Source organism: Streptomyces ziwulingensis, from assembly GCF_039542605.1.
GTDB lineage: Bacteria > Actinomycetota > Actinomycetes > Streptomycetales > Streptomycetaceae > Streptomyces > Streptomyces ziwulingensis.
Map to the genome: position 1 here is coordinate 1 of NZ_BAABIG010000026.1, position 115,343 is coordinate 115,343.

Consider the following 115,343-nt stretch of genomic DNA (forward strand, 5'->3'; position numbering starts at 1 on the left):
ACGAGACACCGTTCGAGGCTGGAAGAAAAAGAACAAGCTGAGGGCGCGTTCCTCAACCCTCCCTGCCGTACCGCCTGAACTCTCCCGTCTCCACCGTCCACACCCCGAACGGCACCGCGTCCCCGAAGATGTACGGCTCCTTCTGCGCGTAGCGCCCCTTGCAAGGGTCCGAGTGCACCTCGATCGTGCCGGTGCGCGGGTCGACGATCAGGCAGAGCGGGATGCCCATGGCCGGATAGTCGGCCGGCTTCGCGTCGTAGTCGTTGCTCGGGTTGGACGGCGAGACGATCTCGATGGCGGCCAGCGCCTGCGTCGCGTCGACGGCGAGGCCGTCCTCGTCCAGGACGGCCTCGGGGATGACGACGGCGTCGGGGCGACGCATACGTCCGATGGCGGGATGTTCGATCTCCGGGCCACTCGCACAGATGTAACCGGGGTGCGAGGTGACAAGCTGTGCGTCCAACTGCTTGCAGATGCGCCGGATCGTGCCTTAGTGACGCTTCGAGGGGCACATCATGGCCAGTATCGGGCCGGAGGGCCCGATCTCCACGGTCCAGGCACCTTCGAGCTGTTCCGCGTATGCCCCGAGGTCCTGGGCGATGGCGCGCATCCTCGCGTAGTCCATGTCCCAAGACTACTGAGAGTCCCGGCTCCCGAACCCCGTAGGGAATTGTCACCCCCCACCGATACCGTCACCCCATGCCCAACCAGTCCGAAACCGCCGCCGGCGAACGACGGCTCGCCGTCCTCGATGGTGTGCTGGAGCGCATCACGTACGCCAATGAGGAGAACGGCTACACCGTCGCCCGGGTCGACACCGGCAGAGGCGCCGGCGACCTTCTCACCGTCGTCGGCGCGCTGCTCGGCGCCCAGGCCGGCGAGTCGCTGCGGATGGAGGGCCGGTGGGGCTCGCATCCGCAGTACGGCAAGCAGTTCCACGTCGAGAACTACACGACCGTGCTGCCGGCCACCGTCCAGGGCATCCGGCGCTACCTCGGTTCCGGCCTGGTCAAGGGCATCGGACCGGTCTTCGCCGACCGGATCACCCAGCACTTCGGGGTGGACACGCTGACCGTCATCGAGGAACAGCCGAAGCGGCTCATCGAGGTCCCCGGCCTCGGCCCCAAGCGGACCAAGAAGATCGCCGACGCCTGGGAGGAGCAGAAGGCGATCAAGGAGGTGATGCTGTTCCTCCAGACCGTCGAGGTGTCCACGTCCATCGCGGTCCGCATCTACAAGAAGTACGGCGACGCCTCGATCTCGGTCGTGAAGAACCAGCCGTACCGGCTCGCCGCCGACGTCTGGGGCATCGGCTTCCTCACCGCCGACAAGATCGCCCAGTCCGTCGGCATCCCGCACGACAGCCCGGACCGGGTGAAGGCGGGACTGCAGTACGCGCTCTCCCAGGCCACCGACCAGGGGCACTGCTACCTCCCCGAGGAGAAGCTGATCGCCGACGCGGTCAAGCTGCTCCAGGTGGACACCGGACTTGTCATCGAGTGCCTCGGTGAGCTGGCCGCCGAACCCGAGGAGGGCGAGGACCCCGGCGTGGTGCGGGAGAAGGTCCCCGACCCCGAGGGCGGCGACCCCGTCACCGCCGTCTACCTCGTCCCCTTCCACCGCGCCGAACTGTCCCTCGCCGCGACGGTGCGGCGGCTGCTGCGCACCGACGAGGACCGGATGCCCGCCTTCCGGCAGGTCGCCTGGGACAAGGCGCTCGGCTGGCTGAAGGGCCGTACCGGCGTCGACCTCGCCCCCGAGCAGGAGGCGGCCGTGAAGCTCGCGCTCACCGAGAAGGTCGCGGTGCTCACCGGCGGCCCCGGCTGCGGCAAGTCCTTCACCGTCCGCTCCATCGTGGAGCTGGCCCGCGCGCGCAAGGCGAAGGTGGTGCTGGCCGCCCCGACCGGCCGCGCCGCCAAACGCCTGGCCGAGCTGACCGGCGCCGAGGCGTCCACCGTCCACCGCCTGCTGGAACTGAGGCCCGGCGGCGACGCCGCCTACGACCGCGACCGGCCGCTCGACGCCGACCTGGTGGTGGTCGACGAGGCGTCCATGCTGGACCTGCTGCTCGCCAACAAGCTGGTCAAGGCGGTCGCCCCGGGAGCCCATCTGCTGTTCGTGGGGGACGTCGACCAACTGCCGAGCGTCGGCGCGGGGGAGGTGCTGCGGGATCTGCTCGCGGGGGGCAGCCCGATCCCCGCCGTCCGGCTCACCCGGGTCTTCCGCCAGGCCCAGCAGTCGGGCGTGGTGACCAACGCCCACCGGATCAACGCCGGGCAGCACCCCGTCACCGACGGCATGAAGGACTTCTTCCTCTTCGTCGAGGACGACACGGAGGAGGTGGGCCGGCTGACGGTGGACGTCGTCGCCCGCCGTATCCCGGCCCGTTTCGGCCTCGACCCGCGCCGGGACGTCCAGGTGCTCGCCCCCATGCACCGCGGCCCGGCCGGCGCCGGCACCCTCAACGGCCTGCTCCAGCAGGCCGTCACCCCCGGCCGGCCCGACCTCCCCGAGAAGCGGTTCGGCGGCCGGGTCTTCCGCGTCGGCGACAAGGTCACCCAGATCCGCAACAACTACGAGAAGGGCGAGAACGGTGTCTTCAACGGCACCGTGGGCGTGGTCACCTCGCTCGATCCGGTCGAACAGCGCCTGACCGTACTGACCGACGAGGACGAGGAGGTGCCGTACGAATTCGACGAACTGGACGAACTGGCCCACGCCTACGCGGTGACCATCCACCGCTCCCAGGGCAGCGAGTACCCGGCCGTGGTCATCCCGGTGACCACCAGCGCGTGGATGATGCTCCAGCGCAACCTGCTCTACACGGCGGTCACCCGGGCGAAGAAGCTGGTCGTCCTCGTCGGTTCGCGCAAGGCGATCGGGCAGGCGGTACGCACGGTCTCGGCCGGACGGCGCTGCACCGCCCTCGACTTCCGGCTCTCCGGAGGCTCCGGAGCCGTCCCCGGTCCCCGGACGGCCCCCTGACCGGCACCTGTACGGCATCCGGCCGTAACGCAGGCGGAAAATGATCGATCAAATGAGTCGCGAAGGTCACAGAGGACTTCCCGAAGCGGAACCGAGCGGGCAGGATGGACAAGTTGGCGGCACTCAGTGCCGCCAATAGGCCCGATGGTCGACCCCGAGTGCACTCTCCTGAGCCAAGTGGGGGATGGTAGAGACAGTCAGGGCACCTCGAAGATGAGGCACTACGTCGGTGAGGGAAAGACGTGAGCGACAACTCTGTAGTACTGCGGTTCGGTGACGACGAGTACACCTACCCGGTGATCGACAGCACCGTCGGTGACAAGGGCTTCGACATCGGGAAGCTCCGCGCCCAGACCGGTCTGGTCACGCTGGACAGCGGTTACGGCAACACCGCCGCCTATAAATCCGCCATTACGTATCTGGACGGCGAGGCGGGGATCCTCCGTTACCGCGGCTACCCGATCGAACAGCTCGCCGAGCGCTCCACGTTCCTGGAGGTCGCCTACCTGCTGATCAACGGCGAGCTGCCGACCGTCGACGAGCTGGCCTCGTTCAAGGGCGAGATCACGCAGCACACCCTGCTGCACGAGGACGTCAAGAACTTCTACCGGGGCTTCCCGCGCGACGCCCACCCGATGGCCATGCTGTCCTCGGTGGTGTCCGCGCTGTCCACGTTCTACCAGGACAGCCACAACCCGTTCGACGAGCGCCAGCGCAACCTCTCCACCATCCGGCTGCTCGCCAAGCTCCCGACGATCGCGGCCTACGCGTACAAGAAGTCGATCGGCCACCCGTTCGTCTACCCGCGCAACGACCTCGGCTACGTCGAGAACTTCCTGCGCATGACGTTCTCGGTGCCGGCCCAGGAGTACGACCTCGACCCCACGGTCGTCGCCGCCCTGGACAAGCTGCTGATCCTGCACGCGGACCACGAGCAGAACTGTTCGACCTCCACGGTCCGCCTGGTCGGCTCCTCGCAGGCGAACATGTTCGCGTCGATCTCCGCCGGCATCAACGCGCTGTGGGGCCCGCTGCACGGCGGCGCCAACCAGTCGGTGCTGGAGATGCTGGAAGGCATCCGCGACAACGGCGGCGACGTCGACACCTTCATCCGCAAGGTGAAGAACAAGGAGGACGGCGTCCGCCTGATGGGCTTCGGCCACCGGGTGTACAAGAACTTCGACCCGCGCGCCAAGATCATCAAGGCCGCCGCGCACGATGTGCTCTCCGCCCTCGGCAAGTCCGACGAACTGCTGGACATCGCCCTGAAGCTGGAGGAGCACGCGCTCTCCGACGACTACTTCGTCTCGCGCAGCCTCTACCCGAACGTCGACTTCTACACCGGTCTGATCTACCGGGCCATGGGCTTCCCGACCGAGATGTTCACGGTCCTGTTCGCCCTCGGCCGGCTGCCGGGCTGGATCGCCCAGTGGCACGAGATGATCAAGGAGCCGGGGTCGCGTATCGGCCGCCCGCGCCAGATCTACACCGGCGTCGTCGAGCGCGACTTCGTGCCCGTCGAACAGCGCTGAGCCCCCTGTACCGAGGTCCCGTACCGCCAGAGGTCCCGTACCGCTTCGAGCGGTGCGGGACTTTGTCGTACGTACGGGGGAGGTTTCGCACGAGGTGAGCGTGAACGGCAGAAGGCGCCCCGGCGCCGGTCCCCCCACGGGCCGACGACCAGGGCGCCTTCCCAGTCCCGGTGCGGATTCCCCCCACGGGATCCGGCCGGGCGTCTGTGAGGACAGCGCCTGAATCGCTGTACTGCGGTCTGCCGGGACAACGCACCTCCGGGAGGGCCGCTCAAAGCTCCCCGGTGTACGTGTCCCGGCAACGCGTCTCCGGAGAAGTCCCCCAAGACATCTTCAGATGCCAGTTCGCGCCCCCCAAGACGCTCCCTGACATCGCCAACTTAGACCTTCGCACCCCTTCGATGGTTACGTTCGGTCCACTGTGACCTGCGTCTCTTGCATATGTCCGTTAGGTGCGCAAGAGACCGGTAGGCCGAACGAGACCCAGCGTAGGGAAGATGCGCGAGCCTTGTGAAGAGCTTATGTGAGGCGAGTGCCGGACTCCAGTGGCAGTTGCATTTCGGCCCCGGTCGATCCGCGGCTCAGCGGAACGTGCGCAGCCGCAGGCTGTTGCTGACCACGAAGACCGAGGAGAACGCCATCGCCGCTCCCGCGATCATCGGGTTGAGCAGCCCGGCGGCGGCCAGCGGCAGCGCGGCCACGTTGTAGCCGAAGGCCCACACGAGGTTGCCCTTGATCGTGGCGAGGGTGCGCCGGGAGAGCCGGATCGCGTCCGCGGCCACCCGCAGGTCCCCGCCGACCAGCGTCAGGTCGCCCGCCTCGATCGCCGCGTCCGTCCCCGTGCCCAGGGCGAGCCCGAGGTCGGCGGTGGCGAGCGCGGCGGCGTCGTTGACCCCGTCACCGACCATGGCGACCGTACGGCCCTCGGCGCGCAGGCGCCGCACGACCTCGACCTTGCCCTCGGGCAGCACCTCGGCGATCACGTCCTCGGCGGCGATCCCGACGCTCCGGGCGACCGATTCGGCCACCCGCCGGTTGTCGCCGGTCAGCAGCACCGGGCGCAGGCCCAGCCGGCGCAGGGCGGCGACCGCCTCGGCGCTGGTGTCCTTGACGGCGTCGGCGACCGCGAGCACCCCGCGCGCCCGGCCGTCCCAGCCGACCACGACGGCCGTACGGCCCTGCTCCTCGGCCTGCCGGACCGCGCGCGCCACCGGGGGCGGGAGGTCGGGGTACAGGCGCCCCACGGCCACCTCGCGGCCCGCGACGCGGGCCCGCACGCCCCGGCCGGGCACGTTCTCGAAGTCCTGCGCGTCGGGCAGCGTCCCGAGCCGGTCGCGCGCCCCGGCGGCGACGGCGCGGGCGACCGGGTGCTCGGAGGCGTGCTCGACGGCGCCCGCCAGGCGCAGTACTTCCTGCTCGTCGGTGCCCTCGGCGGCGTACACCGTGTGGAGGGTCATGCGGCCGGTGGTGACGGTGCCGGTCTTGTCGAGGACGACGGTGTCGACGCGGCGGGTGGACTCCAGGACCTCGGGGCCCTTGATGAGGATGCCGAGCTGGGCGCCGCGGCCGGTGCCGACCAGCAGGGCGGTGGGCGTGGCCAGTCCCAGGGCGCAGGGGCAGGCGATGATCAGGACCGCGATGGCCGCGGTGAACGCGGCGGCGGCGTCGCCGGTGACGCCCAGCCAGCCGCCCAGGGTGCCCGCCGCGATCAGCAGGACGACGGGGACGAAGACGCCGGCGACGCGGTCGGCGAGCCGCTGCACCTCGGCCTTGCCGTTCTGCGCGTCCTCCACCAGCTTCGCCATCCGGGCCAGTTGCGTGTCGGCGCCGACCCGGACCGCCTCGACCACGAGCCGGCCGCCGACGTTGACGGTGGCGCCGGTGACCGTGTCCCCGGCGGTGACGTCCACCGGCACCGACTCGCCGGTGAGCATCGAGACGTCCACCGCGGACGCGCCGTCGACCACCGTGCCGTCGGTGGCGATCTTCTCGCCGGGCCGGACCACGAACCGGTCGCCGACGGCCAGCCGGCCGGCCGGGACCCGCTCCTCGCGGCCGTCGCGCAGGACGGTGACGTCCTTGGCGCCCAGTTCCAGCAGGGCCCTGAGGGCCGCGCCCGCGCGGCGCTTGGAGCGGGCCTCCAGGAAGCGGCCGAGCAGCAGGAAGGCGGTGACGCCGGCGGCGACCTCCAGATAGAGGGTGGAGGAGCTTTCGGCGCGCGAGACGGTCAGTTCGAAGGGGTGGCGCATGCCCGGCATCCCCGCGTCGCCGAGGAAGAGCGCCCACAGCGACCAGCCGAACGCCGCGAGCGTGCCCAGCGAGACGAGGGTGTCCATGGTGGCCGCGCCGTGCCGGAGGCTGGTCCAGGCGGCGCGGTGGAAGGGCAGGCCGCCCCAGACGACGACGGGCGCGGCGAGGGTGAGCGAGAGCCACTGCCAGTGGTCGAACTGCGCCACCGGGACCATGGCGAGCAGCACGACGGGGGCGGCGAGGAGCGCGGAGACGGTGAGCCGCTGCCGCAGCGCGGACAGCTCCGGGTCGTGAGGCGCCGAGGCCGCCTCGGGCCCGGCCGGGCCGGCGGCGGGCTCCGGCGGCGGGGGTTCCTCGGCGGTGTACCCGGTCCGTACGACGGTGGCGATGAGGTCGGCGACGTCCGTCCCGGCCGGGTAGGAGACCCGGGCCTTCTCGGTCGCGTAGTTCACCGTGGCGGTGACGCCGTCCATGCGGTTGAGCTTCTTCTCGACCCGGGCCGCGCAGGACGCGCAGGTCATCCCGCCGATGCGCAGCTCGACCGCCGAGCCGCCGGGGGCGGCGTCGACGGGTGCGGGTATGGACGGGGAGTTCGCGGTGGTGGTCATGTTCCGGCTCCGGAAGGCCGACCGGGCCGGCCTCGTGCCGCTGCCCGGTCGGAGAGGGGAAGGGCGTGCTCGCCCTCGGGTGGTGGGCGGATCAGGCCCGGCCGGCCAGCTCGAAGCCGGCCTCGTCGACGGCGGCGCGCACGGTCTCCTCGTCCAGCGGGGCGGCCGAGACGACGGTGACCTCGCCGGTGGAGGCGACGGCCTTCACCGAGCTGACGCCGGGGATCTCGCCGATCTCGGCGGAGACGGCGCCCTCGCAGTGTCCGCAGCTCATTCCGCTCACCTGGTAGACGGCGGTGACGGAACCCTGGGTGTCGCTCTGGGCGGTCATGTGCACTCCTCGTAGGGGCCTGCGGCCGGGGTACCCGTGACCCGCGGCGGGTCACCTGACTCCCAGCATACCCCTAGGGGGTACTCATACGGCACCTTCGGGGCGACCCGGTGTCGCCCGGCCGCCCGGAGCGGACGCCCGCCACTCGTGCTCCAGCACCCCCATCACCACCTCGTCCACCCACCGGCCCTCCCGCAGCGCCGCTTCCCGCCGCACCCCCTCCACCACGAATCCCGCCTTCTCGTAGGCGCGCAGCGCCCGGTGGTTGTGGCCGTAGACCTCCAGTTCGATCCGGTGCAGGCCGCCCTGCTCGAAGCCGTGGCCGACGATCAGCCGGGTGGCCTCGGTGCCGAGCCCCCGGCCCCGCCCGCCAGGGCCGATCAGGGTGCGGAAGACGCAGCTCCGGGCGTGCGGATCGACGTCGTACAGCACCACCTCGCCGACGAGTTCGCCGGTGAGCCGGTCGGTGACCGCGAGATCGAGCCGGTCCCGGGCCGTGCTCCGGGAGCCGTACCAGGAGTGCAGTCGCTCGCGGGTCAGCGCGGTGTCCGGCTCGAAGGTGAAGCGGACCACCTCGGGGTCGCGCACGATCTCCCACATCAGGTCCGCGTCCTCGGCGGTGAAGGGGCGCAGCACGACCTTCGCACCGGTCAGGACGGGTTTCACGGCGAAATCCATGCCCCGCACTGTGCCCCACACACCGCCCCGGCCGCAGCGGCGTTCTGCCGGCCCGGCGGGCTCACTCCCGGGCTCGCCCCCGGTTGCGGGGCCGGGACGCCACCCAGGTGCGGATGGTGTCGGCGTACCAGTAGGGCTTGCCGGCCTCCACATGGTCCGGGGCGGGCAGCAGGCCGTGCTTCCGGTACGAGCGCACGGTGTCGGGCTGGACGCGGATGTGGGCCGCGATGTCCTTGTAGGACCAGAGCATTCGGTCGGTCATGCCGTACCTCCCCGCGCGCGCCCCGGTGGCGGCCGGGAAGCCGTCCGGGGGAGCCGGGCGCAGCGCTGGTGATCATCAAGTCTGTGCGCGGCCGGCGACGGAGCGTGAGGACGCGTCCGGGGCCGTGCGCGGATGTGACGGAAGGCGTGCGGGGACGGGACAGTCGTGACACGGCGGTGGCGTTTGTGACACGACCGCCACACGGGGCGATCGCCGTACGGGACTTGGGGGCGGTGCGTGGTCCGGATGTCCGGACAATGCGTTGACAGCCTCGGTGGGCGCGGCTAGAAAGCCGGGAGGGCAGTGCCGACACGAAGGGGCCGCGCATGGCGTACGACGTGATCACCATGGGCCGGATCGGCGTGGACCTGTATCCGCTGCAGACCGGCGTCCCGCTGAAGGACGTCACGTCGTTCGGCAAGTTCCTCGGCGGCTCGGCGACCAACGTCGCCGTCGCCGCGGCCCGCCTCGGACGCCGTACGGCGGTGATCACGCGCACGGGCGACGACCCGTTCGGCGCCTATCTGCACGAGGCCCTGCGCGGCTTCGGCGTCGACGACCGCTGGGTCACCCCGGTCGCCGGACTGCCCACGCCCGTCACCTTCTGCGAGGTCTTCCCGCCGGACGACTTCCCGCTCTACTTCTACCGGCAGCCCAAGGCTCCCGACCTGGAGATCGACGCCCGCGACCTCGACCTGGGCGCCGTCGCCGGGGCCCGGCTCTTCTGGGTGACCGGGACCGGCCTGTGCGACGAACCCAGCCGGACGGCGACGCTCGCCGCCCTCGCCCACCGGGCCGGGGCGGGCCCCGCCGGCCCCACGGTGTTCGACCTCGACTGGCGCCCCGTGTTCTGGGCCGACCCCGAGGCGGCCCGCCCCTTCTACCGCGAGGCCCTGCGCCACGCCACCGTCGCCGTCGGCAACCTCGACGAGGTGGAGATCGCCACCGGCGTCCGCGAACCGCACGCCGCCGCCCGCGCCCTGCTGGACACCGGCGTGGCACTCGCCGTCGTCAAACAGGGACCGAAGGGGGTGCTGGCCCTCGACGCGCACGGCGGGAGTGCCGAGGTCCCGCCGCTCCCGGTCGACGTCCTCAACGGACTCGGCGCCGGCGACGCCTTCGGCGGCTCGCTCTGCCACGGCCTGCTGGCCGGCTGGGACCTGGAGCGCACCATGCGGTACGCCAACGCCGCCGGCGCCCTGGTCGCCTCCCGCCTGGAGTGCTCCTCCGCCATGCCGACCGCCGAGGAGGTCGAGGCGGCACTCAGCGCGGGTGCCGTGCGGTGAGGGCCGCGGTGAATGCCCTGCGGTGAATGCCCTGCGGTGAATGCCGCGCCACATGTGTCTACGGCGGGACCCGAACCCCCGACACTGTGTCGGGCGCGTCCCGGACCCGCGCCTGATGGGATGGCCCCGAGCGGTACGGACGGGACGTCTCCCGCCGACACCGCCCTCTGCGAAGGAGTTCTCGGTCATGACGCACCTCGTCAACCACTGGATCGGCGGCCGGACCGCCGAAGGCGCCTCGGGCACCTACGGACCGGTGACGGACCCGGCGACCGGGGCGGTCACCACGAAGGTCGCCTTCGCCTCGGCCGAGGAGGTGGACACCGCCGTCGCCGCCGCCAAGGAGGCGTACCTGAGCTGGGGCCGGTCCTCGCTGGCCCAGCGCACCGCGATCCTGTTCCGGTTCCGCGCGCTGCTGGACGCCCACCGCGACGAGATCGCCGCCCTGATCACCGCCGAGCACGGCAAGGTGCACTCCGACGCCCTCGGCGAGGTCGCCCGCGGCCTGGAGATCGTCGACCTGGCCTGCGGCATCACCGTGCAGCTCAAGGGCGAGCTGTCCACCGAGGTCGCCACCCGCGTGGACGTGGCCGCCATCCGGCAGCCGCTGGGCGTCGTCGCGGGCATCACGCCGTTCAACTTCCCGGCCATGGTGCCGATGTGGATGTTCCCGATCGCCATCGCCTGCGGCAACACCTTCGTCCTGAAGCCGAGCGAGAAGGACCCGTCGGCCCCGACGCGGATCGCCGAACTCCTCACCGAGGCCGGTCTGCCCGACGGTGTCCTCAACGTCGTGCACGGCGACCGCACGGCCGTCGACCGGCTGCTGGAGCACCCCGACGTCAAGGCGGTCTCCTTCGTCGGCTCCACCCCCGTCGCCCGCCACATCCACACCACCGCCGCCGCCCGCGGCAAACGCGTCCAGGCCCTCGGCGGCGCCAAGAACCACATGCTGGTCCTGCCCGACGCCGACCTCGACGCGGCGGCCGACGCGGCCGTCTCCGCCGCCTACGGCTCCGCCGGCGAGCGCTGCATGGCCATCTCCGCGGTCGTCGCCGTCGGCGCGATCGGCGACGAACTGGTGGCCCGGATCCGCGAACGCGCCGAGAAGATCAAGATCGGCCCCGGTGCCGACCCGGCCTCCGAGATGGGTCCGCTGATCACCCGGGCCCACCGCGACAAGGTCGCCTCCTACGTGGCGGGCGCGGCGGCCGAGGGCTGCGAGGTCGTCCTCGACGGCACCGGGTACACCGTCGACGGCCACGAGGACGGCCACTGGATCGGCATCTCCCTGCTCGACCAGGTCCCCACGACGGCGAAGGCGTACCAGGAGGAGATCTTCGGCCCGGTGCTGTGCGTGCTGCGCGCCGGGACGTACGAGGAGGGGCTCGCCCTCGTCAACGCCTCCCCGTTCGGCAACGGCACCGCGATCTTCACCCGGGACGGCGGCGCCGCCCGCCGCTTCCAACTGGAGGCCGAGGCGGGCATGGTCGGCGTCAACGTGCCCATCCCGGTGCCCGTCGGCTACCACTCCTTCGGCGGCTGGAAGGACTCCCTCTTCGGCGACCACCACGTCTACGGCAACGACGGCACGCACTTCTACACCCGCGGCAAGGTCGTCACCACCCGCTGGCCCGACCCGTCCGAGGCCCCGGCCGGCGTCGACCTCGGCTTCCCGCGCAACCACTGACGTCCACCGGCCGGCGCCCCCCGGCCCCCGTACCACGAACGCGGTACGGGGGGCCGGGTCCGTACTCCCGTGGGTGGGGTCCGGATCGGTCGCCGGTCGACAACTCTCCGACAGTTTCACCCCGTACGGTTGAAGCATGGATCTTCGACTGTCCGGCCCGCGCGGGTTCCTCAGGCGCCGGTCGCGGCGGCTGGTGGCCGCCGCGGGCGCCGTCGCCGTGCTGGCCGGAGCCGGTACCTGGGCGGCCGTCGCCTCGGCCGGCGGCCCGGCCGCCGTGCACCGCGCCGACCGGCTCATGACCACGGCCGACGGAGTACGCGTCGACACCTCGTACTTCACCTCCGGGGACGCCGGCCGCCGGCCGGCCGTGCTGCTCGGGCACGGGTTCGGCGGCAGCAAGAACGACGTCCGCGCGCAGGCCGAGCGGCTCGCCCGGGACGGTTACGCGGTACTGACCTGGTCGGCGCGCGGCTTCGGCCGGTCGACGGGGAAGATCGGACTGAACGCCCCGGACGGCGAGGTCGCCGACGTCTCCCGGCTGATCGACTGGCTGGCGAAGCAGCCCCAGGTCGAACTGGACGAGGCGGGCGACCCGCGGGTGGGCATGGCCGGCGGCTCCTACGGCGGCGCGATCGCGCTGCTGACCGCCGGTCACGACGACCGGGTGGACGCCATCGCCCCGGCCGTCACGTACTGGAACCTGGCCGACGCCCTCTTCCCCGACGGCGTCTTCAAGAAGCTGTGGGCGGGCATCTTCGTCAACAGCGGCGGCGGCTGCGCCCGGTTCGAGGACGCGCTGTGCTCGATGTACGAGCGGGTCGCCGAGTCCGGTACGCCGGACGCGGCGGCGGTGCGGCTCCTTCGGGAGCGCAGCCCGCAGGCGGTCGGCGACCGCATCGACGTGCCCACGCTGCTGATGCAGGGGCAGACCGACTCCCTGTTCCCGCTCGGCCAGGCCGACGCCGCCGCGAAGGCGATCCGCGCCAACGGCGCCCCCGTGGACGTCGACTGGCTCTCCGGCGGCCACGACGGCGGCGACCTGGAGTCCGACCGCGTCCAGGCCCGCGCCGAGGCGTGGTTCGACCGCTACCTGAAGGGCGAGAAGTCCGCCGGCACCGGCCCGGCCTTCCGCGTCACCCGGACCCTCGGCGCCGGCAGCGGGGACGGCGAGCCGCGCCTCGAAGGCGTCGGCGCGGACCGCTACCCCGGCCTGTCCGGCGACCCGCGCGCGATCGCACTGCGCGGCCGCGAGCAGCGCTTCGAGAACCCGGCCGGGGCCAGTCCGCCCGCCGTCTCCGGCCTGCCCGGCATCGGCGGCTCCGGCGGCCTCGCCCAGCTCTCCTCCCTCGGCATCGGCATCTCCCTGGACTTCCCCGGCCAGTTCGCGGCGTTCGAGTCCGCGCCGGTGCGCGGCGACCTCCAGATCACCGGCTCGCCCACCGCGACGGTCCACGTCACCTCCACGACCGACGACGCCGTGCTCTTCGCCAAGGTCTACGACGTCGCCCCCGGCGGCGCCCAGAAGGTCCTGCCGAACCAACTGGTCGCGCCGGTCCGGGTGCCGGACGCGAAGGCCGGCCGGGACGTGACGCTCACCCTCCCGGCGATCGACCACGAGGTGGCCGACGGCCACCGCCTGCGCCTGGTCCTCGCCTCCACCGACCTCGGCTACGCCTCACCGGCGGCTCCGGCGACGTACACCGTCTCCCTGGAGAGCGACCTGACGGTGCCGACGGCCCTCGGCGCCACCGGGCAGACCGCCGGGCTGCCCGCCTGGGTCTGGTGGGCGCCGCTCGCGGGCGCGCTCGTCGCCGCGGCGCTGCTGCTGACCGCCCGCCGCCGCACCGCCGTCCCGCCGCCCGACCCGGCCCTCGCCGAGGTCCCGCTGCGGATCACCGGGCTCACCAAGAAGTACGCGAGGTCCGTCGACCGGTACGCGGTCCGGGAGGTGTCCTTCCGCGTGGACAAGGGCCAGGTGCTCGGGCTGCTCGGCCCGAACGGCGCCGGCAAGACGACCACCCTGCGGATGCTGATGGGCCTGATCACCCCCGACGGCGGCGAGATCCGGGTCTTCGGCCACGCCGTCGCGCCCGGCGCCCCGGTCCTCTCCCGCGTCGGCGCCTTCGTCGAGGGCGCGGGTTTCCTGCCGCACCTGACCGGCCGGGAGAACCTGGAGCTGTACTGGCGGGCCACCGGCCGCCCCGCCGAGGACGCCCACCTGGAGGAGGCCCTGGAGATCGCCGGGCTCGGCGAGGCGCTCGCCCGCGCGGTGCGCACCTACTCCCAGGGCATGCGCCAGCGCCTGGCCATCGCCCAGGCCATGCTCGGCCTGCCGGACCTGCTCATCCTGGACGAGCCGACCAACGGCCTGGACCCGCCGCAGATCCGCGAGATGCGCGAGGTGATGATCCGTTACGCGGCCGACGGCCGCACGGTGATCGTCTCCAGCCATCTGCTGGCCGAGGTCGAACAGAGCTGCACGCATCTGGTCGTGATGGACCACGGCAGGCTGGTCCAGGCCGGGCCGGTCGGCGAGATCATCGGCTCCGGGGACACGCTGCTGGTGGGCACCGCCGAACCGCTGGACGCGCCGGTCGTCGAGAAGGTCGCCGCCCTCCCGGACGTGGCCTCGGCCGTGCCCACCGCCGACGGCCTGCTGGTCCGCCTGGACGCCGGCGGCACCGTCCGCCGCCTCGTCGCCGAACTCGTCCGGCTGGACGTGCCGGTGGAGTCGGTCGGCCCGCACCGCCGCCTCGAAGACGCCTTCCTCACCCTGATCGGAGACTGACACCCATGAGCACGCTCGCCGGGCGCGCCGGGCCCCACGAGGTCGCCGACGGCTACCGCGCGGGCCGCACCCTGCCCGTACGGGTCGAACTGGTCCGGCAGCTCAAGCGCCGCCGCACCCTGGTGATGGGCGGCATCCTGTTCGCCCTGCCCTTCGTCCTGCTGATCGCCTTCGCGGTCGGCGGCGAACCGGAGGGCCGGGCCGGCCAGGTCTCCCTGATGGACTCCGCCACTGCCTCCGGCGCCAACTTCGCGGCGGTGACCCTGTTCGCCTCGGCGGGCTTCCTGCTCGTCGTCCCCGTGGCCCTGTTCTGCGGCGACACCGTCGCCTCCGAGGCGAGCTGGTCCTCCCTGCGCTATCTGCTCGCGGCGCCGGTCCCGCGCGCCCGCCTGCTGCTGTCCAAGCTCACCGTCGGCCTCGGTCTCAGCCTGGCCGCGATCGTGCTGCTGCCGCTGGTCGCGCTCGCCGTCGGCGCGGTCGCCTACGGCTGGGGCCCGCTCCAGCTCCCCACCGGCGGCACCCTGTCCACCGGCACCGCCACCGGACGCCTCGCGCTGACCGCGGCGTACGTCTTCGTCTCCCAACTGGTCACCGCCGCGCTGGCGTTCTGGCTCTCCACCAAGACCGACGCCCCGCTCGGCGCGGTCGGCGGCGCGGTCGGCCTGACCATCATCGGCAACGTCCTGGACGAGGTCACGGCGCTGGGCGACTGGCGCTCCTTCCTCCCCGCGCACTGGCAGTACGCCTGGCTCGACGCGGTCCGGCCCCAGCTCGACCTCACCCGCATGATCCAGGGCACCTCGCTCTCGGTGACGTACGCGCTGGTCCTGTTCGCCCTGGCGTTCCGGGGTTTCGCCCGCAAGGACGTCGTCTCCTAGCCGGTGACGTCGGTGACGTCGGTGGCGTCCGTGGCGCCGCTGCGGAGGTTCGAGGCGACGGTGAGGAACGCGAGGAGGTTCGGCACGGTCCTGGACTGGACGCTGGCCCAGGTCCCGGGGTGGCCGCGGCGCCGGACGACGACGACGCCCTGGTGGACGTCGATCGCCTCGACCTCCGGCCAGGGCAGCACCCCGCCGCGGCCGGCCGCGACACCGGTGACGTCCAGCACGAACGGGCCGTGGGCCGCCCGGCGCCCCTCCCGGACCGACTGCCACACCCGAGGCGCCTGGGCCCGCGCGACGGCCTCGGAGATCAGGGGCGCCCAGGTCCCGTGGCCGGCGAAGAAGTCCGAGATCTGGATCCTCGCTCCGCCGGGCGCCACCAGGGTGGACGCGTGGGTGCTGCCCCAGGGGGCCTCGGTGTCCTTGTAGCGGATCACGTGCCGCACCGTCTCCTGGTAGAGGACCGCCTGGTCCCAGCGGACCGCGAACAGCCGGCCGCGGCCCATGTCCACCACCAGCCCCGCCTCGAAGAGGTACAGCCGCCGGCCGCCGAGCCCCTTGCGGACGTTCGGGCTGTTGACCAGGGCACCGGCGCCCAGCACGGCGACGGCCAGCGGGTACAGCCCGAACGCCCAGGACACGTGGACCCCGAGCAGTACCCCTCCGGTCGCCAGGCAGGCGACGCCGAGCAGCGATCCGGCGAGGAACAACCCCCGCAGCCCCTCCCGCACGTCCAGCTCCTTCGCCGGTGCGAAGGTGTGGTCGAGCCGGCCGAGGCGGTGCCGGACGGCCAGGCGGGCGGCTTCGGGGGACGGGGAGTCCGGCACGCTCATGCGGGTCCTCGGTTTCCTGCCGGAGCGCCCTCGGCGAGGCCGTTCCGGCCGGTCGGGTCGGTCGGGTCGGTCGGGTCGGGCCTGTCGGTCGGGCCGGTGGTGCCGGCCGGGCCGGTCGTGGTCGTGTGCGCGACGAGCCGGGCGAGGAGGCGGGCGCGCGGGACCATCCAGGCGACCTCGACGTACTCGGTGTCCGCGTGCGCTCCGGCGCCCACGCCGCCCAGGCCGTCCAGCGTCGGACAGCCCACCGCGGCGGTGTGGTTGCCGTCCGAGGCGCCGCCCACGGCGGTGCCGCGCAGCGGTCCCTGGCCCAGTTCCGCGGCGAGCCGGGCGGCGAGGGCGAACAGCGCGGCACTGGACTCCGGTTCCAGCGGCGGCCGTCGCCCGCCGCCCCGCACCTCCAGCCGGGCCCCGGGGGTGCGGGCGGTGAGCGCGCGCATCGCCGCGTCGACCCGGTCCTGCGCCGCCGCCGACGGCACCCGCACGTCCACCGACAGCCGCGCCAGCGCGGGCACGGTGTTGCGGGCGCTGCCGGCCGACAGCAAGGTGGGCGTGACGGTCGTGGCACCGGGGCCGGACGGGGTGGCCGCCGGACCGGCCGTGCCCGGCGCGTCCCCGAGACCGGCCACGGCCAGTACCTGATGCGCGGCCTCGACCGCCGCGTTGACCCCCTTGTGCGGTTCCTGACCGGCGTGGGCGGCCCGGCCGCGCACGACGACCTCGTACCGGGAGGTGCCCTTGCGGGCGGTCTTGAGCGTGCCCCGCTCGTCCGCGGCGGCCTCCAGCACGAAGGCGGCCGCGCAGCCCCGCGCCGACTCCTCGATCAGCTCCCGGGAGGTCGCGGAGCTGACCTCCTCGTCCCCGTTGACCACGACGCACACCCCGTCCGGGGAGGGCAGCGAGGCCAGCGCGTGCAACATCTGCACCAGGCCCGCCTTCATGTCCAGGACCCCGGGGCCGCGAGCGGTCCCGTCCGCCACCGACCAGGGGTGGTCCCGCAGCGAACCGGGCGGCCACACCGTGTCGTGGTGCCCCACCAGCAGCACGCGCGGGGTGCCGAAGCGCCACCGCAGGTGGGTGACGCCGCCGAGCACGAGCACCTCGGGCGCGGCCCCCAGCAGCCGCGTGCCCAGGGCGCCGACCACCTCCGCGCTGCGCGCCACCGCCGCGTGGTCCGCCGAGAAGGACTCGCAGCGCACCAGCTCCTCCAGATCGGCCAGCATCACCGGTAATGAGAGCCCGGACATGACACCCCCTCCTACGTCATGGGCCATGGGTGCGGCGGGGTCGGCCCCCTCCGGATCCCCGCCGCGTGAACGACGTTAGGACGATCCAAGGCATTCCACCAGCGACTGAATTACATGGGATCTATGCGCTGAAGGAATGTCTCATGGGAGGATGAGGCGGACGGGAGACAGCCGGACCGGCGCGAGGAGCGGCATGTTCGAGACCGACGACCTGCGGCTGCTGGTGGTGGTGGCCGAGACGGGATCGTTCACGAAGGCGGCGGTCCGGCTCAGCTACACGCAGTCCGCGGTCTCCCGGCGGATCGCCGCGCTGGAACAGCGGGCGGGCGGCCCGCTCCTCGAACGGCTCCCGCGAGGCGTCCGGCTCACCCCGGCCGGCCGCGCCCTGCACCGGCACGCCGTGGAGGTGCTCGACCGGCTGGCGCGGGCGCGCCGGGAGCTGGCCGTGCTGCACGCCGGGCACGGCGGACTGCTGCAGGTGGGGGCCTTCGCCACCGCCAACATCTCCCTGGTGCCCACCGCCCTGCGCGCGCTCCAGCACACCCGGCCCGACGTCGAGGTGGTCGCGGTCGAGGGCTGGACCGACACGCTGATGGAACGCCTCGCGGACGGCGCGCTGGACCTGGCCGTCGTCAGCGACTACCCCTCCGGCCTGCCCTCGGCCGACGGCGTCACCACGACCGTGCTGTGCGAGGACGAACTGTTCGTGACCCTCCCGCGCGCGCACCGCCTGGCCGGTGCGGCCACGGTCGACCTGCGGGAACTGCGCGAGGAGGCATGGCTGCACAGCGCGTACGGCGACCGCCCCACGATGCTCGCCGACGCCTGCGCCCGTGCGGGCTTCACCCCGCGGAAGGTCATCCGGATCGCGGAGTGGACCGCGAAGTTCGGTTACGCGGCCGCCGGTCTCGGCGTGGCGCTGGTGCCGTCGCTCGCCGCCCGCGCGGTCCCCGGCACACTCGTCCTGTGCCGCCTCACCGACCCGGCCCTGCGCCGGACCGTCCATGTGGCGCTGCCCGCCCGCCCGTTGCCGGCCGCACTGGCCCTGCGGGATCTGCTGGCCGACGCCGCCGGCCGGCTGACCCGGGCGGACCCGCGGAGCTGAGCCGCTCGCTTGACTTTCCTACGCACGGGTAAGTTGACTCGGGAGTAAGTAAGCGAGCCGCCACCCCAGCCACCGCCGCGACCGGGAGCCGTCATGGGCGCACACAAGGACCTGCAACGAGCCGTACACCGCACCGACCTGGCCGCCCGCGCCCGGGTCGAACTGGTCCGGGACGGCTCCGGCGTGGTGCGCGAGGCCCGTACCGCGCCCCTGGCCCCGCCCCTCACGTCCGGCAGCATCGCCGACATCCCGTTCACCAACGCCGCCGAGGCGCCCGACGCGGTGGTCCTGCGCCGAGAGGTGGACGGCGTCTGGCGGCCCGTCACGGCGGCGGAGTTCGCCCGGGAGGTGACCGCCGTCGCCAAGGGCCTGATCGCGGCCGGACTCGCACCCGGCGACCGGGTCGCCGTGATGTCCCGCACCCGCTACGAGTGGACCGTCCTGGACTTCGCGATCTGGTCGGCCGGCGGCCGGTCCGTGCCGGTCTACGCCACCTCCTCCGCCGACCAGGTCGAGTGGATCCTGCGCGACTCCGGCGCCCGGCACGTCGTCACCGAGACCGCCGGGAACACCGCCACCGTCCTGGCCGCCACCGCCGCCCACCCCGAACGGCCCCGCGTCTGGGAACTGGACGCCGGCGCCCTCGCCGACCTCACCGCGCTCGGCGCCGCCCGGCCCGACGCGGAGGTCACCGAGCGGCGCACCGCCCTGACCCCCGACACCGTCGCCACCCTCTGCTACACCTCCGGCACCACCGGACCGCCCAAGGGCTGCGTCCTCACCCACGCCCACCTGCACGCCGAGGCCGCGAACACCGTCGAACTGCTCCACCCGATCTTCAAGGAGGTCACCGACCAGACCGCCGCCACCCTGCTCTTCCTCCCCCTCGCCCACATCCTCGGCCGCACCCTCCAGATCGCCTGCCTGCGGGCCCGGATAGAGGTCGGCCACTGCCCGAGCATCAAGCCGGCCGAACTCCGCCCCAAGCTCAAGGCGTTCCGCCCGACCTTCCTGGTCGGCGTGCCCTACCTGTTCGAGAAGATCCACGACACCGGCCGTGCCACCGCCGAGAAACTCGGCCGCGGCGCCTCCTTCGACCGCGCCCACCGCACGGCCGTCCGCTACGGCCGGGCCCACCTGGACCGCTTCCTCGGCCGCGGCAAGGGCCCGGGTCCCGGCCTGCGCGCCGCCTGGGCCCTGTACGACCTGCTCGTCTACCGCCGGGTCCGGGGCGAACTGGGCGGCCGGGTCCGCTACGCCATCAGCGGCGGCTCCCCGCTGGAACACGAGCTGAACCTGTTCTTCTACGCCGCCGGGATCGTCGTCTACGAGGGCTACGGCCTCACCGAGACCACCGCCGCCGCCACCCTCGTCCCGCCCCTCGGCCCCCGCCCCGGCACCGTCGGCCTGCCCGTCCCCGGCACCTCGGTGCGCATCGCCGACGACGGCGAGGTGCACGTCTCGGGCGGCATCGTCTTCGGCGCCTACTGGAACAACCCCGGGGCCACCGCCGAAGCCCTCGCCGACGGCTGGTTCGCCACCGGTGACCTCGGCGCCCTGGACGACGACGGCTACCTCACCATCACCGGACGCAAGAAGGACCTGCTGGTCACCTCCGGCGGCAAGAACGTCTCCCCGGCCGTCCTGGAGGACCGCCTGCGCAGCCGCCCGCCGGTCGGCCAGTGCCTGGTCGTCGGTGACAACCGGCCCTACGTCGCCGCACTGGTCACCCTCGACCCCGACGCGGTCGCCCACTGGCTGTCGGTCCGCAAGCTGCCCGCCGACACCCCGCTCGCCGAACTGGTCGCCGACCCGCGGCTGCGCGCCGAGGTCCAGCGGGCGGTGGACCACGCCAACGAGGCCGTCTCGCGCGCCGAGTCCATCCGCGCCTTCCGCCTGATCGAGGGCGAGTTCACCGAGGAGAACGGGCTGCTCACCCCGTCGCTGAAGGTGAAGCGGCAGGCGGCGGTGAAGGCGTACGCCGACGAGATCGAGGCGCTGTACGCGCAGCGCCGCTGAACCGGCGCCGGGCACGGCGAAGGGGCGGGCCGCCGGCATGTCCGGCGGCCCGCCCCTTCGCGCTGCTGCGGCTCAGCTCTCGCCGTTGGCGGAGAGGATCGACACGTCCTCCAGCAGGTGGGCCAGCGCGCCGTCGCGCTTGGCCTGCGTGGAGTTCTCCGTGCACTGCTGGTTCAGGTCGTCCGACAGGACCGGCAGGTTCTGGATCGGGATCAGGTTGACGACGCTGACCGGGACGTCGGACACGGCGATGCAGGGCTTGTTGAAGGAGCCCTGGATGAGCGCCATCTGCGGGCTCATGTTCCCGTGGGTCGTCGAGTTGCCGTAGTACTGCGAGGCGGCGTTGCCGTTGGCGGAGACCGGCCCGCTGTCGTCGCCGATCGCCATCGCCTGCGGAGCCGAGGCGGCGGTGGCCCCCATGGCGGAAGCGGCGATCGCTGCGGAGGCGAGAACCTTCTTGATCATTGGCCAGTCCTTTCTGAAGGAAACCCCGTCCACCGGAGCCCCCTGGTCAACTCTTGGCCTACGACAGAGTTTCTCCCGTTCACTCCACCGGCCGATGCCGGGGAATTTGTGCGAATGCCCGACCGGGCGTCTTTTTCCCGGGATTCCGGGCCGCTCTGCGGGCCAACCGGGTGAACGCCCGCAACCATTCATCCCGCATCGGGTTGATGAGGCCGTAGGACAGTGCGTCGCTACGAGGAAAGGAACGCGAAGTGCTCAAGAAGGCAATGTTCGCCGCGGCGGCCGCCGCTTCTGTCATCAGCATGTCGGTGGCGGCTGCGCCCGCCGCGCTTGCCATCGGGGACGACAACGGGCCGTCGATCGCCAACGGCAACGGCGCCGAGTCGGCCTTCGGCAACTCGGCGACCAAGGGCGACATGAGCCCGCAGTTGTCGCTCGTCGACGGCTCGCTGAACAAGCCGTGCCTCGGCCTCGAGGACATCAACGTGGCCGTGATCAACCTCGTCCCGATCCAGGACGTCAACGTCCTGTCGGACGAGCTGAACCAGCAGTGCTCGGACAACTCCACGCAGGCCAAGCGGGACGGCGCCCTGTCGCACGTCCTGGAGGACCTGTCGGTCCTGTCGGCCAACGGCCAGAGCTGACCCTGGTTTTCGCCGGGTGAGCGGACACGTCCGGCGTCGCTCTCCTGGACGTACGGCCGGTGTGTTTTCCGGGGCGTTCGAGTGAATTCCCCGGGGCCACACGTTCCGTACCTCGGGCGGCCGTCAATTCCTAGTTCGCAGGCTGCAGGTCATGGTGCGAGCCGTCAAGGCTGTGCTCGCACGGCTTCCGGGCCGTCAATCAGTCATGACCGCAGAGAAGGGAAAGTTCATGAAGAAGAGCGCTGCTGTTGTCGCAGGCGCGATCCTGGCTCTGGGCATGGCCACTCCGGCCTTCGCCGACGCGGGTGCCCAAGGTGCCGCCGTCGGTTCCCCGGGTGTCCTGTCCGGCAACGTCATCCAGGTTCCCGTGCACGTTCCCGTCAACGTGTGCGGCAACAGCATCAACGTCATCGGGTTGCTGAACCCGTCGTTCGGCAACAAGTGCGTGAACGACTGACCTCGGTCCCGCACCAGCCATCCGGCTGTGTCAAGGCCGGCCCCGGCCGACTCGTTCGGTTCCGGGGCCGGCTTTTCCCACTTCTCCGAGCAGGAAGACAACGAGAGTGCGACAGACCCTGAGCAGGGGAATGGTCGCGGCAGCAGCCGCGACGAGTGTTCTGTCCCTGTGCGGCAGCCCCGCCCTTGCCGACTCGCAGGCGGACGGGGCCGCCGCACATTCGCCGGGCGTCGCGTCCGGCAACGCCGTGCAGGTCCCGGTCGAGGTACCGGTGAACGCCTGCGGCAACACCGTGAACGTCGTCGCGGCGCTCAACCCGGCGTTCGGCAACACCTGTGAGAACGAGAGCGGCGACGCGTCGCACGGCGGTGGCGGATACGGCCACGACGCGCAGGGGGGCGGCGGCGGATACGGCCACGAGGAGACCCAGGCCCCCACCGGTGCCTCCGCGCAGGGCGTCACCGCGAACTCACCCGGTGTCGGCAGCGGCAACGCCGCGCAGGTCCCGGTCGAGGTGCCGGTGAACGCCTGCGGCAACACCGTCGACGTGATCGCGCTGCTCAACCCGGCTTTCGGCAACGCCTGCGCCAACGAGCACACCCCGCCCGGCTACGGCGACGACACGCCCGAGCCGCCGGCGCCGCCCGAGCACAAGCCCCCGACGCCGCCCGAGGAGGAGGAGCCCCCGCCGCCCGCCGAGGAGGAGAAGCCCCCGCCGCCCGGTCACCATGAGGAGCACACCCCGCCGCCCGCCGAGAGCCACGAGCACCCCCCGGCGCTCGCGGACACCGGCAGCGACGGCACGACCGCCCTCGGCGCCACGGCCGCCTCCGCCGCGCTGATCCTCGGCGGTGCCGTCCTGTACCGCCGCAACCGGACCGCCGCCCAGCGGTAGCGGCACCCGGCGGGTGCCGGACGACGCCCCGTCCGGCACCCGCCCCCTCGCCCCCTTCCCGACTCCGCCCCTCGTCCGCCCCGCCGCGCTCGTGCGCGCATCGCCCTCCCGGGTCACCGGTGTGGGCGATCGGCGCACCCGAAAGCCGTAGCGGCGGTGGCGTGACGGCCGTTCATATGACTGAGTGTCAATCACGCGCACACAGCGCGTCACAGTCATCGTGCGGAACAGTGCAGAGGAGTCGGCATGGGCCCACAGCAGCGACGGTTCCGGTCCCGGCGGCCGGCGTGCGTCGCGGCGGCGGTCGTGTCCTGCGCCATCCTGGCCGCGGGACCGGCACCCGCCGCAGTCGATCCACCCGGGCCCGCGCCCACCGCGACCGCCGCCACCCCTGGCGCGCCCGGCGCGCCCGAGCCGTTCCCCGCCTTCGGCGCCTACCTCGACTACGGGCCCCGGGGCGTGGCCCGGATGGCCCAGCTCAGCGACTGGCTGGACGGCGCCGAACTCCGCGTCGGCCACACCTACCTGCCCGGCGACCTCTGGAGCAACATCGAGGGCGCCCACGGTTTCCTCGACGTGTGGGCGGAGTGGCGGACCCGGCAGGCCGACCGGATGTTCGTCCTCAACGTGCCCATGCTGGAGCGCAACGAGGAGGGCGTCGACGACGACGAAGTGCGCGAACTGCTGCGCCGGGGCGCCGCCGGACAGTACGACCACCACTTCCGCACACTGGCCGAACGGCTCGTCGCACTGGGCGCCCGGGACACGGTGCTGGTCCTCGGCTGGGAGATGAACGGCATCACGTACACCCACCGCTGCGGGCCGGACCCCGCGGCGTGGAAGGCGTACTGGAACCGGATCGTCACCGCCATGCGCGCGGTCCCGGGCCAGGCATTCCGGTTCGACTTCACCCCGAGCCGCGGCCGGGACGCCGTGCCGTGGACGGAGTGCTACCCCGGCGACGACACCGTGGACATCATCGGCATGGACTCCTACGACCAGCCGCGCGGCATGTCCTTCGACGAGCAGGTGACGGAGCCCTACGGACTCAAGGACCACGTCGAGTTCGCGCGGGCGCACGGCAAGCCCGTCTCGTACCCGGAGTGGGGCCTGTTCCGCAACGGCGACAACGCCGAGTACATGAAGCGGATGCTGGCCTGGATGGACGAGCACAAGCCGCTGTACAACACGCTCACCGACTACTGCCCGCACGGAGTCTGGAGTTGCGACGACAACCCCGGCGCCGCCGAGGTCTACCGGTCCGTGCTCTCCGGCCGCACCGACGGGCCGCAGCGGCCGCCCACCGAACCCGGCACGGCCCCGAGCCCCACGCCCACCGCGCCGGACACCGCCGAGCCCCCGGCCGACTGCTCGCCGTTCGGCCTCGGCGTCTGGGCCGAGCACTGGTTCGGCGGCCGGCTCTGCACCCGCCTGAACTGGTTCTCCCGCACCCGGTAGCGCCCCGCCCGGCGGCGGGTCCGCCTCAGGACCCGCCGCCGCGCTCCTGCCAGCGCTGCCGCAGCTCCTTGCCCCGCCGGCGCGCGGCCACGTCGCCGAGGGCCGCCGCCAGCAGCGGGGCGGTGCGCCGCCGGGCCAGCAGCAGCCGCTGGTTCACCACCGGCTCCGGGCACCAGTGCCGCTTGTACGGCTCGTCACCGCGCAGCAGGCTCAGCGTGTCCCGCCCGGCGTCGCGCAGATGCTCCGCGCAGGCGTCCAGCAGTATCACCGCGACGTCCGCCCGGCGCTCCCGCAGCCGGGGATGCGCGCCGTACAGATAGCCGCCCGCCAGTCGCGCCGAGAGCAGGGTCAGGTCCACGGCCACCACCTCGTCGTCGAGCCGGAACTCGGTGACCACCGCGTCCCCGGCGCGCACCATCGGCCCCACCGACCGCACCAGGTGTTCGCGGAACCGGGTTCGCAGGTGCTCGCCCGTCACCTTCCGGCCCTGCCACTGCAGCCGGTGCAGTTCCAGCAGCCGGTGCAGCGCGCGGCCGGCCTCCTCGGGCAGCACCACCCGGCTCTTGACGCCCAGCGCGTCCAGCCTGCGCAGCTTGGCCCGCACCCGCTGCCGCGCCTTGGCGGAGGGCAGCCGGGCGGTGAGGCCGGCCAGGGGCAGCGCGGGCAGCTCCAGGCAGAGCGAGTCGTCCACCCGGCTGCGCGGACCGCGCCAGCACGCGTAGACCTGTTCGGCCGCCCCGCCGGGCCGTACCTCGCGCAGGTCGATCAGCGCGGTGCGGGCGGCCGAGGAGAGCCCGGCGCAGAGCGCGGCGACCGCCGCCGGCCCCCCTTCGTCGTCCAGCAGGACATCCCCGTAGTCGGAGATCTCCCCGCCCAGCGGCACCAGCGCCGGTACCGGGTGCCCCACCCGCATCAGCGGCGCCACACCCACGAGCGCGCCGCCGTCGCGGGCCAGCACCAGCCGCAGCCGCCCGGGACGGCCGTACGACAGCCACCACGAGTGCAGCCAGGCGTGGCTCTGGAACGGGGTCGCCGCGGCGCACCGCCGGTACAGCCGCCCCCACTCCGCGGCCAGCCGGCCGAAGGTCCGGACGTCGGTGACCACCTCGGTCGTGCGGGTCATCGCTGTCTGCGGCCGTCGGCGGCCGGAGCGGGCCCGGGTACGGCGGGGCCGCCCCGCCCCCGCTCACCGCCGGACCGGCGCGGCCGTACCAGCAGCGCCAGGGCACCGAGCAGGCCGCCCGCGCCCGTCCCGACCAGGCCGGTCACCGCGGCGGAGGCCGTGGACGGCTCGGCGGGCTCGGTGGCCCGGGCGAACTGACGCAGGGTCACCTGGGTGGCGTCGGAGGTGTTCGCGGCGTGCGCGGTCAGCGCCCGGGAGACGGCGTCGGCCATGTCGGCGGCCACCTCCGGGCGGTCCGAGGTGGCGGTGAGGGCGACCATCGGCGCGTCCGGCGAGGTGGCCGTCCGCACGCTCCGCCGCAGCGTCCGCACCGGCACGCCCGCCCACACCTGCGCGTCCCCGAGGACCGCGAGCTGGGTGGCGACCCGGCCGTACGCCTGTGCGAAGCCCAGTGCGGAGGCCGGGTCGGAGCCCTTGGTGGGGACGGCGACGACGTAGCTGGTGGCCGTGTACTGCGGGGTCCTGGCCAGTCCGTAGCCGCCGCCCAGCAGGGCGCCGGTGAGCGCGCCGGCGGCCAGCAGGGACCAGGGCGGCAGCGCGCGGGCGCGGGAGAGGGTGCGGACGGCGGTGGCCGGCCGGCGGGGCCCGGCGTGGTGCCCGGCCCGCTGCTCGGTCCTGTTCTCGGTCATGCGGAGGGGACTCCCTGGGGTGCCGGGGACGACGGGTGGGTCAGGACGGTCGCGTAGACGTCCATCAGCCGGGCGGCGCTGCGGGTGACGCAGTAGTGGCGGGCGGCGTCCGGCGGGGTGCGCGGGCCGGGGGCCGTCGCGCGCAGGGCGGTGAGGGCCGCGGCGAACTCCGCCGCGCCGCCCCGGACCCGCCGGGCGGCCGGCGCGGCCCGCGGCGGCAGGTCCTCGACGGCGGGGCAGGAGGCGTAGAGCACCGGCAGGCCCGAGGCGAGGCCCTCCACGACCGCCAGCCCGAACGTCTCCTGGGGGGACGGCGAGACGAGGACGTCCATGGCGGCGGCGAGCGCGGGCAGGTCGGGGCCGGGGGAGCCGTCGGGGACGCAGGGGCGTTCGCCGGTGAGCAGGACGCGGCCGGCCACCCCCGCCTCCCGGGCCGTGCGGCGCAGGACGTGCTCCTCGGGGCCGCCGCCGACCAGCAGCAGCCGGCACTCCTCGGGGAGCGCGGCCAGCGCCCGCACCAGCACGTCGAAGCGTTTGCCGGGCGTGAGACGGCCGACGCCGCCGACGACGTACGCGTCCTCGGGCAGGCCCAGGCGGCGCCGGGTGCGCTGCCGGGCGGCCGGGTCGAAGCGGAAGCGGGCCAGGTCGACGCCGTTGGGGACCACCTCGACGCGCGGCGCGGGCACCCCCCAGCGGCCGAGGCGGTCGGCGACGGTGGGGGAGACGGCGACCGTGGTGCTGCCCAGGCGTTCCCCGGCCCGGTACAGGGCGCGCACACCCACGCCCAGCGCGCGGCCCTCCATCTGGGTCTCGCCGAGGGAGTGCTCGGTGGCCACGATCGCGCGGACGCCCGCGAGCCGGGCGGCGAGGCGGCCGTAGAGGCAGGCGCGGTAGAGGTGGGTGTGGACCAGGTCGTAGCCGCCGTCGCGGATCAGCCGGACCAGGCGGGGCAGCGCGCGCAGGTCGCGGTTGCCGGCCATGCCGAGGTGGACGACGCGCACCCCGTCGGCGCGCAGCCCGTCGGCGACCGGGCCCGGGTCGGTGAGCGTCACCACGTCGCAGCGCACCGGCAGATGCCGCAGCAGCAGCCGCAACTGCTGCTCGGCGCCGCCGGCGTTGAGCCCGGTGATGACGTGGAGGATCTTCGGACCGTCCCCGCGGGCCATCTCAGACCCCCGCCGCGGGACGCCGCCGCCACCGGTGCAGCCGGGTCTTCAGCAGCAGCCGTACGGCCGTGTCCCGCTGGCCGACATGGACGCGGGGCAGGGCGTGCGGGGCGGTCAGCGGGCCGGGGTCGATGGCGCAGCCGTAGGTGTAACCGGCGGCGCGGACCGCTTCGACCGCGCGCGCGTCGACCGTGCCGTACGGGTAGCAGAAACCGGCTACCGGAGCGCCGATCAGCTCCGCGAGCGCCGCTCTGCTCCCGGCGGTCTCGGCCGTCAGGGTGGCGTCGTCCGCCTCGGTCAGGTCGACGTGGGTGAGGCCGTGCGAGCCGATCTCCACGCCCGCGGCGGCGGCGCGGCGGACGCCGTCGGCGGTCAGCAGCGGCTTGCGCGGGCCCAGCGGGTCCCAGGCGTTGTCGCCGCCGAGCCTGCCGGGCAGCACGAACAGGGTGGCGCCGCAGCCCCAGTGGCGCAGTACCGGCAGGGCGTGTTCGACGAAGTCGGCGTACCCGTCGTCGAAGGTCAGCCCGACCAGGCCGCGTCCCTCGCCCCGGGCGCGGGCGGCCAGCAGCGCGGCCACGCCGACGCCGCGCAGCCCGCGCCGCCGCAGCCGGCCGAGCTGCGCGGCCAGCCGGTCCGGTGTGACGGTGATGCGGTACGGGTCGTCCCGCCGGTCGCCGACGGAGTGGTACATCGCCACCCACGGCACGGGCCCGGTACGGCCGCGGGTGCGCGCGGGGGCGTCAACGGGAGCCGCGGAAACGGAGACGGCGGCGGAAGCGGGGACGGAGACGGAAGCGGGGGCGGGGGCGGAAGCGGCCATGGAGGAGCCTTCCGGGGAGGGTGACGGGCCCGGTGCCGGGGTGGGTACCGGGGAGGGTGACGGGGAGAGTGACGGGGACGGTGGCGGAGCGGACGGACGCGAGGGCGGATACCACGCCCTGGACGCCCAGGACCCGGCCGAGCAGGACGAAGACGCCGGCGGAGGTCGCCGCGCCGGCGGCGAGGGAGAGCGCGGGGGTGGGGCAGCGGGCCGCGGTCCAGGCGCCCGCGAGGGCCGCCCCGGCCGCCACCGGCAGCGGCCGGACCACCTCCAGCAGGACGCCCCGGACCCGGACCGGGACGCTGCGCGGGCCCATCCCGGCCAGGAGCAGCGCGGCGGTGACGGTGATCCCGGCGGCGTTGGCGGCGGCGATGCCGGTCACGCCCCAGGCGTCGACCGCCCGGGCGCCGGCCGCGGCGGTGGCGGCGACGCCGACGGCCATCGCGCCCAGCGGGTACCAGTTGGCCCGGCCGGCCGAGAAGTAGGAGCGGGAGAGCGCGCCCACCACGGTCTGGCCGAGCAGTCCGAGGGCGTACACGCGCATCACGGTCGCGGTCGCCGCCGTGTCCTCGGCCGTGAACGCGCCGCGCTGGAAGAGCAGCCGCACCAGGTGCGGGGCGCAGGCGACCACCGTGGCCGCGCCCAGCAGCACCAGGGCGGCGGCGAGCGCCACGTCCCGCTCCACCCGGTCCCGGGCCCGTTCGGTGTCGCCGTCGGCCATCGCCCGCGCCACCACCGGGTAGGTGACCGTGCACAGCATCAGCGACAGGGTCATCGGGATCTGCGCGACCTTCTGCGCGTAGTTCAGGTGCGAGATCGCCCCCGCGTCCAGCCCGGAGGCGAGGTACCGCTCGATGAGGATCTGCGACTGGCGGCACAGGGCGAACAGCAGTACGGCGACAACCAGGGCGAGGGCGAGGGGGCGCACGTCACCGGAGCCGGGCTCGCGGGGGGTTGCGGGGCGGGTCTGGGGTTCGCGGGTCTGCGGCTCGCGGGCTTCTGGCGTGTGGGTCTGCGGTGTACTGGTCTGGGGGTCGCGGGCTTCTGGCGTGTGGGTCTGCGGTGTACTGGTCTGGGGCTCGCGGGCTTCTGGCGTGCGGGTCTGCGGTGTACTGGTCTGGGGGTCGCGGGTCTTTGGCGTGCGGGTCTCCGCCGTACGGATCTCGGGCCCGCGGGTCTCGGGCGCGCGGGTCTCCGTCTCACCGCTCTCCGGCTCGCGGACCCCCGCCCCCGGGCCGGTGTCCTTCCGGTGTCGCAGCCGGCCGAGCAGCGAGGGCAGTTGGGCCGCGACCATCAGGCAGCCGCCGACCGCCACGCCGGCCGCCGCGGCCCGTACCCCCCAGGCGTCGCCGAGGGCGTACATCGTGGTGACGATGCCGGCGTTGTAGGCGATGTAGATCGCCGCCGGGGCGACGAAGCGGCGGTGGGCGCGCAGGGCCGCGCTGCAGTACCCGGCGAGGCCGAAGCTCAGGACGCAGGTGGCGGTGAGGCGGGTGCAGTCCACGGCGAGGGCGTGGCCGGGCAGGCCGGGCGCCAGGGTCCGCACCAGCAGCGGCGCGAGGACGACGACCAGCGCGCCGGCCGCGGCGAAGGCCAGCGCCAGCCGGGGCAGCGTGGCGGCGACCAGGGAGCGGACCGGGTCGCCCGGGTCACCCGGGTCACCCGGGTCGCCCGGGTTGCCCCGCGCGCGGCGGGCCAGCGCCAGGCTGAACACCGGTACCAGGGCGAAGGCGAGCCCGTCCTCGATGAGCAGGGTGGCCGCGAACTCCGGCACCGTCCACGCCACTAGGAAGGCGTCCGTCTCGACGCCGGCCCCGAACAGCCGCGCCAGCGCCTGGTCCCGGGCCAGCCCGCACACCGCTCCGGCGACGGAGAGCGCCGCCGTGAGCGCGGCGGCGCGGGCGAGGAACCCCCGCGCGGGACGGCCGGACACCGGCCGCGTGCCGTCCGCGGGGACCCGGGCGGCGGGCACGGTCGCGGTCTCCCGCGCGGGGGTCGCCTTCACCGTCCCGGCACCTCCTCGGCCGCGGGGGCGAGCGCCCAGTGGGCGGTGATGCCGAGGCACACGGCGGTCACCACGGTCGAGGGCCCGCCGATGTCGGCGTAGACGAAGTCGGTGAGCTGCCAGACCAGCAGGCCGCAGGCGGTCAGCGCGCGGGCCGGTCCGGGCCCGGGGCGCGCGCGGCGCTCGGCGCGCAGCGCGCGCAGCCCGAGGACGAGCAGCGCCAGCCAGCTCCCCGCCAGCGCCAGCAGGCCGATCAGCCCCTGCTCGGCCAGGATCAACAGGTACATGTTGTGCGGGGAGAGCAGCGGCTGCCTCACGTACGCGGCGCCGGCGCCGCCGGTCTCGCTGCCCGCGGACAGCGCCAGCGAGGCATGCGCGTCCCGGTGCTCGGGGAAGCCCTTCAGCCCGACGCCGGTCAGCGGACGCTCCCGCCACATGTCGGTCGCCGCCGCCCACATGGTGTACCGGTCGGTCACCGACCGGTCGGGGGCGTCGGCGACCCGGGTGATGCTGCCGACCCGCTCCTGGAGCATCGCGGAGCCGATCCCGAACCCGCCGACCAGGACCACGCCCGCCGCGAGCAGCGCCGCGCCGACGCCGAGCGCCCGCCGCACCCCGGCGAGCAGGAGCTGGGCCGCGCAGGCCACCGCCGTGGCGATCCACGCGCCCCGGCTGAAGGAGAACGCGAGCGGCGCGAGGAGCACCAGCGCGCATCCGGCGGCGAGCAGCCGGGGCCGCAGCGGGCCCCGGCCCAGCGCCAGCCCGAGCGCGCAGACCAGCCCCAGCGACACCACGGTCGCCATCCCCATCACGTCCTGCGGCCCGAAGGTGCCCACCGCCCGCACCTGTTCGCCCTGGTACGAGGCTCCGGTCCCGGTGGCGTACTGGCGCACGCCGACCGCCCCCTGCCACAGCGCCAGCCCGACCAGCGACCAGACGAGCAGCGTCACGTCGCCCCGCCGCCGGACCAGCAGCAGCACCGCCGCCGGGACGAGCACGAACACCTGGAGGTAACGGCCGAGGCCGGCCGGCCCCGCCCCCGGCGCGAAGGCGTGCAGGGCGGCGACGGCCGTCCCCAGCACCGGCAGCCCCAGCACCACGGCGGCGGTACGGGTCAGGGGGCGCCGCCGGTCGCGGACGAGCCGGGCGGCGCAGTACAGCACCGCCAGCGCCGAGACCACGTCGGCGGGATGCGCCCCGCCCGCCCCGCCCGCTCCGCCGGAGCCGCCCGCCCCGTCCGGTCCGCCGTGCCCGAGCGGCAAGGCGAGCAGCGCGATCACGGCCACCAGCGCCGTCACGGGCGGCAGGCGCCGTAGACGTGGGCGCACCGCGTCCCAGGAGATCCGCGCGGACCACGGCAACCGCGGGAACCGCCGTGCGGGCCGGGGCAGGGCGAGGCTCACCGGGTCAGCTCCCCGTGGGACGCAGGACCGCGGCGACCGTGCGCAGCAGGAGGCACACGTCCTGCCACAGCGACCAGTCGTCGATGTAGGCGTTGTCGAACCGGGCCCGGTCCTCGATGGAGGTGTCGCCGCGCAGCCCGTGGACCTGCGCCAGACCGGTGAGACCGGCCGGCATCCGGTGGCGGGCGGCGTAACCGGGGTGGGTCCGGCTGAACCGCGCGACGAAGTACGGGCGTTCGGGGCGCGGCCCGACCAGGCTCATGTCGCCCCGGAAGACGTTCCAGAGCTGGGGCAGCTCGTCCAGCGAGGTCCGCCGCAGGAACCGGCAGAACCACGGCATCCGGCGTTCGTCGGCCACGCTCCACCGGGTCGCGGCCTCGTGCGGGTCGGCCGGGCGGTGGGTGCGGAACTTCAGCAGCGTGAAGGGCCGCCCGTCCTGGCCGACGCGCTCCTGCCGGAACACCACCCCGGGCCCGCCGACGGCCCGCAGCACCGCCGCGCAGACCAGCAGCAGCGGCCCGGCCGCCACCAGCAGCGAGGCGGAGACCACCAGGTCCAGCGCCCGCTTGCCGCCGTCCGCCCGGCGCGGCACCGGCGTGAGCCGCCGGCACGGGAACCCGGCGAGCCGCTCCCGGCCCCCGTAGGACGGCGTCTGCGCGTCGATCTCCCACACCGCGCACCCCGCCTCCGCGAGCTCCCGCAGCAACGGCGCCCGCCGGGCCCGTACGGACGGGTGGACGGCCAGGACGTCCCGCACCCCGTTCCGCACGACCGCCCGCCGGGCCTCCTCACCGGTGGTCAGCACCGGCAGCCCCGCGCCGCCGTCCGGACCGTCGGCCACCACCCCGACCGGCCGCACCCCGCAGTCCGGGTGGCGCAGCACCGCCGCGGCCACGCGCTGGGCGGTCACGGCCGGACCGACGACGAGGGCCGCGCGGGGGCGGCGGCGCAGCGCCGACCGGCGGCGGTGATGGGCGACGCCGCGCCCCGCGCACCCCGCGGCCGTCTGTACCGCGAAACCGAGCAGCAGCGTGCGGGCGGGGAGCGCGGCCTGCGGGGCGTACGCCGCCAGCGCCGCCGCCAGCGCCAGCCAGGCCACCGCGATCCGCCCGCACACCGAGGGCAGTTCGTCCAGCAGCCGGGGCACCCCGGCGGGGCCCGGCGGCCGCAGCGCGAGGGAGAACGCCACCAGCAGCGCGGCGAAGAGCGGCAGCCGGGGGACGCCGTCCAGGACGTACGTACCCGCCAGCGCGGCCGTGCCGTCCGCCAGGAGCAGCGGCAGCGAGGAGGCGGGCCGGGCCGCCGGGCCCGCCGGAATCCGGGGCGCCGGGGTGCCGGAGCGCGGCGGCAGCACCGAGACGGAGCCGCCGAGGCCCGGCGGGTTCCCGGCGGGAGGGGGGAGAGTGCTTTCCGCGGTCACGAGTGCGTGGACTCCCTGTGCTCGGTGGGCTCGGTGCGCCAGAACTCCGCGCGCCGGTGCTCCGTGGGCCCGTACTCCGTGGGCCGGAACTCGGTGCGTCCGTACTCCGTGGGCCGGTGCTCCGGGCGTTCGTACTCCGCGGGCCCGACGGGCGGGGCCTCGGCGGGCGGCCCGTCGTCGAGGAGCGCGCGGTACACCCCCGTGACGGCCGCGGCCGTGTCGCGTACGTCGTGGGCGGACAGCACGTGCGCGCGCCCTCGCCGGCCCAGCGAGGCGCGGACGGACGGGTCGAGCAGCAGCGCGGTCACCGCGCCGGCCAGCGCCGCGGGGTTCCGTGAGGGCACCAGGCAGCGCGGTGCGCACGCGGGCGGCAGGGTCTCGCGGGCACCGTCCACGTCCGTCACCACCACCGGCACCCCGCAGGCCATCGCCTCCAGCGGCGCCAGCGCCATGCCCTCCCAGCGGGACGGCAGCACGACCAGGTCGGCGGCCCGGTACCAGGGCGCGACGTCGTCGACGGCTCCCGCGAACAGCACCGAGTCGGGTGCCGCGGCCGCCAGCTCCGCGCGGTCCGGTCCGTCGCCGACCAGCACCAGGCGCGCCCCGGGGACCTGCCCGGCGATCCGCCGCCACGCCGTGAGCAGGACGTCCTGCCCCTTCTGCCGGCACAGCCGTCCCACACAGACCACCACCCGGTCGCCCGGGCCTGCGCCCCGGAGAAGCGGGGGGCGTACGGCGTCGGCGGCGGGCCGGAACCGCTCCGGGTCCACGCCGTTCGGGATCACCGTCCACCGCGCGCGGATCCCGGCCGCCTCCCCCCGCAGGCGCTCGGCCTCGCTGACACACACCACCCGCGCCGCCCAGCGCGCCCCCCAACGCTCCCAGCGGCGCGCGAGACCCGCCGCGCCCCCGTCGACGGCCTCGAACGACCAGGCGTGCGGCTGGAACACGGTCGGGATCCGGCCCCGTACCGCGAGCCGCCCGGCGACACCGGCCTTGGCGCTGTGCGCGTGCACCACGTCCGGGCGGACATCGGCGACGACGTCCGCCACCCGCCGCACCTCCGCGCCGAGCGAGGCGCCGGGCGCCCGGTTGGCCCGCCAGTGCCGTACGTCCGCGCCGAGCGACCGCAGCTCGGCGGCGAGGGGACCGTCCGGGCAGGCGACGGCGACACCCAGCCCGGCCGCGAGCTGAGCGCGCGTCAGGTCCGTCAGTACGCGGGCCACCCCGCCGTCCACCGGCTGTGCGACATGGAGGACCCGTGGCCGGAAGTTCTCGGTCGGTGACTGGTGCATGCGCGGAGTCCTCGTTCACGGATGACGCTCGGGTGGGGCGGGACTGCGCCTCGCGGCGGGGCGTCGGCGGTACCCGGTGTGCGGTGCCCGCGGCGCGTCCGCGTCCGGGGTGGGAAACGATCCGGTGGGCCGACGGGTCACCTCCCGCTTCCGGCTGCTGGCGCGTCGGACAGGTGGACTGTAGCCGCTATCCGTACTAATCGGGATAAACCGGAAACTGTGTCGGATTGGTGAAGGAGGGGGCGTCGGGGGGATCACCCCTTTGGCGGCACAACCCGGGCGCACGCGGCGCGTTGACAGTGCGCCGGGCACCCCGCTCGGATGTTTGTGTCAACCCCAAGGAGCATTTCCCCATGTCGCGTATCGCGAAGGGCCTGGCCCTGACCTCCGTCGCCGCCGCCGCGGTGGCGGGCACCGCCGGTGTCGCCGCCGCCGACGCTGGCGCGCAGGCCGCCGCCGCCCACTCCCCGGGCGTGCTGTCCGGCAACGTGCTGCAGATTCCGGTCCACGTGCCGATCAACCTCTGCGGCAACACCATCGACGTCGTCGGCCTGCTGAACCCGGCGTTCGGCAACGAGTGCGAGAACCACTGACGCCGGCCCGACCGGCTCGCCCCCTTGCTCCGGCCGTCCGCACCGCGGTTCCTCCGCACGCGGGCGGCCGGTCCGCATCCTCCGTCTCCGAAAGGAACACGATGAAGTCCTTGAAGGCCGCCGCTGTCGTCGTGGGTTCCGTGGTCGTGGCCGGAGCCGCCGCGCCCGCGTTCGCCCAGGACACCTCGAACCTCACGCCCACCAGCATCAACGGCGCCGTGAACACCCTCACCGCGGGCCCCATCGACCCGCTGCCGCTGAAGCAGCAGTCGTCCGCGCTCGACACGGAGAGCAAGGATTCCGCGCTGCATGCCGTCAAGGGCGCGACCAAGAACCTGAACGCGAAGGGCGGTCTCCTCGGCGGTCTTCCGCTGGGCCGCTGATCCGCCGGTCCGTTCCGCCGGTCCGATCCACCGGTCCGTTCCGCCGGTCCGACCCGCGGGTCTGATCCGTCAACTCCCGTCAATTCCCGCTCATCCTTGGAAGGGACCGCGTCTGCCATGAAGTCGACCACCCGAGGAACCCTTGCCGCCGTCGTCGCGGGCGTCGCGGCCGCGGTGGGCGCCGCCGCGACCCCCGCCGCCGCGGTCGGCGTCGTCCCCGTGCCGGTGCCGCTGGGCGGCGCCGAGCGGGCCCTCGGCACGGAACTGCCCGAGGTCGCCGGCGAACTGCCGGTGCCGACGGCGGGCGCGCCGGACGGGCCGCGGTACGCCGAGGGCCGCCTGCTGCCCGAGCGGACACTGCCGCGGCTTCCGCTGCACGGCGGGCTGCCCGGCGCCGACGTGCGCCAGCCGCTGCCGCACCTCCTCGGCAGCGGCTTCGACCACGTCGGCGCCGACGCCCCCGCCTCCGAACTGCGCACGCACGCGCCGGGACTGGCCGTGGACGCCCCGCTCAGCGCGCCGAACCCGTACGGCTTCGGCCTGCCGACCGCCAAGACGCCGCAGGTGGGCGTGTTGGCGCCCATGGTGCGGACGGTGCCAAGGGCCGGCCTCGGGGCCGGACCCGGCCTGTGACGCCAGGCACCCCGGCCCCCATCCGGCCCTGTCGGCGGTGACCGACCGGCCCTTCGACCGGTTACCGGTACGGATCACCGGACCGGACGAGGAGCGAGCCATGGCCCACAGCAGCGCGGGCGAAGCGCCGGACGCAGCAGCGAACGCGGTACCCGACGCGGTACCCGACGGGGGTGGCCGGGGCCGTGCCTCCCGGCGGGACCTGATGCGCGTGCTGCTCGTCCCGGCCGCCTTCGCCGCGGCCACCGCCCCCGTGGCGGTGGCCATGTCCCGGTCCGGGGACGGCTCCGCCCTCGCCGCCGGCGGACCCGAGGACGTCGCCTTCGAGGAGACGTACCGGGGCCACCACATCCGCGGCGTCCGCAGCGCCACCGGGCGGGCCATCGGCCTCGGGACGTGGCACGTGACCGTGGACGGCCGGCCGCTGCACCTCTTGCGGCGCGCCGACGGCACCTGGCTGACGATGGTCGACCACTACCGGTCGTACGACACCCCGCTCGAAGCGGCCCGCGCGGCCGTCGACGAACTCGGTCCGGGCCGGCGGCTGCGGGAGGACCACCGCACGGGGGGCGGACATGGCGTACACGCGTAAGGACGTCTCCACCCTGACCCGGGACGAGAGGCGCCGGCTGGTCAAGGCGCTGCTGGCGGTCAAACGCAGCGGCGAGTACGACGAGTTCGTGCGCGTCCACATCGACCACTACGTCTCCGACGGCGAGGACGAACTGCGCGCGGCCCACATGGCGCCGTCCTTCCTCCCCTGGCACCGCCGGTTCCTGCTGGACCTGGAACGGGCGCTGCGCCGGGTGGACGGCTCGGTGACGGTGCCCTACTGGGACTGGACGAAGAACCGCTCGGCCACCGGCCCGCCCTGGACCGCCGACCTCCTCGGCGGCACCGGGCGCCGCTCCGACCAGCGGGTGACGACCGGGCCGTTCGCCCACGCGACGGGCGCCTGGACCCTCAAGGAGAACGTCACCGACACCGAGTTCCTCACCCGGGACCTCGGACGCTCCCGCGCCCCCATCCAGCTTCCCACCGCGGCCGACCTGGAGTGGGCGCTGAAGGACCCGGTGTACGACACCGCGCCCTGGGACTCCACGGTCGGCAAGGGGTTCCGCAACAAGCTGGAGGGGTGGGGCAGCGGGCGCGGCAGCGTCTCCTGGCGCAACCACAACCGGGTGCACCGCTGGGTCGGCGGGGCCATGCTCGGCGGCGCCTCCGTCAACGACCCGGTGTTCTGGCTGGTGCACGCCTTCATCGACCTGCAGTGGTCGAAGTGGCAGCGGCGGCACCGCGGGGCCCGGTACCTGCCCGCCCAGCCGCCCGGCCGCGGCAACGACCAGTACCGGCGGGTCGTCGCACGGCACCAGGGGATGCCGCCGTGGGGGGTGACCCCGGACGAGTTGGAGGGCCACGCCGGGATCTACCGCTACGCCTGACGTCGACCGCGGCCGTGCGTCCGCAGACAGGAGTCCGCGGCCGTGCGTCCGCAGACGGGAGTCCGTGGGCAGGAGTCCGTGGACAGGAGTCCGTGGACATGAAGGAGCCCCGGCGCGGGATCGCCGGGGCTCCTTCATGTCGCCGACCGGGGGTCAGTGGCCGTAGCCGCCGCCCTTGTGGTGGTCGCCGTTCTCGCACTCGTTGCCGAACGCCGGGTTCAGCAGGCCGATCACGTTGATGGTGTTGCCGCACAGGTTGACCGGGATGTGGACCGGAACCTGGAGGACGTTGCCCGACAGGACGCCGGGCGAGTGGGCGGCCACGCCCTGCGCGCCGGCGTCCGCCGTGGCCAGGCCGGCGCCGCTGAGGACCACGGCGCCGGTGCCGAGGGCGACACAAGCGGCCTTCGCGATGCGAGACATCACGTTCTCCTTCTGACTCGGGGAGTACGGCGGCCCAAGGTGCCGTCGTACTCCGGGTTCAACGCGGCGGAACCGTGGGGGTCACGGCGGACCGACGCACGTCACCCGCCTGATCAGGGCGGCGGCGCGGAACGCCGGCCGGACCGGCCGGGTGGCGGTGCCGGCGGCCGTCAGGGGAGCAGCCGTACCGGAGTGCCCGCGAGATACGCCTGGACGGCCTCGACCGCCTGGCCGTAGTAGGTGGCGTAGTTGCCGCGCGTGACGTAGCCGAGGTGCGGGGTGGCGAGCAGGCGGGGGGCGGTGCGCATCGGGTGGCCGGCGGGCAGCGGCTCGATGTCGAAGACGTCGACGCCCGCGCCCGCGATCCGGCCCTCGCGCAGGGCGGCGAGCAGCGCGTCCTGGTCGACGATCGCCGCGCGTGAGGTGTTGACGAGATACGCCGTCGGCTTCAGCAGGGCGAGTTCGGGCGCGCCGAGCAGGCCGCGGCTGCGGTCGCCGAGCGCCAGGTGGACCGAGACGAAGTCACCACGCGTGAGAACGTCCGCCAGGGAGGGAGCGAGGTCGACCCCGACCTCCTCGGCGCGCTCACGGGTGAGGTTCCGGCTCCAGGCGGAGACCTCCATGCCGAAGGCGAGACCGACCTGGGCGACCCGGCTGCCGATCTTGCCCAGGCCGAGCAGTCCGAGCCGGCGGCCGTGCAGGTCGGCGCCGACCGTCCGCTGCCAGGGGCCGTCGCCGCGCAGGCCGTTGCTCTCCTCGACCAGGCCGCGGGCCAGGCCCAGCAGCAGCGCCCAGGTCAGTTCGACCGGCGGGGTGGACGAGGAGCCCGTACCGCACACGGTGACGCCGTGCGCCTCGGCGGCGGCGTAGTCGATGACGGTGTTGCGCATGCCGGAGGCGACGAGGAGCCGCAGCCGGGGCAGCCTGGCGAACAGGGAGGCGGGGAAGGCGACCCGCTCGCGCAGGGTGACCACGATGTCGGCGCCGGCGAGCGCCTCGGCGAGGGCGTCCTCGTCGGGAAGGTGTGTGTCCAGGGAGACGACCTCGACCTCGCCCCGGAGCGGGGACCAGTCCGCGACCTCGGTCGCCACCTGCTGGAAGTCGTCCAGGACGACACAGCGCAGACGCACCTCGACGCGTTCCTCCCCCTCGGCGAACGGGCGGTGGCGCCCCCGGCAGGACTCGAACCTGCGGCCAAGCGCTTAGAAGGCGCCTGCTCTATCCACTGAGCTACGGGGGCCTGGGTGGTGGCCTCGTGCCGTGGCGCCCGGAGTGCGGGCCGGACCACGGCATTACCGGGGACAAGGATAGGGCTCCCGGCTCCTCGTCCCTGCTGCTTCCCCTCCGTGGCTCGATGTGGAGGTTCGGTGAAGCAGCACCGATAATCGCAGGCAGGTGCGAATCGTGCATCGCTTTTGGCGCCTCACGCATCGGGTGTTGTGCACTCGTTATGCCTGCGCCGCGTTCTGACCCCCCTCGTCCCTTCCGTCCCTTAAGTCGGGTCGGCGCGCAGACATGCTCATATGCTTCAGAATTCCCCTAAAATTGGGCATTCTTCCCATGTGGTGACCTTGGACGTACGGCCTCAGTTGCTCGACGCACTTTCCGCCCTGCGCGACCGTGTCGCGGCCGCACGCTTCCCGCTGCCCCTGGCGGGGGCGCCACGCGCGCGTGCCAACCGCGACGAACTCCTCGCCCAGCTCGACGACTACCTGGTGCCCCGGCTCAGAGACCCCGAATCACCGCTGCTCGCGGTCGTCGGCGGCTCCACCGGGGCGGGCAAGTCCACCCTGGTGAACTCCTTGGTGGGCAGGCGGGTCAGCGAGGCGGGCGTGCTCCGGCCGACGACCCGGACCCCCGTGCTCGTCTGCCATCCGGAGGATCACCACTGGTTCAGCGGCATGCGCGTGCTGCCCGACCTCACGCGCGTGTGGGTGCCCCACCAGGAGCCCGGCGACGACCTGCTGCTCCCCGGCGAGAACCCGGCGCGCGTCCTGCGTATCGAGACCGCCGACACCCTGCCGCCGGGCCTCGCCCTGCTCGACGCGCCCGACATCGACTCCCTGGTCGCCGACAACCGCACCCTGGCGGCCGAGCTGATCTGCGCCGCCGACATCTGGGTGATGGTCACCACGGCCGCCCGGTACGCCGACGCCGTCCCCTGGCATCTGCTGCGCACCGCCAAGGAGTACGACGCCACCCTGGTCACCGTGCTCGACCGGGTGCCCCACCAGGTGGTGTCCGAGGTGTCCCGGCAGTACGCGGCGCTGCTCACCAAGGCCGGGCTCGGGGAGGTGCCCCGGTTCACCGTGCCCGAGCTGCCGGAGTCGGCCTGGGGCGGCGGGCTGCTGCCCGCCACCGCCGTCGCCTCGCTGCGCACCTGGCTCGTCCACCGGACGCAGGACCCCGCCGGCCGGCAGCAGGTCATGGCCCGCACCGCGTACGGCGTCCTGGACTCCCTGAAGTCCCGGATGCCCGAACTGGCCAGCGCCACCGCCGCCCAGTACTCCGCCGCCCTGCGGCTCACCTCCGCCGTCGACGCGGCCTACGACAGCGAGTACGCGCGCGTGCGGGGCCGGCTGCGGGCGGGTGCCGTGCTCGCCGGGGACGCGCTCACCCGCTGGCGCGCCTTCCCGCTGGACTGCGCCGCCGGGGAACTCCTCGACTCGCTCGTGGAGAGCCTGAGCACGCTGCTGCTGTGCGCGGTGACCGCCGCCGACGAGCGGGTGGACGACGCGTGGCGGCGCGAACCGGCCGCCTCCGCCCCCGGTCTGACGGACCGGGACCCCGCGCCGGACAGCGCGGAGCACCGGATCGGGCTGGCGGTACGGCGGTGGCGGCGCGAGTTGGAGGAGTACGCCGAGGAGGAGGTCCGCGAACTCGACCGGAGCCTCGCGCCGGACCCCGAGGCGATCGCCGCCCTGGTCGCCACGGTGCTGCTGGGCGGGCGCCGGGCGCGGGTCTCCGGGGAGAAGCTCGCCGAGCGGATCGGCGCCCACGGGGCGCTGCGGCTGCGGGACCGGGGCGGGCGGCTCCTCACCGAACACGTGGACCGGATCATGCACCGGGAACGCGAGCGCCGGCTCGCCCCGCTGGACGCGCTGGACGTCCACCCCGAGCCGCAGGCCGAACTCATCGCCGCGCTGTCCGTACTGCAGAAGGAGAGGTGACCGGTGAACGCTGTCACTGACCAGGACCCCACCGAGCACACGGAAGGCACGGCCCCCGGGGACGACCGCTCGGGGGAGGAGACCTCCGGGGCGGCGGGGTCCCCTGGGGGCGCTGCGGCTACCGGGGCCTCTGCGGCCTCTGTGGCAGCCTCTGTGGCCTCTGCGGGGAGTGGTGGTGAGCCGGGGGAGGGCTCGGACGGCTCCCGCGACTCAGACGCCGACTCGGATCCGGATGCCGATGCCGATGCCGATGCTGATGCCGACTCGGACACGGACTCGGGCTCCGAGGGGCGGCCGGGAGGCCGCGGTGAGGACCGTGACCGCAGGGGATTGCGGCAGCGGCTGCGCCGGGAGAGCCCGTCGAGCACCAGGAGCCGCGCCGACACCAGCTCACGCCGGACGCTGCGGGCGCAACAGGAACGGGCGGAGCGGGAGCGCGCCGAGGAGGAGCGGACCGAGCGGGAACGGGCCCGGCGCGCGCGTGCCGAACGCGAGAGCACCGAACGGGCGCGGGCGCGTGCCCGGCGGGCGGGAAGGCCAGAGGATTCGGGGCGCCCGGAGTCTGCGGGGCGCGCGGAGGACGCGCGGCGGGCGGCGGGCCCGGACCGGAGGGCCGGGACGGAAGCGGCGGCCGGCGGGACGGGCCGGAGCCCGGACGGGAGGACCGGCGAGCGGCGGGCCGCGGGACTTGCGCGGCGTCAGGAAAGTACCCCTTCCGGCGGTGGCGGTGGCAGTGGTGGCGGCGGAGGCAGCGGCAGCGGCGTCGGCGCCGGCGCCGCCGAACGACGGGACGGCGGGTCCTCCGGGCGCGGGGATCACGAACAGGGCGCCTGGGGTGACGGGCTGATCGCGCGCCGGGTGGACGAGACCGCGGGCACCGAGCAGTTCGCGGTCACCGAGAGCCGGGTCACCTCCGCCTCCGCCGCCTCGGCCGTGATGCCGCTCGCCTACGACGGCCCGCTCAGGTCCCGGCTCGACGCGATGCGCGAACTGGTCGGACTCTCCCGCACCCGCCTGGACAGCAGGACGCTCGCCGAGGCGGGCCGGGTCCTGGACGAGGCCGCCGCGCGGCGCAGGCTCTCCGGACAGCACACCGTGGTCGCCCTCGCGGGCGCCACGGGCAGCGGCAAGTCCCAGCTCTTCAACACGCTCGCCGGAGTGACCATCTCGGAGACCGGCGTACGCCGTCCGACCACGGCGGCGCCCATCGCGTGCAGTTGGAGCGACGGCGCGGCGACCCTGCTGGACCGGCTCGGCATCCCGGGGCGGCTGCGCAGGCGCCCCGTGCAGCACCCCGAGGACGACGCCCAGTTGCGCGGACTCGTCCTGGTGGACCTGCCCGACCACGACTCCGCCGCCGTACAGCACCGCGAGCAGGTCGACCGGGTGCTCGCGCTGGTCGACGCCGTCATCTGGGTCGTCGACCCCGAGAAGTACGCCGACGCCGTCCTGCACGAGCGCTACCTGCGGCCCATGGCGGGCCACGCGGAGGTCACCTTCGTCGTCCTCAACCAGATCGACCGGCTGCCCGGCGAGGCCGCCGAGCAGGTCCTCGACGATCTGCGGCGGCTGCTCGACGAGGACGGGATCGCGCTCGGCGAGTACGGCGAGCCGGGCGCCACCGTACTGGCCCTCTCCGGGCTCACCGGGGACGGCGTCGGGGAACTGCGCGAGGCGCTCGGCCAGTTCGTCGCCGAACGGCAGGCACCCGCCCGCCGGATCGCCGCCGACATGGACGCCGCCGGACGGCGACTGCGACCGGTCTACGTCACCGGGCGGCGCACCGGGCTCAGCGAGGAGGCGCGCGAGGAGTTCGCGGACCGGCTCGCGGACGCCGTCGGCGCCACGGCCGCCGGCGAGGCCGCCGAACGCGCCTGGCTGCGCAACGCGAGCCGCGCGTGCGGCACGCCCTGGCTCAGGCTCTGGCGCTGGTACCACGACCGGCGCGAACCCCCCACCGGACGGATGTCCCTGCGTACCCAGGCGGACGAGGAGGCCACCGCCCGGCAGCGCGTCGAGCAGGCGGTGCGCACGGTCGCCGAGCGGGCGTCCACCGGACTGCCCGCGCCCTGGGCGCAGGCGGTGCGGGAGGCGGCCGTGCGCGGCGCCCAGGGGCTGCCCGAGGCGCTCGACGAACTGGCCGCGCGCTCGGCCCCCCGGCCGGGACGTCCGCCGCGGCCGGGGTGGTGGCCGATGGCGGTCCTCGGGCAGGCGGGCATGACGCTGCTCCAGGTGGTGGGCGGCCTGTGGCTGCTCGGCCAGATCTTCGGCGTCCTCCCGCCCAACCTGGGCGTACCGGTGCTGCTGATGGTGACCGGCCTCATCGGCGGCCCCCTCATCGAGTGGGGCTGCCGCATGGCCGCCCGCGGCCCGGCCAGACGGTACGGGCACGAGGCGGAACGGCGGTTGCGGGAGTCGGCGGCCGGGTGCGGGCGGGCCAGGGTGCTGGACCCGGTGGCGGCGGAGCTGCTGCGCTACCGGGAGGTGCGGGAGCAGTACGGGCGGGTGATGGGGGCGGGTACCACCACGGTGGGGTGACGGAGACGGTGGGGTGACGGAGTTGTCCACAGCCGGGCGGGGGTCCACAGGCCCGCACGGCGCCGCTCCGGCCGGGGCAGTCTGGCGGGGCGGCGATCGCGACGGACGCGGTCGCCGGGGCCGTACGGGAGACCCCCGTGCGGCTGCCCGCCAGGTGCCGTCACGTGCCGGGCGGGGGAGGGGATGGCGACGATGAACGAGACGATGATCTGCGCGGTGGGCAACGTGGCGACCCGGCCGGTCTTCCGGGAGACGGCGAACGGCGCCTCGGTACGGTTCCGGCTGGCGGTCACCTCGCGCTACTGGGACCGCGAGAAGAACACCTGGGCGGACGGCCACACCAACTTCTTCACGGTGTGGGCCAACCGCCAGCTCGCCCAGAACGCCTCCGGTTCGCTGGACGTGGGCGACCCGGTCGTCGTGCAGGGCCGGCTGAAGGTCCGCACCGACCTGCGGGAGGGGCAGAACTGGACCTCGGCGGACCTCGACGCGGTGGCCATCGGCCACGACCTGGCCCGCGGGACGTCGGCGTTCCGGCGCGCCAACCGCCCCGAGACACCGGCCGCCCCGCCCCGGCCGGAGCCCGACTGGGAGACCCCGGCGGAGGAGCCCGTCGCCGCGGCCACCGGCCCGGACACCCACACCCACACCCACACCCGCACCGGCACCGGCATCGGCATCGGCATCGGCGTCGACGCCGGCGCCGGGGCGGAGCCGAAGCCGCGGCCGAGGCGGAAGAGGGAGCGCGAACGGGAGCCCGCGGTGGCCCGGTGACCGTAATCGGGCGAAGTGCCGGGCCCGACCGAACCACGGCTTATCGGTGGCTGCGAGCCGTTCCGCCGGGGTTGATTTATCGATAAGCCCTGCTCACGGCTGGTGCGGCGATAACGATTCCGAGTCGGATCGGTGATCGGGCGGGATCCCCGGCAAGCACGGTGCGCGGAGATCCTTAGGATGCCGAACAGGTCCTGTGGGGCTGCTGATTCTGCTGGTAGGACCGTGCCCCCCACGTCAACGGGTCCTGCTCGAAGGGGAATTTGGTGCTTGCTTCGTTCTCTGAACTGTCCGTGCCCCGCCGAGGGGCGGCGCGTCTCGCCGCGTGGACGCTGGTGTCCGCGATGGCCGTCACGTCGGTGCTGGCCGGCGCGGGCCGCGCCGCCGCCGAGGGAACGGCACAGGGCCGGAGCGGGGCGACGGCCACCATGGGCGGCCTGGAGACGTACGGCACCGCCGTGATCCACGGCGACACCGGCACCGGCGACACCGGTGACCCGGGCACGGGCGACACGGAGGTCTCGGCCGGGCTGTTCGAGATGTCCGTCGAGGGCGGCGGCACCCTGCAGACCTACTGCGTCGACATCCTGACCCCCGCGCAGGACGGGGCCAAGTACCAGGAGACGCCCTGGAGCGGCACCTCCCTGGGCGCCAACAAGGACGCCGGCCGCGTCCGCTGGATCCTGCGGAACTCCTACCCGCAGGTCAACGACCTGGCCGCGCTCGCGAAGAAGGCGGGCGTACGAGGCGGCCTCACCGAGCAGGACGCGGCGGCCGGCACCCAGGTGGCCATCTGGCGCTACTCGGACCAGGCCGACGTCGAGGCCGTCGAACCCGAGGCCGAGCGGCTCGCGGACTATCTGGAGAAGAACGCCCGCGACCTGCCCGAACCCGCGGCCTCGCTCACCCTCGACCCGCCCGCCGTCTCGGGCCGGCCCGGCGAGCGGCTCGGCCCGGTGACGGTACGCACCGGCACCGGCGGCGCCACGGTGACACCGCCCGCGGACGCCGCCACCAGCGGCGTACGGATCGTCGACCGCGACGGCGAACCGGTCACGGACGTGCGGGACGGCGGCAAGGTCTGGTTCGACGTGCCCGAGGAAGCGGCGGACGGCACGGCGGAGCTGACCGCGCAGGCGTCGACCACCGTGCCGGTCGGCCGGGCCTTCGTCTCCGAGAGCCGCAGCCAGACCCAGATCCTGGCCGGCTCCAGCGAGTCGACGGTCTCCGCGACGGCGTCCGCGACCTGGGCGGAGGAAGGCGCGATACCCGCGCTGTCCCAGGCGCGGAACTGCGCCGAGGGCAGCCTGGACATCACGGTGGCCAACCAGGGCGATGTCGTGTTCACGTTCGACCTGCTGGACAGTGAGTACACGATCGCGCCGAGCGAGACCCGCACGGTCTCGGCCCCGCTCCAGGAGGACCAGGCGTACGACTTCACCGTCCGAGGTCCGGGCGCCGAGGAGCACCGCTTCACCGGCGTCTTCGACTGCCGCACCCAGGCCGACGCGGCCGGTGACGCCACCCGGACCCTGAGCGAGCCCAGCCCCGCCACGATGGGCGCCGCCGCCACCGAAACCGACCTCGCCGACACCGGCAGCTCCGACACCACCCCACTGATCGGCGGCACCGCCCTCGCCCTCGTCACCATCGGCGGCGCGACCCTCCTCCTCGTCCGACGCAGGGGAACGACGCCGCGCGGCTGACCCCGACGCGGGCCGGCCGCTTCACCGACTGAGACCCTCCGAGGAACCCCAGGTCAGCCCCCCGCCGGAGAACGCGTTTCCTCCCAGGGGTGGCGGTGCGGCAAGATGGGGTGTATCTGCCCACTGCCTGATTAAGCTGCCGGACGGTTTCTCTTGGCTGAGTACATTTACACCATGCGCAAGGCGCGCAAAGCGCACGGCGACAAGGTGATCCTCGACGATGTCACTCTGAGTTTCCTGCCGGGAGCGAAGATCGGCGTGGTCGGCCCGAACGGTGCCGGTAAGTCGACCGTCCTGAAGATCATGGCGGGGCTGGAGCAGCCCTCCAACGGTGACGCGTTCCTGTCGCCGGGCTACACGGTCGGCATCCTGCTGCAGGAGCCCCCGCTCAGCGAGGACAAGACCGTCCTGGAGAACGTCCAGGAGGGTGTCGCCGAGGTCAAGGGCAAGCTCGACCGGTTCAACGAGATCGCCGAGCAGATGGCGACCGACTACTCCGACGCGCTCCTCGACGAGATGGGCAAGCTCCAGGAGGAGCTGGACCACTCCAACGCCTGGGACCTCGACGCCCAGCTCGAACAGGCCATGGACGCGCTTGGCTGCCCGCCCGGCGACTGGCCCGTGGCCAACCTCTCCGGTGGCGAGAAGCGCCGCGTCGCGCTCTGCAAGCTGCTCCTGGAGGCGCCCGACCTGCTCCTCCTCGACGAGCCCACCAACCACCTCGACGCCGAGTCGGTGAACTGGCTGGAGCAGCACCTCGCCAAGTACGAGGGCACCGTCGTGGCCGTGACCCACGACAGGTACTTCCTGGACAACGTCGCCGGCTGGATCTGCGAGGTCGACCGCGGCCGCCTGCACGGCTACGAGGGCAACTACTCCAAGTACCTGGAGACCAAGGCCACCCGCCTCAAGGTCGAGGGCCAGAAGGACGCCAAGCGGCAGAAGCGGCTCAAGGACGAGCTGGAGTGGGTGCGGTCCAACGCCAAGGGACGGCAGGCCAAGTCCAAGGCGCGACTGGCGCGCTACGAGGAGATGGCGGCCGAGGCCGACAAGATGCGGAAGCTGGACTTCGAGGAGATCCAGATCCCGCCGGGCCCCCGGCTGGGCAGTGTCGTCGTCGAGGTGAACCACCTCAGCAAGGCGTTCGGCGAGAAGGTCCTCATCGACGACCTGTCGTTCACCCTGCCGCGCAACGGCATCGTCGGGGTCATCGGCCCGAACGGCGCCGGCAAGACCACCCTGTTCAAGATGATCCAGGGGTTCGAGGAGCCGGACTCCGGTTCCATCAAGGTCGGCGAGACCGTCAAGATCTCCTACGTCGACCAGAGCCGCGCCAACATCGACCCGAAGAAGACCCTGTGGGCGGTCGTCTCGGACGAGATGGACTACATCAACGTCGGCCAGGTCGAGATGCCGAGCCGCGCCTACGTCTCCGCCTTCGGTTTCAAGGGACCGGACCAGCAGAAGCCGGCCGGCGTGCTCTCCGGCGGTGAGCGCAACCGCCTCAACCTCGCGCTCACCCTCAAGCAGGGCGGCAACCTGCTGCTCCTCGACGAGCCGACGAACGACCTGGACGTCGAGACGCTCAGCAGCCTGGAGAACGCGCTGCTGGAGTTCCCGGGCTGCGCCGTGGTCGTCTCCCACGACCGGTGGTTCCTGGACCGGGTCGCCACGCACATCCTCGCCTACGAGGGCGAGTCCAAGTGGTTCTGGTTCGAGGGCAACTTCGACTCGTACGAGAAGAACAAGGTCGAGCGGCTCGGCGCCGACGCCGCCCGCCCGCACCGCGCCACCTACAAGAAGCTGACCCGGGGCTGATCGATCTTGCGGCACATCTACCGCTGCCCGTTGCGCTGGGCGGACATGGACGCGTACGGCCACATCAACAACGTGGTCTTCCTGCGCTACCTGGAGGAAGCCCGGATCGACTTCCTCTTCCGTCCGGACAAGGAGTTCAAGCAGGGGTCGGTGGTGGCCCGCCACGAGATCGACTACAAACGGCAGCTCGTGCACCGGCACGCGCCCGTGGACATCGAGCTGTGGATCACGCAGATCAGGGCCGCGTCGTTCACGATCACCTACGAGGTCAAGGACCCGGACCAGGTCTACGTCCGGGCCTCGACGGTGATAGTGCCGTTCGACTTCGAGACGCAGCGGCCCCGCCGGATCACCGCGGACGAGCGGGAGTTCCTCCAGGAGTACACGGACGACCCGAAGGAGCCGCTGAAGGCCAAGGGTGAGGAGGAGGCCGTCGCCGTATGACGGTGCTCCACCTCGCCGACGAGGGGGAGGCGGCGGACCTCGTGGCCTTCCTCTCCCGGCTGCTCCATTACGACCGCGGCGCCGCGGTGCGCCTCCAGGCGGCCGGCACGGCGCTCGCCGTCTTCGGCCGGCCGCCCTCCTTCGAGGTCCTGACGATCCGCGCGGCCCGGCTGGCGAAGCCGTACGAGAACGGGCTCGACGCCACGCTGGACGTGACCGTCTCCGCGGGTGAGCTGCTGGAGGCGGTGGACGAGACGGGGGCCGTCGCCGGCGTGCCCGGCGCGGTGACCGGGCCGCCCTGGGCGGGGCTGCTGCCGCCGCGCGGCGGCTGGCGGACCGAGCCGGGGCTGCCGTCGCTGGACTCGCTGCGCGCGCTCGTGGCCGCCGGGGTCGCCGAGTTCCGTGTCCGCATGGGCGAGTTGACGCCCGAGGGCCGTACCCGGGCCGAGCTGGACCGGATCGGGCGGGACATCTGGTCCCGCACCGTCGCGGGCACCGGGCTGCCGGTGCGGGCCGTGCACGCGGCCCAGTCGCTGGGCTTCCTGCGCGGCGACGGGGGCCTCGGGCTGGTCTCCTGCGGCGCGTGGCTGCGACTGCGCACCCCGTACGGGTCCGTCGCCGTCCGGCGGACCGGGGCCGGGACACTCGGCATCAGCGTCGCCTGAGCCACCCCGGCCGCCCTCCCCGAGAGAACCGGCCCGCCCTCCCCCGGGAAACCCGGCCCGCCCTCCCCCGGGAAAAGGAACCCGGGGAACCGGGATCGGGTCAGCCCGGGGTGTTCACCATCGAAGCCGCCGCGTACGTCAGGTAGTTCCACAGGGTCCGCTCGTGCTCCTCGGAGAGCCCCAGCTCGTCCACGGCGACCCGCATGTGCCTCAGCCAGGCGTCGTGCGCCGCCTGGTCCACGACGAACGGGGCGTGCCGCATGCGCAGCCGCGGGTGGCCGCGGTTGTCGCTGTACGTCGTCGGGCCGCCCCAGTACTGCATCAGGAAGAGCGCGAACCGCTCCTCCGCCGGGCCGAGGTCCTCCTCCGGGTACATCGGCCGCAGGACCGGGTCCCCGGCGACCCCCTGGTAGAAACGGTGCACGAGCCGACGGAAGGTCTCCTCCCCGCCGACCTGCTCGTAGAAGGTCTGCTCCTGAAGCGTGCCGCGCCGAATCTCGTTCACGCCTCCCATGGTCTCAGACGAGGAGAACCAGGACTCGGGTCGTAGGTCCTCGCCCCGGACCCCGGCGGGCGGGCGACGCTCGTACTGTGGAGGTATGGGCGGGCACGCTCCCGGCACGGCCGGTGACGAGCACCTGGACACCCTCGCCGCAGCGGCGCGGGCCGCGCTCGTGCGCGAGATCGAGGCGAGCGGCGCCTGGGCGGCCGACCCGGTGTGGCGGACGGCGTTCGAGGCGGTCCCCCGCCACCTCTTCGTGCCGTACTACTACGTCGGCGTCGTCGGCGGCCACGAGCGCCGGTGGGGCGAGCACCCCGACCCGGCGGCGCGTGAGCGCTGGCTGCGCGGCGCCTACGCCGACACCCCGCTGGCGACCCGGCTGCGCGACGGGGAACTGCTCTCCTCCAGCAGCCAGCCGTCCCTGATGGCGATGATGCTGACCGAACTGGGGATCCGCGACGGCGACCGGGTCCTGGAGATCGGCGCCGGCACCGGTTACAACGCGGCCCTGCTCGCCCACCGCCTGGGCGACGACGACCTGGTCACCACCGTCGACCTGGAACCGGAGATCACCGAGTCCGCCCGCCGGCACCTGGCCGCCGCCGGGTACCGCCCGGCCGTGGTCACGGGCGACGGCACCCGGGGCGTGCCCGAGCGCGCCCCCTACGACCGGATCGTCGCGACCTGCGCCCTGCCCGCCGTACCCCCGGCCTGGCTCGCCCAGTGCCGCCCCGGCGGCCGGATCCTCACGCCGTTCGCCACCGGACTGCTCGCGCTCACCGTGTACGACCGCGGCCGGGCCGAGGGACGCTTCCTGCACACCGCCGCCTACTTCGTGCCGCTGCGCGGCGGCGGACGGCCCGACCCCCGCCCGCCGGGCCTGGGCGCGGTGCCGCGCCGGGCCCGTGACGACGACCTGTTCCGCTTCCTGCTCGGGCTGACCCACGGCCGTCTGGACCCGCAGGAGGCGTACGCGCTGTGGGAGCGGGAGGGCGCGCCGACCCGGGAGCGTTACGGCGTCACCGTCAGCGGCGACCGCGCGTGGGTGTGGCTCGACGCGCCGGAGGGGCCGTACTCCTGGCCCCTCCCGTACTGAAACGTACCGGGACGTTCGGGTCAGCCTCGGCGGATGGTGATCGTCGTCCAGGCGCCGACGTGCACCCGGTCGCCGTCCCGCAGCGGGACCGGCACGAAGGGCTGGATGGGCTCCTCCGAGCCGTTGACGGTCGTGCCGTTGGTCGAGTTCTGGTCGACCACCGCCCAGCCGCCGTCCGGCTGCTGCACGAGCACCGCGTGCTGGTGCGAGACGCCCGGGTCCTCCGGCGGCACCGACAGGTCGATGTCGGGGGTGTCGCCGGTGGAGTGGCGGCGACGGCCGATGGTGAGCTGGTTGCCCGTCAGCCGGCGCTGCTGCTCGGGTGAGTACGCCGGCAGGTTCAGACCCGCGGCCTCGGGGCCGGAGCGCTGCATCATCGCCATGAAGTAGTCGCGGTCCGGGGCGATCGTCGCCGTCCAGGGCCCCTGCGGCTGCGGCGGCTGCTGCTGGTGGGGCGGCTGGTGCTGCTGCGGGAACCCGGAGCCGGGCTGGGGCGGGGCCTGGTGACCGGCGGGCGGCGGGAAGCCGTAACCGCCCTGGCCGCCACCCGGGCCGCCGGACGGCGGGGGAAGCATCCAGTCGTCGTCGCGGCCGCCACCGCCGAAGGACGGACCGCCCGGCTGCGGCCGGCCCGGGTCCTGCGGGTAGGCGGGCGGGGCCGGGGGCCCACTCGGACCGGGACCCGGGCCCGGCTGCCCGAACGCCTGCGGCGCACCGCCCGGCACGCCGTGGCCACCGGGGCCCTGACCGGGCATCCCGGGGCTCCGGCCCTGACCCGGTCCCTGCGGACCGGGACCCCCGGGACCCCCGGGACCACCGGGGCCCATGGGGCCGACGTGACCACCGGGACCACCGGGACCACCGGGACCACCGGGACCGGGCATGCCGGGGCCCTGAGGACCCGGGCCTTGCGGACCCGGGCCTTGCGGACCCGGGCCTTGCGGACCCGGGCCTTGCGGACCCGGACCCTGCGGGCCCCGGCCGCCCGGTGCGGGCGGTGGCGGGAAGGCGCGGGACGGGTCGCCGCCGAAGCCGGGCGGGCCCGGCGGGATCGGCTCGGCGGGCCGGTTCATCTGGGACGGGCGGGAGCCCTGGTAGTCGTAGGCGTCACCGCCGCCGTAGGACGGGCCCGGCGGCTGCTGGAACGGGCCGGGCTGACCCGGCGCCGGTCGGGGCGGGGCCGCCGGGGTGTACGAGGTGGCGGTGTTGGTGAGGAAGTTCCACCGGCACTCCTCGCAGAACGGCGCGCCGCCCTCACGGGGCGTACGGCACTGCGGGCACAGCTCCGGCGCGCCCGCGGCGGGGCCGGGCGGCGGGAAGCCGTAGCCGCCGGGCGGCGGCGGGGGAGGGGGCGGCACGGCACCGGCCATGCGGTGACCGCAGACCTCGCACCAGTCGTCAGAACCAGACTGGTGTCCGTTCGGGCAGGTCGGCATGTCGGCGCTTCCCCCTCTCCTTTCCGGCCGCTGCGGCCGGATTTCTCCCGCCCCGACGGGGCGGGCTCGCTGCTCGCGGGGATTCCGCGCGCGCTGTCCTACGTCACTGCCGCGTCACTGCCGCGCAGTCACTTCGCAGTCACTTCTTTACACGAACAGTCTTTGTGGACCGGGTTTCGAGAGTCATCTCGTCGGCCTCCTCGACCTTCGTCTTCAGTCGCACAGTACCTTCCGCGGCGTCGACCACGTCCACCACCTTCGCAAGCAGTTTCGCGGTATCGGCGTTCCCCGAGACCCCGGCGAGCTGCACGGCGCGGCCCAGTTTGGCGGTCGCTCCGTCGAGATCTCCCGCTTTGCGCAGATCGAGCCCCTGTTGGATGGCCTGGGCCAGTTCGGCCTGCCCGGTGTAGTGGGCGACCTGGGGGTTGATCGAGGTGGAGGAGGCCATGTCGTCCGTCCACACCGCCCGCACCAGCCCCTGGGCGCCCAGGTTGCGGACCGTGCCGTCGCTCTGCGGCACGACCAGCGAGACGCGGGCGGCCAGCATCTCCTGGCCGAGGCCGGCGGGCGGCACCTCCACGCAGACGTGGTAGTCGCGGGACTCGTCGCCCCAGGAGCCCGTGGGGTAGTCGCCCGCCCGGGGGCCCGCCTCGGTACGGCGGCCGGTCAGCTCCTCGACCGTCGGCGCGACCTGTTTGACGAACTTCACGGTGGCGCCGGCCGGGGTCCACAGCCGCAGGGCGACGTCCGCGACCTCCTTGCCCATGGCCGTCTCCATCATCCGCGTGAAGTCGGCGGTCAGCTCCTCGGGGTCGGCGACGATGTCGGCGGTGCCGAGCAGCCCCGAGGCGATCTGTGTGACTTCTTTCACTTCCCAGTCGGTGCCCACACCCCGGGCGTCGCAGGTGAACCGGCCGGCACAGGAGGCGAGCGCCGCCTTCAGGTCCTCCGGCGCCTCGTGCTCGTTGCGTCCGTCGGTGAGCAGGATGCCGTGCCGGATGGCGACGTCGGCCGTGGTCAGCAGCCGGTCGGCGAGCCGCAGCCAGGTGCCGATGGCGGTGCCGCCGCCCGCGCTCAGTTTCCGCAGCGCCTGCTTCGCCTGGTCCCGGGTGACCTGGTCGGCGACCGCGAGCCGGCCGCCGCCCGGGTAGACCTCCTTGGCCACATGGGTGCCGCCGATCACGCAGAAGTGCGTGCCGTCCCGCAGGGTGTCGATCGCGGCGGCCGTGGCGTCCCGGGCGTTGCGCATCTTCGTGGGCGGGTAGTCCATCGACCCCGAGCAGTCCACCATCACCGCCACCGCCGCCGACGGCCCCCGCCCGGAAGCGTACTGGTGCGGCGCGGCGACCGCGCTCCCGACCGTCCCCCCGCCGGTGGCGGTCACCGTCACGATCCCGTTGACCTCGCGCCCGCCCTCGGGCAGGTACTCGTTCTGGTAGACGTCCACCGAGAACCGGGGCACGTTCGACTTCGAGAAATTGGCCATGCCAGTTCGCATCCCCCTCGACAACGACCCCGCGCCAGGCGGGGCGATGACGGTGTGCGGACCGCCCCCTGCGGTCCGCGAGTCCGTCTTCGGTACGTATGACGGCCTCAGGCCGATCCTGCCCCCTGGGACGACGCCGGGAACGGTACGACGGCCACTGTTACGTTGTCGTGGCCCCCGCCGTCCAGGGCGTGGCCGACCAGGACCCGGGCGCTGTGCAGCGGGCGCGCGGCGGCGTCGAGGGGTACGGCCTCGGCCATCTCCTGGGCTCCCTCGGCGTAGTTCCACAGGCCGTCCGTGCACACCACGACCACTCCGGGCCGGTCCGGCTTGAACGAGGCGGTGTGCGGCTCCAGTTCGTAGGCGTCGGCGCCGAGCCAGCCGGTGATCGCGTGGGCGCGCTCGTCGGCGTACGCCTCGGCCTCGCTCATCAGGCCCGCGGCGACCATCTGCGCGGCCCAGGAGTCGTCCTCGGTGAGCCGGGCCGCCGGGGCGGAGCGGTCCACCGGGATCCAGTAGACGCGGCTGTCGCCGACCCAGCCGACCACCAGCAGCCCGGCGGTCACCACGGCGGAGACCAGCGTGCACGCCGGGGCGTTGGTGTGCGGGGTGTGCTCACGGGCCGACGCGGGCTCCTCCGCGAGCGCGTCCACGGCGCGCGCGGCGGCGACGATCGCGTCGTGCATGGCCTGCTGCGGGTGGGTGCCGCGGGGCAGGGCGGCGAGCAGGATCTCGCTCGCCGCGCGGGCGGCGGCCAGTGACGCCTCGTCGGGGCGGGTCGCCGAGGAGACGCCGTCGCAGACGACGGCCACGGAGACCGGGCTGCCGTCGGGCAGCGCGGTGTGGCCGACGGCGAAGGCGTCCTCGTTGCGGTGGTGGCGCAGGCCCCGGTCGCTGACCGCGGCGAGCGGGCCGCATTCCTGTTCCATGTGGTCGCGCTCGCGCGGCTGGGCGTGCCCGCAGTTCTCGCAGTAGCCGTCGCCGTCGACCCGGCCCGAACGACAGGCCACGCACACGGTCTCCTCCGGAGCGGAAGCGGGAGCGGGTGCTGGTGCGGGTGCTGGTGCGGGGGTGGGTGAAGGTGAAGGTACGGGAGCGGGTGCCTGGGCCGGAGCGGCGGCCGGCTCCGGCGCGGAGTGTGTCGGCCCGGCGGACCTGCGCGGGTCGGGCGCCTGGAGCGGGTACTCGTCGGGCTCGGGCTCCCGCGGACGGTCGAGACGGACCCCCGGGGCGGATACGGGGGCGGGGGCGGGTGCGGGACCGGCACCCGGCGACCGGGACGGTGGCCGCGCGCTCCAGGGCACCGGCGCGCTCCGGGGCGCGGACGCGTTCCCGGGCGCCTGCGGGGCCTGGCGTGGGAGCGGGTCGCCGCCCGAGTCCGTGCCGGGCAGGTCGGCCGCCTGGTGCACCGGGGCCGCGCGGCCGGAGCCGTCCGGCTCCGGGGCGAGGGGCCAGTCCACGCCGGCCGCGCCGCCTGGCGCCGGTACCGAGGGGTTCATGGCGTTCATGGCGATCGTCGGGCTGTCGTCCGGCCGTGCGGGGACGGCGGACAGGTCGTATCCGCACGCACCGCAGAAACGGTCGCCCGACTCGAGGGGTTCCTCGCAGCTCGGGCAGGCGGACAACTGGGGCATCTGCGACATCAACTACACCCACGTCCGGGGGCGGTAACGGTTTGCTCGTTCCACCAGGTCGATCCTCTCCTCGCCGCCCCGCGCCAGCCGGGCCAGCGTGCGGTACGAACGCTCCAGCCCGAAACGCAGGCCGCGTTCGTCCAGGCCGCTGCCGAGCAGCGTCCGGCCTCCGGCGGCGGGAGGGACGGAACCCTGGCCCCCGGAGAGTACCCAGTCCAGCGCCGCGCCGAGGACTTCGGCCGACAACTGCTCGCGGCGCGCCGGATCGAGACCGTACATGTCCAGCGCCTCGACCTGCCGTGCGGCGGCGGTCAGCTCGTCCAGGAAGGGCGCGTCGGAGGCGAGCGCCAGGCGCTGCCGCAGCCGGGCCCGGACCGCCGCCGTGCGCGCGGACGTGTAGTGGATGGACGACTCCGGCACCGACTCCAGCGTCCGTACGGCGCCGGCCCGGTCGCCCGCCGCCAGCCGCACCCGGGCCAGGCCGAAGGCGGCGCTCACGATGCTGGGGTCGGTCGACCACACCAGGTGGTAGTACTCGGCGGCGTTGTCGAGCTGCCCCAGCACCTCCGCGCACAGGCCGAGCCCCAGCTTGGGGGCGGTCTCGCCGGGGAAGGCGTCGTAGATCGCGTCGAAGGAGAGCGCGGCCCCCTCGTGGTCGCCGGTCACCAGCGCGGCCACGCCCCGGTACCAGACCACGCGCCAGTCGTCGGGCCGGTCCCGCTCCAGGGCTCTCAGGGCGGCCGGTGCGGCCGACGCGTCACCCAGTTCCAGTTCGGCCCGGATCTGCCGCAGCCGGGTCTCGACCGACGGCGCCGGCGCGGCGGCCAGCGCCGTGAGCAGCTCACCCGGCGCGGAGGTCATCAGACCCGCGAGGAAACCGGCGTTGGGGTCGGCCGCGTCCACCCGGGGAACCGGCAGCGCGAGCGCGGCCTGCCGGGCGTCCACGGTCTTGACCAGGCCGGGCGGGACGGCGGGAGCGTCCGGTGCGGCGGAGGACGGCGTGGGGGCGGACTGCGTGGGGGACTGCGCCGGGACGAGCGGCACGAGGGACGCGGCGCCCACGGGAGTGGCCGCCCCCACGGGAGTGGCCGCCCCCACCGGAGTGGCCGCCCCCACCGGAGTGGCCGCCCCCACCGGCGTGGCCGTCCCCACCGGCGTGGCCGCGCCCGCCCGTCGGGACGCCCGGGCCACCCGCCGCGGCGTGCGGGCCACCCGCCCGCCCAGCCGGGACACCTCCCCGTCCAGCTTCGGGAACAGCTCCGTGTCGGTGACCCTCGTCTCCGGCCCGAACAGAGTGGACAGCGCGGGCCGGGCCCGGCCCGACTGGAGCGAGACGACCTCGCGCAGCACCCCCGTGAGCTGCTCGGCCATCTCCTGCCCGGAGGCGAACCGGCGGGCCGGGTCGGGGTCGGTGGCGCGCACCAGCAGCCGGTAGAAGGACTCGTAGCGGCGGAAGACCTCTATGGAGTCGGGGTCCGGCAGGGAGTCGGCGAAGACGCTGGTGTAGCCCTGGAAGTCGAAGGTCAGCACGGCCAGGGTCCGGCCGACGGTGTACAGGTCGGAGGCGACCGACGGACCGATGTCCGCGACCTCGGGGGCCTGGTAGCCCACCGTGCCGTAGATCGCCGACTCCTCGTCGTCCATCCGCCGCACCGCGCCCATGTCGATCAGCTTGAGCTGGTCGTCGGTCTGGATGGCGTTGTCGACCTTGAAGTCGCAGTACAACAGGTGGCGGCTGTGCAGGTGGTCCAGTGCCTCCAGCGCCTCGATGCCGTACGCGCACGCCTGCTCCACCGGCAGCGGGTCGCGCCGGCCGTCCGGGGTGCGCCGCGCGTTGGCGATCTCCTTCAGCGACTTGCCGCCGAGGTACTCCATGACGATGTAACCGTCGAGGGAGCCGGTGCGCTGGTCCAGGTGTTCGACGAAGTTGTAGATCCGCACGATGTTGGCGTGCTCGATCTCCGCGAGGAACCGCCGCTCGGAGATGGCCGCCGCCATCGCGTCCTGGTCGCCGGTGTCCAGCAGGCCCTTGAGCACCACCCAGCGGTCGGCGACCGCCTTGTCCACGGCGAGGTAGATCCAGCCGAGGCCGCCGTGGGCGAGGCAGCCGACGACCTCGTACTGGCCGCGCACCACGTCGCCACCGCGCAGCTTCGGCACGAAGGAGTACGGGTGGCCGCACTTGGTGCAGAAGCCCTCCGTGCGCCCCCGCCGGTCACCACGCGCCCGCCCGACCGGCGCCCCGCAGTCCGAGCGCGAGCAGAACCGCTTGCGCTCGGGCACCTCGGGGTGGTCCAGGACCATCGAACGCGGGTCCGGCCGCGGGATCGCCGGGACCTGCACCAGCCCGGCGCCCAGCCGGCCGCGCCCGGTGGAACCGGCGGCCGAACCGGAGCTGCGCACCGACACCGAGCGGTTGGTGGGTCTGCCCGACACCGAGCGCGAGAGCCGTCCCGACACCGAGCGCCGGGACCTCGACGACTGCGAGGAGGTCCCCGTACCCCCCGTACCGCCCGTACGCCCCGTACCCCCCGTACCGCCGGACGCGCCCGCGGTACCGGAACTGCCGCTGCCCCGCGAGCCCTTGCCGCCCGCGGTGATCCCGGTGGGCGGCGAGCCGACCAGGCCGGTCGGCGACACCACCGGCGCGAGGCCGCAGGTGTCGCAGTACAGCTCGCCGTCCCCCATGTCCTCGTACGCCCCGTCGCAGCCGGGCCGCTGACAGGGGCGGTCCGCCTGCCCGGGCGCCCCGGCGGGAGGCGGCGGCGGGGACGGGGGCGGGGGCGGGGGCGCGGACGAGGCCACCGGGACGGCCGGTGCCGGTGCCGGCGCCGCTGCCGGCGCGAGGCCGCAGGTGTCGCAGTACAGCTCGCCGCCGCCCATGTCCTCGTAGGCCCCGTCGCAGCCGGGGCGCCGGCACGGGTGCCCCGCCTCGTCCGGTGCCCCGGCCCCCCGCTGGTCCGGCTCGCTCATGCCGCCGCCTCCCCCTGTCGTGCTCACGCGCCCGGCCCGCCCTGACCGGGCACCCGCGGGACGCCGCCGAGCGTCTCCACCGCCGCGTGCTGGTAGCGCAGCACCGCCTGTTCGGCGACGCGCAGATCGCAGGGCGCGCTCCACAGCATGCGGCGGGCCCGCTCGTACTTCTCCACCAGCTCGGGGTCCTCGGCCAGCCCGTGCCGGGCGGTCTTCGCCTTGTACGCGTCGAGCCGGCCGCGCAGCTCGGCCCGGACCGCGAGCGGCGCGGTCACCGCCGTCAACGACTCCCGGGCCCGCATCAGTTCGTCCTCGGCCTTCTGCTCCAGGGACTCCAGGAGCGGGGAGAGCCGGTGCCACTGGGCGTGCCGGCGGTACTCGGCCGCCGCCGACAACTGCTCCTGCAACACCGTCGGCGGCCCGCTGACGACCGGCACCTCCGTCGCGGCGATCTTCGCCAGCACCTCCCCGCGCGCGGTGCGGGCCTCGGCGAGCGTGCGGTCGGCCCGGGAGAGGACGTCCCGCAGCCGCACGATCCGCTGCTCCGCGTCCTGGCGTACGGTCAGCACCGCGTCGATCTCGCGGCGCACGTCGTCCAGGGCGCGCGCCTCACGGTCGTACACCGAGGTGTCCGGCCGGCCGCCGCCGGGGGCCGAACTGCCCTCGGCGCGCACCCAGTACGCCAGCGGGTCGGAGATCACCCGCTCGCGCAGCCCGGTCAGCGTGCGGGTGATCCGCTCCAGGTCGTCGCCGGCCGGGTGCTCGCCGGGGCGGACCCCGACGGAGTGGGCGAGGCGGCTGGTGCGCTGGAGTTCGGCGGAGAGCAGGTCGATCCGGGCGGGCAGCGCGGACCAGACCGCGTCGGCGGCGATCACCATGTCCAGCGAGGACGCGTACAGCTCGTTCATCCGGTCCACGAGGGTGACGAGGGAGAAGCGCTCGCTGAGGCGGGCGCCGGGCGCGCCGGTCAGGGTGGGCGCGTGGGCGCTGGCGGCACCGGCGACCGTGACGGAGTCACCGCGCAGCAGTTCGGTCAGTTCCGCCAGGTCCTCGCGGCTGGACCAGCGCCGGCGGGAGCGGATGCCCCGGGCGGTGTGCAACGCGTCGGTGTAGGCGTCGAAGTACGCCCACAGCAGCGTGATCCGCGCCTCGGCGGCCGTCCAGCGCTCCTCGGTGACACCGGTCAGCTCGGCGCCTTCGAGGAGTCTGCGGCCCGCGTGGTCCTGGAGGGCCAGGAGCGAGGTCTCGATCGCCTCGTGCTCCGCACCGAGCCGGGCCAGCGCACGGTCCACCTCGTCCCGGTCCATCACCGGCCCGGTGGCTCCCGTGACGCCCATCGATCACCCCTCGCTGCGAATCGGTCGGTTCAGTTCTCGCGCAGGTACTGCGGTTTCGGCGGCTCGGACTTGGCTGCGTCGTCACCCAGTGTCGCCGACAGCCACCGCTCGTACGACGCCTGCCAGCCGTCCTCGGTGTCCGCGCGCCACTCCACCAGGACGCGGTTGACGCGGCGTACCAGGTCGTCGGCGTCCTTGCGCATCGCCACGCCGTAGTACTCGGTCGTGAAGGCGTCGCCCTTGAGCTGGACCGTGGGGTCCTGGGCGGCCTGGCTCGCGGCGAGCGCGCCGTCGGTGACCACCGCGTCCACCTCGCCGAGTTGGAGCCGCACCAGGCAGTCGAGCTGGTTGGGGACGGTGGTGCGGAGGTCGGCGGAGGCGACGAGCCGGCCCGCCGCCCGGTCCCGCTCCAGCGTGCTGTACGCCGTCGAACCCGCCGCCGTGCAGATGCTCTTGCCGGCCAGCGTCGCGTCGTAACCGGTGATCGACGAGGTCTTGGGGGCCAGCAACTGCTGGCCGGTGCGGAAGTAGGGGGCGGAGAAGGCGACGTCCTGGAGGCGTTCGCAGTTGATGGTCATCGTGCGGACCACCATGTCGACGCGGCCGTCCTCTATCGCGGAGATGCGCTGGTCGGTGGGGATCGCCTTGAACTGGACCGCGTCCCGGTCGCCGAGGATGTCCTCCGCGATGCGGTGCACCAGGTCGATGTCGAAACCCTCCAGGTCGGCGGTGCCGCCGCTGTTGGGGTCGCGGTACCCCCAGCGGTAGCTGTTCTGGTCGACGCCGACGATCAGCTTGCGCTCGCCCTCGGGGCGGTCGCGGATCGACTCGATCGTGGGGCCGTCGGCGCCGGACGGGGACAGCGTCCGCTTCTCCGGTTCCGTGCACTCCACGCTCGCGTGCGCCTGGCTGCCCCGGGAGCCGCCCCGGCCGCCGGTGTCCGCGCCGCCGCCCTCGTGGGCCGAGCGGACCTGCGGCAGCAGCAGCGCGAAAAGCACCGCGAGGGCGCAGAGAGCCGCCATCGCGCCCACCCCGCCCCAGCCCTTCACCCCGGCCCGCGGCTGTCGTGCGCGCATCCTCCCGCCCCCTTCCACCCGTTCTCCGCTCACCGGTACTCCGACAGTCTGCGGCCGATGCCCAGCACCGCGCCCACCGCGCCCAGCACGGCGAGGACGGCGGCCCCCTCGGGCAGGCCGGTCATCGCGTCCAGTCCGTCGGCCGCCGCCGTGCGGAACTCCTTCTGTTCGTGCTCCAGCGCGCGGGCGAGCGAGGTGTCCACCCCGTCGAAGCACTCGGCGGTGGCACCCCGGCCGCCGATCACCCGCTGGAGCGCCTGCCGGTAGTTGCCCTTCTCATCCTCATCGCGTGCGGCGCGGTGACGGTTCATCCACTCGGCCATGTCGCCGGTGGCCGTCGCCACCGGACGCGCGCCCGCGGTGTCGTCGGCGAGCCGTCCGGCCTCGGCCAGCCCCTTGCCCAGCGCGCTCATGTTCGTCTCGAAGTCGTGGTCGTAGGCGTCGTACGTCTGCCCGTCCACCTTCGTGGTCTCGGCGCCGCGCGCCACCAGGGTGAGGTTCTCGTCGCCGCGCGCCTTCAGGGAGGCGATCCGCGCCTCGTGCAGCACGTTCAGGGAGCTGACGCCGTGGTCCAGGGAGTCGCCGAGATGGGCGCGGGCCACGCTGTGGCCGATGACCAGCCAGAGCAGGACGACCGTGGTGGTGGCGGTGGCCGCGACCAGGCCGTGGTTGAGCACCCGGTGGGTACGGCGGTAGTTGCGGTGCTGCGCCCAGGCCAGGGCGGCGAGCGCGAGGACGCCGAGGGCGATCGCGAACCAGGGGTAGCGGCGGGCGTCGTCGTAGTCGCCGCCGAGGCGCCGGTTCTCCGAGGTGTAGAGGCGCTCGGCGCGCGGGAGCATCTCGTCCTGCATCTTCTCGTTGGCGTAGCGCAGGTAGGCGCCGCCGACCGGGAAGCCCTGGCGGTTGTAGGTGCGGGCGCGCTCCACCAGGCCCTTGTACTGGGGCAGGAGGCGGTTGAGGTCGGTGATGGTCCGCGCGGCGGCGGAGCCCTGCTCGGAGCCGGCGGCGGCCGTCACGAGCTTCTCGGCGGCGGTGCGCACCCCCCGCTCGTACTCCTCGCGGGAGGCCGGGGTCTCCTGGCCGCCGGCCAGGAAACCGGTGGAGGCCGCGGTGTTGGCCTCGGCGAGGGAGCGGTAGATGTCGGCCGCGTCCGAGGAGAGCGGCTGGCTGCTGTGCAGCACGTCGTCGGCCGCGTCGCCCCGCTCGCTGGTCTGCCAGGCGGTGACGGCGCCGAAGGCGACCACGAGGAGGGCGAGCAGCGCGCCGATGGCCCGCAGCCTGCCCGGCTCGGTCGTGACCGCCCCGCGCAGCCGGTCCACGCCCTCGGCGAAGGCGGTACGGCGGCGCGGCGGCGGCTGGAACGGGGCGGGCGGGGCCGGGACGAACGGCGGTGCCGGGGGCGGCGCGGGCGGCCGCGTGGGCGTGCCGGGGCCCGAGGGCGGTGGAGCGCTGCCCGTCGGCGGTCGTGTCACTGCTGACCTCCCCCATGGTCATCCGTCGCCCAAGTATCGCTGTCCGGGCCCGGATACGCACCGGGCTTCACACCTTCTCGGTCCGATCCCACCGCGGCCCCCGCACCGCGTGGACCGCCCCCGCACCGCGTGGACCGCCCCCGCACCGCGTGGACCGCCCCCGCACGCGTGGACCGGTCCCGTCCGTCGCGTCCGTCCGGCCCGCCGCGTACGTCCCGTCCATCAATACGCCCCGGAAACCGGTTCGGTTCCCGGGGCGGCGGACGCGGGCGCGCGCCGCGCTCGGCTACTTGGTGGTGTTCGGCGGGGTCAGCGGGGATGCCGCGACCGACTGGGGGGAGGTCGAGTTGGCGTAGGCGGACGGGGCGGACATGCCCGCCGTCGGGTCGACGGCCGTCTGGGCGGACTCCTCCACTGGGGCCGTGGCACCGCCCACGATCTGGATGTCGGCCGCGTCGAAGGCCCGCTTGACGCGCCAGCGCAGCTCGCGCTCGACCGGGAGGGACTTGCCCGGCATGGTCTTCGCCGAGACGCGGATCACCATGGAGTCCAGCAGCACCGACTCCAGGCCGAGCACCTCGATCGGGCCCCACAGCATCTCGTTCCAGGGCTCCTCCTTGCCCATCCGCTCGCCGACCGCGCCGATGACCTGCTTCATCCGGTCCAGGTCCTCCCGGACGGCGACGGTGACGTCCACACCGGCCGTCGACCAGCCCTGGGAGAGGTTGCCGATCCGCTTGACCTCGCCGTTGCGGACGTACCAGATCTCGCCGCCCTCGCCGCGCAGCTTGGTCACGCGCAGCCCGACCTCGATGACCTCGCCGCAGGCCACGCCCGCGTCGATGGAGTCGCCGACGCCGTACTGGTCCTCCAGGATCATGAAGACGCCGGAGAGGAAGTCGGTGACCAGGTTGCGGGCGCCGAAGCCGATCGCCACGCCCGCGACACCGGCGGAGGCCAGCAGCGGCGCCAGGTTGATCTGGAAGGTGGCGAGCACCATCAGGGCCGCGGTGCCGAGGATGACGAAGCTCGCCACCGAACGCAGTACCGACCCGATCGCCTGCGAGCGCTGCCGGCGCCGCTCGTGGTTGACCAGCAGGCCGCCCAGCGCGGTGCCGTCCACCGCCTGCACGGTGCGGTTCATCCGGTCTATCAGCTTGGTGATCGCCCGCCGCACCACCGCTCGCAGCACCGCGGCTATCACCACGACCAGCAGCACCCGGAGGCCGATCGCCAGCCAGGTGGACCAGTTCTGCTCGACCCAGCTCGCGGCGTTGGTCGCGCCCTCCTGGGCGTCCCGCAGCGTGGGCACCGAAGGGGTCGACTGCGAGGGCGAAGGGGACGGCGACGGCGACGAGCCGTCGGCCGCGAGGGCGGCGGCGGACGCGGCGTGCGCGACGGACGGGGACACGGCGGGTACCTCCAGGAGCAGCGGTCCGCCTCCCGGGCGGACGGCCACGGCGGCGGGGCAGTCGCGGTCCGAGGTCACGGAAAGGTCACCGGACAGGCGGAACGACCACACTAACGGGGCACGATGTGGGGTTAGGCCGGATCTGTGCGGAAGAGACGGTGCTCACCCCCGCCTGAACAGGTCACGCGCCGGGGGAGCGATCCGGTGTGGTCGAAAACACTCCCAGCCCGTTACCGGCACATGGTGGCGCTTGTGGCGGGCGGGAGGAGAAACTGACTACGGATCGTCCCGGCGCGAGCCACGCGCCGCCGGCGCACAAGGAGGCATCCGTGCCGCATGTCCTGGTCCTCAACGCGTCGTACGAGCCGCTCGGCGTCGTACCGCTCCGCCGCGCGCTCGTCCTCGTGCTCGAAAACAAGGCCGTGAGCCTTGAAGAGTCCGGCGCCTTCCTGCACAGCGCGACCGTCACGGTCTCCGCGCCCAGCGTGGTCCGGCTCAAGCGATTCGTGCGGGTTCCCTACCGGGGGCCCGTGCCGCTGACCCGACGGGCGCTCTTCGCCCGCGACGGGGGCCGGTGCATGTACTGCGGTGGCGTCGCAACCAGCGTCGACCACGTCATCCCGCGCAGCCGCGGGGGCAAGCACGTCTGGGACAACGTGGTGGCGTCCTGCCGCCGCTGCAACCACACCAAGGCCGACCGCCACCTCGGCGAGATCGGCTGGCGGCTGCGCCACAAGCCCGCCCCGCCCACCGGCCTGGCCTGGCGCATCATCGGCACCGGCCACCGAGACCCCCGCTGGCTCCCGTACCTGCAGCCCTACGGCGCGGACGACGCCCTGGCCCGGATAGACGGCATCTCGGCCTGAGACCGGGTCTTCGCGTGCCGTGGAAGTCGCGCGCAACGCCCCGGCGCGGTGGCTGTCCGTGACTCGAAGGACCCCGGCGACGGTCCGATACTCCGCCTCGGACCGGACGCCTGGGGTCGGTTCATGAGTTCCCTGAGTTCCCTGGGCTGAGCGCGTCGACCCGCACCCTCAGGCGTGGCGCAGCTCCCCCGGGCGGACCGAGCGGCGCAGCAGGGGGAGGGCCGTGGCCGCGGCCGCCAGGCAGGAGGCGTACACCGCGCAGGGGAGCAGGAAGGCCGTGGCCGGGAGTGAGCCGGTGCCGGCCAGTGACGCGTACCCGGCGCCGACCGCCAGGCCGCCGGCGCCGGCCAGCAGGACGGCGGGAGCGAGCGGCAGCGCGGTCTCCCACAGCAGGGTCCGGCCGAGGACGGCCCGGGGGACGCCGGCCGCGATCTGGGCGGCGAGGGTGCGGCGTCGGTCGGCCAGGGACTCGGCGGTGCCCACGGCCAGCCCCGAGAGGGCGATCGCCAGGGAGATGAGGAGCGCGGCGCCGGTCAGGTTCAGTCCGGTGCCGTAGTACGCGAGTTCGGCGGCCGAGTGTTCGTTTCGCGCCAGGTCGGCCAGGAGTACCTGCCGGACGCAGAGGAACGCCGTCCCGGTGACTGTCACCAGCAGCAGCGCCGCGTGGGTGCGGGCGGTCGCCCACGGGTCGGCGCGCAGCCGCTCCGCCGCGATCAGCGTGGCCGCGGTACGGGCCCGCGCCGCCAGCAGCTTTCCGGTGAGCCGGGAGGCGGCGCCGGACAGCCGGACCGCGCCCGCGCCGACCGCGAGCACCGCGGCGCACACGACCGTCGTCGGCTGCCACGGGGCCCGCCCGCCCGGTCCGCCGCCGGTCACGGTCAGGGCCGGGGCCGCGGCCGCCACCAAGAGCAGCGCGCCCAGGAAAAGCAGCCCCGGCCCGCGGCCCGAGCGCGGGGTGACCCGGCGCACCGAGCCCAGCGGCGAGGCCACCACGCGGCGCAGCGCCAGCGCGCTCACCGCCGCCCCCGAGAGCGGGACCGCCACGGCGACCAGGGCGACGCCCGCCCAGAGCGCGGCGGTCGGCTCGCGCCACGCCCGCAGCACGGCCACGACCGCGCAGACCGTGGCCGGTACCGCGCCGAGCAGGCCGGCGAGTCCCGTCTCCAGCGCCGCGATCCGCCGCACCTGCCACGGCGTCGCCCCGGCCAGCCGCAGCGCGGCCAGGCGCCGGTCGCGGTGGACGGCGCCGACGCGGGCGCACTGGCCGAGGAAGCCCAGCACCGGCACGAGCGACAGCAGCAGCCCCACGACGATCCCGGCCCGGGTGCCGGGCTGGTCCAGCAGTCCGTGGAACCAGGGGACGCGGTGGGTGCCGCGGAGCGCGGCGAGGGTGACGGCCGCCAGCGCGAAGCCGGTGGCGGCCGCCGCGCCCACCGCCGTGAGCCCGATCCGCCACCACTCCCGCCGGCCCGTGCCGCGCACGAGCTGCCAGGCCAGCCGGGCGTCGGTGCGCAGCGCGCTCACACGCCCACCCCCGCCGGCGAGGCCACGCCGTCGCGCAGGGTGACCTCGCGGTCCGCGTACGCCGCCACCTGCGCGTCGTGCGTGACCAGCAGCACCGCCGTGCCCGACTCGCGGACCGTGTGCGCCAGCGCCGTCATCACCTGCTCGCTCGCCAGCGAGTCCAGCGCCCCGGTCGGCTCGTCCGCGAAGAGCACCGCCGGGCCGGTGACCAGCGCGCGGGCCAGCGCGGCCCGCTGGGCCTGCCCGCCGCTCAGCTCGCCGGGCCGCAGCTCCCCCTGCCCGCGCACCCCGAACCGTTCCAGCCACGCACCGGCCCGCTCCCGCGCCGTGGCCCTGCCGCTGCCCCCCAGCAGCAGCGGCAGGGCCACGTTGTCCAGCGCCGTCAGCTCCGGGACGAGCTGGCCGAACTGGAAGAGCACGCCGAATTCGGTGCGGCGCAGCTCGCTCAGCCGCTTCTCCGTCGCCTCCTCCAGCCGCTCTCCGGCGTACGTCACCGTCCCGGCGTCCGGCCGCACGATCCCGGCCAGGCAGTGCAGCAACGTCGACTTCCCGCTGCCGCTGGCGCCGGTGACGGCGACCATCTCGCCGGCCCGCAGGCCGAGCGAGGCGCCGCGCAGCGCCTCGGTCCCGCCGTGCGCCTTCACCAGCGCGCGGGCCACCAGCAGCGGCGCCGCCGTGTCCTCGTTGCTCATGTCGCGTCGACCTCCGCGGTCAGGGTGGTGAGCCGGGCCGCCGTGGTGGTCATCCAGCGGAGGTCGGCGTCGAGGTGGTTGAGGGCGTAGTCGGCCGACAGCACGGTCGCGAGATCCGTGCCGGGGGCCGTCTTGACCGCCGTGAGTTCCCGCATCCGCGCCAGGTGGGCGGCGCGCTGGTCGCGCAGGTAGGCGGCCGGGTCGCCGCCCGCCAGGGCCGCCACCACGACCTTGGCGAAGATCTCGTTGCTCACATGGGGGGCCGGCGGCGCGACCTCCGCCGCCCAGCGGGCCAGCTCGCGCCCGCCCCGCTCGGTCGTGCGGTACGCCGTCCGCTCCGGGCCCCCGTCCGAGCCGGTGCCGTCGACCTCGGCGAGGCCGTCCCGGACCAGGCGCTGCAAGGTCGTGTAGACCTGCCCGTAGGCCAGCGGACGGGCCTGCGGGAAGCGTGCGTCGTGCCGTCGCTTCAGGTCGTAGCCGTGGCTCGGCCCCGAGGCGAGCAGCCCCAGCAGGATGTGACGGGTACTCATGGACCCGAGTATTCACCGAGTACATGTACTGAGTGAATAGAGGAGTCCGGCGCGATGGTGCGAAATGATCGATTTGCCCCTCGACGGTGTCGGATGGTGACCTGTTCGTCCCGATCCGGTGGGTGATCGTGAGGTGGGAGTGTGACCAGGAACACGTTGGCGGGCTCAAGGTGCCTGTCCTCGCGCCCGCTGGGTAGGGCTGCCGTAACCCCAGTCGTGCTCGACAAGGAGGTCACGTGACCGTCATGGCACACTTCGCGTCCCCCACCCCTTCCAAACCCTGGGCGGAGCCGTCCGCCGAAGCAGACAGCGCCGGTGCCGAGGCGCCGCTCACCAGCGAACCGCCGCTGCCCGACGCCGAGCCCCTCACCAGTGAGTCGCCGTTCGCCGACGCGGTGGCGCTGACCAGCGAGTCCTCGCCCGAGCTGACGGCCGACACGCCGGACCAGGGCGGCCCCTCCTTCGCCTTCCCGGAACAGACGGGTCCGTAGATGACGGTTTCGCGGCCGGCCGAGCCGCCCACCGAGGAACTGACCCGGCTCGCCGAACTGCACGGCGTCGCCGCCTCCTACCAGCCCTCCCCGGACCTCACGGTCACCGCCACCGCCACCGCCCTCGTCCGCGCCCTGGCCGCCCTCGGTGTCGACGCCGACGGCCCCCTGACGGTGCGCGCCGCGCTCACCGCCCGTGAGGAGCACCTGCGTACGGCCCTGCTGCCGCCCACCCTGGTGCACTGGAGCGGCGGCGCCCCGCCGGCCGCCCTGGCCGCGCTGCCCCCGGGCACCCTGCTGCACGTCACCACCGAACAGGGCGAGACCCGGGCCGGCACCGACGAGCTGCCGCCCGGCGTGCACCGGCTCACCGCCACCGCCCCGGACGGGCGCACCGCCGACGCCCACCTCGTCGTCGCCCCGCCCCGGCTGCCCACCCCCGCCGCCCGCTCCTACGGCCTCCTCGTCCAGCTCTACTCCCTGCTCTCCACCCGCTCCTGGGGCATGGGCGACCTCGGTGACCTCGCCGAACTGACCGCCTGGGCCGGCCGCACCCTCGGCGCCGGGTTCGTCCAGGTCAACCCGCTGCACGCGGCCGTGCCCGGCGCCCCCACCGACCCCTCCCCGTACCGGCCCTCCTCCCGCCGCTTCCCCGACCCGGTCCACCTGCGCGTCGAGGACGTCCCCGAGTACGCCCACGCCGCCGACCGCGACCGTCTGCGCACCCTGCTGGAGCGGGCCGCGCTGCTGCGCGAGGACGTCCTGCGCAAGGGCGCGCTGATCGACCGGGACGCCGTATGGGAGCTGAAGCGCGAGGCGCTCGGACTGCTGCGCGAGGTCCCGCCCGGCCCCGGCCGGCGCGCCGCCTACCGCGACTGGCTCGCCGACCAGGGACAGGCGCTGGCGGACCACGCCACCTGGTGCGCCCTCGCCGAAGCGCACGGCTCCGACCCGCAGCGCTGGCCGGCCGGTCTGCGCGACCCCCGTTCCGCCGAGACCGCCCGCGCCCGCGCCGAACTGCGGGACCGCGTCGACTTCCACTCCTGGGTCACCTGGCTCACCGAGAACCAGCTCACCGCCGCCCAGCGCACCGCCCGCGACTCCGGGATGCCGCTCGGGATCGTCCACGACCTCGCGGTCGGCGTCCATCCTGGCGGGGCCGACGCCTGGGCGCAGCGGGAGTACTTCGCCGCCGGCATGTCGGTCGGCGCCCCGCCGGACGCCTTCAACGCCCTCGGCCAGGACTGGGGCCTGCCGCCCTGGCGCCCGGACCGGCTCGCCGAGTCCGGCTACGCCCCCTACCGCGACCTGCTGCGCTCCCTGTTCCGTTACGCCGGAGCCCTGCGCATCGACCACGTCATGGGCCTGTTCCGGCTCTGGTGGGTCCCCGAGGGCCATCCGCCCACCGAGGGCGCCTACGTCCGTTACGACGCCGAGGCCATGCTCGCCGTCCTCGTCCTGGAGGCGTCCCGCGCCGAGGCCGTGGTGATCGGCGAGGACCTGGGCACCGTGGAGCCCGGCGTCCGCGAGGCGCTGCGCGAACGGGGCGTGCTCGGCACCTCGGTGCTGTGGTTCGAACGGGACTGGGAGGGCGACGGCCGCCCCCTGCTCCCCGACCGCTGGCGCGCCGACTGCCTGGCCACCGCCACCACCCACGACCTGCCGTCCACCGCCGCCCGCCTCACCGGCGAGCACGTCGCACTCCGCGACCGGCTCGGCCTGCTCACCCGTCCGGTCGAGCAGGAGCGCTCCGAGGCGGCGGCGGACACCGACGAGTGGCTCGCCCTGCTCACCCGGCTCGGCCTGCTGCGCGCCACCGCGAGCCGCGCCGATCCCCACACCGATCCTCAGACCGATCCTCAGACCGATCCCCACACCGATTCCCAGGCCGATTCCCACACCGGTCCCGGCCTCGCCTCGGAGGAGGCCCGCGTCCAGGCCGTCCACCGCTTCCTGCTGGCCACGCCCGCCCGCATGGTCGGCATCTGGCTGCCCGACACCGTCGGCGACCGACGCCCGCAGAACCTCCCCGGCACCTGGGACCAGTACCCGAACTGGCGGCTGCCGATCGCCGACGCCGAGGGCCGCCCGGTCACCCTGGAGGAACTGGCCGCCGCACCCCGGCTGCACGCCCTGATCGAGGCGGTACGGGCGGACGCCGGGCCCTGAACGCCGGGCGCGGCCGGGGCCGGTACGGCACCCCGGCCGCGCGCCGCCGACGGAGGTTCGCTAACTTGGGTACGTGGACAAGAAGAACGCCCTGCGCGCCGGCTCCCTGGCGGCCGGTACGACGCTGATGATGCTGCTCATGTCGTCCCCCGCGCTCGCCCTGACCCGCGACGACGGTGACGACCCCGGCACGGGCCTGAGCGTCATCGAGACGCTGGGCCTCTACGTCCTGGCCCCCCTCGTGCTCTTCGCCGTGATCGCGGGCCTCGTCATGGTCCTCGACCGCTCCCACGAGAAGCACCGGGTGACCAGCCGCAACATCAAGACCCGCGAGACCGCGCAGGCCGACACCAAGGTCTGACACCGGTTTCCCGGATTCATCGCGACGACAGGCCGGCCGGCCCACCGGCCGGCCTGTTTCGCGTCCGGGGGCGGGCGCCCATGCGCCGACATGCGCCGACATGCGCGGAGGGGCGCCCGGTAGGCACCGGGCGCCCCTCCGCGGACGTAGAACCGCCGGCGGCTACCGCGCGTCGGCCGCCTGGGCCCGCAGGGCGCGCTCCACGCCCGCGCGGGACTCCGAGACCAGGCGGCGCAGGGCCGCGCTCGGCTCCGCCGAGGTCAGCCACGCGTCGGTCCGGCGCAGCGTCTCCTCGGAGACCTGCACCGCCGGGTAGAGCCCGACCGCGATCTGCTGGGCCATCTCGTGCGAACGGGACTCCCAGACGTCCTTGAGGACCTCGAAGTACCGGTCCGTGTAGGGCGCCAGCAGCTCCCGCTGGTCGCTCTGGACGAAACCGCCGATGACGGCCTCCTGCACGGCGTTGGGCAGCTTGTCGGAGTCCACGACCGACGCCCACGCCTCCGCCTTGGCCTCCTCGGTCGGCCGGGCGGCCCGCGCGCTGGTGGCGTGCCGCTCACCCGCGGCCGTCCGGTCCCGCTCGTACTCGGCCCCGATCTCCGCCTCGTCGAAGCGGCCCACCGCCGCCAGCCGCTGCACGAACGCCCAGCGCAGCTCGGTGTCGACGGCCAGCCCCTCGATCTCCTGCGAGCCGTCCAGCAGCCCCTCCAGCAGGTCGAGCTGCTCCGGCGTACGGGCCGTCGCCGCGAAGGCACGCGCCCACGCGAGCTGGTGGTCACCGCCCGGCGTCGCCGCGCGCAGGTGGGCGAGGGTCGCCTCGGTCCAGCGGGTCAGCAGCGTCTCGCGGGAGGCGGGGGCGGCGTAGCTGTCCACGGCCAGCTTCACCTGGCGCTGCAGGGACTGCACCACGCCGATGTCGGACTCCTTGCCGATCCCGGAGAGGACCAGCGCGAGGTAGTCCCGGGCGGGGAGTTCCGCGTCCCGCGTCATGTCCCAGGCCGACGCCCAGCACAGGGCGCGCGGCAGCGACTCGGCGAAGTCGCCGAGGTGCTCGGTGACGAAGGCCAGCGACCGCTCGTCCAGGCGGACCTTGGCGTAGGAGAGGTCGTCGTCGTTGAGCAGCACCACCGCCGGGCGGCGGACGCCGACCAACTGCGGTACGGCCGTCAGCTCGCCGTCCACGTCCAGCTCGACGCGCTCGCCGCGCACCAGCTTGCCGCCCGGGTCGAGGTCGTAGGCGCCGATGGCGATGCGGTGCGGGCGCAGCGTGGGCTCCCCCTGCGCGCCGGCCGGGAGCGCCGGGGCCTCCTGGCGGACGGCGAAGGAGGTGATGATCCCCTCGGCGTCGGTCTCGATCTCGGGGCGCAGCACGTTGATGCCGGCCGTCTCCAGCCACGCCTTCGACCAGGTCCGCAGGTCCCGGCCGGAGGTCTCCTCCAGCGCGCCCAGCAGGTCGGACAGGCGGGTGTTGCCGAACGCGTGCCGCTTGAAGTACGCCTGCACCCCCCGGAAGAACGCGTCCTCACCGACGTACGCGACGAGCTGCTTGAGCACCGAGGCGCCCTTGGCGTACGTGATGCCGTCGAAGTTGACCAGCACGTCGTCCAGGTCGCGGATGTCCGCCATGATCGGGTGCGTGGAGGGGAGCTGGTCCTGCCGGTACGCCCAGGTCTTCATGGAGTTGGCGAACGTCGTCCACGAGTGCGGCCAGCGCGAGCCCGGCGCCGCGGACTGGCAGGCGATGGAGGTGTACGTGGCGAACGACTCGTTCAGCCACAGGTCGTTCCACCACTCCATGGTCACGAGGTCGCCGAACCACATGTGGGCCAGCTCGTGCAGAATCGTCTCCGCGCGTACTTCGTACGCCGCGTCCGTCACCTTCGACCGGAACACGTACTGGTCGCGGATGGTCACCGCGCCCGCGTTCTCCATCGCGCCCGCGTTGAACTCCGGCACGAAGAGCTGGTCGTACTTCTCGAACGGGTACGCGTAGTCGAACTTCTCCTGGAACCAGTCGAAGCCCTGCCGGGTGACCTCGAAGATCGCGTCCGCGTCGAGGTGCTCGGCGAGCGAGGGCCGGCAGTAGATGCCCAGCGGCACCCGCTGCCCGTCCTTCTCGTACACGCTGTGCACCGCGTGGTAGGGGCCGACGATCAGGGCCGTGATGTACGAGGAGATGCGCGGCGTCGGCTCGAACGCCCAGACGTTCTCCCGCGGCTCGGGGGTGGGCGAGTTCGAGATCACGGTCCAGCCCTCGGGCGCCCGCACGGTGAACCGGAAGGTCGCCTTCAGGTCGGGCTGCTCGAAGGAGGCGAACACCCGGCGCGCGTCCGGCACCTCGAACTGCGTGTACAGGTACGCCTGGTCGTCGACCGGGTCGACGAACCGGTGCAGGCCCTCGCCGGTGTTGGTGTAGGCGCAGTCGGCGACCACCCGGAGGATGTTGCGGCCCTCCAGCAGCCCGGGGAGGGCGATCCGGGAGTCGGCGAAGACCTCGTCCACGGCGAGCCGGTCGCCGTTGAGGGTGACCTCGTGGACGGTGGGCGCGACGAGGTCGATGAACGACTCCGTTCCGTTCCCCGTTCCGTTCTCCGCATCGGTCTCCGCATCGTTCTCCGCGACGTCGAAACGCACCGTGGTCACGGACCGGAAGGTGCCGCCCTCCTGCGCGCCGGAGAGGTCGAGATCGATCTCGTACGAGTCAACGGTGAGCAGCTTCGCCCGCTGCTGCGCCTCTTCACGGGTCAGGTTTGTGCCAGGCACGCGGTCATCTCCTCGATATGTGTCGGTTCCGCCATCCTTCCACGGCACCCCCGCGCCGGGCGACGGCCTTGAGGACGCGAAGGGCGCGGTCACCGCCACCGGTGACCACGCCCTTCGCGTCCTGCGGGTGGTCCTACTCCGCCTTCGAGGACAGCTCCGCCGCCACCAGCTCCGCGATCTGCACGGCGTTCAGCGCCGCGCCCTTGCGCAGGTTGTCGCTGGAGACGAAGAGCGCCAGGCCGTTGTCGACCGTCTCGTCCGCGCGGACGCGGCCGACGAAGGACGCGTCCTGGCCGGCCGCCTGGAGGGGCGTGGGAACCTCCGTGAGCGCCACGCCGGGCGCGCCGCCCAGCAGCTCCTTGGCCCGCTCCACGGTGAGCGGGCGGGCGAAACGCGCGTTGATCTGGAGGGAGTGGCCGGTGAAGACCGGTACCCGCACACAGGTGCCGGAGACCTTCAGCCCCGGGACCTCCAGGATCTTGCGGGACTCGTGGCGGAGCTTCTGCTCCTCGTCGGTCTCGTGCAACCCGTCGTCGACGATCGAGCCGGCCATCGGCAGCACGTTGTACGCGATCGGCGCCACGTACTTCTCCGGCTCGGGGAAGTCGGCCGCCGTGCCGTCGTGGGTCAGCTTCGGCGCGTCCTCGCCGACCTTCCTCACCTGCTCGAACAGCTCGTCCACGCCGGCCAGACCGGAGCCGGAGACCGCCTGGTAGGTGGCGACGACCAGCGCTTCGAGGCCCGCCTCGGCGTGCAGCGGCTTCAGGACCGGCATCGCGGCCATCGTGGTGCAGTTCGGGTTGGCGATGATGCCCTTGGGGCGGGAGGCGATGGCGTGCGGGTTCACCTCGGAGACGACCAGCGGCACCTCGGGGTCGCGGCGCCAGGCCGAGGAGTTGTCGATCACGACCGGGCCCTGCGAGGCGACCTTCTCGGCCAGCGCCCTGGAGGTGGCGCCGCCCGCGGAGAAGAGCACGATGTCCAGGCCGGAGTAGTCGGCGGTGGCGGCGTCCTCCACCGTCACCCCGTCCAGGTCCCGGCCCGCGGAACGGGCCGAGGCGAACAGACGCAGCTCGGTGACGGGGAAGTTCCGTTCCTTGAGGATCCCGCGCATGACCGTGCCGACCTGACCGGTGGCTCCGACGATTCCGACCCTCACGGTGTTTCCTTCCGTCTGGACACGTGCGGTGCACGTGACGTTCCCCGCGTAATGCCTGGCCGCGGCTTTTCCATCATGCGGTCATCCCGGCCCCACCTGTCCAATACATTGCCCGGTGAGCCCGAGGACCGAGACGCGGCGGCCCACCCCGCAGCTGCGGTCCCTGCGGTCTCCACCCCCGCCGAGCTGCAGATAATCACCCGGATCGGGCCTCGCGCCGCAAGCTGTGCTGCCTCGCCCCTGCCCCTCCAGGCTCCGCCCATACAGGGTGTGACGTACGCCTCGGCCGGATCGGCGGACCTCGCGCGAACGTTTCGGCGCCGACCGGCGTCCTAGGGGAAACGCGGCGAGGGGAGGGGTGGCGTGCTGCTGCGCGGAAAGGCCCGCCGTGGCCAGGGGGACGCCGTGCCGGGCGATCCGCTGGACGCGGCGCAGGAGCGTCGGGTGCGGGCGGTGCTCGCGCTCGGCGGAGTACCGCAGGCGGACCTGCCGGACGGGGTGCAGCAGGTCCGTCTGCGGTTGCTGGAACGGGCCGCGGGTGGTCAGGAGGCACCGCGGAACGTCTCCGCGTGGGCGGCGGTCGTCGCCTCCCACCTGGCCATGGACTGGCACCGGGCCAAACGCCGCCAGGAGCGGGTCGGCGAACGCCTCGCCGCGCTGCGCCAGAGTGAGCACCCCTCCGGCGAGGAGACCAGCCTGCTCTCGCTCGCCGTCGCCCGGGGTCTGGACGAGCTGCCCGACGCCCAGCGCCAGGTCCTCGTGCTGCGCTTCTACGCCGATCTGTCGGTGCGCGGCATCGCCGAGGAGCTGGGTGTCCCGGAGGGCACGGTGAAGAGCAGGCTGCACACGGCGGTCCGGGCCCTGCGCGCCCGCCTGCACGAGGACGAGGTGGTGTGACATGGCCGCCGAGCACGAGAGGCACGACGGGTACGAGAGGCACGACGGGCACGCCGAGCAGGACGACTACGACCAGGGGTACGACGGGCGGGGCGGGGACGACGGGTACGCCCACATGGATGCGCTGATGGCCGCGATCACGGGCGAGCCGTTGCCGCCCGGGGCCGCCGAGGACGCCGTACTGCTGGCCGAGCACCGGGCGGCCGAGGCCGATGTGGCGCTGCTCCGAGAGCAACTGGCGGTCATCGGCGGGGCGCTCACCGCGCCGGTCCGCGACACCGAGCCGGCCCGCGCCGCCGTACCGCCGCTCGCCCCCGCATCCGGGCGGCCGCACCGGCCCCGCTCCCGGCGCCGCCCGTTCGCCGTCGCTCTGGGCGCGCTCGCCGTGGCCTGTGCCGGGGCGTTCGTGGCGGGGCTCGGATGGCTGGCGGTGCAGGGCGGTCCCGCAGGCTCGCAGGACTCGTCGGCCGCCAAGGACGCGGACTCGGCGGCCGAGGCGCCGGGCGGCGCCGAGGCGCCCTTCGGCAGCCCCCGCTACCTCGCCTGCGCCCGGCTGGTCGCCGAGGGCGAGGTGGTCGCCGTGGAACCGGTGGCCGGGACGGGACGGCACCGGGTCACCCTGGAGGTGACCCGCTCCTACCTGCCCGACCCGGGCGAGCGGCGGGTCACCTTCCCGCTGGACGACACCACCGGGACGGTCACCGAGGGCGATCTCGTGCTGGTCGGCATCCCCCGGCACGGCGACGCCCCCGACGCGGTCTTCGTGGGCGAGGCCGCCCTCGCCGGGCAGCGCGCCCGGATCACCGCCGCCCTGCCCGGGTCCCGCACCCTCGGCTGCGGCTGAGCACCCCCGGAGCGGGTGAGAGGGGCGGGCGCCGGGCGCCCGCCCCTCTCACCTACCGATGCGGTACCCGGCTACGGAACGACCGTTCCGATCACCACGCTGCCGGTGCCCGCGACCGTGCCGCGGGCGTTCACCAGTCGCGCCTGGCCGAAGAACTCACGGCCCTGCGGCGCGGCGGCCAGCGCGGTCACGCTGCCGGAGACCGTCGCGGACTCGCCGGTGCCGAGCTGCACCGCGGCCGGTCCGTCCACGGTGACCGCGCCGAGGGAGGCGGCGAAGTACACGTCCCGGTAGTCGTACTCCGTGGTGCCGGCCGGCACCGCGTAGCCCGCGACCTCGACGGTGTACGTACCTGCGGCCGGGTCGGACAGGGAGACCGACTCCTCCGAGTCGCCGTCGGCGGACTGGCCGACGAGGTTGCCGTCGGCGTCGTAGACCGACAGGTCCAGGTCGGCGGCGGCGTCGGAGACGTTGCCGATGGAGACGTCCAGCGACTCGGCGCCGGCCGGCACCTCGACGGTGGAGGTCTGCGCCTCGCCCTCCCCGATCGAGGGGCGGGCCGACTTCGACGAGCCCAGCGGGCCGCCCACCAGCTTGCCGTCGATCGCCGCGAACCGGTTGGTCACCGTCCAGGAGGCGGTGACCGGGGTCCCGGCCTTCGCCTCCGGCACGGTCACGACCTCGGGGTCGAAGTCGGCGCCGAGCACGGCGACGTCCAGCTTGTAGGGGTTGTCGAGCAGCGGCGAGGTGCGGCGCGACTCGACCTCGATCTCCCAGACGCCGGGCTGCGGATCGGCGTACGCGCGCAGGTCGGGCCGGCAGCCGTTGCCGTCGAGGTAGTTGTTGTAGCAGTACGGCGTGGACGTCTCGTCCATCGGGACGCCGTACGGGTGGATGGCGATGAACCGGGTCTGGCTCAGGCCCTTGAGTCCGCCGATCGCGACCTCCAGGGACTTGGCGCCCTCGGGGACCGTCACGAAGTACGACCGGCTGCTGTTGCGCTGCACCGAGTCCTTCGCCGCGTAGGTGTACTTCAGCGGCGCCGAGACCACGACGGTGGTCATGACCTGCTTGTCGGTGCCCGCGGTGCGCGGGTCGTCGACCTCCAGGATCGCGCTCTTGAGCCCCGCCGACCTCGGCGCGGCCCGCACCTTGACCGTCACCGGCCGGTTCAGCGGCAGGTTCACCGTGTCGGAGCCGACGATCCGGAAGGTCGAGCCCGCGTTGTCGGCGAAGGCCAGCTCGTGGCGGATCGCGCGGTCGGCGCCGGTGGTGCGGGTCAGGGTGACGTCGTACGTCTTCTTCTGCCCGGCCTTCAGGCCGCCCTCGCGGTCGTAGAGGCCGGTGCCGAAGCCCGGGGTCTTGAGGGCGTCGTCGATCGCGGTGTCGACGGGGGCCTTGACCGTGTACTCGTGGGCCGTGGCACCGCGCCGGATCACCTTCCAGGCGTCCACCACGTCGATCAGGCCCGCGCCCTCCTCGTACGCCTGGGTGTCCTCGATGTGGTGGGCGGTCGAGGTCAGCGCGGTGCGCAGGGTCGCCGGGGTGAGGTCGATCCGCTGCTGCTCGGCCGCCGAGAGCAGCAGCGCCGAGGCGCCCGCGGCCTGCGGGGACGCCATCGAGGTGCCCTGGAGCATGCCGTAGCCGGCCGGCAGCGAGTAGCCCGCCTCGGCGACCGGGGCGCCCGGCAGCCAGGTCTGGATGGAGTTGATCGCCGCGCCCGGCGCGGTCAGCGTCGGCGTGAAGCCGCCGTCCTCACGCGGACCGCGCGAGGAGAACGGCATCATGGCGTACTTCTTCGTCACCGCCGAGCCGTAGTTGGCCGCCCAGGTCTCCTTGGCGATGGACGCGCCGACCGAGATGACCTTGTCGGCCAGGCCGGGGTCGCCGACGGTGTTGGCGCCGGGACCGTCGTTGCCCGCGGAGATCACCAACTGCACGCCGTAGGTGTCGATGAGCCGCGTGTACAGCTCGGCGCGCGCGTTGTTGCCGTCGTTGAGGGGAGGCAGGCCGCCGATCGACATGTTGACGATGTCGACGCCCCGGTTGACGACGAGGTCGATCATGCCCTCGGTCAGCGCGACGTTGGTGCAGCCGCCGCTCCAGGTGCAGGCGCGCGAGGAGACCAGGTGCGCGCCCGGGGCGGCGCCGTCCATCTGCCCGCCGAACAGGCCGTTGGCGGCCGTGATGCCCGCGACGTGGGTGCCGTGCTCGGACTCGATGACGCCGATGTTGACGAAGTCGGCCGTCCGCCCGATCCAGTCGCCGCCGTAGGGGTCCATCGGGACGTCCTTGCGGATCTCCACGACGAACGGCTGGCGCTCGGCGACGTCCGTCGTCGGGTCGTCGGTGCCGAAGTACCCGATCTGGAAGCCGTCCTTGTACGGCTTCATCGGGGTGTCGTCCCGGAAGTCCAGGTTGTTGTTCAGGTCGACCCGGACCGTCCCGGCGGCCTTGTCGTACAGCACGCCCCAGGAGTCGGTGGTGTCGCCGTCGCGGTTGGCGTCACCGGCGGCGTCGCCGCCCGCGGTGACCGCCTCGCGGAAGACGCTCGCCTGGTAGGAGCCGGCCGGCGCGGTCCAGGACTGGCCGCCGTAGGTGAAGGCGGGGCCGGCCACCGAGGTCGTCATCGGCCGCCAGGTGGCGTCGCCGTCCACGATCGGGTCGGTCGCCGTCACCCAGTCGACGATCTTGCGCTCGCCGGTGGTGGTCCTCCGCAGCGCGGGGTGGGCGAGGTCCACGCCCGAGTCCAGGATGCCGATGGTGACGCCGCGGCCGTCCGCCTTCGGGTTCTTCCGCACGAAGTCGACGGCGCCCGTCTCGAAGGACGGGTTGTACGGGTTCTTCGCGGGCGTCTTCCGGTTCGGCGCCGGGTAGGCGGCGGACGCCTTGGCCGAGGTGCCCTTCGACGCGCTCCTCGACGCGCCCCGCGCGGTGTCCGCGGCCGGTGTCGGGTCGTCCAGCTCGATCTCGTCGCGCAGGTCGATGCCGTGCACGGAGGAGAGCTTGGCGGCGGAGGCGATGACCGCGTCCGCCTTGCCGGTGGGGACGGTGGCGCGGACGTAGCCGAGCTTGTCGTAGGCGCGGCCCACGGCACCGCCCTTGACCGCGTCCAGTTCCTTCGCCACCTGCTCGGTGGCGCCGGGCGCGGTGGCGATCATCAGCGTGACGTTCTTCGCGCCGTCCGCCTTCGCCTCGGTGAGCAGGCCGGCGTCGTCCGAACCGAGCTTGTCGTGCGCGGACTTCACGGCGGTGCCGGCCGGTACGGTCGTGGCCGGTGCGTCGGCGGCGAAGGCCAGCGGTATCGGCCCGGCGGCGCCGAGCGCGGCGGCGAGACCGGCGGCCACGGCGAGGCGGGCCGCGCGTCTCGCACCCGGTATCGGGTCGCGCTGAGGGGTCTGGGTCATCGGCATCCCTTGCAGGTTTCGGCATCCCTTGACGGTGCGGGCGATGCGGGGACGAAGGTGAGCGACCGGGACCGACCGGCCCTGGCCGAGGAAGTCCGGAATGCGATCCCGGACGACCGCTCAGCTTTACGCAAGACGTCGCCGTTTGGGGAGAGTTGTCCGGGGCGAGATCGGGCCATGGCGTACTTCCGCCATACGCCACCGGGGACACAAGGGTGCGGGACATGACATTCCCGCACTCTCTGCCGGGCGGGCGCCGACGGGGCGCGGTCCGGGGGCCGGCCGGGCTAACGTCCCGGCGTGCGAGAGAAACTCAGGGTGGCGGCCTACGCCGTGTGCGTGCGCGACGGAATGCTCCTGCTGGCCCGGTCGCCGGGTCCCGGCGGGGTGCCCGAGTGGGTGCTGCCGGGCGGCGGCATGGAGCACGGCGAGGACCCCCACGACACGGCCGTGCGGGAGGTGGCCGAGGAGACCGGCTACCGCGTCGAACTGAGCGGCCTGCTGGGCGTGGACTCCTCCCGCCACACCTTCCCCGGGCGGTTCGGCCGCCGCGTCGACCAGCACGGGGTGCGGCTCGTCTACGAGGGCCGCGTCGTCGGCGGTGACCTCCGCCCCGAGGTCGGCGGCTCCACCGACCTGGCCGCCTGGCACGCCCTCGCCGCCGTGCCCGGCCTGACCCGGGTGCCGCTGGTCGACACCGCGCTGCGGCTGTGGCGCGAACGCCCGCCGTCGGGCCGGCCGACACCCTGACAGGGGGCGCCACCGCGGACCCACACCCCGTCGAGGGCGGGGGTACTACCCCGGAAAGTGAACGCGGAGCGACCGGCTCCCGGCGGGGCGAGGAGCGGTGGCGGGCGCGCAGGGTGGTGCGTGATCCACGTACGGTGATGGGCGTGGCCCGTTGCCACCCCGTTCATGCGCAGGTCATCCCCGGTGCCAACGATTCCGGTGAGAGCGGATGCTCGCGGATGCGATCGCCCGCCGCCACGCCGACGCGTTCGCACTCGGGGAGAGAAGCGCATGCCGCGCATACGCTCAGTCACCGGCTCCACGCCGGGTGTCCACCGCCGCACCATGCTCGCCGCCACCGGGGCGGTGGCCCTCGCCGGAGGCGTCGGCTACGCCCTGCGGCCCGAGGAGGCCAGGGCCACGCCGGCCGTCGCCGCCGACGCGGAGGGAGCGGCCCTCGCCTCCTCCCGCCGGGCCCCGGCCGCGCCCCTCGCCCCCTACACCCGCGGCACCACCCTGGCCGCGGTCGCCACCCCCGGCTCGGGCTCCGGTTACCGGCGGCTCGGCGAGGGCCCCGGCTGGCAGCGCGTGGTCCGCGGCGAGCTGGCCGCCGCCAAGACCGGCCGGGCCGGACGCCGTACCGCGCTCGCCGCCTTCGTCCAGCTCACCGACCTGCACCTGATCGACACCCAGCACCCGCTGCGCCTGGAGTACCTGCGCTCCACCGACATCCACGCCTGGCGGCCCCAGGAGGCGCTGACCGTGCAGGGCGCGACCGCGCTCGTGGAGCGGGTCAACGCGCTGCGCGGCGCCCCCGTCACCGGCGCCCCGCTGCACTTCGCCATGACCACCGGCGACAACACCGACAACAACTCCCGCACCGAGCTGGAGTGGTTCCTGAAGGTCATGAGCGGCGGGCGGATCAGCCCCAACTCCGGCGACCCGCGCCACTACGAGGGCGTCCAGAACAGCGGTCTGAAGCAGTACTGGCAGCCCGACGCGGCCACGAGCGACGCCGACAAGCGGCTCGGCTTCCCGCACCTGGAGGGGTTCCTCGCCGCCGCGATCCGCGAGGTGCGCAGCCCCGGCCTCAACCTGCCCTGGTACTCGACGGTCGGCAACCACGACGCGATGCCGCTGGGCTGTTACGCCTCCCACGGCGACTCCTACCTCACCGAGCTGGCCGTCGGCGGCCGCAAACTGATGGAGCTGCCCGCCGCCGAGGCCGCGAGGCTCCAGAACGCCCTCAAGAAGGACGCGGACCCCCGGGGCACCCAGTACCGCGAGTTCCTCCGGGCCCACAGCCGCGACATGCGCGCGGTCACCCCGGACGAGAACCGCGCCCCGTTCACGCCCGCCGAGTACCTCAAGGCCCACCTCGACCCGGCCCACCTCGGCGCCGGCCCGGTCGGCCACGGCTACTCCACCGCCAACGTCGACGCCGGCACCCAGTACTACAGCTTCCGCATCGCCGACGACGTCCTCGGCATCAGCCTCGACACCACCGACCCCGGCGGCCACTACGAGGGCTCGGTCGGCGCGGCACAACTGCGCTGGCTGGAACGGACACTGCGGGAGAACGCGGACTCCTACGCCCTGGTCTTCAGCCACCACACCAGCAAGACGATGGACAACACCCGCCCCGACCCGGCCCGCCCCGGCGAACGCCGCCACGACGGCGACGACGTCCTCGCCGTACTGGGCGCCCACCGCAACGTCCTGGCCTGGGTCAACGGCCACATCCACCGCAACGCCATCACCCCCCACAGGGGCTCAGGCGACCACTCCTTCTGGGAGATCTCCACCGCCTCCCACGTCGACCACCCCCAGCTCGCCCGGGTCATCGAGGTGGCCGACAACAAGGACGGCACGCTCTCCCTGTTCACCACGCTCGTCGAGTCCTCCGCGCCGTCCCGCACGGACTTCACCGACCTCTCGCAGACCGGCCTCGCCGCCCTCTACCGCGAGCTGTCCCTCAACGCCCCCGGCGCCCGCACGGACCTGGCGGGCGAGGCGGGGGACCGCAACACGGAACTGGTCCTCAAGAAGGGCTGAGACAGGTACGGGCGTGATGGGCACCGGCAGGGCCGGTCGCCGGGTGAGTGCGCGGCCTACCGGGGCAGGACCACCACGTGAACCTCCGCTTCCCGGTCCGTCGACGCCCTCAGTGCCGTGCGGACCACCGTCGCCTGCTGCTCGGGCGAGTCCCGCAGCTTCCTCGGGGTGAGGTGGACGACGGTGATGCCGAGGTGCTCCAGATGCTCCCGTTTGCGGGCGTACTCCGACCAGAGCGCGTCGTCGCGGCGGTGGGCGCGGGTGTCCAGTTCCACGGCGACCGCGTGCTCGGGCCAGTAGGCGTCCAGGCCGCCGAGGCGGGAGCCGTCCGGCAGACGCAGGTCGACGTTCCAGACCGGGTCGGGCAGGCCCTGCTCCCGGACCAAGCGGTACAGGCGCTCCTCGGCCAGTGCCCGGCCCTCGGCGACCAGCGAGTCCACCGCGTCCACGACGTGCGGGAGGGTCAGCAGCCGGGCCCGGTTGAGTTCCCGTACCACCGCCGCCGGTTCGCAGTGGCCGCCGCGGACCGCCTCGGTCAGCAGCCGGAGTACGGCCGCCGCGTCGGTCAGGGCCGCCGCCGCGTCCGCGAGGGCGCGGGCGACCGGCGCCACCGGCACCCCGGTGAGCTGCTCGGGCCGCGGCAGGTCGGCGCCGCGCACGATCCGCGCGCAGCCGGCCGAGCGCAGCCGGCGGGTCCGCGGCACCAGCACGTCGATCATGTTCAGGGACGCCAGCGGGGGAGTGGCGGTGAAGCCGTGCAGGGTCAGCGCGGCCAGCCCGGTGATCATCGCCTCCGGCTCCCGCGGACCGCTCTCCTCGTCCCCCGCGGGCTGGGCCGGGACGCCCGTCGTCCGCTCCCGTGAGGCGTACAGCAGCACGGCCTGCAGCCGCTCCTGGCTGGACGGCGGGCCCGGGTGGAGCAGGACGACACCGGGCAGGAACTGCTGCCAGGGGCCGCCGGGCCGGCAGCGCTCGTTGGCCTGCGCGGCCGTGACACCGTGCGCGCGGAGCTGAGCGGCGGTCAGCACGCGGCGGCGGCCCTCGGCGAGGTGGTGCAGCGGGCGGGGGGACAGCGGGGTGTTGTGGTTCATGTCCCGCAGGTTCCCGTGTCCGAACCGTTCTTGAACCCTTGTTACGGAGCTGTCGACAAATGCGGACAAGGGCGTCCCTTGCCGGGCTTCCCGGAGTGGATGCACCCTTACCCTGCTATCTGCATATTTACCTACCGGCGTCGCACTCCTGGCCGCGCAGCGCCCTGGCCAGGTCGTCCCGCGCCTCCAGCACCAGGCGGCGCAGGGCGGGCGCGGCGTCCTCGTGCGCCGACAGCCACGCGTCGGTCGCCTCCAGCGTGGCGGGCGAGTCCTGGAGCCCCGGGAACAGGCCCCGGACCACGTCCATGCCGATCTGGATGGACCGCTCGGTCCACACCCGCTCGATCGCGGCGAAGTACTTCTCGGTGTACGGCGCGGTCAGCTCGCGCTGCGCGGGCTGCGCGAAGCCCGCGATGGTCGCCTCGACCAGGGCGTTGGAGAGCGCGTCGGACTCCACCACCTGCGCCCACGCCTGCGCCTTGACCGCCGCCGACGGGCGGGAGGCCAGGCAGCGGACCTGGTGGCGCTTGCCGGAAGCGGTGTCGTCGCGGGCCAGTTCGGCGGCGAGCGCCGCCTCGTCCGCGACCCCGTGCGCGGCCAGCGGCTCCAGGAACACCCAGCGCAGCTCCTGGTCCACGTCGAGCCCGTCGACCTTCTCGGTGCCGGCCAGCAGCCCCCGCAGCAGCGCGAGGTCACCCTCGGTGGTGGCCGTCGCCGCCAGGAACCGGGCCCACGCGAGCTGGTGCTCACCGCCCGGCTCCGCCGCCCGCAGTTCACGCAGCGCGCCCTCGGCGAGCAGCCGCGCGCCCGTCCCACGCCAGTCGGGCGCCGCGTAGTGGGTGACCGCCGAGTCCACCCAGGCGTGCAGCATCTGCAGCACGCCGATGTCCGACTCGCGCCCCGCGAACCGCAGTACCAGGTCCACGAAGTCCCGGGCCGGCAGCAGCGCGTCCCGCGTCATGTTCCACAGCGCCGACCAGCACAGGGCCCGCGCCAGCGGATCGGAGAGGTGGCCGAGCGAGGCCCGCAGCGTGGCCAGCGAGGTCTCGTCGAAGCGGATCTTGCAGTAGGTGAGGTCGTCGTCGTTGACGAGTACCAGCTCCGGCGCCTGCTCACCCGCCAGTTCGGTGACCACCGTGCGCGGACCGGCGACGTCCAGCTCGGCGCGCGCGTACCGCTCCAGCGCCCCCGACGGCGAGCGGCGGTACAGGCCGACCGCCACCCGGTGCGGGCGCAGGTCGGGGTGCGACTCCGGGGCCTCCTGCACCACCGCCAGCTCGTCGATCCGGCCGTCGGTGCTGAGCAGCGTCTGCGGGGTGAGCGAGTTGACGCCCGCAGTCTGGAGCCAGGACCGCGACCAGGCGGCCAGGTCCCGCCCGCTGGTCTCCTCCAGCGCCGACAGCAGGTCGCCGAGGCGCGTGTTGCCGTACGCGTGCCGCTTGAAGTAGTGGCGGGCACCCTCCAGGAACGCGTCCTGGCCGACGTACGCCACGAGCTGCTTGAGCACCGAGGCGCCCTTGGCGTACGTGATGCCGTCGAAGTTGAGCTTGGCGTCCTGGAGGTCGCGGATGTCGGCGGTGACGGGGTGGGTGGAGGGGAGCTGGTCGGCGCGGTAGGCCCACGCCTTGCGGCGGTTGGCGAAGGTGATCCAGCCGTCGGTGAACCGGGTCGCGCCCACCAGTGAGAAGGCGCCCATGAAGTCCGCGAAGGACTCCTTGAGCCACAGGTCGTCCCACCACTCCATGGTGACCAGGTCCCCGAACCACATGTGCGCCATCTCGTGCAGGATCACGTTGGCGCGGCTCTCGTACGACGCGCGCGTCACCTTGCCCCGGAAGATGAACTCCTCCCGGAAGGTGACCAGACCCGGGTTCTCCATCGCCCCGAGGTTGTACTCGGGCACGAACGCCTGGTCGTACTTCCCGAACGGGTACGGATAGTCGAAGTGGTCGTGGAAGAAGTCCAGGCCCTGCTTGGTGATCAGGAAGACGTCCTCGGCGTCGAAGTGCGGCGCCAGACCCTTGCGGCAGAGCGCGCCGAGCGGGATCTCCAGCCGTGTGCCGTCCTCGAAGGTCCGCTCGTAGGAATCCGTCACGTAGTGGTACGGACCCGCGACGACACAGGTGATGTACGTCGAGATCGGCTTCGTCTCCTCGAACCGCCACACCCCGTCGGCGAACTCGCCGGTGCCGTTGGACCAGACCGTCCACTCCGCGGGCGCCCGCACCTCGAAGCGGAACGGCGCCTTGAGGTCCGGCTGCTCAAAGCCCGCGAAGACGCGGCGCGCGTCGGCCGGCTCGTACTGGGTGTAGAGGTAGACCTCGCCGTCCTCCGGGTCGACGAAGCGGTGCAGGCCCTCGCCGGTGCGGGAGTAGGCGCACTGCGCGTCCACCACCAGCTCGTTCTCGGCGGCCAGGTCCTCCAGGAGGATCCGGGAGCCGTCGAAGACCTCGCTCGGGTCGAGGTCGCGGCCGTTGAGGGAGACGGCGGTCACGCGCGGCGCGATCAGGTCCGCGAAGCTGCTCGCCCCGGGCTCCGCACAGCGGAAGCGGAGCGTCGTCACCGACCGGAAGGTGCGCGGACCGGTGGCGGCGCCGTTCCCGGCCGCCGCGAGGTCGCCGACGGCCGACCGCACGTCGAGCGACACCTCGTACCCGTCGACGGACAGCAGCGCGGCCCGCTCCCGGGCCTCGTCACGGGACAGATTCTCACCGGGCACGGGCGGTACTCCCTCGGCATGTGGTCAAGCGGCAGGTGTTCACGATGTGGACCGCACCGATCTTCCCACGCGCCCCTGACGGCGGACAGCCGGGAATGGGCGCGGGCACCCCCGGCGTTGTGCGGGAGATCGCCCGCTGACCGGTTCCGTACGAGGAGAGACATGTCGGAGAAGACCCCCGTCGACTTCTGGTTCGACCCACTGTGCCCCTGGGCCTGGATGACCTCCCGCTGGGTCCTGGAGGTCGAGAAGGTCCGCGACATCGAGGTGCGCTGGCACGTGATGAGCCTCGCCGTGCTCAACGAGGACAAGCTCGACGACCTGTCCGAGAGCTACCGCGAGCTGCTCACGACCAAGGCGTGGGGCCCGGTCCGCGTCGTCATCGCCGCGCGGGAGGAGCACGGCGCCGAGGTGCTCGGCGACCTCTACACCGCGCTCGGCACCCGCTTCCACAACCAGGGCGAGGGCCCGACCAAGGAGGCGACCGCCGCCGCGCTGAAGGACGCCGGCCTGCCCGAGTCCCTCCTCGACCACTGGGACGGCACCCCCTACGAGCCGCAGCTCCGCGCCTCCCACAAGGAGGGCATCGACAAGGTCGGCCAGGAGGTCGGCACCCCGGTCATCGCCGTCCCCGGCGCCGACGGCGAGCAGATCGCCTTCTTCGGCCCGGTCGTCACCCCCGCCCCGAAGGGCGAGGAGGCCGCCCGCCTCTGGGACGGCACCCTCGCGGTCGCCTCCGTCCCCGGCTTCTACGAGATCAAGCGCACCCGCACCAAGGGCCCGGACTTCAGCAACCTGTAGCCCCGGCCCCCGGCACCCCCCTGGGCCCTCACCGGCCCTCATTCCTGGGCCCTCACCGGCCCTCATTCCTGGGCCCTCGCTCCTGGGCTCTCACCCCTGGGTCCTCATCCCTCGGCGGTGGCGGCCTGCCGGCGGAACCTCTCCGGCAGCAGGCCGCCGCCGTCCGTGTGCAGATAGGGCTGGTACCACGCGCAGCCCTCGGCGGTGCAGCGCCACAGGTCGTGCACGTAGTGCCGCCGACCCCGCTCCGCCCGCACCGCCGCTCGCTCCTCCTCGGTGAGCTTGACGAAGTCCTGCATGGTGCGGCAGGTCCGGCAGGCCCTGCGGATCATGAACCCCTCCTCGGTGGACCGCGGTGCCGCGGCCCTCAGCTCAGGTCAGGTCAGGCAGTGCGCCGGCGGCTGCCCGCGCACCCAGCGTCCGACCTCCTGCGCGGCCGTGCGGGCCGCCTTCTCGGCCACCGCCCGCGAGGTCCCGCCCAGGTGCGGGGTGAGCACCACCCGGTCGGTGAGGCGGCGCAGCCGCGACGCCTCGGGGAGCGGTTCACGCGCGTGGGCGTCCAGCGCCGCCGCCGACACCTGCCCGTCCTCCAGCGCGTCGCACAGCGCCTCCTCGTCCAGCAGTCTCCCCTGGGCCGTGTTCACCACCACCGCGCCGCGCGGCAGCAGCGCCAGCTCGCGGGCGCCGATCAGCCCCGGGGCGCCGGGTGCGAGCCGGGCGTGCAGGCTGAGCACCCGGGAGCGGGCCAGCAGGTCGTCGAGCCGGGGCACCCGCAGCCCGTGGATCTCTGCGCGCGCGTACGGGTCGTAGACCATCACCTGGGCGCCGAACGCGCACAGCACCCGGGCCACCCGGCTGCCGACGGTCCCGTGCCCGACCACGCCGACGGGCAGGTCCTCCAGTTCCAGCCCGCCGTGCTCGCGGGCGTGCCGGGCCGCGTCCTCCCAGCCGCCGCCCCGCCGGGTGAGCAGCTCGTGCGCCTGCGGGATGCGGCGCAGCGCCGACAGCATCAGGCCGAGGGTGTACTCGGCGGTGGCGGCGGCCTCGCTGCCGGGGGTCCGGCAGACCCTGACGTCACGCCGCTTGGCCGCGTCCAGGTCGACGTCGACCGGGCCGCCCCGGCAGACCACGACCAGCCGCAAATCCGGGCAGGCGTCCAGGAGGCGTTCGGTGACCGGGGCGCCGCGCGTGATCAGGACCTCCGCCCCCGCCAGCGCCTCGATCAGCTCGTCCTCGGCGTCGGCGGCCGGGGTCAGCTCGCGCAGCTCCACGGGCCGTCCGCGCAGTTCGTCGCCGACCGCGTGGGCGATCAGCGACGGCGGGACGACGTCGTCGCCGGCCGCCACGACACGTAAGGGATCGGTCATCGCAGGGGGTCTCCCGTCCGGAGGGGGTGGCTCCTCGATCACGCCGTACGCGCACTCGCACTCGTCCTACGGACATTGGGCGCGGCGCGACGGACCGTCAATCCCTCACACGGGTCCGATCCCGGAACACCACCCCCGCGGGGCCCGGGGGCGCACACAGGAAACCCCCGCGAGTCACGTCCTCGCGGGGGTTCCCCTTCTTCCGCCTGCCGTCGCGAAGGGTGAGAAGACGATCACGAGGCAGGACGTCTGTGCGGGTGCTGCGGGTGCTGCGGGTGCGCGGGTCAGGGCGCCAGCAGCAGTACGTCGGCGCGCGAGCGGGCGGCCTCGTAACGGCGGGCCACGTCCTGCCAGTTGACGACCGCCCACATGGCGTCGATGAAGTCGACCTTCTGGTTCTTGTACTGGAGGTAGAAGGCGTGCTCCCAGGCGTCGAAGACCAGGATCGGGACCGATCCCTGGCCGACGTTGCCCTGGTGGTCGTAGACCTGTTCGACGATCAGCCGGCCGCTCAGCGGCTCGTGAGCGAGGACGCCCCAGCCGGAGCCCTGCGTGGTCGCGGCGGCCTTGGTGAGCTGCGCCCGGAAACCGGCGAAGGACCCGAAGGACTCGGCGATCGCGTCGGCGAGCTCCCCGACACCGTCGGCGGCCAGCGGCTCCCCGCCGCCGTCACCGGTCATGTTCTGCCAGTAGATCGAGTGCAGGATGTGCCCGGACAGGTGGAAGCCCAGGTTCTTCTCCAGCCCGTTGATCGACCCCCACCGCTCCTTGTCCCGCGCCTCCGCGAGCTGCTCCAGCGTGTCGTTGGCGCCCTTCACGTAGGCCGCGTGGTGCTTGTCGTGATGCAGCTCGATGATCTCGGGGCTGATCACGGGTGCCAGCGCGGAGTAGTCGTACGGCAGGTCAGGAAGCGTGTAGACGGGCATGGCGGATCCCCTCGGAGCCTTGTCGCCTTATTGCAATTTACTTGCAACTGCACGCTAGCAGCAAGAGTTACCGGCGACGGGTGGCTGGGCGCGCCCCGACCAGGGTGTCGCGGGCGGACGGCGCGGGCGGCGATGCCCGCGCCGGACCCGACGAAGAGCCCGGCGCCGATCACCCCGCCGAGGGCGATCATCGACAGGTGGCGCTGCTTGAGTCCGTGGGACAGCGAGACGCCGTCGGCCTCCGGCGGTGTCTCGGTGGTGGTGCGGGGCATGGGCGCGGCCCGTCCCTTGCTGCGAGGGGGCAAAAACGACCACAGTCTGGGCGTCCGCGCAGCTCGGGAGGGGTGACCGCCCAGTATGCGGACTCCAAACTTCCGGAGGGTGATATTCCGGTTACTTCGTTGGAGGGAACCCACAGCCCGGCCGCCCGCCACCCGGGTGGGACACACCACGCCACCTCCGTGACCGGTGTCACGTTCGTAGCTCTGAGCCGCTGTCGTTGTCCGAAGCCCACCAAGGCTCCGATCCCGCCTTTGTCGGGCGCCGACGGTGATCCGCGCCCGCCCCCCGGTATAGCGTCACGGTGTCCCGACCTGCCCACACCACCCGCGGAGTCCCCATGAGCACCGCCACCGCCCTCGCCCGTCCCGGCCAGGTACTCGCCGACCTGCTCCCCGCCTCCCGTGTCCGGGACGCCGCGCTCGTCGTCGGCGGCGCCGCCCTCACCGGGCTCGCGGCCCAGCTCGCCGTGCCCGTGCCGGGCTCCCCGGTGCCGGTGACCGGCCAGACCTTCGCCGCGCTGCTCGTCGGCACCACCCTCGGCGCCCGGCGCGGCGTGTTCGCCCTCGCGCTGTACGCGCTGGCGGGCCTGGCCGGCCTGCCGTGGTTCGCGGCGGGCGGCTCCGGCCTCACCGTCTCCTTCGGCTACGTCCTCGGCATGCTGCTCGCCGCCGTGGCCGTGGGCTCCCTCGCCCGCCGCGGCGCCGACCGCTCCACCTGGCGCACGGCCGGCACGATGCTGCTGGGCGAGGCGATCATCTACGCCGTCGGCGTGCCCTACCTGGCGCTGGCCGCCGACATGTCCCTCTCCGCCGCGGTCGCGGCCGGCCTCACCCCGTTCCTGATCGGCGACGCGGTCAAGGCCGCCCTCGCGATGGGCGTGCTGCCCACCGCCTGGAAGCTCGTCAAGCGCTGACCCGGAAGCGCCCACCGCACAGCGAGGCCCGTCACCCCAGCCGTCCAGGACTGGGGTGACGGGCCTCTGTGCGCGGGTGCGCGGGCAACCCCCGTCAGTCGCGGACCCGGCGCCCGCGCCCGAACCGCTCCCGGGCGAACGCGACGACCAGCACGACCGCCGCGACCAGCAGCGACAACAGCACGGTCGTCCGCCCGTCGTGCTCCGTGTCGGTCAGCATGTAGCCCAGCACGAAGACGATCACCGCGGCGGCGAGCCAGGTCAGATACGGGTACAGCCACATCCGTACCACCAGCCGCTCCGGCGCCTCGGCCTGGATGATCTTCCGCATCCGCAACTGCGAGAAGCAGATCACCAGCCAGACGAAGAGCGCCACCGCCCCGGAGGAGTTGACGAGGAAGAGGAAGACCGAGTCCGGGAACTCGTAGTTGAAGAAGACCGCGACGAAGCCGAAGACGACCGAGACCAGGATCGCCGTGCGCGGCACACCCCGCCGGGTCGTACGGGCGAACGCCTGGGGCGCGTCCCCGCGCAGGCCGAGCGAGAACGCCATCCGGGAGGCCGTGTACAGCCCGGAGTTGAGACAGGACAGTACGGACGTCAGCACGATGAAGTTCATGATCTGACCGGCATCGGGGATGCCGAGCGAGTCGAGCGCGGCGACGTAGGAGCCCTTGTCGACGATCGATCGCGAGTCCCACGGCAGCAGCGCGACCACGACGAAGATCGAGCCGAGGTAGAAGACGGCGATACGCCAGATGATGCTGTTGGTCGCCTTGGTGACGGCCCGCTGCGGGTCCTCGGACTCACCGGCGGCCAGCGTCGGGATCTCGCTGCCCATGAAGGAGAAGACGACCAGCAGCACGCCGGTGAGGACCGCCCCGGGCCCGTGGGGCAGGAAACCGCCGTGTTCCGTCAGGTTGGAGAGCCCCGCCTGCTCGCTGTCGACACCGGGCAGCACGCCGAAGACGGCCAGCCCGCCGATCACGATGAACGCGGCGATCGCGACGACCTTGATCCCGGCGAACCAGAACTCGAACTCGCCGTAGGAGCCGACCGAGACGAGGTTGGTCGCGGTCAGCACCAGCATCACGATCAGCGCCCAGCCCCACTGCGGCACGGCCGGGATCCACCCCTCCAGGATCTTCGCGCCCGCGGTCGCCTCGACCGCCAGCACCACCACCCAGAAGAACCAGTACAGCCAGCCGATCGAGAACCCGGCCCAGTGCCCGAGCGCCCGGTCGGCGTGGGCGGAGAACGACCCGGAGGTCGGATGGGCCGCGGACATCTCGCCCAGCATCCGCATCACCAGCACGACCAGCGTGCCGACGAGCGCGTACGACAGCAGGATGCCGGGGCCCGCGGTGGCGATACCGGTGCTGGAGCCCACGAAGAGACCGGCGCCGATGACACCGCCGATCGCGATCATCGACAGATGGCGGCTCTTGAGCCCGGCCTGGAGACCGGACCCGGGTTCTCCGGGGTGCGCGGGGTCGTTGTCGGCCGGGGTGAGGGTCGGCTGCGAGGTCATGGGGTGGATTTCCTTTGCGCCGGGGGACTGCTCCCGTACGGACGGCGTACGAGTCGGACCAGTGAAACGGAGGCCGACGAGATGAGGAACCTGTGATTCCGGATCGTTACCCCGGCTTTACCTGAGCTTCAACGGCCCCGCTCACTCTTTCGACCCGACACCCGACGATGCTGCCCCCTGGCACGCGTGTCACACTCGACCCATGCGCGTGTATCTCGGCTCCGACCATGCGGGCTACGAACTCAAGAACCACCTCGTCGAGTGGCTGAAGGCCGCGGGCCACGAGGTCGTGGACTGTGGCCCCCACCTCTACGACGCCCAGGACGACTACCCGCCCTTCTGCCTGCGCGCCGCCGAGCGGACCGCCGCGGACGAGGGCGCCCTCGGCATCGTGATCGGCGGCTCCGGCAACGGCGAGCAGATCGCGGCGAACAAGGTGAAGGGCGTCCGCGCGGCCCTGGCCTGGAGCGAGGAGACCGCCTCGCTCGGCCGGCAGCACAACAACGCCAACGTCGTCGCCGTCGGCGCGCGGATGCACTCCTCCGAGGAGGCGACGAAGTTCGTCGAGACCTTCCTCGCCACCCCGTTCTCCGGTGACGAGCGGCACCAGCGCCGCATCGACATGCTGACCGGGTACGAGACCACGGGCGACCTGCCGCCGATCCCGGCGCACCACCCGCAGCAGTAGCACCCCGTACTTCCGCGGCGCCCGCCCACCGGCCCGGCTCCCGCCCCCGGCCGGGATCGGCGCCGGGCGGGAGCGGGTCAGGGAAAGAAACGGGAGCAGGTCCGAAAGGAAGCAGCGCCGTGCCGGAGGGGCACACGATCCACCGGCTGGCCCAGGACTACGCCGCCGCCTTCACCGGCACGACCGTCCGTGTGACCAGCCCGCAGGGCAAGTTCTCGGACGCCGCCGCGCTCCTGGACGGCACGGAGCTGACCGACACCGAGGCACACGGCAAACACCTGTTCCTCGGATTCCTCGGCTCCCCCGGGTCCGCCGAGTCCTGGGTCCACATCCACCTCGGCCTGTTCGGCAAGGTCGCCCTCGGCCCGGCCCCCGCGCCGCCGCCCACCGACACCGTGCGCCTGCGGCTGCTCAACACCGCCGCCCACGTCGATCTGCGCGGCCCCACCACCTGCGCGCTGATCACCCCCGCCGAGAAGGACGCGATCCACGCCCGCCTCGGCCCCGACCCGCTGCGCGCGGACGCCGACCCGGCCGCCGCGTACCGCCGGATCTCCCGCAGCCGTACCACGATCGCCGCCCTGCTCATGGACCAGAAGGTCATCGCCGGCGTCGGCAACGTCTACCGCGCCGAGGTCCTCTTCCGGCACGGCATCGACCCGTACCGCCCCGGCCGGGACCTCACCCGCGCCGAGTGGGACGCGATCTGGCGGGACCTGGTCGCCCTGATGCGCGAGGGCGTGCGGAACAACCGCATCGACACCGTCCGCCCCGAACACACCCCCGAGGCGATGGGCCGCCCGCCCCGCGTCGACGACCACGGCGGCGAGGTCTACGTCTACCGCCGGGCCAACCTCCCCTGCCACCTGTGCGGCGGCCCGGTCCGCACCGCCGACCTCGCCGCCCGCAACCTCTTCTGGTGCCCCGCCTGCCAGCGCACCTGACCGCACCCCGCACCTGACCGCACCCGGCCTCCGCCGGGCCCCGGCGTCAGAAGCCGGGCCCCGGCCCCCTCCGGCCCCGGCGTCAGAAGCCGTGCGGCAGCCACGGCGCCACCGTCGAGGCGAACCCCACCGACGCCGGTGCCAGCGCGCCCCGCCGCACCTCCCGCACCCGCCCCGCCGCACCCAGCGCGGCCAGCGACACGCCACCGAGATAGGCCGCGCCCAACTCCCGTACGGACAGCGCGAGGTCCGCCGGGTCCGAGGTGGGCGTGCAGGACGCCCCCTTGGCGTCCCCGGACAGCCGCCAACGCCCCGCGTTCCACGGGCAGAAGGCGTCCTCGACCTCGAACACCACGTCCACCGGCGCCTGATACGTCCGGGCCGACAGCGCGGCCCCGACGTCCACCAGCCGCGCGAACAGCGTGTCCCGCAGCCGCGGCGCGCACCGCCGCGGATCCGACACCTGGTACAGCCACGCCTCGTCGGCCGGGCGCCCCCGCGCCGTCACCCGCGACGTCAGGTCGATGTCGAACAGGAAACGCCACAGCGCCGCCCGCGTCACCGCGTCCACCGCGTCCAGGTCCTGGAGCACCACCTCGCCGTCCGGGCCGCCCGGCCCCCACCGCGGCCGTACCCGGAACCGCGCGTACCCCGTGACCTCGCCGTCCCGGGAGGCGACGACGCACTGCAGCGGCGACGCCCCGTCCCGGCGGCTCTCCGGGTCCAGCAGCCCCAGCCGCTCCCAGCCCGGCCGCCGCTCCAGCATCCCCGCCCGCTCGGGCACCAGCCGCGCGTACACCGCCTCGCACACGTCGAGGACGGCCGCCGGGTCGGCGTACCGCAGCGCCACGCCGTCCGTGCCGGCGGGGACGGAGAGCCGTACCCGGCCGGTGTCGATCTCGGCGTTCACCTGGACGGTCGCCGCGCCGTAGCCGAACCGGCCGTAGATCGCCGGCTCCGAGGCGGTCAGCACCGCCAGCGGCTCGCCCCAGGAGCGGACGTCGTCCAACTGCCGCCGCATCATGGCGGTCAGCACGCCCCGCCGCCGGTGGGTGGGGGCGACCCCGACCATCGTCACCCCGGCGACCGGGACCACCGCGCCGCCCGGCACGGACAGCCGGAAGCCGAACGCCCCCGCCGTCCCGACGCAGGCGTCCCCGTCCCAGACCCCGATCGACCGGTCGCACTCGGTCAGGGAGCGGAACAGCTCCCGCTCCTCGGCCGGTTCCGGCACCCCGCCGAAGGCCCGGACCAGGGTGTCGTACCAGATGTCCCACTCGTCCCGCCGCAGTACTCGCACCTCGGTGGCGAGGCCGGTGCCGTCCGTGCCGTCAGTGCCCATGGACTATGCCTACCAGTGCAATGCGGGACGAGCCAGGGAATTTCTCCCGGGTGGCCGCGCGACGGCTTTCAGTGGAGTTCACTGTGAAGTCGAGTATCGGACGGGGGACAAGCGGGACCTCCCGTACCGAGCGGCCGCTCCGATGGATAGGGTCCCGAACGATGGCAGCAGGACGACAGCGGCGCGCGGAAGCCGACACGTTCCCGGCCCGGTGCAAGAAGCAGTGGCACCGGGCCCGCGTCGGCCTGCGCAGATCCGCCGTCGACTACTTCCGCGGCGACGGCTCCGACTGGATCGCCCTGGCCGGTCTGCTGCTGACCGTCCCGGTCATCGCGGCCACCACCATGGTCAACTCGGTCTGGATCGCACCGGCCGCGCTGGTCCTGCCGATCGTCGCCGGCGGCCTGCTGCTCCGCCCGGCCAGCCTGCTCGGGCTGTACGCGGCCGCCGCCACCGCGCTGATCGTGGAGTCCGTCCAGCTCGGCCCCTACACCGAGGGCCCCTCCCGGGTCACCCCGGGCGTCGTCCTGGTGGTCGCCGCCTGCGGATTCTTCGGGCTGCTGATCGCCCAGTTCCGCAGCCGGGTCGGCGTGCCCTGGCGGCGCGGCGGCACCATGCTCTTCGACCTGCGCGAACGCATCCGCGTCCAGAGCAAGCTGCCCGGCCTGCCGCCGGGCTGGCACCGCGAGATGGCGCTGCGCCCGGCGGGCGGCCAGTCCTTCTCCGGCGACTTCGTGGTCGCGGCCCGTACCAGCGGCGGCCGGACCCTGGAGGTCGTCCTCACCGACGTCTCCGGCAAGGGCATGGACGCCGCCTCGCGCGCCCTGCTGCTCTCCGGCGCGTTCGGCGGCCTGCTCGGCAGCCTGCCCCCGCACGCCTTCCTGACGGCCGCCAACGGCTACCTCCTGCGCCAGGACTGGGACGAGGGCTTCGCCACCTCCATCCACCTCGTCCTGGACCTCGACTCCGGCGACTACGAGCTGTACTCCGCCGGCCACCCGCCCGGTCTCCAGCTCAGCGCCGGTACCGGCCGCTGGGAGGAGAAGGCCGCCGAGGGCCCGCTGCTCGGCGTGTACGACGGGGCCCAGTTCGACCCGGTGAAGGGCTCGCTGCGGGCCGGAGACGTGCTGATGCTGTTCACCGACGGCCTGGTGGAGACCTCCGAACGGGACATCGTCGAGGGCATCGACCGCCTCACCGGCGAGGCCGACCGCTATGTCGCCGGCGGTTTCCACGGCGCCGCCTGGCACCTGATCGAGGCGGTCGCCAAGGACGTCAATGACGACCGGGCGCTGCTGCTCATCTGCCGGGAGGGCCCGACGACCGCCCAGGCCCTGGCCGCCGGAGGACACTGACCGCCGTGGCCCAGGACCCGCCGCTGACCGTGCCCGAGGTGGCGGCCACCGCCCGCGCCGCCCACGAGGGGCAGACCGACAAGGCGGGACGGCCGTACGCCGAGCACCTGGCGGCCGTCGCCGAGGGCGTACGGCGCCGGGGCGGCGACGACGCGCAGCTCGCGGCGGCCTGGCTGCACGACGCGGTCGAGGACGGCGCCCTGTCCCGCGAGTGGCTGGAGCGGGCCCCGCTGAGCCGCCGTACCAAGGACATCGTCCTCGCGCTCACCAAGCGGGCGGGGGAGCCGCCCGAGGCGTACGCCGCCCGCATCCTCGCCACGCCCGGCGCCCGCTTGGTGAAGGAGGCGGACCTGGCCCACAACGCCGACCCGGCCCGCCTCGCGGTCCTCGCCGGACCGACCCGCACGAGACTGGCCGAGAAGTACACGCGGATGCGCGCACTCCTCGGCCTGACAGAGACATGAGGGACCAGCCCGGCGACTACTCGACGGAGGGCTTCCGCCGGCGCTCCTGGCGCTCCCGCCCCTCCCGGCTTTCCCGCCGCGGCTCCGCGCCTTCGCGCTCGCGGGCCAGTTCCGCCGCGTCCCGCTTGAAGGCCCACTCCATCCCCGGCTCCATCGCGAACCGGAAGACGCGCCGCACGGGACGGGTGCACAGCAGCGTGACGGCCACCGCCGCGAGGACGGTCACCAGGACCTCGCCGAGCGGCGTGCGCAGCCAGTCGTGGTCGAACCAGCCGAGGTAGTCGCCGCCCTTGATCAGGAAACCGTGCAGCAGGTAGCCGTAGAGCGTGCCCGCGCCGAGCGCGGTGAACCACCGGTGGCGGCGCGGCACCCAGGCGAAGAAGCAGGCGGTCAGCAGCAGCGAGCAGCCGAACAGCGCCAGCGTCATCACCGGCCCGGTCCACCAGGGCGCGCCCAGCTCCTGGGCCGCGTCGCGGTGGTAGAACCACCCGGTGTTCATCCGCGGCACCGCCCACCAGCTCACGGCGACCGCCGCGGCGAACACCGGCACCGCCGCGATCCGCACCGACCGCCGCCGCACCCACCGGAAGTGCTCGGCCTTCATCGACAGCCCCAGCACGAAGAACGGCAGGAACTGCAGCACCCGCTGGAGGTCCAGGTCGTCGCCGATCTCCGGCGCCGCGGACGCCGCCATGGCGACGACGAGCGCGAGCGGCAGCGGACACCGGACCAGCTTCCAGATCGGCGTGGTCAGCCGCCACACGAAGAGGGCGACCAGGAACCAGGTCAGGTACCAGGGGTCCAGGAGGCTGATCTCCTGGTGCGGGTCGTGGTCGACGAACCGCTTGAAGAGCGGATAGGCGGTCTCGAACAGGACGTACGGCACGGCGACGCCGGTGATCAGCCGCCGCAGCCGGTCCGGCCGCAGGTCGAAGCCGCGCGAGAAGAAGCCGGAGATGATGATGAACGCCGGCATGTGGAAGGCGTAGACCACCTGGTAGAGGCTCTCCAGCAGGCGGCTGTCGCCCTTCAGCGGCTCCCAGGAGTGGCCCATGGCCACCAGCACGATCGCCAGGTACTTGGCGTTGTCGAAGAACGCGTCGCGCTGTGTGCCGCCCTGCCGGGCTTGCGGCGAGGACCGCGGGCCCGGCACTCCCGACGCCGGAGGCTCGGCCGGGGGGAGCGGCGCCGCGCTTGTGGGGGACGAGGCAGCGGGGAACATCTGAGGCACCCTAGCGTCGCCCGCGGGAATCCGTAAAACCCCCTGCGGCATTTCCGCACGGGACCCGGAAAAAGGGCGCGACCATCCACCATCCGCCGCGGTTTCGGTGCCGGACGGACCCGCCGCCCTCACCCCTCCCGCGCTCCACCTGTGCCCCTGCTTCGCCCTTCTTGTCGTGATTCTTCCGGACTGAAGGGGGCGTGGGGCGGGCGTCCGAGAGGGTTCCGCGGGTGCCGGGCGGCAATGCGGAATACCTGCGAAAGCATTGTGTGGACATGGAAACAACCCGGTCGGATTTCCTGTGTGAGTAATCCTTCGAATTGCTGTGCGGGCCATGGCCGTTGGGACGCCGCAGGCCCTCGGAGGTCCGCCCGGACGGGAGGGCCGGGACAGACGATGTGTCACCTGCCGCATGAGAGGGCCCGGTTGGTGGCACGATGGTCCTGGCGGGGATGTGCGCGGCGGCGTCCCGGGAGAGCGAACCGACCTAGGGTGTGATCAGTTGTGGCCATTTCACTGTCTGTGGTGCTGCTGTTGGCGATCATCCTGGTGGTACTCCTGCGAGGGGGGTCCCTCAAGGCCGGCCCCGCGATCGTCGCGGTGCTCTTCGGCTTCTTCCTCGCCTCCACGGGCATGGCCCCGTCGATCAACCGCTTCATGAACTCGATAGCGGACACGATCAACTCGATCAGCTTCTGAGAACGCCCTCAGGGCCCGGTTCCGAGGAACCGGGCCCTGAGGGGTGTGTGGAGCGGGCGACGGGAATCGAACCCGCGTAGCCAGTTTGGAAGACTGGGGCTCTACCATTGAGCTACGCCCGCACAGCAGGCACCGCAGGTCGGCGACCGCGGTACTGAAGGCATCGTAGCGGGTCGTCCCCCCGCGCCGCACACCCCGTGGCCGCGGACCCGGGACCCGTGCGGTCGCCCGGTGAATGAGGCCGCCTCGGGAGGCGGCGGCATGTACCCTTCGTGTCGCACCAGACGGGGTGTGGCGCAGCTTGGTAGCGCGTCCGCTTTGGGAGCGGAAGGCCGTGGGTTCAAATCCCGCCACCCCGACCAGTCATCGATCAGGCTCTGACACTTCACCGGCCCGGCCGGCCACCTCGCGAGACCGGCCGCGGCCACGTCGCAAGATCGCCGCCGGTCACCTCGGGAGATCGCCTTTTGGGCCGTCCAGCCGCTGCCGTTACTATGCAAGCTGCACGCCCGTGTGTCTCATCCTGTGCAGTCTCCGGGCGGTGTGATCGGCCGGGCCGCTCTGGCTCCGGCAGAATCCAAGAATGTCAGCCACCAAGGAGACCGAACCGTGAAGAGCGCCGTGGAGACCCTGAACCCGACCCGGGTTCGGCTCACTGTCGAGGTGCCCTTCGAGGAGCTCAAGGACAGCCTCGACGCGGCGTACAAGAAGATCAACCAGCAGATCACGGTGAAGGGCTTCCGCAAGGGCAAGGTCCCGGCCCGCGTCATCGACCAGCGGTTCGGCCGCGGTGCGGTGCTGGAGGAGGCCGTCAACGACGCGCTGCCGAAGTTCTACACCGAGGCCGTCACCGAGGCCGAGGTGGACCCGCTGGGCCAGCCCGAGGTCGACATCACGGAGCTGAAGGACGGCGAGACGCTGAACTTCACCGCCGAGGTCGACATCCGCCCGTCGATCGAGATCCCGGACTTCTCCGGCATCGAGGTCGAGGTGGACACGGTCGAGGTCACCGACGAGGACGTCGAGAAGTCGGTCGAGCAGCTCCGTGAGCGCTTCGCCTCCACCTCCCCGGTGGAGCGCGCCGCCGAGGAGGGCGACGTCGTCACCCTCGACCTGGAGGCCAAGGTCGACGGCGAGGTGCTGGAGGACGGCGTCGCCAGCGGCGTCTCCTACACGGTCGGCTCCGGCGAGCTGCTGGACGGGATCGACGACGCCGTGAAGGGCGTCGAGGCCGGGGGAGAGGTCACCTTCACCTCCGAGCTGAAGGGCGGCTCGGCGGCCGGCAAGGAGGCCGAGGTCACCGTCAAGGTCACCCAGGTCGCCGCGCGTGAGCTGCCCGAGCTGGACGACGACTTCGCCCAGCTCGCCTCCGAGTTCGACACGCTGGACGAGCTGAAGGCCGACAGCCGCAAGCGCCTGGCCGACATGAAGCAGTACGACCAGGCCACCCAGGCCCAGGAGCGCGTGCTCGACAAGCTCCTTGAGCTGGTCGAGGTCCCCGTCCCCGAGAAGCTTCTCGACGACGAGGTCAACACCCGCAAGCACAACCTGGAGCACCACCAGCTCGGCCAGATGGGCCTGGACCTGGAGAAGTACCTGGAGATCCAGGGCAAGACCGCCGAGGAGTTCGAGACCGAGACCCGCGAGGCCGCGGTCAAGGGCATCAAGACCCAGTTCGTCCTCGACGCGCTGGTCAAGCAGGAGGAGTACAACGTCAGCCAGGAGGAGCTCACCGAGCACCTCATGCGGCGCGCGGCCTCCTCCAACATGTCCCCCGACCAGTTCGCCCAGGCCATCGTCGAGCAGGGCCAGGTCCCGCTCCTCGTCGGCGAGGTCGCCCGCGGCAAGGCCCTGGCCGCCGTGGTCGAGAAGGCCACGGTCAAGGACACCAACGGCGAGATCGTCGACCTGGACGACGAGGAGGAGGAGACGGAGGCCGCCGAGGCCGCCGCCGAGCCCACCGACACCGCCGAGCAGAAGACCGACGCCACGGCCGAGGACGAGGCCGGGACCAAGGCCGCGGACAAGGCTGAGGACAAGGCCGAGGAGAAGACCGAGGGCTGAGCCCACGGCACCTTGTAGCTCTCAGGAGGGCCCCGGGGCAGACCCCGGGGCCCTCCCGTCTTGACGCCGGGGGCGGGCCCGCCGCTACGCCCCCGGCGAACAGCCTCGTATCAGGGATTCTCCGGAGGGGGCCGCGCGTTAGGGTCCATGAATACGAGGGCAGTGGAGTCTCCGATACGGCTCCAGCCCCGCAGGGAAACGTGAGACGGCCCGGCGCCGTCGTAAGACGAGCAGGTGGATACGTGACGAATCTGATGCCCTCAGCCGCCGGCGAGCCCTCCATCGGTGGTGGCCTCGGCGACCAGGTCTACAACCGGCTGCTCGGCGAGCGGATCATCTTCCTCGGCCAGCCGGTCGACGACGACATCGCGAACAAGATCACCGCACAGCTTCTGCTCCTTGCCTCCGACCCGGACAAGGACATTTACCTGTACATCAACAGCCCGGGCGGTTCGATCACCGCCGGCATGGCGATCTACGACACCATGCAGTACATCAAGAACGACGTGGTGACCATCGCCATGGGTCTCGCGGCCTCGATGGGACAGTTCCTGCTCAGCGCGGGCACCCCCGGCAAGCGCTTCGCGCTCCCGAACGCCGAGATCCTGATCCACCAGCCCTCCGCCGGCCTGGCCGGTTCCGCCTCGGACATCAAGATCCACGCCGAGCGGCTGCTGCACACCAAGAAGCGCATGGCGGAGCTGACCGCCCAGCACACCGGTCAGACGATGGAGCAGATCACCCGAGACTCGGACCGCGACCGCTGGTTCGACGCCTTCGAGGCCAAGGAGTACGGCCTCATCGACGACGTCATCGCGACGGCCGCCGGCATGCCGGGCGGCGGCGGCACGGGCGCCTGAGTCCCTCCCCGCGCCCCGAGCCGACCGCCCCAGCCCTCTCCCAGGAGACACTGTGAACGACTTCCCCGGCAGCGGCCTGTACGACCGCACGCGCGCCGAGTACACCGCTCCCGCGGCCGAGTCCCGCTACGTGATCCCGCGCTTCGTCGAGCGCACCTCGCAGGGCGTGCGTGAGTACGACCCGTACGCGAAGCTCTTCGAGGAGCGAGTGATCTTCCTCGGCGTCCAGATCGACGACGCCTCCGCCAACGACGTCATGGCGCAGCTCCTGTGCCTGGAGTCGATGGACCCCGACCGGGACATCTCGATCTACATCAACAGCCCCGGCGGTTCCTTCACGGCCCTCACGGCCATCTACGACACGATGCAGTACGTGAAGCCGGACGTCCAGACGGTCTGCATGGGCCAGGCGGCCTCCGCCGCGGCCATCCTGCTCGCCGCCGGCACCCCCGGCAAGCGCATGGCGCTGCCCAACGCCCGGGTCCTGATCCACCAGCCGTACAGCGAGACGGGCCGCGGTCAGGTCTCCGACCTGGAGATCGCCGCCAACGAGATCCTGCGGATGCGCGCGCAGCTCGAGGAGATGCTGGCCAAGCACTCCACCACGGACATCGACAAGATCCGTGAGGACATCGAGCGCGACAAGATCCTGACGGCCGAGGACGCGCTCGCCTACGGTCTGATCGACCAGATCATCACCACCCGGAAGATGGACAACTCCTCCCTCCGCTGAGGCAGGACGCTGTAACGTCTGCTGCCCCTTGGCATGGTTTGGCGCGGTTCACGTCAAAGCGAACCGTGCCAAGGGGGGCCCGGACGGGGGTCCCGGCAAGGTACCGTCGGACATAAGGCAGCACCAGGAGTCCGCTTGGACGGCGACGTCCAGGAGTCTCCCAGGCGAAGGGGAAGCACACCGTGGCACGCATCGGTGACGGCGGCGATCTGCTCAAGTGCTCGTTCTGCGGCAAGAGCCAGAAGCAGGTCAAGAAGCTCATCGCAGGGCCCGGTGTCTACATCTGCGACGAGTGCATCGATCTCTGCAACGAGATCATCGAGGAAGAGCTGGCGGAGACCAGCGAGGTCCGCTGGGAGGAACTTCCCAAACCCCGCGAGATCTACGAGTTCCTCGAGGGGTACGTCGTCGGCCAGGAAGCCGCCAAGAAGGCGCTCTCGGTCGCGGTGTACAACCACTACAAGCGCGTCCAGGCCGGTGAGAACGGCGGCGCCCAGAGCCGCGAGGACGCCATCGAGCTGGCGAAGTCCAACATCCTCCTGCTGGGCCCCACCGGCTCCGGCAAGACGCTGCTGGCCCAGACCCTCGCCCGGATGCTCAACGTCCCGTTCGCGATCGCCGACGCGACCGCGCTGACCGAGGCGGGCTACGTCGGCGAGGACGTCGAGAACATCCTGCTGAAGCTGATCCAGGCGGCCGACTACGACGTCAAGAAGGCCGAGACCGGGATCATCTACATCGATGAGATCGACAAGGTCGCGCGCAAGAGCGAGAACCCCTCCATCACCCGCGACGTCAGCGGCGAGGGCGTCCAGCAGGCGCTGCTGAAGATCCTGGAGGGCACCACGGCCTCGGTGCCGCCGCAGGGCGGGCGCAAACACCCCCACCAGGAGTTCATCCAGATCGACACGACGAACGTCCTGTTCATCGTGGGCGGCGCCTTCGCGGGCCTGGAGAAGATCATCGAGTCCCGGGCCGGCGCCAAGGGCATCGGTTTCGGCGCGCAGATCCGCTCCAAGCGCGAGCGCGAGTCGCAGGACCAGTTCCAGCAGGTCATGCCCGAGGACCTGGTCAAGTTCGGGATGATCCCCGAGTTCATCGGCCGGCTGCCGGTGCTCACCTCCGTGCACAACCTCGACCGCGAGGCCCTGCTCCAGATCCTGGTCGAGCCGCGCAACGCGCTGGTCAAGCAGTACCAGCGCCTCTTCGAACTCGACGGTGTGGAACTGGACTTCGAGCGGGAGGCGCTGGAGGCCATCGCCGACCAGGCGATCCTGCGCCAGACCGGCGCGCGCGGCCTGCGCGCCATCATGGAGGAGGTCCTCCAGGGCGTGATGTACGAGGTCCCGTCCCGCAAGGACGTCGCCCGCGTCGTCATCACCGCCGACGTGGTCCTCTCCAACGTCAACCCCACGCTCATCCCGCGGGACTCCCGGGGCCGCGGCCCCGGCGAGCAGAAGACGGCCTGACCGCCGCACACAGCCACCCGGACACACCGGCACACAGCGAGGAGGGGCCCCGGTCACGCGACCGGGGCCCCTCCTCGCCGTATGTGCGGCGCCGGTCAGGACTTGACCCGGACCTCCTCGCGGAGCTTCCTGGTGAGGTCCACGGCCGTCTCCTTGGAGATGCTGTCGGTGACCTCGCCCGGCGACACCAGAGCGATCGTGCTGTAGTCGGCCCACGCGCAGAACCAGTCGGACTTCTCCTTCTTGGTCTGCGGGTTCTGCCCCTTGGCCTGCTGGCACTTCATGAGCGCCCCGTCGAGGTCGACGTCCTCGGGATCGCCGACGAGCTGGGTCTGGCCGGTGCCACTGGTCGAGGTGGAGCTCTTGGCGGCCGACTCCTTCATCTGCGCGAAGAACTTGTCCAGGGCCCCCTCGGGGTCGGCGACCTCGCCGTAGGCACCGGTGAAGGTGATCGTCGAGAAGTCGGTCGGCACCGTGCTCGGGTCGCTCGGGTCGTACGCGTCCGGGTCGATCGTCGAGTAGACGCCGAAGGCGGACTTGCCGTTCTTGACGCCGGTCTTCTCCAGCTCCGAGGCGGTCGCGCTGGCGTCCACGCCGGTGTCGGACATCAGGGTGTACTCGCCGCTCAGCACGGTCTTCGGCGCGGTCAGCTTGTGCGCGCCGTCGTCCTCGACCGCGCCGCCGCCCGCGCCGCCGCCCGAGCCGAGCACGAACCAGGCGCCCACCCCGATCGCCACGACCACCGCGACCGCGCCGATGATCAGACCGGTCTTCTTCTTGCCGCCGCCCGGGGCCGGGGGCTGCGGCGCGCCGTAGGGAGCCTGCCCGTAGGGCGGCTGCTGACCGTACGGGGGCTGCTGGCCGTAACCGGGCTGCTGGCCGTAGGGCGGCTGCTGCGGGGGCACACCGCCCTGCGGCTGCTGCGGATAGCCGTAACCCGGCTGCGGGGGCTGCTGCGGCTGGCCGGGAGGGGGCTGCTGGGGGTAGCCGTAGCCGGGCTGGGGGGCCTGCGGCTGCTGGCCGTACGGTCCCGGCTGGCCGTACGGTCCGGGCTGCTGGGGCTGCCCGCCGTACGGGCCCGGCTGGTTGTAGCTCATTCCTGAAGTTCCCCTCCGGATGCTTATGTGTTCCTGACATACTCACCCAGGCCGTGCGGGGGCAGGCCTTCGGGGGCCGCACCGTTACAAAGGAATCGCGTTTCGGGACTGGGTGGTGACACCTCTAAACTGGGCCCGTGACCGAGAACACTCAGCAGCCGCGACCAGCGCCCACGACCGAACTGCCGACCCAGTACACGCCGGCCGAGGTAGAGGGGAAGCTGTACGAGCGCTGGGTGGAACGGGGGTATTTCACCGCCGACGCGGAGAGCGAGAAGCCCCCGTACACCATCGTCATCCCGCCGCCGAACGTCACCGGCTCGCTCCACCTGGGCCACGCCTTCCAGCACACGCTGATGGACGCGCTCACCCGCCGCAAGCGGATGCAGGGCTTCGAGACGCTCTGGCTGCCCGGCATGGACCACGCCGGCATCGCCACCCAGAACAAGGTCGAACAGCAGCTCGGCGAGGAGGGCAAGTCCCGGCACGACCTCGGCCGGGAGGCGTTCACCGAGCGGGTCTGGCGGTGGAAGGAGGAGTACGGCGGCAAGATCCTCGGCCAGATGCGGCGCCTCGGTGACGGCGTCGACTGGTCCCGGGAGCGCTTCACCATGGACGAGGGCCTCTCCCGGGCCGTCGGCACCATCTTCAAGCGCCTCTACGAGGACGAGCTGATCTACCGCGCCGAGCGGATCATCAACTGGTGCCCGCGCTGCCTGACCGCCATCTCCGACATCGAGGTGGAGTACCAGGAGGACGACGGCGAACTGGTCTCCATCCGGTACGGGGATGGGGACGAGACGCTCGTCGTCGCCACCACCCGCGCCGAGACGATGCTCGGGGACACGGCCGTCGCCGTGCACCCCGACGACGCGCGCTACCGGCACCTCGTCGGCAAGCGGATCAAGCTGCCGCTGACCGACCGGACCATCCCGGTCGTCGCCGACGAGCACGTGGACCCCGAGTTCGGCACCGGTGCCGTCAAGGTCACCCCCGCCCACGACCCGAACGACTTCGCCATCGGCCGGCGCCACGGCCTGGAGGCGATCACCGTCATGGACGAGCGCGGCGTGATCACCGCGCACGGCCCCTTCGAGGGCCTGGACCGCTTCGAGGCGCGCTCCACCATCGTCGCCGCGCTGCGCTCGCAGGGCCGGATCGTCGCCGAGAAGCGGCCCTACGTCCACAGCGTCGGCCACTGCTCGCGCTGCCGGACCACGATCGAGCCGCGGCTGTCCATGCAGTGGTGGGTCAAGGTCGGCCCGCTGGCGAAGGCGGCCGGCGACGCCGTCCGCGACGGCCGGGTGCGGATCCACCCCGAGGACATGTCGAAGCGCTACTTCGACTGGGTCGACAACCTGAACGACTGGTGCATCTCGCGCCAGCTCTGGTGGGGCCACCGCATCCCGATCTGGTACGGCCCCGAGGGCGAGGTCGTCTGCGTCGGCCCCGACGAGGAGCCGCCCGCCGGCGAGGGCTGGCACCAGGACACCGACGTCCTCGACACCTGGTTCTCCTCCGGCCTGTGGCCCTTCTCCACGCTGGGCTGGCCCGAGCAGACCGCCGACCTGCGCAAGTTCTATCCGACCGACGTCCTGCTCACCGGCCACGACATCATCTTCTTCTGGGTCGCCCGGATGATGATGTTCGGCCTGTACGCCATGGACGGCGAGGCCCCGTTCAAGACCATCGCCCTGACCGGCCTGGTCCGCGACGAGCGCGGCAAGAAGATGTCGAAGTCCTTCGGCAACGTCGTCGACCCGCTGGACTGGATGGACGAGTACGGCTCCGACGCCGTCCGCTTCACCCTGGCCCGCGGCGCCAACCCCGGCACCGACGTGCCCATCGGCGAGGACTGGGTCCAGGCGTCCCGCAACTTCGCCAACAAGATCTGGAACGCCACGCGGTTCGCCATGATGAACGGCGCCACGGTCGAGGGCCCGCTGCCGGACGCCGCCGAGCTGTCCGCCACGGACCGCTGGATCCTCTCCCGGCTCAACCGCACGGTCGCCGAGGTGGACGCGTTCTACGAGGACTTCCAGTTCGCCAAGGTCTCCGACGCGCTGTTCCACTTCGCGTGGGACGAGGTCTTCGACTGGTACGTGGAGCTGTCCAAGACCACGTTCCAGGCGGGCGGCCCGGCGGCCGAGGTGAGCAAGCGCGTCCTCGGCGAGGTCCTCGACGTGACCCTGCGGCTGCTGCACCCGGTGGTCCCCTTCGTCACCGAGACGCTGTGGACCACGCTGACCGGCCGCGAGTCGGTCGTCGTCGCCCCGTGGCCGGCCGACTCGGGGTTCCGGGACGCCGCCGCCGAGGACGAGATCGAGGCGCTCCAGTCCTGCGTCACCGAGGTCCGCCGCTTCCGCCACGACCAGGGCCTCCAGCCCGGCCAGCGGGTCCCGGCCCGGCTCACCCTGGACGGCACGGCGCTCGCCGCGCACGAGGCGGCCATCCGGCAGATGCTGCGGCTCCAGCCGGAGGGCGAGGAGTTCACGGCGACGGCGACCCTGCCGGTGGCGGGAGTCGCGGTCGCGCTGGACCTCTCGGGCGTGATCGACGTCGCGGCGGAGCGCAAGCGCCTCGCCAAGGACCTGGCGGCCGCCGAGAAGGAGAAGGCCCAGGCCACGGCGAAGCTCGGCAACGAGGCGTTCCTCGCCAAGGCCCCCGACCAGGTGGTGGACAAGATCCGCGGCCGTCTGGCCAAGGCGGACCAGGACATCACCCGCCTCCGGTCGCAGTTGGACCGGCTGCCGCAGGCGTAGGCACCGGTACGGCGATGAAGGCTTCCGGCGCTTCTCAGCGCCGGGAGCCTTCATGCCCTCAGAGGCGCGGGGAACCGCGCGGTGAGCCACGACGCATCCGCACCCGCCCGCGAAGACCAGCCACCCCGCCCGCGGGGCGCACTCCGTAGACTGGCCCCGTGAGCGACATCCCCGGCGGCAACGACCAGCCCGACCCCCTCGACGGCTTCGACGAGATCATCGACGCGGAGACCGACCGCGACCCCGACCTCGCCGTGATCGAGGCGGGCAGCCGCACCCTGCGCACCCAAGGCGGGCCGCCGGAGGCCGACGTGCCCGGCCGCCCCGAGGACCCCGAGGTGGACGCCGCCCTGCGCGAGGTCGAGGCGGAGCTGGCCGGCCGCTGGGGCGAGACCAAGCTGGAGCCGTCGGTCAGCCGGATCGCCGCGCTGATGGACATCCTGGGGGAGCCGCAGCGCTCGTACCCCTCGATCCACATCACCGGTACCAACGGCAAGACCTCCACCGCCCGCATGGTCGAGGCCCTGCTCGGCGCCTTCGAGCTGCGCACCGGCCGGTACACCAGCCCGCACGTGCAGTCGATCACCGAGCGGATCAGCCTGGACGGCGCGCCGATCTCCGCCGAGCGGTTCGTGGAGACCTACCGGGACGTCGAGCCGTACGTCGAGATGGTCGACGCCCGACAGGAGTACCGGCTCTCCTTCTTCGAGGTGCTCACCGCGATGGCGTACGCCGCCTTCGCGGACGCGCCCGTGGACGTGGCCGTCGTCGAGGTCGGCATGGGCGGCAGTTGGGACGCCACCAACGTCATCGACGGGGACGTCGCCGTCGTCACCCCCATCGACCTCGACCACACCGACCGGCTCGGCTCCACCACCGGCGAGATCGCGACCGAGAAGGCCGGGATCGTCAAGCAGGACGCCACCGTGATCCTCGCCCAGCAGCCGGTGGACGCCGCCCAGGTGCTGCTGAAGAAGGCCGTGGCGGTGGACGCGACGGTGGCCCGCGAGGGCCTGGAGTTCGGCGTCGTGGCCCGCCAGGTCGCCGTCGGCGGCCAGCTCGTCACCCTGCGCGGCCTGGGCGGCGAGTACCCGGAGATCTTCCTGCCGCTGCACGGCCCCTACCAGGCGCACAACGCGGCCGTGGCGCTCGCCGCCGTCGAGGGGTTCTTCGGGGTGGGCGCCGAGCGGCCCCACCCGCTGGACATCGACACCGTGCGCAAGGCGTTCGCCGCCGTCGCCGCACCGGGGCGGATGGAGGTGGTGCGGCGCTCCCCGACCGTGGTGCTGGACGCCGCGCACAACCCGGCGGGCGCCCGCGCCACCACCGAGGCGGTCGGTGAGGCATTCGACTTCAGCCGGCTGATCGGCGTGGTCGGCGCCAGCGCCGACAAGAACGTCCGCGGACTCCTGGAGGCGTTCGAGCCGATCTTCGCGGAGATCGTCGTCACGCAGAACTCCAGCCCCCGGGCGATGAGCGCCGACACGCTCGCGGCGCTCGCCGTCGAGGTGTTCGGCGACGACCGCGTCCAGGTCGAACCGCGGCTGCCGGACGCCCTGGAGGCCGCGATCACCCTGGCCGAGGAGGACGGCGAGTTCGCCGGCGGCGGCGTCCTCGTCACCGGTTCCGTCATCACCGTCGGCGAGGCCCGACTGCTGCTGGGGAGGGGCTGACAGCCCGTGCGTACGCTCTGTTCTTCGACCCTGATCGGCGAGTTCTTCGTCATCGGCTTCGCCGGACTGGTCGCCATGAAGGAACCCGACCTCGGCATGGGGACGGTGTGGACGGTCAGCGGCATCGCCATGTTCCTCTGCCTGGTCCTGTGCGGCCTGGTCACCCGCCCCGGCGGGGTCGCGCTCGGCTGGGCCCTGCAGCTCGCGCTGGTCGCCTCCGGGATCTTCGTACCGATGATGTACGTCCTCGGAGTCGTCTTCGGCGCCCTGTGGTGGGCGTCGGTGCACTACGGCCGGAAGATCGACGAGGCGAAGGCGAGGTTCGCGGCCCAGGCGGACGCCGCCTGACCCGGCCCGCCGTCCCCGGCGGCATCCCCTGGAGCTGACGCTGCGTGACCGAGGCCGCGACACGCCCGGTAACCTCAGTGCTCACGTCGCACCACCTCACCTTCCAAGGAGCCGCCGTGACCCAGCGCACCCTCGTCCTGCTCAAGCCCGACGCCGTCCGTCGCGGCCTGACCGGCGAGATCATCAGCCGCGTCGAGCGCAAGGCCGGCTGGCAGATCACCGCGCTGGAACTGCGCACCCTGGACCAGGAGACCCTGGAGCAGCACTACGGCGAGCACCGGGGCAAGCCGTTCTACGAGCCGCTGGTCGAGTTCATGGCCTCCGGCCCGGTCGTGGCGCTCGTCGTCGAGGGCGAGCGGGTCATCGAGGGCGTCCGCGCCCTGGCCGGTCCCACCGACCCGATCGCCGCCGCGCCGGGCTCCATCCGCGGGGACTATGGTGTGATCGTCCGCGAGAATCTGATCCACGCCTCCGACTCCGAGGAGTCGGCCGAGCGCGAGCTGAAGATCTTCTTCCCGGGCCGCGTCTGACCGGCACCCACCGATCGGCGGCGGTACCGATCGGTGGTCCTTTTTCCTGACGGTAAGTCAGCCGAATGGCCCGGTCGGCCAGGGCGGCCGTGCACATGCGGCCGTCCTGCGGCAGAAGGGTGCCGATCGGGGGAACGTTTGCCTCCATCGGCCCGTCTCCACAAGCGAGGCGGGACGCCATCTGCTGACAATGGCGAAGACCCTCGCGCAGTGTCCGGGAAAGCGCGTCTACGATGGAAGCCTTCACGTCACTGCACCCACCTCGCCTACCTGAAAAGCCCTCAAAAGCTCTGGGAAGGCCAGTCGAATCCTGATGGGGAACTCAATGTCGTTCATCGGCCGTGACATGGCTGTCGACCTCGGGACCGCCAACACGCTGGTGTACGTCAGGGGTCGCGGGATCGTACTCAACGAGCCGTCCGTCGTCGCGATCAACACCAACACCGGTGGCATCCTCGCGGTCGGCGCCGAAGCGAAGAAGATGATCGGGCGCACGCCGGGCAACATCGTCGCCGTGCGTCCGCTGAAGGACGGCGTCATCGCCGACTTCGAGATCACCGAGCGGATGCTCCGCTACTTCATCCTGAAGATCCACAAGCGGCGGTATCTGGCTCGGCCGCGGGTCGTCGTCTGTGTGCCCTCGGGCATCACGGGTGTCGAGCGCCGTGCCGTCATCGAGGCGTCGTCCCAGGCCGGCGCCCGCCAGGTGCACATCATCGAGGAGCCCATGGCCGCGGCCATCGGTTCCGGCCTGCCGGTCCACGAGGCCACGGGCAACATGGTGGTCGACATCGGCGGCGGCACCACGGAGGTCGCGGTCATCTCGCTCGGCGGCATCGTCACCGCCCAGTCCATCCGCGTCGCCGGCGACGAACTGGACAACGCGATCATCCAGCACATCAAGAAGGAGTACTCCCTCCTCCTCGGTGAGCGGACGGCCGAGCAGATCAAGATCACGATCGGTTCGGCGTACGACCTCGACGCTGACGAGCACACCGAAATCCGGGGCCGCGACCTCGTCTCCGGGCTGCCCAAGACCGTTGTCGTCTCCGCCGGCGAAGTACGCAAGGCGATCGAGGAGCCGGTCAACGCCATCGTCGACGCCGTCAAGACGACCCTCGACAAGTGTCCGCCGGAGCTGTCCGGCGACATCATGGACCGGGGCATCGTGCTGACCGGCGGCGGTGCGCTGCTGCGCGGCCTCGACGAGCGGCTGCGCCGGGAGACCGGTATGCCGATCCACATCGCCGAGGACCCGCTGGACAGCGTGGCGCTCGGTTCCGGCAAGTGTGTCGAGGAGTTCGAGGCGCTCCAGCAGGTGCTGGACGCCCAGCCCCGCAGATGACGTAACGCTTCGGTTCCGCCGTACGAGACGATCTCCTCTCGTGCGGCGGATCGTTGATATAGAGACATGAGAACGCATCCGACGTACCTGGCCGGGGGGCCATGGGCGGTGCGGACAAATCCCCCGAAGCAGAGCCAGAACCGGAACCGAGCCAGAACCAGAACCAGAACCGAGCCAGAACCGAACCAGAGCCACGCACCGCGTTCCTTGAGTTCCTTGAGTTCCTTAGATTCCCGAGTTTCCTGAATTTCCCGAATTCCGACGAGGAAGGCACGGCCGCCGCACGTGAGGGACACGAAAGAGAGCCGGCTGCTCCTGGTGCTGCTGATCGCCGTGGCGTTCGCGCTGATCACGGTGGACATCCGCGGCGGGGAGGACTCACCGGTCGACGGTGCCCGACAGGCCGCGGCCGGTGTCTTCGGACCGATCGAGAACGGGGTGTCGTCCGCCGTCGACCCCGTCGGCAACGCGATCTCCGCGGTCCGCGCCTCCGGTGACCGGCACGACCGGCTCGCCGCGCTGGAGGAGGAGAACGCGGCCCTGAAGGCGAAGCTCGGCAGCGACGACCGCGGCCGCAGCCGCCTGGCGCAGTTGGAGAAGACGCTGAAGATCGCCGGTCAGGGCCAGTACGGCATCAAGGGCGCCCAGGTCATCGCCATAGGAGCGGCCCAGGGCTTCTCCTGGACCGTCACCATCGACGTCGGCGCCCACGACGGCATCAAGCGGGACATGACCGTGCTCAACGGCGACGGACTGGTCGGCCGCGTCACCACCGTCGGCCCCGACTCCGCCACCGTGCTGCTCGCCAGCGACCCCGACTTCACCGTCGGCACCCGCATGGAGTCCGGCGACGAACTCGGCTTCGCCTCCGGCCAGGGCGACCGCCCGCTCCGCGTCGAACTGCTCAACGGCAAGGCCGACGTGAAGAAGGGCGACCGCCTGGTCACCTTCGGCTCGCAGGCCGACAAGCCGTTCGTGCCCGGCGTCCCCGTCGGTGTCGTCTCCCGGGTCGACCCCTCCGGCGGCGACCTGACCCGCACCCTGTACGTCACGCCGTACGTCGGCTTCACCAAGCTCGACGTCGTCGGTGTCGTCGTCCAGGCCCCGACGAAGGACCCGCGCGACACCGTGCTCCCGGACAAGCCCACGCCGACCCCCCGGCCGACCGTGACGGTGACCGTGACGCCGTCCGCCCAGGCCCCCGCAGACGGTCAGCCGCAGCCCGAGCAGTAGGAGTCAGAAGTCCCATGCGCGTCAACCGGATCCTGCTGTCCGTCTCCCTCGTCGTCGTCGCCCTGGTGCTCCAGGTCAGCGTCCTGGCCCGGCTCCACCTGCCGGGGGCCGTCCCCGACCTGATGCTCCTGGTCGTCCTCGGCCTCGCCCTGGTCTACGGCCATGTCGGCGGCGCCCTCGTCGGCTTCGGCGCCGGACTCCTCGCCGACCTCGCCCCGCCCGCCGACCACGCCGCCGGGCGCTACGCCCTGGTGCTGTGCCTCATCGGCTACCTCGCGGGTCTCGCCAAACCGGAGAACGGCCGGCTGAAGTCCGCCACCGTCCCGATGTTCGTGGTGGTCGCCGCGGCGATCGGCTCCACCCTGCTCTACGCCGGTGTCGGCGCCCTGGTCGGCGACACCGCCGCCCGCCATGTCGGCCTCGGCGGCCTGCTCTTCACCGCCGCCCTCTACGACCTGCTCCTCGCCCCCTTCGTGGTCCCCGGGATCATGGCGCTGGCCCGGCGCGCGGAGAACGACCCGCTCGCCGAGACCGGCTCCGCCGCCCAGACGACCGACATCTCCTCCGGCTGGCTCTCCTCGGGCACCGGGCTGCGTATCGGCGGGCAGCGCAACGGACTGAAGGTGAAGGCGGCGCGGGCGCGGATGGCCCGGGCCGGTCGCATCAAGGGGGTCAAGCGGCTGTGACCGCGCCACAATTCACCGGAACGAGCGAGTCCGGTAGGAACGCGGCCGCATCGGCCGAGCGTTCCTCATGCGTACGGACACCTCCGCAGCCACCACCGGGATCGCAGCCGCGGCCACGGACCCATCCGCGGCCGCGACCACGACCGCAGCCACAGCCGCAGACCCATCCGCAGCCACAGACCCAGCCGCAGACCCAGCCGCAGACACCCGCGTTCGCGTCCTGAGAGGGGGAGGCAGCCGCAGTGACCAACATTCCCGAGACCGGGCGCAACCCCCGGGTCCAGATCCGGCTCGTCGTCATCCAGATCCTCGTGCTCTCCCTCCTCGGCACCCTCGGCGGGCGCCTGTGGTACCTCCAGATCCGCCAGGGCGACGAGTACGCCGCGGAAGCCTCCGGCAACCACGTCCAGCAGGTCGTCCAGCCCGCCGTGCGCGGCTCCATCCTGGACGCCCGCGGCGTGGCCCTCGCCGACAACGAGACCCGGCTGGTCGTCTCCGCCTCCCGCACCGAGCTGCTGAAGATGAAGGACGACGGCGAGGCCGTCCTCACCAAGCTCGCCGCCGTCCTCGGCATGAAGCCCCAGGAGGTGAAGGAGAAGGTCCGGCTCTGCGACGCCGAAACCCCCCAGCCCTGCTGGAACGGCTCGCCCTACCAGCCCATCCCCATCACCGACGAGGCCACCGCCAAGCAGGCCCTGCAGATCCGCGAGCGCGCCGAGGACTTCCCCGGCATCACCGCCGAACCGCAGGCCGTGCGCCGCTACACCGCCCCGGGCCAGGCCAACACCGCCCAGGTCCTCGGCTACCTCTCGCCCGTCACGGACGAGGAGATCACCAAGGCCCAGGACACCGACTCGCCCTACCTGCGCTCCGACCAGGTCGGCCGCAGCGGCCTGGAGCGCCAGTACGACAAGGCGCTGCGCGGCAAGGCCGGCGTCACCCGCTACGAGGTCGACAACCTCGGGCGCGTCATCGGCCAGGCCGAGTCCGACGCGGCCCAGCCCGGCGACAACCTCGTCACCAGCGTCGACGCCCGCGTCCAGCGGATCGCCGAGTACGAGCTGAACGAGGCGATGAAGGCCGCCCGCAAGGAGTTCGACCGCAACACCAACGAGAACTACAAGGCCGACTCGGGCGCGGTCGTGGTGATGGAGGCCAAGACCGGCCGCATCGTCGCCATGGCCTCCAACCCGACCTACGACCCGAACGCCTGGGTGGGCGGCATCTCCGCCGCCGACTACAAGAAGCTCACCGGCAAGAGCTCCAACTACCCGCTGCTCAACCGGGCCATCCAGGGCCAGGCCGCCCCCGGCTCCATCTTCAAGGTCGTCTCCACCTCCGCGGCGGTGGAGGCGGGCTACGACTTCGACGGCGGGTACGACTGCTCCAGCTCCTACAGCGTCGGCGGACAGGTGTTCAAGAACTTCGAGTCCGCCAACTACGGCTCGATCAGCCTCGGCCGCGCCCTGGAGGTCTCCTGCGACACCGTCTTCTACCGCCTCGCGCACGAGCAGTGGAAGAAGGACGGCGGCATGAACCCCAAGAAGGCCAACGACTACTTCTACAAGGCCGCCCACCAGTTCGGCCTCGGCAAGGAGACCGGCATCGACCTCCCCAACGAGGTCACCGGCCGCGTCCCCGACCGCCAGTGGAAGCAGAGCTACTGGGAGGCCAACAAGGACGCCTGGTGCCGTACGGGCAAGAAGGACGGCTCGTACGTGGAGAAGATCGCCTACGAGAACTGCCTCGAAGGCAACAAGATGCGCGCCGGTGACGCCATCAACTACTCCATCGGTCAGGGCGACACCCAGGTCACCCCGATACAGATGGCCACCATCTACTCGGCCATCGCCAACGGCGGCACCCTCTACGACCCGTCCATCGGCAAGGCCGTCATCAGCGCCGACGGCAAGCAGGTCAGCGAGATCGAGCCCGAGTCGCACGGCAAGCTGCCGATAAGCAAGGAGACGCGGGAGAAGATGGACGCCGCCCTCGCGGGCGTCGCCACCTCCGGCACCGCCGCCTGGCGGTTCCAGGGCTGGCCCCAGGACGAGATCCCGATGCACGCCAAGACCGGTACCGCCGAGGTCTACGGCAAGCAGACGACGTCCTGGTTCGCCACCTACACCAAGGACTACTCGATCGTCATGACGATCTCCCAGGGCGGCACCGGCTCCGGAGCCTCCGGCCCCGCCGTCCGCAACATGTACGACGCGCTGTACGGCGTCTCGGACGACGGGACGATCGACCCGAAGAGGGCGCTGCTCTCCCAGCCGCAGCAGAGCCTGCCGAAGGTCAAGAAGGACGGCACCATCGCCTCGCCGAAGATCTCCGACGACCCGGTCAAGGACCAGCAGGCCACCGA

95 protein-coding genes, 3 tRNA genes and 2 pseudogenes (1 of these 100 running past the window's edge) are annotated in these 115,343 nt (G+C 73.2%); 55 read left to right on the forward strand and 45 right to left on the reverse strand.

Annotated elements, in window-relative coordinates:
• Window positions 1-52 precede the first annotated feature (52 nt).
• Window positions 53-625 (reverse strand): annotated as a pseudogene (locus tag ABEB00_RS15695) (Uma2 family endonuclease).
• Window positions 626-699: 74 nt separating this feature from the next.
• Here ABEB00_RS15695 and recD2 point away from each other — a divergent pair.
• Together recD2 and ABEB00_RS15705 are read left to right on the forward strand one after the other, a co-directional pair.
• Complete coding sequence (recD2, locus tag ABEB00_RS15700) at window positions 700-2,985, forward strand: SF1B family DNA helicase RecD2 (protein ID WP_345620261.1); 2,286 nt, start codon at window positions 700-702, stop codon at window positions 2,983-2,985.
• Between the two features lie 242 nt (window positions 2,986-3,227).
• Window positions 3,228-4,517 (forward strand): citrate synthase, encoded by a 1,290-nt coding sequence (locus ABEB00_RS15705; protein ID WP_345620262.1) that lies wholly within the window; start codon window positions 3,228-3,230, stop codon window positions 4,515-4,517.
• A gap of 581 nt (window positions 4,518-5,098) precedes the next feature.
• Here ABEB00_RS15705 and ABEB00_RS15710 read toward each other — a convergent pair.
• The 4 genes from ABEB00_RS15710 to ABEB00_RS15725 form a co-directional block, all read right to left on the reverse strand.
• A complete protein-coding gene (locus tag ABEB00_RS15710; protein ID WP_345620263.1) occupies window positions 5,099-7,375 on the reverse strand; it encodes a heavy metal translocating P-type ATPase in 2,277 nt (758 codons plus the stop codon).
• Window positions 7,376-7,466: 91 nt separating this feature from the next.
• Window positions 7,467-7,706 carry a heavy-metal-associated domain-containing protein gene (locus ABEB00_RS15715; protein WP_345620264.1) on the reverse strand — a complete coding sequence of 80 codons (240 nt, stop codon included), beginning with the start codon at window positions 7,704-7,706 and terminating at the stop codon, window positions 7,467-7,469.
• An 84-nt stretch (window positions 7,707-7,790) separates the two neighbouring features.
• Complete coding sequence (locus ABEB00_RS15720; protein WP_345620265.1) at window positions 7,791-8,384, reverse strand: GNAT family N-acetyltransferase; 594 nt, start codon at window positions 8,382-8,384, stop codon at window positions 7,791-7,793.
• 61 nt (window positions 8,385-8,445) lie between these two features.
• Window positions 8,446-8,646, reverse strand: coding sequence for a helix-turn-helix transcriptional regulator (locus tag ABEB00_RS15725; RefSeq protein ID WP_345620266.1), 201 nt, complete (start codon window positions 8,644-8,646; stop codon window positions 8,446-8,448).
• A 326-nt stretch (window positions 8,647-8,972) separates the two neighbouring features.
• On the opposite strand from ABEB00_RS15725, the gene iolC reads away from it, so the two are divergent.
• From iolC to ABEB00_RS15745, 4 genes are all read left to right on the forward strand, one after another.
• A complete protein-coding gene (iolC, locus tag ABEB00_RS15730) occupies window positions 8,973-9,932 on the forward strand; it encodes a 5-dehydro-2-deoxygluconokinase (RefSeq protein ID WP_345620267.1) in 960 nt (319 codons plus the stop codon).
• A gap of 187 nt (window positions 9,933-10,119) precedes the next feature.
• Window positions 10,120-11,622: a CoA-acylating methylmalonate-semialdehyde dehydrogenase gene (gene mmsA, locus ABEB00_RS15735; RefSeq protein ID WP_345620268.1), complete on the forward strand. Its 1,503-nt coding sequence runs from the start codon at window positions 10,120-10,122 to the stop codon at window positions 11,620-11,622.
• Window positions 11,623-11,758: 136 nt separating this feature from the next.
• Entirely contained in the window at window positions 11,759-14,410 is a 2,652-nt protein-coding gene (locus ABEB00_RS15740) for a CocE/NonD family hydrolase (protein WP_345620270.1), read from the forward strand.
• A gap of 5 nt (window positions 14,411-14,415) precedes the next feature.
• Window positions 14,416-15,288 (forward strand): ABC transporter permease, encoded by an 873-nt coding sequence (locus tag ABEB00_RS15745; protein ID WP_345620271.1) that lies wholly within the window; start codon window positions 14,416-14,418, stop codon window positions 15,286-15,288.
• On the opposite strand, the gene ABEB00_RS15750 is transcribed toward ABEB00_RS15745, so the two are convergent.
• Window positions 15,285-16,124, reverse strand: a complete 840-nt coding sequence (locus ABEB00_RS15750; protein ID WP_345620272.1) for a DUF6585 family protein — start codon at window positions 16,122-16,124, stop codon at window positions 15,285-15,287. The genes ABEB00_RS15745 and ABEB00_RS15750 overlap by 4 nt on opposite strands.
• Complete coding sequence (locus ABEB00_RS15755; RefSeq protein WP_345620274.1) at window positions 16,121-17,371, reverse strand: M20/M25/M40 family metallo-hydrolase; 1,251 nt, start codon at window positions 17,369-17,371, stop codon at window positions 16,121-16,123. Before ABEB00_RS15755 ends, ABEB00_RS15750 begins: the two co-directional genes overlap by 4 nt.
• Window positions 17,372-17,564: 193 nt before the next feature.
• Between ABEB00_RS15755 and ABEB00_RS15760 the strand changes: the two genes are divergently transcribed.
• A complete protein-coding gene (locus ABEB00_RS15760; protein ID WP_345620276.1) occupies window positions 17,565-18,476 on the forward strand; it encodes a LysR family transcriptional regulator in 912 nt (303 codons plus the stop codon).
• Window positions 18,477-18,569: 93 nt separating this feature from the next.
• Window positions 18,570-20,495, forward strand: coding sequence for an AMP-dependent synthetase/ligase (locus ABEB00_RS15765; protein ID WP_345620277.1), 1,926 nt, complete (start codon window positions 18,570-18,572; stop codon window positions 20,493-20,495).
• Between the two features lie 72 nt (window positions 20,496-20,567).
• Here the strand turns inward: ABEB00_RS15765 and rdlB are convergent, their stop codons facing one another.
• Window positions 20,568-20,960, reverse strand: coding sequence for a rodlin RdlB (gene rdlB, locus ABEB00_RS15770; RefSeq protein ID WP_345620278.1), 393 nt, complete (start codon window positions 20,958-20,960; stop codon window positions 20,568-20,570).
• 251 nt (window positions 20,961-21,211) lie between these two features.
• Here rdlB and rdlA point away from each other — a divergent pair, with 251 nt between their 5' ends.
• The 4 genes from rdlA (at window position 21,212) to ABEB00_RS15790 (ending at window position 24,414) form a co-directional block, all read left to right on the forward strand.
• The gene (gene rdlA, locus ABEB00_RS15775) at window positions 21,212-21,604 is read left to right on the forward strand and encodes a rodlin RdlA (RefSeq protein ID WP_345620280.1); all 393 of its coding nucleotides are present in this window, start codon (window positions 21,212-21,214) and stop codon (window positions 21,602-21,604) included.
• Window positions 21,605-21,833: 229 nt separating this feature from the next.
• Window positions 21,834-22,061 carry a chaplin ChpD gene (chpD, locus tag ABEB00_RS15780; RefSeq protein ID WP_345620471.1) on the forward strand — a complete coding sequence of 76 codons (228 nt, stop codon included), beginning with the start codon at window positions 21,834-21,836 and terminating at the stop codon, window positions 22,059-22,061.
• 106 nt (window positions 22,062-22,167) lie between these two features.
• Window positions 22,168-22,956: a chaplin gene (locus tag ABEB00_RS15785; RefSeq protein WP_345620281.1), complete on the forward strand. Its 789-nt coding sequence runs from the start codon at window positions 22,168-22,170 to the stop codon at window positions 22,954-22,956.
• A 246-nt stretch (window positions 22,957-23,202) separates the two neighbouring features.
• Window positions 23,203-24,414 carry a glycoside hydrolase family 26 protein gene (locus ABEB00_RS15790; protein ID WP_345620283.1) on the forward strand — a complete coding sequence of 404 codons (1,212 nt, stop codon included), beginning with the start codon at window positions 23,203-23,205 and terminating at the stop codon, window positions 24,412-24,414.
• 25 nt (window positions 24,415-24,439) lie between these two features.
• On the opposite strand, the gene ABEB00_RS15795 is transcribed toward ABEB00_RS15790, so the two are convergent.
• Genes ABEB00_RS15795 through ABEB00_RS15830 form a run of 8 tightly spaced genes read right to left on the reverse strand, consistent with a single transcriptional unit; the run spans window position 24,440 to window position 34,335 of the window.
• Window positions 24,440-25,537 (reverse strand): GNAT family N-acetyltransferase, encoded by a 1,098-nt coding sequence (locus ABEB00_RS15795; protein WP_345620284.1) that lies wholly within the window; start codon window positions 25,535-25,537, stop codon window positions 24,440-24,442.
• The gene (locus tag ABEB00_RS15800; protein ID WP_345620285.1) at window positions 25,534-26,226 is read right to left on the reverse strand and encodes a YveK family protein; all 693 of its coding nucleotides are present in this window, start codon (window positions 26,224-26,226) and stop codon (window positions 25,534-25,536) included. The genes ABEB00_RS15795 and ABEB00_RS15800 overlap by 4 nt, the downstream gene beginning before the upstream one ends.
• On the reverse strand, window positions 26,223-27,392 hold the full coding sequence (locus ABEB00_RS15805; RefSeq protein ID WP_345620286.1) for a glycosyltransferase: 1,170 nt from the start codon (window positions 27,390-27,392) through the stop codon (window positions 26,223-26,225). The genes ABEB00_RS15800 and ABEB00_RS15805 overlap by 4 nt, the downstream gene beginning before the upstream one ends.
• 1 nt (window position 27,393) lies before the next feature.
• Window positions 27,394-28,083 carry a polysaccharide deacetylase family protein gene (locus ABEB00_RS15810; RefSeq protein WP_345620472.1) on the reverse strand — a complete coding sequence of 230 codons (690 nt, stop codon included), beginning with the start codon at window positions 28,081-28,083 and terminating at the stop codon, window positions 27,394-27,396.
• Window positions 28,084-28,132: 49 nt separating this feature from the next.
• Entirely contained in the window at window positions 28,133-30,217 is a 2,085-nt protein-coding gene (locus tag ABEB00_RS15815) for a lipid II flippase MurJ (protein WP_425586499.1), read from the reverse strand.
• Window positions 30,214-31,578: an O-antigen ligase family protein gene (locus ABEB00_RS15820; protein WP_345620474.1), complete on the reverse strand. Its 1,365-nt coding sequence runs from the start codon at window positions 31,576-31,578 to the stop codon at window positions 30,214-30,216. Before ABEB00_RS15820 ends, ABEB00_RS15815 begins: the two co-directional genes overlap by 4 nt.
• A gap of 46 nt (window positions 31,579-31,624) precedes the next feature.
• Complete coding sequence (locus tag ABEB00_RS15825; RefSeq protein ID WP_345620287.1) at window positions 31,625-33,040, reverse strand: sugar transferase; 1,416 nt, start codon at window positions 33,038-33,040, stop codon at window positions 31,625-31,627.
• The gene (locus ABEB00_RS15830) at window positions 33,037-34,335 is read right to left on the reverse strand and encodes a glycosyltransferase (RefSeq protein WP_345620288.1); all 1,299 of its coding nucleotides are present in this window, start codon (window positions 34,333-34,335) and stop codon (window positions 33,037-33,039) included. The genes ABEB00_RS15825 and ABEB00_RS15830 overlap by 4 nt, the downstream gene beginning before the upstream one ends.
• A gap of 353 nt (window positions 34,336-34,688) precedes the next feature.
• Here ABEB00_RS15830 and chpG point away from each other — a divergent pair, with 353 nt between their 5' ends.
• The 5 genes from chpG to ABEB00_RS15855 all read left to right on the forward strand — a co-directional run bounded on the left by chpG (window position 34,689) and on the right by ABEB00_RS15855 (window position 37,386).
• On the forward strand, window positions 34,689-34,928 hold the full coding sequence (gene chpG / locus ABEB00_RS15835) for a chaplin ChpG (protein WP_345620290.1): 240 nt from the start codon (window positions 34,689-34,691) through the stop codon (window positions 34,926-34,928).
• A gap of 101 nt (window positions 34,929-35,029) precedes the next feature.
• Complete coding sequence (locus ABEB00_RS15840; RefSeq protein ID WP_345620291.1) at window positions 35,030-35,311, forward strand: hypothetical protein; 282 nt, start codon at window positions 35,030-35,032, stop codon at window positions 35,309-35,311.
• A 117-nt stretch (window positions 35,312-35,428) separates the two neighbouring features.
• Entirely contained in the window at window positions 35,429-35,944 is a 516-nt protein-coding gene (locus tag ABEB00_RS15845) for a hypothetical protein (protein WP_345620293.1), read from the forward strand.
• A 100-nt stretch (window positions 35,945-36,044) separates the two neighbouring features.
• Entirely contained in the window at window positions 36,045-36,536 is a 492-nt protein-coding gene (locus ABEB00_RS15850) for a tyrosinase family oxidase copper chaperone (protein ID WP_345620294.1), read from the forward strand.
• Window positions 36,520-37,386: a tyrosinase family protein gene (locus ABEB00_RS15855; protein WP_345620295.1), complete on the forward strand. Its 867-nt coding sequence runs from the start codon at window positions 36,520-36,522 to the stop codon at window positions 37,384-37,386. Before ABEB00_RS15850 ends, ABEB00_RS15855 begins: the two co-directional genes overlap by 17 nt.
• A gap of 153 nt (window positions 37,387-37,539) precedes the next feature.
• Here ABEB00_RS15855 and ABEB00_RS15860 read toward each other — a convergent pair whose 3' ends face one another.
• The 3 genes from ABEB00_RS15860 to ABEB00_RS15870 form a co-directional block, all read right to left on the reverse strand.
• On the reverse strand, window positions 37,540-37,809 hold the full coding sequence (locus ABEB00_RS15860) for a chaplin (protein WP_345620296.1): 270 nt from the start codon (window positions 37,807-37,809) through the stop codon (window positions 37,540-37,542).
• Window positions 37,810-37,979: 170 nt separating this feature from the next.
• Window positions 37,980-38,939, reverse strand: coding sequence for a D-2-hydroxyacid dehydrogenase family protein (locus ABEB00_RS15865; RefSeq protein ID WP_345620298.1), 960 nt, complete (start codon window positions 38,937-38,939; stop codon window positions 37,980-37,982).
• Between the two features lie 34 nt (window positions 38,940-38,973).
• Window positions 38,974-39,049 (reverse strand) — tRNA-Arg (locus ABEB00_RS15870).
• 322 nt (window positions 39,050-39,371) lie between these two features.
• Between ABEB00_RS15870 and ABEB00_RS15875 the strand changes: the two genes are divergently transcribed.
• The 7 genes from ABEB00_RS15875 to ABEB00_RS15905 all read left to right on the forward strand — a co-directional run bounded on the left by ABEB00_RS15875 (window position 39,372) and on the right by ABEB00_RS15905 (window position 48,924).
• Window positions 39,372-40,979, forward strand: a complete 1,608-nt coding sequence (locus ABEB00_RS15875; RefSeq protein WP_345620299.1) for a dynamin family protein — start codon at window positions 39,372-39,374, stop codon at window positions 40,977-40,979.
• 342 nt (window positions 40,980-41,321) lie between these two features.
• Window positions 41,322-43,517: a YfjP family GTPase gene (locus ABEB00_RS15880; RefSeq protein WP_425586507.1), complete on the forward strand. Its 2,196-nt coding sequence runs from the start codon at window positions 41,322-41,324 to the stop codon at window positions 43,515-43,517.
• A 192-nt stretch (window positions 43,518-43,709) separates the two neighbouring features.
• The gene (locus tag ABEB00_RS15885; RefSeq protein WP_345620475.1) at window positions 43,710-44,291 is read left to right on the forward strand and encodes a single-stranded DNA-binding protein; all 582 of its coding nucleotides are present in this window, start codon (window positions 43,710-43,712) and stop codon (window positions 44,289-44,291) included.
• Window positions 44,292-44,557: 266 nt separating this feature from the next.
• Complete coding sequence (locus tag ABEB00_RS15890; RefSeq protein WP_345620301.1) at window positions 44,558-45,997, forward strand: TQXA domain-containing protein; 1,440 nt, start codon at window positions 44,558-44,560, stop codon at window positions 45,995-45,997.
• A 153-nt stretch (window positions 45,998-46,150) separates the two neighbouring features.
• Window positions 46,151-47,815, forward strand: a complete 1,665-nt coding sequence (gene ettA / locus ABEB00_RS15895; protein WP_345620303.1) for an energy-dependent translational throttle protein EttA — start codon at window positions 46,151-46,153, stop codon at window positions 47,813-47,815.
• A gap of 6 nt (window positions 47,816-47,821) precedes the next feature.
• The gene (locus ABEB00_RS15900) at window positions 47,822-48,259 is read left to right on the forward strand and encodes an acyl-CoA thioesterase (protein ID WP_345620304.1); all 438 of its coding nucleotides are present in this window, start codon (window positions 47,822-47,824) and stop codon (window positions 48,257-48,259) included.
• Window positions 48,256-48,924: a DUF8185 domain-containing protein gene (locus ABEB00_RS15905; protein WP_345620306.1), complete on the forward strand. Its 669-nt coding sequence runs from the start codon at window positions 48,256-48,258 to the stop codon at window positions 48,922-48,924. The genes ABEB00_RS15900 and ABEB00_RS15905 overlap by 4 nt, the downstream gene beginning before the upstream one ends.
• Window positions 48,925-49,024: 100 nt before the next feature.
• Here the strand turns inward: ABEB00_RS15905 and ABEB00_RS15910 are convergent, their stop codons facing one another.
• Window positions 49,025-49,438 (reverse strand): globin, encoded by a 414-nt coding sequence (locus ABEB00_RS15910; RefSeq protein WP_345620307.1) that lies wholly within the window; start codon window positions 49,436-49,438, stop codon window positions 49,025-49,027.
• Between the two features lie 85 nt (window positions 49,439-49,523).
• Between ABEB00_RS15910 and ABEB00_RS15915 the strand changes: the two genes are divergently transcribed.
• Window positions 49,524-50,522, forward strand: coding sequence for a methyltransferase domain-containing protein (locus ABEB00_RS15915; RefSeq protein WP_345620308.1), 999 nt, complete (start codon window positions 49,524-49,526; stop codon window positions 50,520-50,522).
• A 20-nt stretch (window positions 50,523-50,542) separates the two neighbouring features.
• On the opposite strand, the gene ABEB00_RS15920 is transcribed toward ABEB00_RS15915, so the two are convergent.
• The 3 genes from ABEB00_RS15920 to ABEB00_RS15930 all read right to left on the reverse strand — a co-directional run bounded on the left by ABEB00_RS15920 (window position 50,543) and on the right by ABEB00_RS15930 (window position 54,952).
• Window positions 50,543-51,958, reverse strand: a complete 1,416-nt coding sequence (locus ABEB00_RS15920) for an FHA domain-containing protein (protein ID WP_345620309.1) — start codon at window positions 51,956-51,958, stop codon at window positions 50,543-50,545.
• A 139-nt stretch (window positions 51,959-52,097) separates the two neighbouring features.
• Window positions 52,098-53,444, reverse strand: a complete 1,347-nt coding sequence (locus ABEB00_RS15925) for a vWA domain-containing protein (protein WP_345620310.1) — start codon at window positions 53,442-53,444, stop codon at window positions 52,098-52,100.
• Window positions 53,445-53,551: 107 nt separating this feature from the next.
• Window positions 53,552-54,952, reverse strand: a complete 1,401-nt coding sequence (locus tag ABEB00_RS15930; protein ID WP_345620476.1) for a PP2C family protein-serine/threonine phosphatase — start codon at window positions 54,950-54,952, stop codon at window positions 53,552-53,554.
• Here ABEB00_RS15930 and ABEB00_RS15935 point away from each other — a divergent pair.
• A complete protein-coding gene (locus ABEB00_RS15935; RefSeq protein WP_345620490.1) occupies window positions 54,942-55,115 on the forward strand; it encodes a hypothetical protein in 174 nt (57 codons plus the stop codon). The two genes, ABEB00_RS15930 and ABEB00_RS15935, sit on opposite strands and share 11 nt — an antisense overlap.
• On the opposite strand, the gene ABEB00_RS15940 is transcribed toward ABEB00_RS15935, so the two are convergent.
• The 5 genes from ABEB00_RS15940 to ABEB00_RS15960 all read right to left on the reverse strand — a co-directional run bounded on the left by ABEB00_RS15940 (window position 55,091) and on the right by ABEB00_RS15960 (window position 63,368).
• Window positions 55,091-57,766, reverse strand: coding sequence for a serine/threonine-protein kinase (locus ABEB00_RS15940; protein ID WP_345620477.1), 2,676 nt, complete (start codon window positions 57,764-57,766; stop codon window positions 55,091-55,093). The genes ABEB00_RS15935 and ABEB00_RS15940 overlap by 25 nt on opposite strands.
• Window positions 57,767-58,074: 308 nt before the next feature.
• A complete protein-coding gene (locus tag ABEB00_RS15945) occupies window positions 58,075-59,388 on the reverse strand; it encodes a hypothetical protein (protein ID WP_345620311.1) in 1,314 nt (437 codons plus the stop codon).
• Between the two features lie 29 nt (window positions 59,389-59,417).
• Entirely contained in the window at window positions 59,418-60,464 is a 1,047-nt protein-coding gene (locus ABEB00_RS15950) for a glutamate ABC transporter substrate-binding protein (RefSeq protein ID WP_345620312.1), read from the reverse strand.
• Window positions 60,465-60,493: 29 nt separating this feature from the next.
• On the reverse strand, window positions 60,494-61,936 hold the full coding sequence (locus ABEB00_RS15955) for a hypothetical protein (RefSeq protein ID WP_345620313.1): 1,443 nt from the start codon (window positions 61,934-61,936) through the stop codon (window positions 60,494-60,496).
• Between the two features lie 286 nt (window positions 61,937-62,222).
• Window positions 62,223-63,368, reverse strand: coding sequence for a mechanosensitive ion channel family protein (locus ABEB00_RS15960; RefSeq protein WP_425586508.1), 1,146 nt, complete (start codon window positions 63,366-63,368; stop codon window positions 62,223-62,225).
• Window positions 63,369-63,676: 308 nt separating this feature from the next.
• On the opposite strand from ABEB00_RS15960, the gene ABEB00_RS15965 reads away from it, so the two are divergent.
• Both ABEB00_RS15965 and ABEB00_RS15970 read left to right on the forward strand, forming a co-directional pair.
• A complete protein-coding gene (locus tag ABEB00_RS15965) occupies window positions 63,677-64,213 on the forward strand; it encodes an HNH endonuclease (RefSeq protein ID WP_345620314.1) in 537 nt (178 codons plus the stop codon).
• Window positions 64,214-64,261: 48 nt separating this feature from the next.
• On the forward strand, window positions 64,262-64,363 hold the full coding sequence (locus ABEB00_RS15970) for a DUF397 domain-containing protein (RefSeq protein ID WP_345620315.1): 102 nt from the start codon (window positions 64,262-64,264) through the stop codon (window positions 64,361-64,363).
• A gap of 18 nt (window positions 64,364-64,381) precedes the next feature.
• On the opposite strand, the gene ABEB00_RS15975 is transcribed toward ABEB00_RS15970, so the two are convergent.
• Genes ABEB00_RS15975 through ABEB00_RS15985 form a run of 3 tightly spaced genes read right to left on the reverse strand, consistent with a single transcriptional unit; the run spans window position 64,382 to window position 66,959 of the window.
• Entirely contained in the window at window positions 64,382-65,737 is a 1,356-nt protein-coding gene (locus tag ABEB00_RS15975) for an FtsX-like permease family protein (RefSeq protein ID WP_345620316.1), read from the reverse strand.
• Window positions 65,734-66,429 (reverse strand): ABC transporter ATP-binding protein, encoded by a 696-nt coding sequence (locus ABEB00_RS15980; protein WP_345620317.1) that lies wholly within the window; start codon window positions 66,427-66,429, stop codon window positions 65,734-65,736. Before ABEB00_RS15980 ends, ABEB00_RS15975 begins: the two co-directional genes overlap by 4 nt.
• Window positions 66,426-66,959: a helix-turn-helix transcriptional regulator gene (locus ABEB00_RS15985; protein WP_345620318.1), complete on the reverse strand. Its 534-nt coding sequence runs from the start codon at window positions 66,957-66,959 to the stop codon at window positions 66,426-66,428. The genes ABEB00_RS15980 and ABEB00_RS15985 overlap by 4 nt, the downstream gene beginning before the upstream one ends.
• Before the next feature lie 236 nt (window positions 66,960-67,195).
• Here ABEB00_RS15985 and ABEB00_RS15990 point away from each other — a divergent pair, with 236 nt between their 5' ends.
• The 3 genes from ABEB00_RS15990 (at window position 67,196) to ABEB00_RS16000 (ending at window position 69,980) form a co-directional block, all read left to right on the forward strand.
• Window positions 67,196-67,450 carry a hypothetical protein gene (locus ABEB00_RS15990; RefSeq protein ID WP_425586501.1) on the forward strand — a complete coding sequence of 85 codons (255 nt, stop codon included), beginning with the start codon at window positions 67,196-67,198 and terminating at the stop codon, window positions 67,448-67,450.
• Window positions 67,451-69,619, forward strand: a complete 2,169-nt coding sequence (gene malQ / locus ABEB00_RS15995) for a 4-alpha-glucanotransferase (protein ID WP_345620319.1) — start codon at window positions 67,451-67,453, stop codon at window positions 69,617-69,619.
• A 73-nt stretch (window positions 69,620-69,692) separates the two neighbouring features.
• Window positions 69,693-69,980 (forward strand): hypothetical protein, encoded by a 288-nt coding sequence (locus ABEB00_RS16000; protein WP_345620321.1) that lies wholly within the window; start codon window positions 69,693-69,695, stop codon window positions 69,978-69,980.
• 162 nt (window positions 69,981-70,142) lie between these two features.
• Here ABEB00_RS16000 and pepN (ABEB00_RS16005) read toward each other — a convergent pair whose 3' ends face one another.
• Together pepN (ABEB00_RS16005) and ABEB00_RS16010 are read right to left on the reverse strand one after the other, a co-directional pair.
• Window positions 70,143-72,743, reverse strand: coding sequence for an aminopeptidase N (gene pepN, locus ABEB00_RS16005; RefSeq protein WP_345620322.1), 2,601 nt, complete (start codon window positions 72,741-72,743; stop codon window positions 70,143-70,145).
• A 133-nt stretch (window positions 72,744-72,876) separates the two neighbouring features.
• The gene (locus ABEB00_RS16010; RefSeq protein WP_345620323.1) at window positions 72,877-73,902 is read right to left on the reverse strand and encodes an aspartate-semialdehyde dehydrogenase; all 1,026 of its coding nucleotides are present in this window, start codon (window positions 73,900-73,902) and stop codon (window positions 72,877-72,879) included.
• A 366-nt stretch (window positions 73,903-74,268) separates the two neighbouring features.
• Here ABEB00_RS16010 and ABEB00_RS16015 point away from each other — a divergent pair, with 366 nt between their 5' ends.
• On the forward strand, window positions 74,269-74,799 hold the full coding sequence (locus ABEB00_RS16015; protein ID WP_345620480.1) for an RNA polymerase sigma factor: 531 nt from the start codon (window positions 74,269-74,271) through the stop codon (window positions 74,797-74,799).
• Window position 74,800: 1 nt separating this feature from the next.
• Window positions 74,801-75,643: a hypothetical protein gene (locus tag ABEB00_RS16020; protein ID WP_345620324.1), complete on the forward strand. Its 843-nt coding sequence runs from the start codon at window positions 74,801-74,803 to the stop codon at window positions 75,641-75,643.
• 71 nt (window positions 75,644-75,714) lie between these two features.
• Here the strand turns inward: ABEB00_RS16020 and ABEB00_RS16025 are convergent, their stop codons facing one another.
• Entirely contained in the window at window positions 75,715-79,050 is a 3,336-nt protein-coding gene (locus ABEB00_RS16025) for a S8 family serine peptidase (RefSeq protein ID WP_345620325.1), read from the reverse strand.
• 300 nt (window positions 79,051-79,350) lie between these two features.
• Between ABEB00_RS16025 and ABEB00_RS16030 the strand changes: the two genes are divergently transcribed.
• Both ABEB00_RS16030 and ABEB00_RS16035 read left to right on the forward strand, forming a co-directional pair.
• On the forward strand, window positions 79,351-79,800 hold the full coding sequence (locus ABEB00_RS16030; RefSeq protein WP_345620326.1) for an NUDIX hydrolase: 450 nt from the start codon (window positions 79,351-79,353) through the stop codon (window positions 79,798-79,800).
• 270 nt (window positions 79,801-80,070) lie between these two features.
• Window positions 80,071-81,834, forward strand: a complete 1,764-nt coding sequence (locus ABEB00_RS16035) for a TIGR03767 family metallophosphoesterase (RefSeq protein ID WP_345620327.1) — start codon at window positions 80,071-80,073, stop codon at window positions 81,832-81,834.
• A gap of 56 nt (window positions 81,835-81,890) precedes the next feature.
• Here ABEB00_RS16035 and ABEB00_RS16040 read toward each other — a convergent pair whose 3' ends face one another.
• Together ABEB00_RS16040 and pepN (ABEB00_RS16045) are read right to left on the reverse strand one after the other, a co-directional pair.
• The gene (locus tag ABEB00_RS16040) at window positions 81,891-82,925 is read right to left on the reverse strand and encodes a hypothetical protein (RefSeq protein ID WP_345620328.1); all 1,035 of its coding nucleotides are present in this window, start codon (window positions 82,923-82,925) and stop codon (window positions 81,891-81,893) included.
• Between the two features lie 127 nt (window positions 82,926-83,052).
• Window positions 83,053-85,644: an aminopeptidase N gene (pepN, locus tag ABEB00_RS16045; protein ID WP_345620329.1), complete on the reverse strand. Its 2,592-nt coding sequence runs from the start codon at window positions 85,642-85,644 to the stop codon at window positions 83,053-83,055.
• A gap of 162 nt (window positions 85,645-85,806) precedes the next feature.
• Here pepN (ABEB00_RS16045) and ABEB00_RS16050 point away from each other — a divergent pair, with 162 nt between their 5' ends.
• Window positions 85,807-86,445 (forward strand): mycothiol-dependent nitroreductase Rv2466c family protein, encoded by a 639-nt coding sequence (locus tag ABEB00_RS16050; RefSeq protein WP_345620331.1) that lies wholly within the window; start codon window positions 85,807-85,809, stop codon window positions 86,443-86,445.
• Between the two features lie 104 nt (window positions 86,446-86,549).
• Here ABEB00_RS16050 and ABEB00_RS16055 read toward each other — a convergent pair whose 3' ends face one another.
• From ABEB00_RS16055 to ABEB00_RS16070, 4 genes and pseudogenes are all read right to left on the reverse strand, one after another.
• A complete protein-coding gene (locus tag ABEB00_RS16055) occupies window positions 86,550-86,777 on the reverse strand; it encodes a hypothetical protein (protein ID WP_345620332.1) in 228 nt (75 codons plus the stop codon).
• A 45-nt stretch (window positions 86,778-86,822) separates the two neighbouring features.
• A complete protein-coding gene (locus ABEB00_RS16060) occupies window positions 86,823-87,812 on the reverse strand; it encodes an NAD(P)-dependent oxidoreductase (protein ID WP_345620333.1) in 990 nt (329 codons plus the stop codon).
• 284 nt (window positions 87,813-88,096) lie between these two features.
• Entirely contained in the window at window positions 88,097-88,738 is a 642-nt protein-coding gene (locus ABEB00_RS16065; protein ID WP_345620335.1) for a superoxide dismutase, read from the reverse strand.
• Window positions 88,739-88,863: 125 nt separating this feature from the next.
• Window positions 88,864-89,010 (reverse strand): annotated as a pseudogene (locus ABEB00_RS16070) (amino acid transporter); the annotation flags it as partial.
• Window positions 89,011-89,357: 347 nt separating this feature from the next.
• Between ABEB00_RS16070 and ABEB00_RS16075 the strand changes: the two are divergent.
• Window positions 89,358-89,933 carry a biotin transporter BioY gene (locus tag ABEB00_RS16075; RefSeq protein WP_345620336.1) on the forward strand — a complete coding sequence of 192 codons (576 nt, stop codon included), beginning with the start codon at window positions 89,358-89,360 and terminating at the stop codon, window positions 89,931-89,933.
• Between the two features lie 94 nt (window positions 89,934-90,027).
• Here ABEB00_RS16075 and ABEB00_RS16080 read toward each other — a convergent pair whose 3' ends face one another.
• Window positions 90,028-91,464 carry an amino acid permease gene (locus tag ABEB00_RS16080; protein ID WP_345620338.1) on the reverse strand — a complete coding sequence of 479 codons (1,437 nt, stop codon included), beginning with the start codon at window positions 91,462-91,464 and terminating at the stop codon, window positions 90,028-90,030.
• Between the two features lie 202 nt (window positions 91,465-91,666).
• Between ABEB00_RS16080 and ABEB00_RS16085 the strand changes: the two genes are divergently transcribed.
• A complete protein-coding gene (locus ABEB00_RS16085; protein ID WP_345620340.1) occupies window positions 91,667-92,152 on the forward strand; it encodes a ribose-5-phosphate isomerase in 486 nt (161 codons plus the stop codon).
• Between the two features lie 119 nt (window positions 92,153-92,271).
• Window positions 92,272-93,096, forward strand: coding sequence for an Fpg/Nei family DNA glycosylase (locus tag ABEB00_RS16090; protein WP_345620341.1), 825 nt, complete (start codon window positions 92,272-92,274; stop codon window positions 93,094-93,096).
• 82 nt (window positions 93,097-93,178) lie between these two features.
• On the opposite strand, the gene ABEB00_RS16095 is transcribed toward ABEB00_RS16090, so the two are convergent.
• Window positions 93,179-94,438, reverse strand: a complete 1,260-nt coding sequence (locus ABEB00_RS16095; protein ID WP_345620343.1) for a GNAT family N-acetyltransferase — start codon at window positions 94,436-94,438, stop codon at window positions 93,179-93,181.
• A 161-nt stretch (window positions 94,439-94,599) separates the two neighbouring features.
• On the opposite strand from ABEB00_RS16095, the gene ABEB00_RS16100 reads away from it, so the two are divergent.
• Window positions 94,600-95,793: a PP2C family protein-serine/threonine phosphatase gene (locus ABEB00_RS16100; protein ID WP_345620344.1), complete on the forward strand. Its 1,194-nt coding sequence runs from the start codon at window positions 94,600-94,602 to the stop codon at window positions 95,791-95,793.
• A gap of 5 nt (window positions 95,794-95,798) precedes the next feature.
• Window positions 95,799-96,257, forward strand: coding sequence for an HD domain-containing protein (locus ABEB00_RS16105; RefSeq protein ID WP_345620345.1), 459 nt, complete (start codon window positions 95,799-95,801; stop codon window positions 96,255-96,257).
• Between the two features lie 16 nt (window positions 96,258-96,273).
• Here ABEB00_RS16105 and ABEB00_RS16110 read toward each other — a convergent pair whose 3' ends face one another.
• Window positions 96,274-97,479, reverse strand: a complete 1,206-nt coding sequence (locus ABEB00_RS16110) for an acyltransferase family protein (RefSeq protein ID WP_425586502.1) — start codon at window positions 97,477-97,479, stop codon at window positions 96,274-96,276.
• Window positions 97,480-97,983: 504 nt separating this feature from the next.
• Here ABEB00_RS16110 and ABEB00_RS16115 point away from each other — a divergent pair.
• A complete protein-coding gene (locus ABEB00_RS16115) occupies window positions 97,984-98,178 on the forward strand; it encodes a hypothetical protein (RefSeq protein ID WP_345620348.1) in 195 nt (64 codons plus the stop codon).
• A gap of 48 nt (window positions 98,179-98,226) precedes the next feature.
• Here the strand turns inward: ABEB00_RS16115 and ABEB00_RS16120 are convergent.
• Window positions 98,227-98,300, reverse strand: a tRNA-Gly gene (locus ABEB00_RS16120).
• A 163-nt stretch (window positions 98,301-98,463) separates the two neighbouring features.
• On the opposite strand from ABEB00_RS16120, the gene ABEB00_RS16125 reads away from it, so the two are divergent.
• The 5 genes from ABEB00_RS16125 (at window position 98,464) to clpX (ending at window position 103,304) form a co-directional block, all read left to right on the forward strand.
• Window positions 98,464-98,540, forward strand: a tRNA-Pro gene (locus ABEB00_RS16125).
• 247 nt (window positions 98,541-98,787) lie between these two features.
• Window positions 98,788-100,242, forward strand: coding sequence for a trigger factor (gene tig, locus ABEB00_RS16130; protein ID WP_345620349.1), 1,455 nt, complete (start codon window positions 98,788-98,790; stop codon window positions 100,240-100,242).
• 254 nt (window positions 100,243-100,496) lie between these two features.
• Complete coding sequence (locus ABEB00_RS16135) at window positions 100,497-101,102, forward strand: ATP-dependent Clp protease proteolytic subunit (RefSeq protein ID WP_345620481.1); 606 nt, start codon at window positions 100,497-100,499, stop codon at window positions 101,100-101,102.
• Window positions 101,103-101,154: 52 nt separating this feature from the next.
• The gene (locus ABEB00_RS16140; RefSeq protein WP_345620350.1) at window positions 101,155-101,835 is read left to right on the forward strand and encodes an ATP-dependent Clp protease proteolytic subunit; all 681 of its coding nucleotides are present in this window, start codon (window positions 101,155-101,157) and stop codon (window positions 101,833-101,835) included.
• Between the two features lie 182 nt (window positions 101,836-102,017).
• The gene (gene clpX / locus ABEB00_RS16145) at window positions 102,018-103,304 is read left to right on the forward strand and encodes an ATP-dependent Clp protease ATP-binding subunit ClpX (RefSeq protein ID WP_345620351.1); all 1,287 of its coding nucleotides are present in this window, start codon (window positions 102,018-102,020) and stop codon (window positions 103,302-103,304) included.
• Window positions 103,305-103,399: 95 nt separating this feature from the next.
• Here the strand turns inward: clpX and ABEB00_RS16150 are convergent, their stop codons facing one another.
• On the reverse strand, window positions 103,400-104,401 hold the full coding sequence (locus ABEB00_RS16150) for a hypothetical protein (RefSeq protein WP_345620352.1): 1,002 nt from the start codon (window positions 104,399-104,401) through the stop codon (window positions 103,400-103,402).
• A gap of 137 nt (window positions 104,402-104,538) precedes the next feature.
• Between ABEB00_RS16150 and ABEB00_RS16155 the strand changes: the two genes are divergently transcribed.
• From ABEB00_RS16155 to mrdA, 8 genes are all read left to right on the forward strand, one after another.
• On the forward strand, window positions 104,539-107,163 hold the full coding sequence (locus ABEB00_RS16155) for a valine--tRNA ligase (protein WP_345620353.1): 2,625 nt from the start codon (window positions 104,539-104,541) through the stop codon (window positions 107,161-107,163).
• Window positions 107,164-107,321: 158 nt separating this feature from the next.
• A complete protein-coding gene (gene folC / locus ABEB00_RS16160) occupies window positions 107,322-108,836 on the forward strand; it encodes a bifunctional tetrahydrofolate synthase/dihydrofolate synthase (RefSeq protein ID WP_345620355.1) in 1,515 nt (504 codons plus the stop codon).
• Window positions 108,837-108,842: 6 nt separating this feature from the next.
• Complete coding sequence (locus ABEB00_RS16165; RefSeq protein WP_345620356.1) at window positions 108,843-109,184, forward strand: DUF4233 domain-containing protein; 342 nt, start codon at window positions 108,843-108,845, stop codon at window positions 109,182-109,184.
• 116 nt (window positions 109,185-109,300) lie between these two features.
• Window positions 109,301-109,714: a nucleoside-diphosphate kinase gene (gene ndk, locus ABEB00_RS16170; RefSeq protein WP_345620358.1), complete on the forward strand. Its 414-nt coding sequence runs from the start codon at window positions 109,301-109,303 to the stop codon at window positions 109,712-109,714.
• 325 nt (window positions 109,715-110,039) lie between these two features.
• Entirely contained in the window at window positions 110,040-111,059 is a 1,020-nt protein-coding gene (locus tag ABEB00_RS16175; protein WP_345620360.1) for a rod shape-determining protein, read from the forward strand.
• Window positions 111,060-111,344: 285 nt separating this feature from the next.
• Window positions 111,345-112,292, forward strand: a complete 948-nt coding sequence (mreC, locus tag ABEB00_RS16180) for a rod shape-determining protein MreC (protein ID WP_345620361.1) — start codon at window positions 111,345-111,347, stop codon at window positions 112,290-112,292.
• Between the two features lie 14 nt (window positions 112,293-112,306).
• Window positions 112,307-112,978 (forward strand): rod shape-determining protein MreD, encoded by a 672-nt coding sequence (gene mreD / locus ABEB00_RS16185; RefSeq protein ID WP_345620362.1) that lies wholly within the window; start codon window positions 112,307-112,309, stop codon window positions 112,976-112,978.
• A gap of 242 nt (window positions 112,979-113,220) precedes the next feature.
• Window positions 113,221-115,343 carry the 5' portion of a penicillin-binding protein 2 gene (gene mrdA, locus ABEB00_RS16190; protein WP_345620364.1) on the forward strand. 133 nt of this gene lie beyond the right edge of the window, so the window shows 2,123 of its 2,256 coding nt (coding positions 1-2,123); it begins with the start codon at window positions 113,221-113,223; the stop codon falls past the right edge of the window.

Coding starts and splice junctions, on each gene's coding strand:
- ABEB00_RS16040 (WP_345620328.1), bottom strand. CDS start 82,925: ATGAACCACAACACCCCGCTGTCCCCCCGCCCGCTGCACCACCTCGCC.
- ABEB00_RS16135 (WP_345620481.1), top strand. CDS start 100,497: ATGCCCTCAGCCGCCGGCGAGCCCTCCATCGGTGGTGGCCTCGGCGAC.
- ABEB00_RS15740 (WP_345620270.1), top strand. CDS start 11,759: ATGGATCTTCGACTGTCCGGCCCGCGCGGGTTCCTCAGGCGCCGGTCG.
- ABEB00_RS15795 (WP_345620284.1), bottom strand. CDS start 25,537: ATGACCCGCACGACCGAGGTGGTCACCGACGTCCGGACCTTCGGCCGG.
- ABEB00_RS15920 (WP_345620309.1), bottom strand. CDS start 51,958: ATGCCGACCTGCCCGAACGGACACCAGTCTGGTTCTGACGACTGGTGC.
- ABEB00_RS15905 (WP_345620306.1), top strand. CDS start 48,256: ATGACGGTGCTCCACCTCGCCGACGAGGGGGAGGCGGCGGACCTCGTG.
- ABEB00_RS15985 (WP_345620318.1), bottom strand. CDS start 66,959: ATGAGTACCCGTCACATCCTGCTGGGGCTGCTCGCCTCGGGGCCGAGC.
- ABEB00_RS15745 (WP_345620271.1), top strand. CDS start 14,416: ATGAGCACGCTCGCCGGGCGCGCCGGGCCCCACGAGGTCGCCGACGGC.
- ABEB00_RS15790 (WP_345620283.1), top strand. CDS start 23,203: ATGGGCCCACAGCAGCGACGGTTCCGGTCCCGGCGGCCGGCGTGCGTC.
- ABEB00_RS15755 (WP_345620274.1), bottom strand. CDS start 17,371: ATGTCCGGGCTCTCATTACCGGTGATGCTGGCCGATCTGGAGGAGCTG.
- ABEB00_RS15855 (WP_345620295.1), top strand. CDS start 36,520: ATGGCGTACACGCGTAAGGACGTCTCCACCCTGACCCGGGACGAGAGG.
- ABEB00_RS15830 (WP_345620288.1), bottom strand. CDS start 34,335: ATGCACCAGTCACCGACCGAGAACTTCCGGCCACGGGTCCTCCATGTC.
- ABEB00_RS16175 (WP_345620360.1), top strand. CDS start 110,040: ATGTCGTTCATCGGCCGTGACATGGCTGTCGACCTCGGGACCGCCAAC.
- ABEB00_RS16050 (WP_345620331.1), top strand. CDS start 85,807: ATGTCGGAGAAGACCCCCGTCGACTTCTGGTTCGACCCACTGTGCCCC.
- chpG (WP_345620290.1), top strand. CDS start 34,689: ATGTCGCGTATCGCGAAGGGCCTGGCCCTGACCTCCGTCGCCGCCGCC.
- ABEB00_RS15715 (WP_345620264.1), bottom strand. CDS start 7,706: ATGACCGCCCAGAGCGACACCCAGGGTTCCGTCACCGCCGTCTACCAG.
- ABEB00_RS15800 (WP_345620285.1), bottom strand. CDS start 26,226: ATGACCGAGAACAGGACCGAGCAGCGGGCCGGGCACCACGCCGGGCCC.
- rdlB (WP_345620278.1), bottom strand. CDS start 20,960: ATGATCAAGAAGGTTCTCGCCTCCGCAGCGATCGCCGCTTCCGCCATG.
- chpD (WP_345620471.1), top strand. CDS start 21,834: ATGAAGAAGAGCGCTGCTGTTGTCGCAGGCGCGATCCTGGCTCTGGGC.
- mreD (WP_345620362.1), top strand. CDS start 112,307: ATGCGCGTCAACCGGATCCTGCTGTCCGTCTCCCTCGTCGTCGTCGCC.
- ABEB00_RS16095 (WP_345620343.1), bottom strand. CDS start 94,438: ATGGGCACTGACGGCACGGACGGCACCGGCCTCGCCACCGAGGTGCGA.
- ABEB00_RS15760 (WP_345620276.1), top strand. CDS start 17,565: ATGTTCGAGACCGACGACCTGCGGCTGCTGGTGGTGGTGGCCGAGACG.
- ABEB00_RS16150 (WP_345620352.1), bottom strand. CDS start 104,401: ATGAGCTACAACCAGCCGGGCCCGTACGGCGGGCAGCCCCAGCAGCCC.
- ABEB00_RS15940 (WP_345620477.1), bottom strand. CDS start 57,766: ATGGGGGACGGCGAGCTGTACTGCGACACCTGCGGCCTCGCGCCGGTG.
- ABEB00_RS15710 (WP_345620263.1), bottom strand. CDS start 7,375: ATGACCACCACCGCGAACTCCCCGTCCATACCCGCACCCGTCGACGCC.
- ABEB00_RS15765 (WP_345620277.1), top strand. CDS start 18,570: ATGGGCGCACACAAGGACCTGCAACGAGCCGTACACCGCACCGACCTG.
- mmsA (WP_345620268.1), top strand. CDS start 10,120: ATGACGCACCTCGTCAACCACTGGATCGGCGGCCGGACCGCCGAAGGC.
- ABEB00_RS16035 (WP_345620327.1), top strand. CDS start 80,071: ATGCCGCGCATACGCTCAGTCACCGGCTCCACGCCGGGTGTCCACCGC.
- ABEB00_RS15750 (WP_345620272.1), bottom strand. CDS start 16,124: ATGAGCGTGCCGGACTCCCCGTCCCCCGAAGCCGCCCGCCTGGCCGTC.
- ABEB00_RS15810 (WP_345620472.1), bottom strand. CDS start 28,083: ATGTACCACTCCGTCGGCGACCGGCGGGACGACCCGTACCGCATCACC.
- ABEB00_RS15845 (WP_345620293.1), top strand. CDS start 35,429: ATGAAGTCGACCACCCGAGGAACCCTTGCCGCCGTCGTCGCGGGCGTC.
- ABEB00_RS15805 (WP_345620286.1), bottom strand. CDS start 27,392: ATGGCCCGCGGGGACGGTCCGAAGATCCTCCACGTCATCACCGGGCTC.
- ABEB00_RS15935 (WP_345620490.1), top strand. CDS start 54,942: ATGGCGTTCATGGCGATCGTCGGGCTGTCGTCCGGCCGTGCGGGGACG.
- ABEB00_RS15910 (WP_345620307.1), bottom strand. CDS start 49,438: ATGGGAGGCGTGAACGAGATTCGGCGCGGCACGCTTCAGGAGCAGACC.
- ABEB00_RS15980 (WP_345620317.1), bottom strand. CDS start 66,429: ATGAGCAACGAGGACACGGCGGCGCCGCTGCTGGTGGCCCGCGCGCTG.
- ABEB00_RS16080 (WP_345620338.1), bottom strand. CDS start 91,464: ATGACCTCGCAGCCGACCCTCACCCCGGCCGACAACGACCCCGCGCAC.
- ABEB00_RS16055 (WP_345620332.1), bottom strand. CDS start 86,777: ATGATCCGCAGGGCCTGCCGGACCTGCCGCACCATGCAGGACTTCGTC.
- ABEB00_RS15720 (WP_345620265.1), bottom strand. CDS start 8,384: ATGGATTTCGCCGTGAAACCCGTCCTGACCGGTGCGAAGGTCGTGCTG.
- malQ (WP_345620319.1), top strand. CDS start 67,451: ATGACGGTTTCGCGGCCGGCCGAGCCGCCCACCGAGGAACTGACCCGG.
- ABEB00_RS15885 (WP_345620475.1), top strand. CDS start 43,710: ATGAACGAGACGATGATCTGCGCGGTGGGCAACGTGGCGACCCGGCCG.
- ABEB00_RS15915 (WP_345620308.1), top strand. CDS start 49,524: ATGGGCGGGCACGCTCCCGGCACGGCCGGTGACGAGCACCTGGACACC.
- ABEB00_RS15840 (WP_345620291.1), top strand. CDS start 35,030: ATGAAGTCCTTGAAGGCCGCCGCTGTCGTCGTGGGTTCCGTGGTCGTG.
- recD2 (WP_345620261.1), top strand. CDS start 700: ATGCCCAACCAGTCCGAAACCGCCGCCGGCGAACGACGGCTCGCCGTC.
- ABEB00_RS15930 (WP_345620476.1), bottom strand. CDS start 54,952: ATGAACGCCATGAACCCCTCGGTACCGGCGCCAGGCGGCGCGGCCGGC.
- ABEB00_RS15860 (WP_345620296.1), bottom strand. CDS start 37,809: ATGTCTCGCATCGCGAAGGCCGCTTGTGTCGCCCTCGGCACCGGCGCC.
- ABEB00_RS16100 (WP_345620344.1), top strand. CDS start 94,600: ATGGCAGCAGGACGACAGCGGCGCGCGGAAGCCGACACGTTCCCGGCC.
- ABEB00_RS15725 (WP_345620266.1), bottom strand. CDS start 8,646: ATGACCGACCGAATGCTCTGGTCCTACAAGGACATCGCGGCCCACATC.
- ABEB00_RS16020 (WP_345620324.1), top strand. CDS start 74,801: ATGGCCGCCGAGCACGAGAGGCACGACGGGTACGAGAGGCACGACGGG.
- ABEB00_RS15950 (WP_345620312.1), bottom strand. CDS start 60,464: ATGCGCGCACGACAGCCGCGGGCCGGGGTGAAGGGCTGGGGCGGGGTG.
- iolC (WP_345620267.1), top strand. CDS start 8,973: ATGGCGTACGACGTGATCACCATGGGCCGGATCGGCGTGGACCTGTAT.
- ABEB00_RS16025 (WP_345620325.1), bottom strand. CDS start 79,050: ATGACCCAGACCCCTCAGCGCGACCCGATACCGGGTGCGAGACGCGCG.
- ABEB00_RS15945 (WP_345620311.1), bottom strand. CDS start 59,388: ATGGGCGTCACGGGAGCCACCGGGCCGGTGATGGACCGGGACGAGGTG.
- ABEB00_RS16075 (WP_345620336.1), top strand. CDS start 89,358: ATGAGCACCGCCACCGCCCTCGCCCGTCCCGGCCAGGTACTCGCCGAC.
- ABEB00_RS16085 (WP_345620340.1), top strand. CDS start 91,667: ATGCGCGTGTATCTCGGCTCCGACCATGCGGGCTACGAACTCAAGAAC.
- ABEB00_RS16065 (WP_345620335.1), bottom strand. CDS start 88,738: ATGCCCGTCTACACGCTTCCTGACCTGCCGTACGACTACTCCGCGCTG.
- ABEB00_RS15850 (WP_345620294.1), top strand. CDS start 36,045: ATGGCCCACAGCAGCGCGGGCGAAGCGCCGGACGCAGCAGCGAACGCG.
- ABEB00_RS16110 (WP_425586502.1), bottom strand. CDS start 97,479: ATGTTCCCCGCTGCCTCGTCCCCCACAAGCGCGGCGCCGCTCCCCCCG.
- ABEB00_RS15925 (WP_345620310.1), bottom strand. CDS start 53,444: ATGGCCAATTTCTCGAAGTCGAACGTGCCCCGGTTCTCGGTGGACGTC.
- ABEB00_RS16060 (WP_345620333.1), bottom strand. CDS start 87,812: ATGACCGATCCCTTACGTGTCGTGGCGGCCGGCGACGACGTCGTCCCG.